This is a genomic window from Halarcobacter bivalviorum (assembly GCF_003346815.1).
Lineage (GTDB): Bacteria > Campylobacterota > Campylobacteria > Campylobacterales > Arcobacteraceae > Halarcobacter > Halarcobacter bivalviorum.
Genome location: NZ_CP031217.1, coordinates 1 through 115,343, shown reverse-complemented (window position 1 = coordinate 115,343; position 115,343 = coordinate 1). Strand labels below are relative to the sequence as shown.

The 115,343-nt window shown below is 28.4% G+C and carries 113 protein-coding genes, 1 tRNA gene and 1 other RNA gene (1 of these 115 running past the window's edge); 41 read left to right on the top strand and 74 right to left on the bottom strand.

Annotation, left to right across the window (positions count from 1 at the left end; translation table 11 throughout):
* On the top strand, positions 1-649 hold the 3' end of the coding sequence (locus tag ABIV_RS00575) for an MATE family efflux transporter (protein ID WP_228254318.1). The gene continues 707 nt to the left of window position 1, outside the view; the window shows 649 of its 1,356 coding nt (coding positions 708-1,356); its start codon lies beyond the left edge, outside the window; the stop codon is at positions 647-649.
* A 17-nt stretch (positions 650-666) separates the two neighbouring features.
* Here the strand turns inward: ABIV_RS00575 and ABIV_RS00570 are convergent, their stop codons facing one another.
* The 8 genes from ABIV_RS00570 to ABIV_RS00535 all read right to left on the bottom strand — a co-directional run bounded on the left by ABIV_RS00570 (position 667) and on the right by ABIV_RS00535 (position 6,972).
* On the bottom strand, positions 667-1,020 hold the full coding sequence (locus tag ABIV_RS00570) for a DUF1641 domain-containing protein (protein WP_114838044.1): 354 nt from the start codon (positions 1,018-1,020) through the stop codon (positions 667-669).
* Between the two features lie 8 nt (positions 1,021-1,028).
* Entirely contained in the window at positions 1,029-2,219 is a 1,191-nt protein-coding gene (locus tag ABIV_RS00565) for an NAD(P)/FAD-dependent oxidoreductase (protein ID WP_114838043.1), read from the bottom strand.
* Positions 2,220-2,295: 76 nt separating this feature from the next.
* The gene (locus tag ABIV_RS00560) at positions 2,296-2,979 is read right to left on the bottom strand and encodes a response regulator transcription factor (RefSeq protein ID WP_114838042.1); all 684 of its coding nucleotides are present in this window, start codon (positions 2,977-2,979) and stop codon (positions 2,296-2,298) included.
* Positions 2,979-4,415, bottom strand: coding sequence for a PAS domain-containing sensor histidine kinase (locus ABIV_RS00555; protein WP_228254317.1), 1,437 nt, complete (start codon positions 4,413-4,415; stop codon positions 2,979-2,981). Before ABIV_RS00555 ends, ABIV_RS00560 begins: the two co-directional genes overlap by 1 nt.
* Before the next feature lie 50 nt (positions 4,416-4,465).
* Positions 4,466-5,164: an HvfC/BufC family peptide modification chaperone gene (locus ABIV_RS00550; protein ID WP_162917959.1), complete on the bottom strand. Its 699-nt coding sequence runs from the start codon at positions 5,162-5,164 to the stop codon at positions 4,466-4,468.
* Positions 5,157-5,990, bottom strand: coding sequence for an MbnB/TglH/ChrH family RiPP precursor modification enzyme (locus ABIV_RS00545; RefSeq protein ID WP_114838040.1), 834 nt, complete (start codon positions 5,988-5,990; stop codon positions 5,157-5,159). Before ABIV_RS00545 ends, ABIV_RS00550 begins: the two co-directional genes overlap by 8 nt.
* A gap of 14 nt (positions 5,991-6,004) precedes the next feature.
* Positions 6,005-6,337: a hypothetical protein gene (locus ABIV_RS00540; RefSeq protein ID WP_114838039.1), complete on the bottom strand. Its 333-nt coding sequence runs from the start codon at positions 6,335-6,337 to the stop codon at positions 6,005-6,007.
* Between the two features lie 65 nt (positions 6,338-6,402).
* Positions 6,403-6,972, bottom strand: coding sequence for a YceI family protein (locus tag ABIV_RS00535; RefSeq protein WP_228254349.1), 570 nt, complete (start codon positions 6,970-6,972; stop codon positions 6,403-6,405).
* A 116-nt stretch (positions 6,973-7,088) separates the two neighbouring features.
* On the opposite strand from ABIV_RS00535, the gene ABIV_RS00530 reads away from it, so the two are divergent.
* Together ABIV_RS00530 and ABIV_RS00525 are read left to right on the top strand one after the other, a co-directional pair.
* Positions 7,089-7,748, top strand: coding sequence for a response regulator transcription factor (locus ABIV_RS00530; protein ID WP_114840413.1), 660 nt, complete (start codon positions 7,089-7,091; stop codon positions 7,746-7,748).
* Complete coding sequence (locus ABIV_RS00525; protein ID WP_129088500.1) at positions 7,723-8,898, top strand: sensor histidine kinase; 1,176 nt, start codon at positions 7,723-7,725, stop codon at positions 8,896-8,898. Before ABIV_RS00530 ends, ABIV_RS00525 begins: the two co-directional genes overlap by 26 nt.
* Here ABIV_RS00525 and ABIV_RS00520 read toward each other — a convergent pair.
* Positions 8,895-9,377: a hypothetical protein gene (locus ABIV_RS00520; protein ID WP_114838037.1), complete on the bottom strand. Its 483-nt coding sequence runs from the start codon at positions 9,375-9,377 to the stop codon at positions 8,895-8,897. The genes ABIV_RS00525 and ABIV_RS00520 overlap by 4 nt on opposite strands.
* A 173-nt stretch (positions 9,378-9,550) precedes the next feature.
* Between ABIV_RS00520 and ABIV_RS00515 the strand changes: the two genes are divergently transcribed.
* Together ABIV_RS00515 and ABIV_RS00510 are read left to right on the top strand one after the other, a co-directional pair.
* Positions 9,551-10,336 carry an OmpA family protein gene (locus tag ABIV_RS00515; RefSeq protein ID WP_114838036.1) on the top strand — a complete coding sequence of 262 codons (786 nt, stop codon included), beginning with the start codon at positions 9,551-9,553 and terminating at the stop codon, positions 10,334-10,336.
* Position 10,337: 1 nt separating this feature from the next.
* On the top strand, positions 10,338-10,751 hold the full coding sequence (locus ABIV_RS00510; protein WP_114838035.1) for a hypothetical protein: 414 nt from the start codon (positions 10,338-10,340) through the stop codon (positions 10,749-10,751).
* A gap of 15 nt (positions 10,752-10,766) precedes the next feature.
* On the opposite strand, the gene ABIV_RS00505 is transcribed toward ABIV_RS00510, so the two are convergent.
* From ABIV_RS00505 to ABIV_RS00465, 9 genes are all read right to left on the bottom strand, one after another.
* The gene (locus tag ABIV_RS00505; RefSeq protein WP_114838034.1) at positions 10,767-10,970 is read right to left on the bottom strand and encodes a hypothetical protein; all 204 of its coding nucleotides are present in this window, start codon (positions 10,968-10,970) and stop codon (positions 10,767-10,769) included.
* A 1-nt stretch (position 10,971) separates the two neighbouring features.
* Positions 10,972-11,199 carry a hypothetical protein gene (locus ABIV_RS00500; RefSeq protein WP_114838033.1) on the bottom strand — a complete coding sequence of 76 codons (228 nt, stop codon included), beginning with the start codon at positions 11,197-11,199 and terminating at the stop codon, positions 10,972-10,974.
* Positions 11,200-11,353: 154 nt separating this feature from the next.
* Positions 11,354-11,761, bottom strand: a complete 408-nt coding sequence (locus ABIV_RS00495) for an ester cyclase (RefSeq protein WP_114838032.1) — start codon at positions 11,759-11,761, stop codon at positions 11,354-11,356.
* 9 nt (positions 11,762-11,770) lie between these two features.
* Positions 11,771-12,676 carry a 30S ribosomal protein S6--L-glutamate ligase gene (gene rimK, locus ABIV_RS00490; protein WP_114838031.1) on the bottom strand — a complete coding sequence of 302 codons (906 nt, stop codon included), beginning with the start codon at positions 12,674-12,676 and terminating at the stop codon, positions 11,771-11,773.
* Positions 12,673-13,791: a peptidase M42 gene (locus ABIV_RS00485; protein WP_114838030.1), complete on the bottom strand. Its 1,119-nt coding sequence runs from the start codon at positions 13,789-13,791 to the stop codon at positions 12,673-12,675. Before ABIV_RS00485 ends, rimK begins: the two co-directional genes overlap by 4 nt.
* Before the next feature lie 46 nt (positions 13,792-13,837).
* Positions 13,838-14,083: a hypothetical protein gene (locus tag ABIV_RS00480; RefSeq protein ID WP_114838029.1), complete on the bottom strand. Its 246-nt coding sequence runs from the start codon at positions 14,081-14,083 to the stop codon at positions 13,838-13,840.
* 305 nt (positions 14,084-14,388) lie between these two features.
* Positions 14,389-14,835, bottom strand: coding sequence for a low molecular weight protein-tyrosine-phosphatase (locus ABIV_RS00475; protein WP_114838028.1), 447 nt, complete (start codon positions 14,833-14,835; stop codon positions 14,389-14,391).
* Entirely contained in the window at positions 14,832-15,554 is a 723-nt protein-coding gene (locus ABIV_RS00470; RefSeq protein WP_114838027.1) for a carbon-nitrogen hydrolase family protein, read from the bottom strand. Before ABIV_RS00470 ends, ABIV_RS00475 begins: the two co-directional genes overlap by 4 nt.
* The gene (locus ABIV_RS00465; RefSeq protein WP_114838026.1) at positions 15,529-16,935 is read right to left on the bottom strand and encodes a phosphomannomutase/phosphoglucomutase; all 1,407 of its coding nucleotides are present in this window, start codon (positions 16,933-16,935) and stop codon (positions 15,529-15,531) included. The genes ABIV_RS00470 and ABIV_RS00465 overlap by 26 nt, the downstream gene beginning before the upstream one ends.
* Positions 16,936-17,008: 73 nt before the next feature.
* On the opposite strand from ABIV_RS00465, the gene ABIV_RS00460 reads away from it, so the two are divergent.
* Positions 17,009-17,692 carry a response regulator transcription factor gene (locus ABIV_RS00460; RefSeq protein WP_114838025.1) on the top strand — a complete coding sequence of 228 codons (684 nt, stop codon included), beginning with the start codon at positions 17,009-17,011 and terminating at the stop codon, positions 17,690-17,692.
* Positions 17,679-18,998 carry an ATP-binding protein gene (locus ABIV_RS00455; protein WP_337442126.1) on the top strand — a complete coding sequence of 440 codons (1,320 nt, stop codon included), beginning with the start codon at positions 17,679-17,681 and terminating at the stop codon, positions 18,996-18,998. The genes ABIV_RS00460 and ABIV_RS00455 overlap by 14 nt, the downstream gene beginning before the upstream one ends.
* Here ABIV_RS00455 and ccoG read toward each other — a convergent pair.
* On the bottom strand, positions 18,991-20,331 hold the full coding sequence (ccoG, locus tag ABIV_RS00450) for a cytochrome c oxidase accessory protein CcoG (RefSeq protein ID WP_114838024.1): 1,341 nt from the start codon (positions 20,329-20,331) through the stop codon (positions 18,991-18,993). The genes ABIV_RS00455 and ccoG overlap by 8 nt on opposite strands.
* Positions 20,332-20,437: 106 nt before the next feature.
* Between ccoG and ABIV_RS00445 the strand changes: the two genes are divergently transcribed.
* A complete protein-coding gene (locus tag ABIV_RS00445) occupies positions 20,438-21,067 on the top strand; it encodes a LysE family translocator (RefSeq protein WP_114838023.1) in 630 nt (209 codons plus the stop codon).
* Positions 21,068-21,069: 2 nt separating this feature from the next.
* On the opposite strand, the gene ABIV_RS00440 is transcribed toward ABIV_RS00445, so the two are convergent.
* The 3 genes from ABIV_RS00440 to trxA form a co-directional block, all read right to left on the bottom strand.
* Positions 21,070-21,396: a putative quinol monooxygenase gene (locus ABIV_RS00440; protein ID WP_114838022.1), complete on the bottom strand. Its 327-nt coding sequence runs from the start codon at positions 21,394-21,396 to the stop codon at positions 21,070-21,072.
* Positions 21,397-22,629: a glutamate-5-semialdehyde dehydrogenase gene (locus ABIV_RS00435; protein WP_114838021.1), complete on the bottom strand. Its 1,233-nt coding sequence runs from the start codon at positions 22,627-22,629 to the stop codon at positions 21,397-21,399.
* Between the two features lie 130 nt (positions 22,630-22,759).
* The gene (gene trxA, locus ABIV_RS00430) at positions 22,760-23,074 is read right to left on the bottom strand and encodes a thioredoxin (RefSeq protein ID WP_114838020.1); all 315 of its coding nucleotides are present in this window, start codon (positions 23,072-23,074) and stop codon (positions 22,760-22,762) included.
* 127 nt (positions 23,075-23,201) lie between these two features.
* On the opposite strand from trxA, the gene ABIV_RS00425 reads away from it, so the two are divergent.
* A complete protein-coding gene (locus ABIV_RS00425; RefSeq protein WP_114838019.1) occupies positions 23,202-23,558 on the top strand; it encodes a winged helix-turn-helix transcriptional regulator in 357 nt (118 codons plus the stop codon).
* Positions 23,559-23,573: 15 nt separating this feature from the next.
* Here the strand turns inward: ABIV_RS00425 and ABIV_RS00420 are convergent, their stop codons facing one another.
* A complete protein-coding gene (locus ABIV_RS00420) occupies positions 23,574-24,548 on the bottom strand; it encodes a YhdH/YhfP family quinone oxidoreductase (protein WP_114838018.1) in 975 nt (324 codons plus the stop codon).
* A gap of 152 nt (positions 24,549-24,700) precedes the next feature.
* Here ABIV_RS00420 and ABIV_RS00415 point away from each other — a divergent pair, with 152 nt between their 5' ends.
* On the top strand, positions 24,701-25,045 hold the full coding sequence (locus ABIV_RS00415) for a winged helix-turn-helix transcriptional regulator (protein ID WP_114838017.1): 345 nt from the start codon (positions 24,701-24,703) through the stop codon (positions 25,043-25,045).
* Complete coding sequence (locus ABIV_RS00410; RefSeq protein WP_114838016.1) at positions 25,046-25,885, top strand: alpha/beta hydrolase family protein; 840 nt, start codon at positions 25,046-25,048, stop codon at positions 25,883-25,885.
* Here ABIV_RS00410 and ABIV_RS00405 read toward each other — a convergent pair.
* The 15 genes from ABIV_RS00405 to ABIV_RS00335 all read right to left on the bottom strand — a co-directional run bounded on the left by ABIV_RS00405 (position 25,852) and on the right by ABIV_RS00335 (position 42,856).
* Entirely contained in the window at positions 25,852-26,544 is a 693-nt protein-coding gene (locus ABIV_RS00405) for an ABC transporter permease (RefSeq protein ID WP_114838015.1), read from the bottom strand. The genes ABIV_RS00410 and ABIV_RS00405 overlap by 34 nt on opposite strands.
* A gap of 3 nt (positions 26,545-26,547) precedes the next feature.
* Complete coding sequence (locus tag ABIV_RS00400) at positions 26,548-27,444, bottom strand: NAD(P)H-dependent glycerol-3-phosphate dehydrogenase (protein WP_114838014.1); 897 nt, start codon at positions 27,442-27,444, stop codon at positions 26,548-26,550.
* Between the two features lie 3 nt (positions 27,445-27,447).
* The gene (gatB, locus tag ABIV_RS00395; protein ID WP_114838013.1) at positions 27,448-28,875 is read right to left on the bottom strand and encodes an Asp-tRNA(Asn)/Glu-tRNA(Gln) amidotransferase subunit GatB; all 1,428 of its coding nucleotides are present in this window, start codon (positions 28,873-28,875) and stop codon (positions 27,448-27,450) included.
* A gap of 10 nt (positions 28,876-28,885) precedes the next feature.
* Positions 28,886-29,713 (bottom strand): peptidylprolyl isomerase, encoded by an 828-nt coding sequence (locus ABIV_RS00390; RefSeq protein WP_228254316.1) that lies wholly within the window; start codon positions 29,711-29,713, stop codon positions 28,886-28,888.
* A 96-nt stretch (positions 29,714-29,809) separates the two neighbouring features.
* Positions 29,810-32,647, bottom strand: coding sequence for an FAD-binding and (Fe-S)-binding domain-containing protein (locus ABIV_RS00385; RefSeq protein WP_114838012.1), 2,838 nt, complete (start codon positions 32,645-32,647; stop codon positions 29,810-29,812).
* A 186-nt stretch (positions 32,648-32,833) separates the two neighbouring features.
* Positions 32,834-34,207 (bottom strand): TRAP transporter large permease, encoded by a 1,374-nt coding sequence (locus ABIV_RS00380; RefSeq protein ID WP_114838011.1) that lies wholly within the window; start codon positions 34,205-34,207, stop codon positions 32,834-32,836.
* Positions 34,204-34,830, bottom strand: a complete 627-nt coding sequence (locus tag ABIV_RS00375) for a TRAP transporter small permease subunit (protein ID WP_205526939.1) — start codon at positions 34,828-34,830, stop codon at positions 34,204-34,206. Before ABIV_RS00375 ends, ABIV_RS00380 begins: the two co-directional genes overlap by 4 nt.
* Positions 34,831-34,947: 117 nt before the next feature.
* Positions 34,948-36,018, bottom strand: a complete 1,071-nt coding sequence (locus ABIV_RS00370; protein WP_114838010.1) for a TRAP transporter substrate-binding protein — start codon at positions 36,016-36,018, stop codon at positions 34,948-34,950.
* 173 nt (positions 36,019-36,191) lie between these two features.
* Positions 36,192-36,836 carry a response regulator transcription factor gene (locus ABIV_RS00365; protein ID WP_114838009.1) on the bottom strand — a complete coding sequence of 215 codons (645 nt, stop codon included), beginning with the start codon at positions 36,834-36,836 and terminating at the stop codon, positions 36,192-36,194.
* Positions 36,811-39,018 (bottom strand): ABC transporter substrate binding protein, encoded by a 2,208-nt coding sequence (locus ABIV_RS00360; protein WP_114838008.1) that lies wholly within the window; start codon positions 39,016-39,018, stop codon positions 36,811-36,813. The genes ABIV_RS00365 and ABIV_RS00360 overlap by 26 nt, the downstream gene beginning before the upstream one ends.
* A gap of 40 nt (positions 39,019-39,058) precedes the next feature.
* A complete protein-coding gene (locus tag ABIV_RS00355; protein ID WP_114838007.1) occupies positions 39,059-39,643 on the bottom strand; it encodes a LutC/YkgG family protein in 585 nt (194 codons plus the stop codon).
* Positions 39,633-41,015 (bottom strand): lactate utilization protein B, encoded by a 1,383-nt coding sequence (locus ABIV_RS00350; protein WP_114838006.1) that lies wholly within the window; start codon positions 41,013-41,015, stop codon positions 39,633-39,635. Before ABIV_RS00350 ends, ABIV_RS00355 begins: the two co-directional genes overlap by 11 nt.
* A 1-nt stretch (position 41,016) precedes the next feature.
* Entirely contained in the window at positions 41,017-41,760 is a 744-nt protein-coding gene (locus ABIV_RS00345; protein WP_114838005.1) for a (Fe-S)-binding protein, read from the bottom strand.
* An 86-nt stretch (positions 41,761-41,846) separates the two neighbouring features.
* Positions 41,847-42,425 carry a class I SAM-dependent methyltransferase gene (locus tag ABIV_RS00340; RefSeq protein WP_114838004.1) on the bottom strand — a complete coding sequence of 193 codons (579 nt, stop codon included), beginning with the start codon at positions 42,423-42,425 and terminating at the stop codon, positions 41,847-41,849.
* Positions 42,422-42,856, bottom strand: coding sequence for a deoxycytidylate deaminase (locus tag ABIV_RS00335; RefSeq protein WP_114838003.1), 435 nt, complete (start codon positions 42,854-42,856; stop codon positions 42,422-42,424). Before ABIV_RS00335 ends, ABIV_RS00340 begins: the two co-directional genes overlap by 4 nt.
* A gap of 223 nt (positions 42,857-43,079) precedes the next feature.
* Here ABIV_RS00335 and accB point away from each other — a divergent pair, with 223 nt between their 5' ends.
* The 3 genes from accB (at position 43,080) to ABIV_RS00320 (ending at position 46,598) form a co-directional block, all read left to right on the top strand.
* Positions 43,080-43,538, top strand: a complete 459-nt coding sequence (accB, locus tag ABIV_RS00330; protein ID WP_114838002.1) for an acetyl-CoA carboxylase biotin carboxyl carrier protein — start codon at positions 43,080-43,082, stop codon at positions 43,536-43,538.
* A gap of 13 nt (positions 43,539-43,551) precedes the next feature.
* Complete coding sequence (locus ABIV_RS00325; protein ID WP_114838001.1) at positions 43,552-44,904, top strand: acetyl-CoA carboxylase biotin carboxylase subunit; 1,353 nt, start codon at positions 43,552-43,554, stop codon at positions 44,902-44,904.
* A 254-nt stretch (positions 44,905-45,158) separates the two neighbouring features.
* Positions 45,159-46,598, top strand: coding sequence for a DEAD/DEAH box helicase (locus tag ABIV_RS00320; protein ID WP_114838000.1), 1,440 nt, complete (start codon positions 45,159-45,161; stop codon positions 46,596-46,598).
* 14 nt (positions 46,599-46,612) lie between these two features.
* On the opposite strand, the gene ABIV_RS00315 is transcribed toward ABIV_RS00320, so the two are convergent.
* Positions 46,613-46,822 carry a hypothetical protein gene (locus tag ABIV_RS00315; RefSeq protein WP_114837999.1) on the bottom strand — a complete coding sequence of 70 codons (210 nt, stop codon included), beginning with the start codon at positions 46,820-46,822 and terminating at the stop codon, positions 46,613-46,615.
* A 369-nt stretch (positions 46,823-47,191) separates the two neighbouring features.
* Here ABIV_RS00315 and ABIV_RS00310 point away from each other — a divergent pair, with 369 nt between their 5' ends.
* The 6 genes from ABIV_RS00310 (at position 47,192) to ABIV_RS00285 (ending at position 53,116) form a co-directional block, all read left to right on the top strand.
* On the top strand, positions 47,192-48,682 hold the full coding sequence (locus ABIV_RS00310) for an inorganic phosphate transporter (RefSeq protein WP_114840409.1): 1,491 nt from the start codon (positions 47,192-47,194) through the stop codon (positions 48,680-48,682).
* A 55-nt stretch (positions 48,683-48,737) separates the two neighbouring features.
* Positions 48,738-49,655, top strand: coding sequence for an AEC family transporter (locus tag ABIV_RS13765; RefSeq protein WP_337442127.1), 918 nt, complete (start codon positions 48,738-48,740; stop codon positions 49,653-49,655).
* Positions 49,656-49,657: 2 nt separating this feature from the next.
* The gene (asnB, locus tag ABIV_RS00300; RefSeq protein WP_114837997.1) at positions 49,658-51,436 is read left to right on the top strand and encodes an asparagine synthase (glutamine-hydrolyzing); all 1,779 of its coding nucleotides are present in this window, start codon (positions 49,658-49,660) and stop codon (positions 51,434-51,436) included.
* A gap of 96 nt (positions 51,437-51,532) precedes the next feature.
* A complete protein-coding gene (locus ABIV_RS00295) occupies positions 51,533-51,835 on the top strand; it encodes a hypothetical protein (protein ID WP_114837996.1) in 303 nt (100 codons plus the stop codon).
* 77 nt (positions 51,836-51,912) lie between these two features.
* Positions 51,913-51,988 (top strand) — tRNA-Val (locus ABIV_RS00290).
* A gap of 36 nt (positions 51,989-52,024) precedes the next feature.
* Complete coding sequence (locus ABIV_RS00285; protein WP_114837995.1) at positions 52,025-53,116, top strand: TRAP transporter substrate-binding protein; 1,092 nt, start codon at positions 52,025-52,027, stop codon at positions 53,114-53,116.
* A 1-nt stretch (position 53,117) separates the two neighbouring features.
* Here ABIV_RS00285 and ABIV_RS00280 read toward each other — a convergent pair whose 3' ends face one another.
* From ABIV_RS00280 to rsmA, 11 genes are read right to left on the bottom strand one after another with little or no spacing between them, the layout of a single operon-like run.
* Positions 53,118-53,843 (bottom strand): succinate dehydrogenase/fumarate reductase iron-sulfur subunit, encoded by a 726-nt coding sequence (locus ABIV_RS00280; RefSeq protein ID WP_114837994.1) that lies wholly within the window; start codon positions 53,841-53,843, stop codon positions 53,118-53,120.
* On the bottom strand, positions 53,840-55,441 hold the full coding sequence (locus ABIV_RS00275) for an FAD-dependent oxidoreductase (RefSeq protein ID WP_114837993.1): 1,602 nt from the start codon (positions 55,439-55,441) through the stop codon (positions 53,840-53,842). The genes ABIV_RS00280 and ABIV_RS00275 overlap by 4 nt, the downstream gene beginning before the upstream one ends.
* A gap of 1 nt (position 55,442) precedes the next feature.
* Positions 55,443-55,886, bottom strand: coding sequence for a hypothetical protein (locus tag ABIV_RS00270; protein ID WP_114837992.1), 444 nt, complete (start codon positions 55,884-55,886; stop codon positions 55,443-55,445).
* A gap of 29 nt (positions 55,887-55,915) precedes the next feature.
* Positions 55,916-56,845, bottom strand: coding sequence for a D-2-hydroxyacid dehydrogenase (locus ABIV_RS00265; RefSeq protein ID WP_114837991.1), 930 nt, complete (start codon positions 56,843-56,845; stop codon positions 55,916-55,918).
* A 51-nt stretch (positions 56,846-56,896) separates the two neighbouring features.
* Entirely contained in the window at positions 56,897-58,312 is a 1,416-nt protein-coding gene (locus ABIV_RS00260; protein ID WP_114837990.1) for a PhoH family protein, read from the bottom strand.
* Positions 58,312-58,845 carry a protoporphyrinogen oxidase HemJ gene (hemJ, locus tag ABIV_RS00255; protein ID WP_114837989.1) on the bottom strand — a complete coding sequence of 178 codons (534 nt, stop codon included), beginning with the start codon at positions 58,843-58,845 and terminating at the stop codon, positions 58,312-58,314. The genes ABIV_RS00260 and hemJ overlap by 1 nt, the downstream gene beginning before the upstream one ends.
* Positions 58,846-60,045: a replication-associated recombination protein A gene (locus ABIV_RS00250; RefSeq protein ID WP_114837988.1), complete on the bottom strand. Its 1,200-nt coding sequence runs from the start codon at positions 60,043-60,045 to the stop codon at positions 58,846-58,848. It lies immediately after the preceding gene.
* Complete coding sequence (locus ABIV_RS00245) at positions 60,038-60,835, bottom strand: pseudouridine synthase (RefSeq protein ID WP_114837987.1); 798 nt, start codon at positions 60,833-60,835, stop codon at positions 60,038-60,040. The genes ABIV_RS00250 and ABIV_RS00245 overlap by 8 nt, the downstream gene beginning before the upstream one ends.
* Complete coding sequence (locus ABIV_RS00240; protein WP_114837986.1) at positions 60,835-61,800, bottom strand: KpsF/GutQ family sugar-phosphate isomerase; 966 nt, start codon at positions 61,798-61,800, stop codon at positions 60,835-60,837. Before ABIV_RS00240 ends, ABIV_RS00245 begins: the two co-directional genes overlap by 1 nt.
* A 9-nt stretch (positions 61,801-61,809) precedes the next feature.
* On the bottom strand, positions 61,810-63,732 hold the full coding sequence (locus tag ABIV_RS00235) for a ribonuclease J (protein ID WP_114837985.1): 1,923 nt from the start codon (positions 63,730-63,732) through the stop codon (positions 61,810-61,812).
* The gene (gene rsmA / locus ABIV_RS00230) at positions 63,713-64,507 is read right to left on the bottom strand and encodes a 16S rRNA (adenine(1518)-N(6)/adenine(1519)-N(6))-dimethyltransferase RsmA (protein WP_114837984.1); all 795 of its coding nucleotides are present in this window, start codon (positions 64,505-64,507) and stop codon (positions 63,713-63,715) included. The genes ABIV_RS00235 and rsmA overlap by 20 nt, the downstream gene beginning before the upstream one ends.
* Positions 64,508-64,596: 89 nt before the next feature.
* Here rsmA and hisF point away from each other — a divergent pair, with 89 nt between their 5' ends.
* The 6 genes from hisF (at position 64,597) to ABIV_RS00200 (ending at position 69,621) form a co-directional block, all read left to right on the top strand.
* On the top strand, positions 64,597-65,358 hold the full coding sequence (gene hisF, locus ABIV_RS00225) for an imidazole glycerol phosphate synthase subunit HisF (RefSeq protein ID WP_114837983.1): 762 nt from the start codon (positions 64,597-64,599) through the stop codon (positions 65,356-65,358).
* 1 nt (position 65,359) lies between these two features.
* A complete protein-coding gene (locus ABIV_RS00220) occupies positions 65,360-66,022 on the top strand; it encodes an SIMPL domain-containing protein (protein ID WP_114837982.1) in 663 nt (220 codons plus the stop codon).
* Positions 66,023-66,559, top strand: coding sequence for a phosphorylase family protein (locus tag ABIV_RS00215; protein ID WP_114837981.1), 537 nt, complete (start codon positions 66,023-66,025; stop codon positions 66,557-66,559).
* A 156-nt stretch (positions 66,560-66,715) separates the two neighbouring features.
* Positions 66,716-67,783: a dual-specificity RNA methyltransferase RlmN gene (rlmN, locus tag ABIV_RS00210; RefSeq protein ID WP_114837980.1), complete on the top strand. Its 1,068-nt coding sequence runs from the start codon at positions 66,716-66,718 to the stop codon at positions 67,781-67,783.
* A gap of 92 nt (positions 67,784-67,875) precedes the next feature.
* A complete protein-coding gene (gene gltX / locus ABIV_RS00205) occupies positions 67,876-69,288 on the top strand; it encodes a glutamate--tRNA ligase (RefSeq protein WP_114837979.1) in 1,413 nt (470 codons plus the stop codon).
* Between the two features lie 66 nt (positions 69,289-69,354).
* On the top strand, positions 69,355-69,621 hold the full coding sequence (locus ABIV_RS00200) for an RNA recognition motif domain-containing protein (RefSeq protein ID WP_114837978.1): 267 nt from the start codon (positions 69,355-69,357) through the stop codon (positions 69,619-69,621).
* 208 nt (positions 69,622-69,829) lie between these two features.
* On the opposite strand, the gene ABIV_RS00195 is transcribed toward ABIV_RS00200, so the two are convergent.
* Genes ABIV_RS00195 through ABIV_RS00175 form a run of 5 tightly spaced genes read right to left on the bottom strand, consistent with a single transcriptional unit; the run spans position 69,830 to position 76,792 of the window.
* Entirely contained in the window at positions 69,830-72,946 is a 3,117-nt protein-coding gene (locus ABIV_RS00195) for an efflux RND transporter permease subunit (RefSeq protein WP_114837977.1), read from the bottom strand.
* 14 nt (positions 72,947-72,960) lie between these two features.
* On the bottom strand, positions 72,961-73,965 hold the full coding sequence (locus ABIV_RS00190; RefSeq protein ID WP_114837976.1) for an efflux RND transporter periplasmic adaptor subunit: 1,005 nt from the start codon (positions 73,963-73,965) through the stop codon (positions 72,961-72,963).
* On the bottom strand, positions 73,962-75,164 hold the full coding sequence (locus ABIV_RS00185; RefSeq protein ID WP_114837975.1) for a TolC family protein: 1,203 nt from the start codon (positions 75,162-75,164) through the stop codon (positions 73,962-73,964). The genes ABIV_RS00190 and ABIV_RS00185 overlap by 4 nt, the downstream gene beginning before the upstream one ends.
* A complete protein-coding gene (locus ABIV_RS00180; RefSeq protein WP_114837974.1) occupies positions 75,164-75,544 on the bottom strand; it encodes a FixH family protein in 381 nt (126 codons plus the stop codon). Before ABIV_RS00180 ends, ABIV_RS00185 begins: the two co-directional genes overlap by 1 nt.
* Before the next feature lie 60 nt (positions 75,545-75,604).
* On the bottom strand, positions 75,605-76,792 hold the full coding sequence (locus tag ABIV_RS00175) for a sensor histidine kinase (RefSeq protein WP_205526937.1): 1,188 nt from the start codon (positions 76,790-76,792) through the stop codon (positions 75,605-75,607).
* A 46-nt stretch (positions 76,793-76,838) separates the two neighbouring features.
* Here ABIV_RS00175 and ABIV_RS00170 point away from each other — a divergent pair, with 46 nt between their 5' ends.
* The 3 genes from ABIV_RS00170 to ABIV_RS00160 all read left to right on the top strand — a co-directional run bounded on the left by ABIV_RS00170 (position 76,839) and on the right by ABIV_RS00160 (position 80,841).
* Positions 76,839-77,504 (top strand): response regulator transcription factor, encoded by a 666-nt coding sequence (locus ABIV_RS00170; protein ID WP_114837973.1) that lies wholly within the window; start codon positions 76,839-76,841, stop codon positions 77,502-77,504.
* A gap of 85 nt (positions 77,505-77,589) precedes the next feature.
* Positions 77,590-78,462, top strand: a complete 873-nt coding sequence (locus ABIV_RS00165) for a sulfurtransferase (RefSeq protein ID WP_114837972.1) — start codon at positions 77,590-77,592, stop codon at positions 78,460-78,462.
* Positions 78,463-78,507: 45 nt separating this feature from the next.
* Positions 78,508-80,841, top strand: a complete 2,334-nt coding sequence (locus tag ABIV_RS00160; RefSeq protein WP_162917958.1) for an EAL domain-containing protein — start codon at positions 78,508-78,510, stop codon at positions 80,839-80,841.
* A 387-nt stretch (positions 80,842-81,228) separates the two neighbouring features.
* Here the strand turns inward: ABIV_RS00160 and ABIV_RS00155 are convergent, their stop codons facing one another.
* The 4 genes from ABIV_RS00155 to purB form a co-directional block, all read right to left on the bottom strand.
* Positions 81,229-81,600, bottom strand: coding sequence for a hypothetical protein (locus ABIV_RS00155; protein WP_114837970.1), 372 nt, complete (start codon positions 81,598-81,600; stop codon positions 81,229-81,231).
* A 395-nt stretch (positions 81,601-81,995) separates the two neighbouring features.
* On the bottom strand, positions 81,996-83,015 hold the full coding sequence (locus ABIV_RS00150) for a ribonucleotide-diphosphate reductase subunit beta (protein ID WP_114837969.1): 1,020 nt from the start codon (positions 83,013-83,015) through the stop codon (positions 81,996-81,998).
* Between the two features lie 76 nt (positions 83,016-83,091).
* On the bottom strand, positions 83,092-85,470 hold the full coding sequence (locus ABIV_RS00145; RefSeq protein WP_228254348.1) for a ribonucleoside-diphosphate reductase subunit alpha: 2,379 nt from the start codon (positions 85,468-85,470) through the stop codon (positions 83,092-83,094).
* A 49-nt stretch (positions 85,471-85,519) separates the two neighbouring features.
* A complete protein-coding gene (gene purB / locus ABIV_RS00140) occupies positions 85,520-86,863 on the bottom strand; it encodes an adenylosuccinate lyase (RefSeq protein ID WP_114837967.1) in 1,344 nt (447 codons plus the stop codon).
* Between the two features lie 296 nt (positions 86,864-87,159).
* Between purB and ABIV_RS00135 the strand changes: the two genes are divergently transcribed.
* Positions 87,160-87,915: an RluA family pseudouridine synthase gene (locus ABIV_RS00135; RefSeq protein WP_228254315.1), complete on the top strand. Its 756-nt coding sequence runs from the start codon at positions 87,160-87,162 to the stop codon at positions 87,913-87,915.
* Here ABIV_RS00135 and ABIV_RS00130 read toward each other — a convergent pair.
* The 4 genes from ABIV_RS00130 to ABIV_RS00115 form a co-directional block, all read right to left on the bottom strand.
* The gene (locus ABIV_RS00130; RefSeq protein WP_114837965.1) at positions 87,912-90,113 is read right to left on the bottom strand and encodes a sensor histidine kinase; all 2,202 of its coding nucleotides are present in this window, start codon (positions 90,111-90,113) and stop codon (positions 87,912-87,914) included. The two genes, ABIV_RS00135 and ABIV_RS00130, sit on opposite strands and share 4 nt — an antisense overlap.
* Complete coding sequence (locus ABIV_RS00125; RefSeq protein ID WP_228254314.1) at positions 90,100-91,050, bottom strand: substrate-binding domain-containing protein; 951 nt, start codon at positions 91,048-91,050, stop codon at positions 90,100-90,102. Before ABIV_RS00125 ends, ABIV_RS00130 begins: the two co-directional genes overlap by 14 nt.
* Positions 91,051-91,127: 77 nt before the next feature.
* Entirely contained in the window at positions 91,128-93,782 is a 2,655-nt protein-coding gene (locus ABIV_RS00120; protein WP_114837964.1) for a transporter substrate-binding domain-containing protein, read from the bottom strand.
* Between the two features lie 108 nt (positions 93,783-93,890).
* A complete protein-coding gene (locus tag ABIV_RS00115) occupies positions 93,891-94,367 on the bottom strand; it encodes a MarR family winged helix-turn-helix transcriptional regulator (protein WP_114837963.1) in 477 nt (158 codons plus the stop codon).
* A gap of 104 nt (positions 94,368-94,471) precedes the next feature.
* Here ABIV_RS00115 and ABIV_RS00110 point away from each other — a divergent pair, with 104 nt between their 5' ends.
* The 4 genes from ABIV_RS00110 to ABIV_RS00095 are packed head-to-tail and all read left to right on the top strand — an operon-like array spanning position 94,472 to position 100,487.
* A complete protein-coding gene (locus ABIV_RS00110) occupies positions 94,472-95,698 on the top strand; it encodes a TolC family protein (protein ID WP_114837962.1) in 1,227 nt (408 codons plus the stop codon).
* Entirely contained in the window at positions 95,695-96,780 is a 1,086-nt protein-coding gene (locus ABIV_RS00105) for an efflux RND transporter periplasmic adaptor subunit (protein ID WP_114837961.1), read from the top strand. The genes ABIV_RS00110 and ABIV_RS00105 overlap by 4 nt, the downstream gene beginning before the upstream one ends.
* A 2-nt stretch (positions 96,781-96,782) precedes the next feature.
* Complete coding sequence (locus ABIV_RS00100) at positions 96,783-99,890, top strand: efflux RND transporter permease subunit (protein WP_114837960.1); 3,108 nt, start codon at positions 96,783-96,785, stop codon at positions 99,888-99,890.
* Positions 99,891-100,487 (top strand): TetR/AcrR family transcriptional regulator, encoded by a 597-nt coding sequence (locus ABIV_RS00095; protein WP_114837959.1) that lies wholly within the window; start codon positions 99,891-99,893, stop codon positions 100,485-100,487.
* On the opposite strand, the gene ABIV_RS00090 is transcribed toward ABIV_RS00095, so the two are convergent.
* Positions 100,480-100,902: a YqaA family protein gene (locus ABIV_RS00090; protein ID WP_114837958.1), complete on the bottom strand. Its 423-nt coding sequence runs from the start codon at positions 100,900-100,902 to the stop codon at positions 100,480-100,482. The two genes, ABIV_RS00095 and ABIV_RS00090, sit on opposite strands and share 8 nt — an antisense overlap.
* On the bottom strand, positions 100,899-101,801 hold the full coding sequence (locus ABIV_RS00085) for a DMT family transporter (protein WP_228254313.1): 903 nt from the start codon (positions 101,799-101,801) through the stop codon (positions 100,899-100,901). The genes ABIV_RS00090 and ABIV_RS00085 overlap by 4 nt, the downstream gene beginning before the upstream one ends.
* Positions 101,802-101,942: 141 nt before the next feature.
* On the opposite strand from ABIV_RS00085, the gene ffs reads away from it, so the two are divergent.
* An RNA gene (gene ffs / locus ABIV_RS00080) (signal recognition particle sRNA small type) lies at positions 101,943-102,039 on the top strand.
* 18 nt (positions 102,040-102,057) lie between these two features.
* On the opposite strand, the gene ABIV_RS00075 is transcribed toward ffs, so the two are convergent.
* Entirely contained in the window at positions 102,058-102,687 is a 630-nt protein-coding gene (locus ABIV_RS00075; protein ID WP_114837956.1) for a MerR family transcriptional regulator, read from the bottom strand.
* Between the two features lie 11 nt (positions 102,688-102,698).
* The gene (queF, locus tag ABIV_RS00070; RefSeq protein ID WP_114837955.1) at positions 102,699-103,076 is read right to left on the bottom strand and encodes a preQ(1) synthase; all 378 of its coding nucleotides are present in this window, start codon (positions 103,074-103,076) and stop codon (positions 102,699-102,701) included.
* A 151-nt stretch (positions 103,077-103,227) separates the two neighbouring features.
* On the opposite strand from queF, the gene ABIV_RS00065 reads away from it, so the two are divergent.
* Positions 103,228-104,247: an NAD(P)-binding domain-containing protein gene (locus ABIV_RS00065; RefSeq protein WP_114837954.1), complete on the top strand. Its 1,020-nt coding sequence runs from the start codon at positions 103,228-103,230 to the stop codon at positions 104,245-104,247.
* Positions 104,248-104,250: 3 nt separating this feature from the next.
* On the top strand, positions 104,251-105,114 hold the full coding sequence (locus ABIV_RS00060) for a DMT family transporter (protein WP_114837953.1): 864 nt from the start codon (positions 104,251-104,253) through the stop codon (positions 105,112-105,114).
* Here the strand turns inward: ABIV_RS00060 and ABIV_RS00055 are convergent.
* Both ABIV_RS00055 and ABIV_RS00050 read right to left on the bottom strand, forming a co-directional pair.
* The gene (locus tag ABIV_RS00055) at positions 105,103-105,432 is read right to left on the bottom strand and encodes a hypothetical protein (protein ID WP_114837952.1); all 330 of its coding nucleotides are present in this window, start codon (positions 105,430-105,432) and stop codon (positions 105,103-105,105) included. The genes ABIV_RS00060 and ABIV_RS00055 overlap by 12 nt on opposite strands.
* A gap of 116 nt (positions 105,433-105,548) precedes the next feature.
* Entirely contained in the window at positions 105,549-105,872 is a 324-nt protein-coding gene (locus ABIV_RS00050) for a hypothetical protein (RefSeq protein WP_114837951.1), read from the bottom strand.
* Positions 105,873-106,162: 290 nt separating this feature from the next.
* On the opposite strand from ABIV_RS00050, the gene ABIV_RS00045 reads away from it, so the two are divergent.
* From ABIV_RS00045 to zupT, 4 genes are all read left to right on the top strand, one after another.
* Entirely contained in the window at positions 106,163-106,972 is an 810-nt protein-coding gene (locus ABIV_RS00045) for an AraC family transcriptional regulator (protein ID WP_114837950.1), read from the top strand.
* A gap of 61 nt (positions 106,973-107,033) precedes the next feature.
* Positions 107,034-107,663, top strand: a complete 630-nt coding sequence (locus ABIV_RS00040) for a LysE family translocator (protein WP_114837949.1) — start codon at positions 107,034-107,036, stop codon at positions 107,661-107,663.
* Positions 107,664-107,705: 42 nt separating this feature from the next.
* Positions 107,706-108,557, top strand: coding sequence for an NAD(P)-dependent oxidoreductase (locus ABIV_RS00035; RefSeq protein ID WP_114837948.1), 852 nt, complete (start codon positions 107,706-107,708; stop codon positions 108,555-108,557).
* 2 nt (positions 108,558-108,559) lie between these two features.
* Positions 108,560-109,399 (top strand): zinc transporter ZupT, encoded by an 840-nt coding sequence (gene zupT / locus ABIV_RS00030; protein WP_114837947.1) that lies wholly within the window; start codon positions 108,560-108,562, stop codon positions 109,397-109,399.
* On the opposite strand, the gene ABIV_RS00025 is transcribed toward zupT, so the two are convergent.
* The 5 genes from ABIV_RS00025 to dnaA all read right to left on the bottom strand — a co-directional run bounded on the left by ABIV_RS00025 (position 109,396) and on the right by dnaA (position 115,343).
* Positions 109,396-109,791, bottom strand: coding sequence for a DUF3010 family protein (locus ABIV_RS00025; RefSeq protein ID WP_114837946.1), 396 nt, complete (start codon positions 109,789-109,791; stop codon positions 109,396-109,398). The two genes, zupT and ABIV_RS00025, sit on opposite strands and share 4 nt — an antisense overlap.
* A gap of 62 nt (positions 109,792-109,853) precedes the next feature.
* On the bottom strand, positions 109,854-110,387 hold the full coding sequence (locus ABIV_RS00020; protein WP_114837945.1) for a hypothetical protein: 534 nt from the start codon (positions 110,385-110,387) through the stop codon (positions 109,854-109,856).
* Positions 110,388-110,454: 67 nt separating this feature from the next.
* The gene (gene gyrB, locus ABIV_RS00015; protein WP_114837944.1) at positions 110,455-112,776 is read right to left on the bottom strand and encodes a DNA topoisomerase (ATP-hydrolyzing) subunit B; all 2,322 of its coding nucleotides are present in this window, start codon (positions 112,774-112,776) and stop codon (positions 110,455-110,457) included.
* A gap of 21 nt (positions 112,777-112,797) precedes the next feature.
* Positions 112,798-113,868: a DNA polymerase III subunit beta gene (gene dnaN, locus ABIV_RS00010; protein WP_114837943.1), complete on the bottom strand. Its 1,071-nt coding sequence runs from the start codon at positions 113,866-113,868 to the stop codon at positions 112,798-112,800.
* Positions 113,869-114,035: 167 nt separating this feature from the next.
* Positions 114,036-115,343: a chromosomal replication initiator protein DnaA gene (gene dnaA / locus ABIV_RS00005; RefSeq protein WP_114837942.1), complete on the bottom strand. Its 1,308-nt coding sequence runs from the start codon at positions 115,341-115,343 to the stop codon at positions 114,036-114,038.

Genomic DNA, 115,343 nt, shown 5'->3' with positions numbered 1-115,343 from the left:
AATCTATAAAGAGATGATAAGTCAAGGTATTCCCTCTTCTATGAATATGCTTATTATGTCTATTGGTTCACTTATTCTAATGTATTTTGTATCTTTATATGGAGTAAAAGCCGTTGCAGGATATGGTATAGGCTTTAGAGTTGAACAGATTATGCTTTTACCTGCACTTGGACTTAGTTCTGCTGTATTATCAATTGTTTCAAATAATTATGGAGCTAAAAAGTATAATAGAGTTCAAGAGACAGTTAATAAAGCTTTAAAATATGGTTTTATAATTGCCACCTTTGGAATAGTCTTTTTATATATTTTTGGGAAAACTATTGTTTCTCAGTTTGATTCAGATTTAGAAGTTATCTCTTATGGATATGATTATTTAGTTGTGGAAGTTTTAATTTTTTATGCTTATGTAATTCTATTTATTTGTGTGTCAACACTACAAGGAATTAAAAAACCTAAGATGATTTTATACATAGCTTTATATAGACAAATCATAGCTAAATATGCTATTGCTTATGTACTTGTAATTTGGCTTGCTTTAGAGTATATCTATCTTTGGATGGGGGTTCTTGTTATGATTTATTCTGCAGCTATCTTTGCATATTTTTATACAATGAATCTTCTAAATAAATATAAACTTCCTATTAAATAGAAAGTTTATATTTATACTTAAACTTGTTTTCCAATCCCTTTTGTCAAATGAAGAACAAAAGCTAAGCCTTTTCTTGTATCCTCATCTTTTAGCAACTTAAGTAATCCAAATAAAGATGGTACTTCATTTTTCTTTATTTCTCTATTTGCATATCGAACAGCATTTTGAGTAATAAACCCTGCTGTTGCTAAATTATCAATTGTTCCAACCATTTTATCTACCATTGGAGCTGTTGTCATCTCAATATTATCTGAAACAACTGCCAATAAATCAATAATATTATCAATTCTTCCCGTTTGAACTAACATTGCAAACTTTTCTTCAAGTTCTTGCATTTCTTTCGTTTTTAAAACTTCTACTTTTTCACTCATAATTTCTCCTATACCATTCCTCGAGCTGCTGCCCAATAAATACCCATGTTAAAACCTTTTCTAACAAAACTACCTAATTTACTACAAGGTGTTGGCTGTACATCTTCTTTATAGTCATACCATAAAGGCATACCACAAGACAATCCCATCTGAGCAATTGCAATAACTTTTCCATCATAACTTTCTGTTGGATATCCATATCTTATTTCAGAAGCAATATTATCTGCAACAACATCTGTTTGATTATGAATTGTTCCACCTGCTTTAGAGACTGGTAAATCAACTGTATCTCCTAAAGTATAAATATTCTCATAGCCTTTAACCTTAAGAGTCTTTTTATCAGTTGGTAACCACCCTTCATCATCTACTGCTTTAGATAAACCTGATTCTCTAATAAACTTAGTTGCAATAAAAGGAGGAGTTGACATTAATATATCAAACTCAATCTCTTCACCTTCTTCAGAATATGCAATTTTTTTCTCTGGATCAACTTTATTTAATGTAAAACTTGTTTTATACTTTACACCTATACCATCAAAGATTGAAGGTAAAACTTTAGATGTAGGGCCTTGTAGAAAAAGTCCATCTGTTACTGCTTGTGCTACTTTTGGATATGTATAAATAATCTCAATATCTTCTCTTATACCTTGTTCTTTTAAATAATCATGTAACATAATTGTTGTTTCAATAGGGGCAATACCACATTGATGTGGGACATCAGGAGTTTTAGGAAAGTTAACCGTTACTAAAACTCTTCCTTTTTTTAATTCGGCAAACTTTTCTGCTAATTTTTTTGCTCCATCATAAGAATAGAACCAATTCCCACCCTCTTTTAATCCAGGTATTCTATCTACTGCTACTTCACAACCAGTAGCAAGAATAACAAAGTCATAACTATATTTAGTTCCACTTTTACCTTTTACATAATTACTATTAGTATCTATTTCTATAGCTTCATCTACTAAGAATTTTACTTCAGGCATTAAAAGAGTTCTTTGTTCTCTTACAAATTCATGACCAGATGCTTTATGAAAAGCCACATACATAGCACCTGGTCTATAATAATGATATTTTGAATTTGAAATCATCGTAATTTCAACTTCATCTTTATCAATTTCATACATCAATTTTTTTGCTAAATTATTTGCTGTCATAGTACCTGCTGTACCACCACCAACAATAAGAATTTTTTTCTTCATTGCAACTCCTTTTATAAGTAAGTCTAACAAAAGAAGAGAAGAAAATAATAAATGAAATATAAGATTTACATAAGATTTATTCTAAAGAGAGTCTATACCCAAACCCTTTTATATTTTCAATTGCATTCATATATAACTTTTTTCTAAGACTAGATACAACCATTCTAATTGCATCACTTGTTACAGGTTCTTTCCAAACTACATTTTCAATTTGCTCTAAACTTACAATTAAATTTTTCTTCTCATATAAAAATTCTAATAATAAAGACTCTTTTTTTGTTAAGTTTATTTTTAAATCTTCATTTATGATTGCTTTTTGAATAAAGTCATACATATAATTATTTTTTAATTCTATTTTATCAATAGTTTTAGTTTTATTCTTTTTACTTAATGATATAGAAACTAATAGTTCATCAATATCTATAGGCTTTTTAAAATAAAAATCTACTTCTGCATCAATTGCTCTATTTAAATAAACTTGATTATTAAAAGCAGTCATAACTATTCGAATACAAGAAGGATTAACTATAGCAATTTTTTGTAAAAGATGTAAGCCATCAACTTCTGGAATTTGTATATCTGCAATTACTATATCAATAGTATCTGTTTTAAATATCTCAAAAGCATCCATTGCATTATTAGCAACTTTTACATCTTTAAAATATATTAAAAGTATTCTCTCTAACCATTTTAAAGTACTCTCATCATCTTCAACAATTAATAATGTTAAAGGTTGTAGCTTAGTATGTATCTTTTCCATTATTTCATTTCCTTTGATTTTAAAGAAATAGTAAAAACTGCTCCATTCTGGCTATTTCTTACAGATAAATTTCCTTTCATATTCTGTTCAATAATCATTTTGGACATATATAAACCTATTCCATTTCCTTCTTTTTTTGTAGTGAAATAAGGTTTAAATATTTTTTGTAAGTTTTTGCTAGAGATACCTCCAGCATTATCAGAAATATTAAGTTCAATAAAATTTTCATTTTGTGTAATATCAATATTGATAAAACTATTATGTTGTTTCTTTGAAACTAGAACATCTAATGAATTATCTATAATATTTAGTAAAGCTTGCCTAAATTCATTTTCTAGACCAAAAAATTCTAAATTAACACCATCTTCAATATTTATTGTAAGTTTAATATTTTCATTCTTTAACTGGATATCTACTAATCTAATTGTATCTTTTATACTATCTAAAAGATTAAAATATCTCTTTTCCTTTGAGGTTCTAAAAAAGTTACTAAAATCATCAATTGTTTCTGACATAAAGTTTATTTTATTAATCATTTCATTTTCAATCTCATTTAATAGTTTAAAATCAAAACTTTCACTATTTGATAAGTGTCTTAAACCTTGGATAATAATACTTAAACTATTTAGAGGTTGTCTCCATTGATGAGCAATTGCTTCAATCATTTCACCCATTGATGCAAGTCTTGATTGATGGCACATAATTTCATATTGTTTTGTTCTTTTTTTTACTTCTTGATTTATTCTTCTTTTTAAATCATCTTGGTATTTTATATCTTCTGTAATATCAGAGGTAATCATTACTATTTCATTTGTGCTCTTAATATAACTTAAAGACATACTAGCATTAATCTGTTTCCCTGATTTAGTCACACATATCTTTCTAAATCGTTCAACTATTCCTTCTTCAATTGCTTTTTGTACGGCTGTTCTACTAGGTTCTGCATATTCAGGAGAAGATAAAGAGATACATGATTCTTTATATAGTTCTTCCATGGTATATTCCATCATTGTCTGAAAAAATTTATTTGCATAAATAAACATACCTTCTTCATTCAAAATTGATATACCATTCCCTGCCAAATCAAAAACTGCACGGAGTTCTTCTTTTTTAGATCTCAAATCACTAAGACTTTTCTTTAATTGTAAATGCATATTTCTATATTTGGAGATATCTTTAAAATAGTAAATTTCATCGATGCAAGAGACTTCATAATCTTTCTTATTCCAACAAATAATTAAACTATCAATTTTCTTTAGTTTTAAGAGCATTAATTTACTATAAGTGACTTTACTAAAATGCTCACTTAATTGAGTATTATTTATTGAAGAAGATATTTTGCCATAAGAGTTTTTTATAATATTTTCATTAACAATTAAAACTATTATTTCGGGAAGATTATTTAATATTTTTAAGTATAAAGTTTTATTTTCCATAATTTATAATAACTATCTTATGGATTAAATTTTTATAAATATTACTTATATTATTTAAAGAAAATAACTCCGTTACTATTTAACTCAGATAAAGGCTCATATAATAATTTTTTTGCTTCTTTAAACTCTATATCGTTCTCTTTACAAAGCTGTTTTAATAAGTTTCCAATAGTTTGTTTTTTATCTAATTTTTTTAATAAATAGTAAATAATAGGATTTATTTCTCTATAAACTACCTCATTAGTTTCAAAATCATAATAAATCACTAAAAAGTTTTCTCTTTTTGAAGTAAGCTCTTTATTTATTAAATCATATTTAAATCTTTTGATTCTCGCACTTTTACTTAGCTTATAACTATTTTTATATGAAAACTTTTTTTGTTTTATATCTTTATACTCTTTCATATAAAGTTCTATCTCTATCCAATCATAATAAAGCAATTCATAGATATATTTTTTATCATCAAAAATTCTATTTTTCTTTACAAATTTTCTATAATCATTTGCCATCTGCCATACAAAAGGAGTTTTAGGTGCATTTTTCATAAAGGCTTTTATTGAAGCTTCTAAGCTCTTGTCTTTAATAACTTCCATAAAAAGAGGAAAACTATTTTTTATAACTTCATGATATCTTAGATATACAAGCTTTTGATACACGGCTACAGAAGAGTTTGCTACCTCATCAGTTTGTGTTAAAAGATTATCTAAAAATCTTTCTTGTATCTGTTTTTCTAAAACTTGCTTAGGCACTTTTATTTCCTTGTTGAACAGCTTTTACTATATCGCTCATTTGAAGATACTCTTTTTCTAGTTCACTTAGAGGAGGAATATTATTATCTCTTTCTATCATAACCGGAGCATTGATTTTCTTTAAAGTATATTCTAAAAGTTTCCAAGCTCTACTTGCAACTGGCATTCCATGAGAATCAATCTTTAATCCTGATTCTTCATCATCATAATGCCCTGCCATATGCATATATGCAACTTTACTTATATCAAGTTCATCCATAAAAGTTCTTGCTTTAAAGGAGTGATTTACTGAGTTTACAAAAACATTGTTTACATCAAGAAGCATTTTTGCACCTGACTTTTCTAAAACTTCATTTATAAAGTCAACTTCACGCATCTCAGCATATGGTACATAATAATATGTAGCATTTTCTAAAATAAGATTTCTTTGAATAATATCCTCAACTTCTTTTACTCTATCACTTATTATTTGTACCATTTTTTTAGTCATAGGAACAGGTAATAGTTCATAAGATTGTTTACCACTCATTGAAGAGAAAGAAAGATGTTCAGAATAGTACTCTATTTCATACCTATCAAGGAATTTTTTCATCTGTTTGATGAATTTTTTATTTAATCCATCAACAGACCCTATAGATAGAGATAAACCGTGTGCAACTGTTGGTCTTGAAAATACAGCCTCTTCAAAAGCCTTTTCATAAACCTTTGGCATATGCATCCAGTTTTCAGGAGTAACTTCCCACCAGTCTGGTTGGAAATCACTAGAAGACACATCTAATAAAAAATCACTTCTTAGGCCTAAGCCACACCCTTTAATGTTTATCATCCATCTTCACCATTTCACCCGCACTTACCAGCGCCACAAGAACCTTTAACTTTTTGTTTAGCTTCTTTGTTCATCATGTTTTGTTCTTTCATTGCTTCACCTTTGTCGTTTGCACCACATTTTCCAGCTCCACAAGCTCCAGAAGTTTTTTTACCTGCATTACCTTTCATCTCATCATTAGAACCACATTTTCCAGCTCCGCAAGCACCTTTCTTTTCCATTTTTTTAGCTTCTCCACCACCACATTTTCCAGCTCCACAAGCTCCATTACCTGCGTATGCTCCTGTACTAGATAGTGCTGCACCTAAAAGTACACCAGCTAATTTTAACTTTGCTTTATTTTTCATTTTTTCCCCTTTTTTAGTATAACGATTATATTTACTTATTTTTAAAATAATTTAAAAAAATAAAATTATTTTTCTACTGCTTGAACTTCAATGATTAGTTTTACAGTTTCACTTACTGCAACTCCACCAAACTCTAAGGCTTTGTTCCATTTAAGGTCAAAATCCATCCTATTAATTTTACCTTCTAAAGTAAACCCTACTCTATTATTCCCATCAAGGTCTTTAATAGTAGCAATATCTTCTACATCTAATTCTACTTCTTTTGTAATACCTCTAATTGTAAGATCACCTGTCATTACACCCTCATCTGCTTCCGCTTTATAAGATTTCATTTTAAATGTAATTTCTGGATATTTAGTTGCAGCAAAGAAATCATCACTTCTTAAGTGGTTATCTCTTTTTTCTATTCCTGTATTTACAGAAGTAGCCTTGATTTTTGCTTCAAGAGCATTAAAAGTCTTAGTTTTATAGTCAAAGTCAATTTTTCCTTCATAATCAGTAAAATTACCTTTAACATTTGTAATCATTAAATGTTTTACAGAAAAACCTACATCAGTATGCATGTTATCTAATGTATGTGGTGTAGCATTTGCTAATGTCATTGCAAGTGCTGATGATAATAATATTTTACTCAATAATTTCATGTTGTCTCCCTTTTTGAAATTCTTATTCAAATTTTAATAAAGTTTTGTTAAGTCATTGTGTAGCACCTGTGTAGATTTATTCCTCTATTGTATGATATACTTTGCCTATGAGAATTTTACTACTAGAAGATGATTTAATATTAAATGAAATAATTGAAGAATTTTTACAAGATTTAGGATATGAAGTAACTTGTGTATATGATGGGATGAAAGCAAGTGAAATTATGTATGATGAACAATTTGATTTACTTATCCTTGATGTAAACGTTCCAACTATTACAGGTTTTGATTTTTTAAAAAGTTTAAGAGAGGAGTCTATTACTACTCCTGCTATTTTTATTACCTCTTTAAACTCAATTGAAGATATTGAAGAAGGTTTTAATGCAGGTGCAGATGACTATTTAAAAAAACCTTTTGAACTTAAAGAGTTAGAGCTTAGAATAAATAATATTAAAAGATTATTACATCTTGATACAGACGAACTTACTATTGGGGACAATATAAAGTTTAATACAAAACTAAACTATATAGATTATGATGGAATTAAAACAAAGTTACCACTTAAAGAGGCACAAGTTTTAAAGTATCTTTTAAAAAATACAAATAGATGTGTTTCTCAAGATGAACTTTCGTCAAATATTTGGTCATATGAATCAGCACCTACATCTTCAACTATTAGAACTTATATTAAAAATATTAGAAAAATTGTAGGAGAAGAGTACATTGAAACAATAAAAGGGGTTGGTTATAGATTTAACAAGAAATGAAAAAACCACATTTTTTAGATTCTTAGGTTTATATCTAGGTTCTTCTTTTATCTTACTTACAATTATTTTTTGGCAATTTTATAAAATTGAGTATAAACTCTATTATGATTTAGTCTCTTCAAATATGCAAAATATTGCTTCAAAGATTTCTGCAAATATTATCTATGCTGATATGTCAAATCTTGCGATTGATACATCTAAAATATCAAATAGTATCCAATATAAATATGCCCTATATGATAAAAATCATGTTAAATTAGCAGGAAATATAGATATAAAAGTAGATATAAATCAAGCTATACAAAAAATCAAAGGGGATTATGTTTTAGTTGATAGTAGTCCACGAGGTCATCTTGGAGTTTTTCATATTGCTATTCAAGAAAATAGTTTTAAGAAAATTAGAACTGAACTATTAGAAGATATTATTTTTTATTTTATCTTGATTTTTGCACTAATCTCTTTAGTAGGATATTATCTTGCAAACTTATTTATAGACCCTATTATTAATGAAAGAAGAAAATTAAATACTTTTATTAAAGATACTACACATGAATTAAATACACCAATTACAGCAATTTTAATGTCAACAGGAAAAGATGCTCCACTTACAGAAAAAAATATGCAAAGAATTAATCTAAGTGCAAAAAGAATTTCAGAGATATATAAAGATTTAGTTTATCTATTTTTACAAGATAATAAAAAAATACATGAACCTACAATGATTTATCTTGATGATGTTATAAAAGAACAATTAGAATATTTTCAGGCTTTCGCCACAAAAAAGAAATTAACTATCAACTCTAATTTAGAGAGAACTGCTTTTAAAATAGATAAAGAGAGTTTTATTAGAATGTTTAATAATGTTGTTTCAAATGCTATTAAATACAATAAAATTGGTGGAGAAATTAGTGTTTCACTAAAAAACCATACTCTAATTGTAGAAGATAGTGGAATAGGTATAAAAAAAGATAGATTAAAAGATATTTTTAAAAGATATTATAGAGCTACAAAAGAGCAAGGTGGCTTTGGAGTTGGACTAAATATTGTATATCATATTTGTAGAACTTATGGTATAAAAATAGATGTTAAATCAGTTGAAAGTCAAGGAAGTATTTTTACATTTAAATTACCAAAAGAGGAAAAACTTTAAAAGTCATCCTCTTTATGGTAATACTCATTTACATCATTAAAACCTTCTAAAAAGTATAAGAAAAAAGTTACATCTTCTATCTCTTCTACTGTAACTTTACCTTTCATACTTGGCATTGTTTTAAAGTGTCTAATAACTCCTTCTAAACAGATTGTTTTAGACCTATCAGGGTTATATAAATAATCTTTTACAAAATCTGTAGCTTCATGAAGTTGAAACTCTATATCCTCTCTACTTCCTATTTGGCTTTTTAGCCTAAAAGAGATCTCATTTCCTGTAGGAGCTTTCAAGTTTAATAGTTTATTATCTTCTTCAATAAAATTTTTCATTAGAAGTTGTATATCCATGGATTTTTCGTGACATTCACTACATTTATTATCAAAAACTTTTTCACCTGTATTATATTTTTCTCTATCAAATTCATCTGGTAAAGCAAATAAAGAACTTATCAATAAGATTAATAAAAATAAAGCTTTCATAGCAACTCCTTTGCGTTTTATTAAAGTATATTGCTTTTATTTATAATCAAACCTTAGATTTTTTAATTAAATAACGGCGATAAATAATGAAAAAATAGGAAGACTTCAAAAACTTTTGATAAAAAATAAGATAAAATAATTACAATTTAAATTAATTTGGGTGAAAATAGCGTATGAGTCCTGCAAAAAAAATATTTTTTTTATGTTTATCTTTAATTTTATTAATTGTTTTATGTGTAAATTCCCATCTAGAAAAATTAACTAAAAGAAGTTCTGTTGAACTTGAACCTGTTTCAAATACAATTGTGAGTATTGAAAAGGAAGAGATTAAAGAGACTATAAAAGAAGAACCTCTTCAAGAAGAAATAGTAACTGAAGAGATAAAAGAAGAGAGTGAAACTCCTAAAGATACAACAACTTTAAATGAAGAAAAAGTAGAAGTACAAAAAGAGATAACTCAAGAGATAAAAGAAGAAGAGACTAGTTCTACTACAGTAGAAGAAAAAACAGAAGATGAGCCTCTAATTACAACTGATAAAAGATATAAAAGAACTGGAAATGAGAAACCAATTGAAGAGTTATCTATAAATACACAACTTCTTCAAATCAGAATTAGAGATTATGTTACAAAATATCCAATTGTTTTTCAAAATTCTAGTAATGAAATTAGTAAAAAAAGTTTAAATACTATTAGCACTGTTGTTAAAATGCTAAAAAATCATCCTAATCTAAAAATTGAAATTGCTGGGCATACAGATGCAGCAGGTACAAAAAAATATAATTTAGGTGTTTCTATTGGTAGAGCAGTTGCAGTAAAAAAACAGATGATAGCATATGGATTTGATAAAAATAAAATCAAAGCAAGGGGATATGGAGAAGAGATTCCACTTGTTGAAAACAATGCAGAAGGTTACTCTAGAGTTAACAGAAGAGTAGAATTTAATATAGTAGAGGAATAATATGGTAGAAATAGCATCACAAATTGTTTTATGTTTAATTATTGCAGCCTTAATAGGTTTCTTTATAGGATTTATTGTTGGAAAACTTGTAGGTGAAAAAAACCAAAGTTCAATCTATAGTGCTAATACCATTTCTCATGTTGGGGCACAAAGCAATATCTACAATAAACCTCTAATTAGAAGTGCGCCAAGACCAATGGGGAAAGATGCTTTACAAGAGATTGAAGGTATTGATAAAAATCTTGAAGTAAAATTAAATGAGATTGGGATTTTTCATTTTGATCAAATTGCAGAATGGAATAAGAAGAATTGTCAGTGGATAGAACAGTATTTAAAACTTGAAGAGAATCAAATTGAAAATGAAAATTGGATAGTTGAAGCTAGGAATCTTTCTAAAAACCCTAAAATAAGATAAGTTCTAGATGATGAGTTAAGACTCATCATCTAAATCATAATTATAAAAATCATCGTAATCATCATAATCTACAGTAAAAATTTTTGCATAACCTAACTTTTGAAGTTCAGAATCTACATTCTCTTCTGTTAACCTATTTTTCACTCTATTCATTATTTGCTCAATATGTTCTTCTTTTACATCATTAGCTCTTAACTCATAGATAAATGATTCAACCATTTTATTTCCTTGAAATTAATGTATCAGCTAGAATAATAAAGTCATTAAACGATAATCTAACTGTTCTTAAAACTACATCTTCTAATGTAAGTTTATTTTGTAAAATCAAATTTGCTGCACTTGCATAATCTTTTCTTAGTTTTATACAATCAACAACCTCATATACTATCCTATTTAAAGGATTCTCAAACTCATATTTATCTATGAATTCATCATAATAACTTGCCACTTTTATCCCTTGAATAGAAGCAAACTACTACTATTAATAAAAACCTAAGTTTTTTTGTTAGTATGAAAAATACTCACTTTTAAAGGAGTACACCAAATATTCTGAAAACCATTATAAAAATGCACGGCCGAATGCTTTAAAGTTTTCAGAGTCTCTATTTTTTTAGCTGCTTGTGAAGTGTTGCTAAATCACCTAAAACCCAAATACTTACTATCTTGTCTTCATTAAATTTGAAAAATGAAGCACCATTATATTTAACTCTATTATTTGTTGCTTCAAAACCAAATAGTTCGCCTTTGTGTGTTCCATTATATACAGCTTTTACCGCAATTGTATTATTCTCTTCAACCATAATTTCAATACCATGATAAAGATTTGGAATACCTGCTATAACTTTATCCATATACTCTTCAAACTCTTTTTTACCTTTTGTATCAATGTTTAAAGAACCATGAAATTCTATATCATCATGAAAAAGTTTATCTATATACTCTTTATTGTGTTTATTCCAAAGTTCTTCATAATACTCTTTAACTAGTGTTTTATAAGATTTTGTTTTCACTTCCTCTACCTATAAATGATTTTTTCTTTTTTTGTTTGATTTATATGAATTTGCTTCAATATATTCAACAATTAATGATGCAACATCAACACCTGAAGCTGTTTCAATTCCTTCTAATCCAGGAGATGAATTTACTTCAATTACTGCTGGACCATGTTGAGTTCTTAAAATATCAACGCCAGCAACACTTAAACCTAAAACTTTAGCAGCTTGAATAGCTAAACCTTTTTCTTCATTTGTAATCTCAATTAAACTTGCTGTTCCACCTCTATGAAGGTTTGACCTAAACTCACCTTCAGCAGCTTGCCTTTTTATTGCAGCAACAACTTTATCATTGATTACAAAGCATCTAATATCAGCACCTTGTGCTTCTCTTACATACTCTTGAACTAAAATATTTGCCTTTAGCTCCATAAAAGCACCAAGAACACTCTCTGCTGCTTTATTTGTTTCAGCTAAAACTACACCTAGCCCTTGAGTTCCTTCTAATAGTTTTACAACTAAAGGAGCTCCTCCAACCATTTCAATTAAATCTTTTATATCATCAGCAGAACTTGCATAACCTGTAATTGGTAGGTTTACATTATGTCCAGCTAGAATTTGCATTGATCTTAGTTTATCCCTTGATCTTGTAATTGCAATTGATTTATTAAGAGTATAAACTCCCATCATCTCAAACTGCCTTACTACACTTGTTCCATAAAAAGTTATATCAGAACCAATTCTTGGAATAATTGCATCAAATTCATCTAAAATTCTACCTTTATAGTGAATTTTAGGATTACTAGAAGTTATATTCATATAACAAGATAGAGTATCTATTATCTCTACTGTATGACCTTTTTGCTCACAAGCTTCAACTAATCTTTTTGTTGAATATAACTCTGAATTTCTTGATAAAATCCCAATTTTCATATATTACTCTCATTCTTAATTAGTAAACTTTTTAATATATATAATACACTTTTAATTGACTTTACAGTTGCTGTTTCTTCTACTGTATGGTAACCAGTAGTAGGAATTTGTAAAGTTGTTCCTTGTATTGAGCCTTTTGACTCTTTTACTATTCTTCCTAATTCTGTACTTCCTAAAGAGAGCAATGGAAGATTCTCTGCACTTAACTTTTTATTTTTCTCTTGAATAAAACTATCTTTACAAGAAAAATCTATATTGTTCTTATGACAAAAATTCTTTAAAAGCTTTAATAATGGAGATTTAAACCTTGCATTTGCATCTCTATTTCTTAAAACTACATCTTGAAGTTCTGCCTCAATTCTTGTGTTATATGGACTTGTATCTAAAACCAATAACTCTGAAGTTGTTATCTGATTTTTTTTAAACCAATCATATACAAACCTCCAACTTCTTCCTGCTTCTTCTTGTGCAGTGAAAAAAGCTGTACCCTGGTAACCATTTTGATATAAATAAATAATTATTGCTGCAGAAATTACGTTATCTAACTGTGCGCTTATTAATTCATCATTTATCTCTAACTTATCAACAAAAGCAACTGGTGTTCCTGGTAAAAGGTGTTCTAGACCCTCTATTTTAAACATTAAGTTGTTAATTTGTTCATTCATATAAACTTCAGTTATTTGTCCTATTCCCAAATAACTTCCAGACCAAGGTTCATAAGCTTGAACTTGTTGATTAATAAACCTAGATGCAATAGTTTGATAAGTCTGTTCTGATACAGAGTTTCCTGTTAAATCAATTCTGTTTTTACTTTGAAACGCTGCAAACTGAAACTCATTTGGTCCCGTGCAAACTAATCCGTGTCTATCAATATGAGCACTTAGCATTCCACTATTTGGCTCATTTCCTTGTGCAACTAAAATCCCATCATAATATAGAGTTTTTATTCCTAACTCATCTAATTCTCTTTTTAAATATAAGAAAAATGAGTGTTCATATCCAATTACAGATGGAACTCTAATTAACTGTTTTAACGTATCTAAAAAAGCTGTGAAATTCTCTATATTTTCTATTAATTCACTAGACTTTTGAATAGATAACTTTCTAAACTTCATTTTATTACCTTATTAAAAATCGTGTAGAATAAGGTAATTAATTTTATTAGTTTGTAGCCTCTTGTTTTTCTTCTATTGTCTCTTCAATTTCTGATTGACAGTTATATAATTTTGTTTCACATTGAGCACTACACTTCTCAAAAGGAATCTCTTTGTCTTCACATTGAGTTAGACAATCATCATAAAGTTTTTCACAAGAAGCATATTTATCTTCTAATGTTTTATCAATATCTGTATTTGCATTTAATACTGCAAGAGATAAAAAAGCTAAAATAGCAATTTTTTTAAACATTTATACGTCTCCTAAAATAACAAAGACTTTTAATATACACGTACCTGAAAAAGTCAAGTACACCAAAAGCGAAAACTTTAAATGCACGGCCAAATGCTTTATTGAGTTTTCATATATTAGACATTTCCTTATTCTACTTTGCAATTATAAATCCAAAAAAAAGGAAATAAACTGAAAGTTTTCTTAAAGTGATTTTTTCAAATAAAGAAGTGGCTTTTTATAGGTATTTGTAAGGGTATTTTTTTTAATTGTAATTTTGAAAAATTGAAAAAGAGAGTATAAAAAAGTTAATTTTTTTAAAAAAATTAACTTTTTAAATTATCAATAAAGTTTTTGACACAAAAATCAATCATTGAAAAGACTTTATCAAAGCCTTCGAATCCTTCAAAAAAATATGGGTCAGGAACATCTTCTCCATTAAAACCATAGTCTCCTAGTTTTAAAACATTTTTAAAACCAAGCTTTTTTAAGTTTTCTATGTTGGAATTATCAAGACCAATTACATAATCAAATTTTTTAAAGTCTTCTGTTTTTATCTGCCTTGCTCTTTGTGCTGAAATATCAATACCATTTTGTTTTGCTACTTTAATAGAGTTTTCACAAGGGGCTTCTCCTATATGCCAACTTCCAGTTCCAGCACTTTCTATATAAATATCAAGATTTTTACTCTTTATATAATCTTTAGCAATTCCTTCTGCTAAAGGAGATCTACAGATATTTCCTAAGCAAACAAAAATTATTGATTTACTCATTTTTTCTTTAATCCTATATCGATATATTTTCTTATTTTTTTAATTTCAGAAAGATTCATCTCATGCTCTATTTTATTTTTTGAATCATCTCTTATTTCATCTCCCCAAGGAGTAATTATTCCACTACCTTTTGCCATATTATCATCAGCCCCATTTGCTGTTAATACATAACATTGATTTGCTACAGCAAGAGCTTTTGTCATTGTTTCAAAATGATTTTTTCTTTTTACTCCCCACATTGAAGGATTTAAAATTAAATCTGCACCTAATACTTTTAACCAAAATTTAGGAAATCGTACTTCAAAACAAATTAGAGTAGCTACTTTTATTCCATCAATCTCAATAATTTTCATATTGTCTAGTTTACCTTTTGTAAAATAATCAGGTTCTTCTCCTAAAGGGAAAAGCTTATGTTTTGATTGAGTATGTACAATTTTTTTATTATGAAAGATGTATAAAGTATTATAAAACTCAATATCCTCTTTCTCAATAAGAGTTATTGCTATAGTTTTATTTTCTGAATATTTTTTTAATTTTTTTATTGCTTTTTCTGCAAATTCTGCTGCTTCATCCATTCTTTCATATGCAAATCCAGTAAGACATACTTCAGGAGCTAAAATAAAAGAACCCTCCTCACAAGAGTTTATTAGTTCTTTTAAATTTTTTAGATTTTGTTTAAAGTCTTCTGTAGTTTTAGTTTGCAGTGCTACTAAGTTCATTTTTTGCTTCTCTTATTAAATTATTTAATTGTTTTTCATACTCTTTTGCTTCATTTTCATCAGTTGATTCAAATCTTGTTACAAGAACTGGCGTAGTATTTGAAGCTCTTACTAATCCCCAACCTTTATCAAAAATAACTCTTACTCCATCAACATCAATAATATCTCTAATTTTTGGGAACTCTTTTGGTGGATTTTTTAGAAGTTCTTTTAATTTATCTATTAATAAAAATTTCTCTTCTTCTGTTGTTTCTACTTTTATCTCTTCAGTTGAAAAAGTTTTAGGTAAAGCTTCTACTTCTTTATCAATATCCATTCCATTTTTAATTAATTCTAAAACTCTAAAAGTTGCATAAATAGCATCATCAAAACCATAATATCTATCATTAAAGAAAATATGTCCTGAAACCTCAGCTGCTAGATGAGCATTTACTTCTTTTAGTTTAACTTTTAGATTTGAGTGCCCTGTTTTATACATATGAGCAGAACCTCTTTCATTTATTAAATCATACATCACTTGTGTACATTTAACTTCACCAACTACTACTGGATTTTCAATATTTTTAGAGAATAAAAGAGCCATAATATCACCTTTAACATTATGTTTTTTAGTTAAAAAAGCTATTCTATCTGCATCTCCATCATAGGCAAAACCATACTCAAAGTCACCTTTTAGCTTCTCTTTTATATCTTTTAAATTTTTTTCTTCACTTGGGTCAGGATGATGGTTAGGGAATGTTCCATCTGGTTTGCAATATAAACCTTCATAGTTTAATTCTAATTTATCTAGTATTTGAGTTAAAACAGTATCAGCAACACCATTTCCACAATCTATGATTATCTTCTCTTTCATTGCTTTTAAAGCTGAGAATTCTTTTAGCATAAAATCAATATATAAAGATTTTACATCTATTTCAAAGGCTTTATCATTATCTTCAATTTCTATGTTTGAAGCAATTATCTCATCACCTAAAGAGTAAATCTCTTCAGCAAAAAATGGTTTTTTATCAAATGTGATTTTAAAGCCATTATATTCACTTGGATTATGACTTCCTGTAATCATTATTGAAGCACAAGGTGTTATTTTTTTATTTTCTATTTCAAATGTTTGATAGTTTGCAAAATAGTTTATTCCTGTTGCAACCATTTGCATATTTAGAACTTTACAACCAGCAGCATTTAATCCACTTGCTAAATATGAGAAAAGTTCTGGAGAGTGAGTTCTTGCATCATAACCAATTGCAATGTAAGAATTCTCTTTAAATTTATCAAATACTTTTTTACCAAAAAAGTATCCAATAAGTTTTACTGATTCTTTATTTAATTCACTCCCTACAATTCCCCTAATATCATACTCTCTAAAGATTGATTTTTTTACCATATAGACCCTTAAAAAAATTTTGGAAATTATAGCAATTATTGAGTAGTAAAGAAATTAAGAGATATAATAATATATGCAAAAGAAAGATACTAAAAATATAAAACTATTATATGTAGAAGATGATGATATAGCCCGAGAAAACGGGGTTGAGTACCTAGAAAACTATTTTGATGAGATTTATGAAGCAAGTGATGCTTTAAGTGCTTTAAAAATTTATGAAAAACAAAAACCTCATATCATAATTACGGATATTCAAATGCCTAAATTAAATGGTTTGGAGTTTGTTAAAAGAATTAGACAAAAAGATAAACAGACTCAAGTAATTATTCTCTCTGCTTTTTCCACAAAAGAGTACCTTTTTGAAGCTATTGAATTACAATTAGTAAAATATCTTACTAAACCTATTTGTGAAGAGGAGTTAAAAAAAGCTCTTGAAATATGTTTAAAGAGTTTAAAAACTTCTGATTCAAATATTATAAAACTAGATGAAAATACAACTTTTGACAGTTTTAATCAAACACTATTTAAAAATAAGGAAATAGTTAAACTAAGAAAAAAAGAGTTAGATTTACTCTCTTTATTGCTTAAAAATAGAAATAGATTTGTCACATATGAAGAGATAGAAAATTTTGTTTGGTATGATAGTGGAATGAGTAAAGATGCTTTAAAAACTCTTATCAAAAATTTAAAAATAAAAATACCAAAGGATTTGATTATAAATCTATCAGGAACAGGTTATAAAATTGAACTTGGATAATTTAAATACTATTTTACTCTATGGAATAACCTTTGGTATTGTTATTATGACAATTGTTTATACTTTTATTAGATATATCTATTCAAAAGAGATTTTTTATATTTCATACTGCCTTATGCAAGTTTTTTCTCTTAGTTATATTGTAACTTATAGCTCTTTATTTGATATTCCTCATTTTGTAGAACAAATCTCACTTTTACTTGCTACCTTACTTGCTTTAGTTTTTGCAATTAATTTTTATGAGGGAAGATTTGTACCAAAAGTTGCAAACTATAAAGAGTTAATAATAAATACTTTGCTTTTAAATGTTGTAATTTTAACTGCCTTTTATCATTATGTTTTATTTGAGTATCTTCCTTTTACAATTATCTATGCTATTTTATTTATCTCTGTGATTTTTAATATTAAAAATGTAGGACCAACACTTATTTATACAGTTGGTTGGTCTTTTCTTTGTTTTACACTTTTTGTTTTTGACTTTAAAGATTTTTATGAACAAAAAGGTTTTTTAGACATAGTGCTTGTAGCTTTTGCCATTGAAGCTATTTTATTTACTTTTTCTGTTTCACATAGATATAATCGTCTTGAACAAAAGAATGAAAACTTTGAAAATATGCTTTTACAACAATCAAAAATGGCAAAAAGTGGTGAAATGCTTGCAAATATTGCCCATCAATTTAGACAACCTTTAAATAATCTTTCATATATTTTAATAAATTTAAAAACAAGATTTGAACAACAAAAACTAAATGAAGAGTATTTTTACAAAAAATATTCACAAGCAAAAGAGCAACTAGAGTTTTTATCTCATACAGTTGAAGAGTTTAAAGAGTTTTATACTCCTTCAAAACAAAAAGAAGAGTTTCTTGTAAAAGATGCTATTTCAAATACTCTTTCTATTTTAAATGAAGAATTGAAAAAAAGAAATATAAAATATAATCTAAACTTTTTAAAAGATGAAAATATAAAAATCTTTGGAAGTAAAAATGAGTTATCACAAGTTATTTTATCTTTGGTTTCAAATGCAAGTGATGCTTTAAAAGATATTGAAAATCCTTTTATTGAGATAGAAGTAGACTCAACAGCTGCTGATGTTATTATAAATATCAAAGATAATGGAAAAGGAATAAATAAAAAATTTCAAGAAAAAATGTTTGAACCTTATTTTACTACAAAAGAGGAAGGTACAGGTTTAGGTTTATATTTATCTAAGTTAATTATAGAAAAAAATTTTAATGGGAAAATAGAGTATAAAAAACAAAAAGAAGGGTCAATTTTCTCCCTTCTTTTTGAAAAAACTATTTAAGTAAATCTCTTCTTGGATACATAAAAGAGATCTCTCTAATAACACTTATATCCTTATTCTCTTTTGCAAAGATTTTAATCTTTGTTTTATAAGGAGTATCTTTTTTATTTGTAGAGGCAAGTTTTCTAGTAGTTTGTAAAATTAATACAGTTTTTAATCTCTGTTTTGGCTCTAAAACTAGTTCTCTATATCTTTTAACTTCAAATCTTGGGTCAAGCACTTCAATAGCAAAAGTATATTTTTCTTTATTGTTTGTATTATGAACTGTTAGTACATAGTTATTTGAAACTGTACTCTCTTCTATCCCATATAGTTTTGTAGTTTTATTTACATTTACTAAGAAATCTTCTTTTTCTCCAGCAAAAAACAGAGCTAATAAAATACAAGCAAGTAAAGAAACCATATAAACTATATTTTTCATTGCAAAAAGAGGTGACCTTCTTTTGTTGATTACAGTATTTGTACTTCCCCAATCAATTAATGATTTTTTACCAAGTTTACCCATAACTGTACTACAAGCATCTGAACACTCTAAACAGTTGATACACTCAACTTGTAACCCTTTTCTAATATCAATATGAGTAGGACATACTTTTACACAAGCTTCACAAGTTGTACACTCTTGATTTCCACTCCACTGTTTTACATCAAATATTGATTTTGCACCATTTTCATAAATTGTTCCACCTCTATTTGTGTTATATACTACTTGCTTTGTATCATCATCATAAAGTGCCGATTGAATTCTTGAATATGGACATACATAAGTACAGAAGTGTTCTTTCATAAAAACAATATCATATATTAAAAATAGAGCAATACTAATTACAAACATTATCATAAAGAAGTGCTCTTGTGGATTCATTAAATATGTAAAAAAGTCAGCTGGAGGAATAAAATACCACATGAAGTTCATTGAAGCAACAAGGGATAAAATTCCCCAAATAAATAAAGAGATATACTTTTTGATTTTTGTTGAAGTTTTTGAATAGTCTATATCTTTTTGTTTATTTTTAATTCTTCTAAGACCTAAGATTTTTGATTCTATTAAATCTCTATAAACTACTCTAAAAATAGTTTGAGGACAGGCCCATCCACACCAAACTCTACCAAACATAGCTGTCATAGCAAAGATACCAATAAATAAAAGCATTAATAAGAATGGCATAACATAAAGCTCATTCATATTATATACAAGCCCTAAAAAGTGAAATTGCATCTTATCAAAAGATAAAAGAAGTAAATGGTTACCATTAATTGTTATAAATGGCATTACAAATACTATTATTGTAATTGCAAGATAAGTTAAATATCTTTTCTTTGAGTAACTCAAGTCAAACCTCCTACAGTTATATATTTGAAAGTCTATAAAGAAAAGGTGTTCATTTGGTGGTATAAAGAAAAACTTTTATATAATTATTTTTTTAAAGGAGAAAACTATGATAGATACTACATCTTTATATATGTTTATTATTGCTTCTTTTCTTTTATGTTTAGCACCTGGACCTGATAATATCTATGTCTTAACTCAGGGTATGACAAAAAGTAAAAAAGCTGCTATTGTAACAACACTTGGACTTTGTAGTGGAATTATTATTCATACCTCAGCTGCTGCTTTTGGTATCTCTGTAATTTTCCAAACCTCAGAGCTAGCTTTTAATCTTGTAAAATATATTGGAGCTGCATATTTATTATATATAGCATATCAAGCATTTAGACATAGAGATGATAAACTAGATTTAACAGCTCAAAACTCTAGTAATGAGCTAAAAAAACTATATATAAAAGGTTTTTTTATGAATGTATTAAACCCTAAAGTTTCAATCTTTTTTCTTGCTTTTCTTCCTCAGTTTGTAAACCCTGAACTTGGGAATATACCAATGCAGATGATTATTTTAGGTTTAGTATTTATGGCTTTAACCGTAGTTGTTTTTTCTTCAATAGGAATCGCAGGAAATATGTTAAGCAGTAAACTAATGGAAAATCCTAGTATCTCTAAGATTTTAAATATTCTTACTTCTTTTGTACTAGGAGCACTTGCAGTTAAATTAGCTCTATCTTCAAGATAGAACTAATTTACTTCATCAGAATAAACACATACATTAAAGTCTTCAACAAAACCATCTTCATCTACACAATGTGTTTGAAAAAAGTTTGCTATGTATGGTTTATTACAATGTAATTCAAAAGCCTCTTTTGACTCCCAAATTTCATTAAATACAATAGGAAATGATTTTCCCATTGCATTAGGATGTTCTATATGTTTTGTAACAATATATTGAATACATCCATCTTCTCTAAGTGTTTGAGGTTCTAAAGCTTGTAAAACTTCTAATAACTCTTGCTCTTTGCCCTCTTTTGCTCTAAATGAAGCAATACAATAAATTTTTTTTGACATCTATCTTACCTGACCATTTCCATAAATTTTATATTTAAATGTTGTTAAATCATTTATTCCCATAGGTCCTCTTGAGTGAAGCTTATTTGTAGAAATCCCAACTTCAGCTCCAAGTCCAAATGCACCACCATCAGTAAATCTTGTACTTGCATTTGCATATACACAAGCTGCATCTACTTCATTTAAAAACTTATTTACAGTAGAGTAGTTTTCACTAATTATTGCTTCAGAGTGTCCAGACCCATATTTTGAAATATGTAAGATAGCATCTTCAACACTATCTACAACTTTAATATTTAATTTATTTGCCAAATATTCAGTATCATAATCTTCATGTGTAGCACATTGAATATCAATAAACTTTCTTGTAAGATCACATCCTTTTAATTGTGTCCCATATCTCTCATATGCTTCATGTAATGGAGGTAAAATATATGCTGCAACATCTTTATGAATAAGTAAAGTCTCCATTGCATTACAAACACCAGGTCTTGAACATTTTGCATTTATTGCAATCTCAATAGCTTTTTGATGGTTTGCATCCCTATCTAAATAGATATGACAAAGTCCTTTATCATGTTTTACAACAGGAACAGTAGAGTTTTCACTTACAAATCTAATTAAAGCTTCTCCACCTCTTGGAACAATTAAATCTACATATTTATCTTGTTTAATTAAGTTTGCTACACCTTCTCTACTTGAATCAGGAAGTAGTGAAATTGCTTGTTCTGGTAACTTGTTTTTTGCTAATACATGTCTTAAAATATCAGCAATTGCTTTATTTGAGTTTTCAGCCTCTTTTCCACCTTTTAGAACACATACATTTCCACTTTTAAAACAAAGTGCTGCTGTGTCTGAAGTAACATTTGGTCTACTTTCATAGATAATACCAATTACTCCAATAGGAATAGATACTTTTTGAATATTTAAACCATTTTCAGTAACCCATCCATCAAGAGTTCGTCCAACTGGTTCTTTTAATGAAGCTATTTCTCTAATAGCTTTTGCCATATCAGCTACTCTATCTCCTGTAAGAAGTAATCTATCTAAAAGTGCTTCATCTAGATTACCTAATCTTCCCACACTCATATCTTTTTCATTGCAACCAACAATATAATCACAATTTTCAAGTAAGGCATCTGCCATCTCGTTTAAGATTCTATTTTTTACTTCACCACTTAGGGTAGCTATCTCTTTACTAACTTTTTTTGATTCTTCTAAAAATTGTTGCATCAATTTTCCTAAATATTTTTTGATTTGTTATTTTATCTAATTTTACTTATTTTAAATATGAAGATTATTTGAAAGAGGAAGGAAAGTAGCAGAAGAAGCTGCTACTTTGATTGAATATTATTATTTAATATTATAGTGAGTTTAATTTATCAGCTAATGCTTGTTTTGATTGTGCACCAACTAAAGTATCAACTACTTCTCCATCTTTCATAAATAAAATAGTAGGAATTGATCTAACTCCATATTTAACTGCTAAATCTTGTTGCTCATCTGTATTTACTTTACAAATACTAGCTTTACCATCAAAATCTTCTGCTAATTCATCAATAACAGGAGCAAGCATTCTACAAGGTCCACACCAAGGAGCCCAGAAGTCTACTAAAGAGATACCTTCGTTTACAGTTGCATCAAAATTATCATTTGTTAATTCAATATATTTACCCATTTAATTATCCTTTTTTTTATTTTAATTTTAGTATATTAACTTAATAGTAAACAATTGTCAAGTATGTACTATATAGTTATATAGGCACTTCTAGGTAACTATCTTATTAAAAATTAAAGGCTTTTTTATGGAAACAAAACACTACAACTGCTTTTTTCAACTTGCTACTGAAATGATAGGTGGAAAATGGAAAGCAATGGTTCTTTGGGCTTTAAAAAAAGGTGTAAAAAGAAATGGTGAACTAAGAAAATTAATTCCAGAAATCAGTCAAAAAATGTTAACTCAGCAACTAAGAGAGTTAGAAGAAGTTGGAATAGTTGAGAGAATAGCTTATGCAGTAATTCCTCCAAAAGTAGAGTATAAATTAACACCTAATGGAGAAAAACTAATTCCTATCTTGCAAGAGCTACATGATTGGGGTAAAGATTATGCAAAAGAGCACAATATAAAACTAGTCAAAGATGCAAATTGTGTGATTGAATAAACACACAATTTACTATTAAAGTTTTACTAAATATCTTCCTACTGCTTTTCCAGCTAATAGTTTTTCATAAGCCTCTTTTACATCATCTAAACTAAGTTCAGTTGTTAACTCTTCTAAAGTCTCAATTGCAAAATCTCCTGCAAGTTTCTCCCAAGCTGCTATTTTTTTCTCAATTTTACACTCAACAGAATCAATACCAATTAATCTTACTCCTCTTAAAATAAAAGGAAATACATTTGTTAGCAATTCATGAGATGAAGTTAAACCACAACAAGTTACTACCCCATCATATTTTACTACTTTTAAAGCTTCTGCTAAAATATTCCCACCAACAGTATCAATCACTCCATCATATTTTTCACTTCCCATTGGTCTTTTATTTTCAACATCAAAATCAGCTCTTAAGATTACTTCTTTTGCTCCTAAATCTTTTAAGAAAGGAATTTTATCTTCTTTCCCAGAAATAGCAGTTACAGAAAATCCAAGTTTGCTTAAAATAGCAACAGCAATACTTCCTACTCCACCTGTTGCACCAGTAACAAGTACTTCTCCACTTGTAATACCATTATTTAAAAGTTCATTTACACTTAAAGCAGCTGTTAAGCCTGCTGTACCATAAATCATAATCTCTTTATCACTTATTCCTTGAGGAATTGTAACTACCCATGAAGCTGGTACCTTTACATATTCACTATGTCCACCATTAGTATTCATACCTAAATCATAACCTGTTACAAGTACTTTTTGTCCTACTTTAAACTTTTCACTTGTAGATTTTTCTACAATACCTGCAACATCGATTCCCGTTACATGAGGGAATACTCTTGTAACTCCTGGATTTCCAACTGAACTTAGAGCATCTTTATAGTTTAAAGAAGAGTATGTTGCTTTTATTAAAACTTCATTCTCTTCTAATGTTGGTACTTCAATATCTTGAACACCACAATAAAATTTTTTATCTTCTATCTTTTCTACTACAAATGCTTTCATACTTTATCCTTTTAAATTTCCCTTTAAAAAGGGAGTTATTCTTTTCTTTACTTATGTTAAAACTTTAGCTAAAATTAGACAAAGAGACAAGAACTAACTAAAAAGAAATGTACTATCTAAAAAGATAGTTAAGTGATTTGAAGGTATTTATAATGAATAAAAAAATTGAACAATTAAATGAAAATATTGAAAAATGTCCAGTAGAAACTGCACTTGATGTTTTAGCAGGTAAATGGAAAATACTAATTTTATGGTATCTAAGACGAGATACACTAAGATTTAATGAACTTCAAAAACTTCTTCCAAGAACTACAGAAAAGATGTTAATACAAAAACTAAGAGAATTAGAAAAAGATAATATTGTTCATAGAAAAGTCTATCCAGTAGTTCCTCCAAAAGTAGAATATAGTCTAACTGAATATGGAGAGAGTTTAAAACCTATACTTAAGCAACTCTATCTTTGGGGAGAGATTCATAAAGAGAAATTTAATAAATAAATGAAAACGTTTTTTTCACTCTTATTTATAGTTTTATTTTTTAATGCTTGTACTTCTATTCCAAGTGTAAAAGAGAGAATTAAGATTTCTAATAAGCTTATTGAACATAAGCAAATAAGAAAAGAGATTATTCATACTAATGATTTTTCATTATACTCTTTACAAAAGATATCTTCTTGCAAAACCTTAAGAATTTATATTGAAGGAGATGGTTTAGCATGGGCAACAAAAACAAGAATTTCTTCTAACCCTACTCCAATAAACCCTCTTACTATGAAACTATTTTTAAAAGATAAGAATTCTTGTAAAATCTATTTAGCAAGACCTTGCCAATATACTAATGATAAAAAGTGTGAAAAAAAATATTGGACTTCTCATCGATTTTCAAAGGAAGTCTTATCTTCATATTTAACTATTTTAGATTTATTAAAAGAAAAAAATCAAAATAAAAACTTTGAACTAATAGGCTTTTCAGGAGGAGGAGCAATCGCTACTTTAATAAGTGCAAAAAGAGATGACATCAGTTTTTTACTAACTGTTGCAGGAAACCTAGACCACAAATATTGGACTAGTAAAAATAGACTTACTCCTTTATCTAGTTCTTTAAATCCACCACAGTTTGCTAAAAAACTACAAAAGATAAAGCAAGTTCATTTAATAGGAGAAAAAGACACTATTATTGATAGCTCTATTTTCAAATCATACAACTCTTATTTTAAGGATACATCAAAGATAAATCATTTTATTTTCAAAGATTTTAGTCATCAAAAAGGATGGGAAGATAATTGGGAAAGTTTACTTCTAAATTATTTAGATAATTTAGCTTTTAATAAAAAATAGACAATTGCACTAATTCCTGCACTTGATAAGGTCATTGCCATAATCATAATTTGATACCTAACTGCAATTAGAGGGTCAACTCCTGATAAAATTTGTCCTGTCATCATTCCAGGAAGAGCAACTAATCCAACTGCTAATAATGAGTTTATTTGAGGTATCATGCAGGCTTTAAAGGCTATTTGTCTTGCCTCTTCAAAACTTGTTCTTTCTATCTCTTTTTCAAATCTCTCTACAGCTAGAGATAAAGCATTCATTGTATTTGCAAAAACCATTCCAGCAAGAGGAATAACATATCTTGGTTCATATAAACTCTCTAAATCTAAAACAAAGCCTATTATTATAATAAGATTTACAAGCCCTGAAATTGCTACTGCTAATAAGATTTGTAAATAGTGATTAAAACTTTTATTAACTGTATTTCTAAGAGTAATCCAAGATGAGACTACAATCATAAATAAAACAATAAAAATACCTATTTTTATATCATTTGATTTAAAAATAAAAACAAGAAGATAACCGATTGTTATAAGCTGAATTATCATTCTAAAAGTAGCAATGATAATATCTGTTTTATCTTTTGTCCATTTATAATAGAAATACCAAATAAATATTAAAGGAAGAAAAGAAAGAGAGAGGTTAAAAAATGATATTGTACTCATTTTCTAACTTCTTAGTAAGTCCTTAAGACTATCATGAGGGTTTTTACCATCAAGGATAAGTTTTACCTCTTTTGCAATAGGAGTATAGATTTTATATTTTTTTGATAACTTAAAAATTGCTTCTGAAGTTTTAACACCTTCTGCAACTTCTCCAAGCTCTTCTAAAATAGTTTCTAGTTTCTTACCACCTGCAAGTCCTAGTCCTACTCGAAAGTTTCTACTTAGTTCACTACTTGCAGTTAAAAATAGATCTCCTGCTCCACTAAGACCTAAAAAACTATCTTTTTTAGCTCCAAACTCTTTTCCAAATCTTTGCATCTCCACAAGACCTCTTGAGATAAGTGAAGCTCTAGCATTATTCCCTAGTTTTAAACCTTGACAAATACCACTAGCAATTGCAATTACATTTTTATAAGCTCCACAAATTTCTGCACCTACTACATCATCTGAATAGTAAGTTTTTAAAAATCTTGGGAACATTGGAGCAAATTTTTCATAAAGTTTTTTAGATTTTGAATTAATAACAATTCCTGCAGGTAAAGCTTGTATTACTTCACTTGCAAATGATGGTCCTGAAATAAAACCTATATTTTTACTTGGAACAAACTCTTCATAGATTTCATTTAAAAATTCACCTGTGCTAGCCTCTATTCCTTTAGCTGCTACAAGAATTTTTTGACCTGAAAATACAAAGTTTTCTTGTAACCATTCTCTTATCTCTTGAGCCGGAATAGCTATAACTAAATATTCACAATCTAAGGCAGTTTGTAAATCTACAAAGTCTTTAATATCTCTTTTTGTTCTTGAAGTTATTAAACATTTTTGGTTTTGACTAAGAGCAAAATGAAGAGCTTGTCCCCATTTACCTGCCCCAATTACTGCAATAGATTTTTCAGCCATAAATTACCCTAATCTTTGTTTTAAAAGTTCATTTACTTTTGCTGGATTTGCACTACCTTTTGAAGCTTTCATTGTTTGCCCAACAAAGAATCCAAACAATTTATCTTTTCCACTTCTATACTCTTCAACTTTATCTTGATTTGCACTCAAGATTCCATCAATGATTTCTAAAATAGCTCCATCATCAGATACTTGCTTTAATCCTAATTCTTCGATTACAGCATCTACTTGCATTTCTGGTTTTTGCATTAAGAAATCAAGTACCTCTTTTGCAGCTTTACCAGAGATTGTTCCATCCTCAATTGCTTTTACAACTCCTGCTAGTTTTTTAGCATCAACAGGAGAAGTCTCTAAAGTCATTCCCTCTGTTAATCTTGCAGGTAACTCAACAGTTAACCAAATAGCAGCATTTTTACCAGAAACTCCCTCTTTCATCATCTCATCAAAAAAGTTAGCAGTTTCTAAAGAAGCTGTAATAACTGAGGCATCATACTCTTTGATTCCAAAATCATTTACAAATCTTGCTTTTTTCTCATCTGGTAATTCTGGAATCTGTGAATATTTTTCCATCATTTCATCAGTGATAACAACTGGTAAAAGGTCTGGGTCTGGGAAATATCTATAATCAGCAGCATCTTCTTTACCTCTCATAGATCTTGTCTCACCTTTTTCTGGGTCAAAAAGTCTTGTTTCTTGAACAACTTCTTGCTCATAAACACCATCTTCCCACGCTTCAATTTGTCTATTTACTTCATACTTAATTGCTTTTTCAATGAACTTAAATGAGTTCATATTTTTAATTTCACATCTAGTATATAGTTTTTCATCACCCTTTGGTCTAATAGATACGTTAACATCACATCTAAAAGAACCCTCTTGCATATTAGCGTCAGAGATTCCAAGGTATCTAACAATTGAGTGAAGTTTTTTAAGATATAAAATTGCCTCTTCTGCACTTCTCATATCTGGTTCAGAAACAATCTCAAGAAGAGGTGTTCCTGCTCGGTTTAAATCTACATGAGAAACATTTCCCGCATGAATATTTTTTCCAGCATCATTCTCTAAGTGAGCTCTTGTTACACCAATTTTTTTAGAGCTACCATCTTCAAAATCAATTATTAACTCTCCAAGTCCTACAACAGGAACTTCAAATTGAGAGATTTGGTATCCATTTGGTAAATCTGGATAGAAGTAATTTTTTCTATTAAAGATTGATTTTTTATTAATCTTTGATTTTAAAGCAGTACCTAACATAATTGCTTTATGTACTGCTTCTTTATTTAAAACTGGTAGTGCACCAGGAAGTCCTAAACAAGTTGGACATACATTTGTATTTGGTTCTTCACCAAAACTTGTTGCACAAGAACAAAACAGTTTACTATTCGTATTTAATTGGGCATGTACTTCTAATCCAATAATTACTTCAAACATCTATTTCCTTTTATCTTACTATTTTAATATCTGCAGATAGTTTTAATTTTTCAAAATAGTCTTTTAAATATTTCTTTTCTCTATCTTGCATAATCATGTTAAATATTCTATCTTTCACATCTTCAAAAGCAAGTGTTTGAGAATTCCCTTTTTCAGAAATTAATAAAGAAACATATTGCTTATTTGATGTAAAAACAGGAGTAAATTGATTAACTTTTGTCTCATTTAAAATATATCTTAATTGAGGATTTAAATTAGCTTGATTTAATTCAATATTAGCTTTTTTAACATCTTTTACATTTTCCATTGGATTTCTAATCGCTTTTTGTAAAGCTTCATTACTAGGTGAAGAGTATTGAACTGCTCTTACAGTAGAAGCTGTACTAAATAGATTCTTATTATTTTCATAATAGATTTTTAAATCATCTTCTGTAGCAATTTTAATATTCCCTCTTACAAGTTTATCTGTAAGTTTTTGTCTAATAATCATTTGTCTAGTTTGCTCTTCATAAGCACTATAATCTTGATACTTTTGTTTAACGATAGATTTAAAAGTATATAAATCCATTCCATTTGAAGCTGCAATTTTTTCTAAATAATTATTTACATCAAAAATATCTGCTGTAATATTGTGTTCCTCAACTAATTGTTCGAATAGAACCTCATCAATAAGTTGTGCTACAGCTTTATCTCTTGGAAGATTAGCTTCAACTTTCCTCTTTTCAATATCATAAAGAGTAATTGGTTGGTCATTTACAGTTAGAGCAATTGCATCAACTAATTGTGCAAAAGACATTGTAGTTAGCGTTAAGAAAACAAGAAGTAGTTTAGTCATCATTTTAATCCTTTTTGTAACTATCAAACTTATATTTGATATAAAAACAGATATTTTACCAAATAAATAGTAAATATCTGTTTTGGCTAAAAAGATTATCTATTTTTTTGTTGTTGTACACTTATCAATTAAATAGAAAATTGAATTATAATCAAGTCCCGATGTCTCACTTAAGCCTATTTCACAAGTCTTAGAAGTAGAGAAAGCATATTTTGCTTCTTTTACATCCTCTTTTAAGAATCTAAGAGCCGAAGTATTTAATTCAGGAAAATTAAATCCTCTATCTCCTGCAAATCCACAACATTTTACATTCTCAGGAACTATTACTTTAGTAGAACACATTTTTGCTAGTTCTATAAACTTCTCATGTAAGCCCATTTTTCTTGAAGAACAAGTTGTATGAATAGTAATTGGCTCATCTATTTGATTAAACTCTAAATTATCTTTTAATACTTCAAGAGTAAACTCAATTGGTTCATATAGTTTCATTTTACTATTAAAACTCTCAAGCATTTTTTTAGTACAAGGACTTGTATCACAAAGGATTGGATATTCCCCAAAATGACTAATCTCTTGTAAAGCATGTTCCAACTCATTTGATTTTTGTTCAGCTTGCTTTTTAAAACCTTTTGAAGAGAAAGGCATTCCACAACATAAATTATCTAAATTCTCTGGAAATAGAATTTGGTAACCAGCTTTTTGTAGTAATTTTACTGTTACATCAAATAACTCTTCTTCTACTGTAGTTTTACTATCTCTTCCCATTGTTCTATTAATACAAGAAGGAAAATATACAACTTTTTTACTATCTAATTTTTGTTCAAAGTGTGTATCAATAGTAGTTGCTCGTGGAAGACTTGCACTCCATTGTGGAAGATTATCTTTACTTAGACTTCTCATAGAAGAAGTAAAGCTTCTCATACTTGGTGTTCCTAAAAGCTTATGCATTAAATTTGCACCACTTAATCCAACTTTCATCCCTTTTAGAGTTGTTGAAAAGTTATTAGCCACAAAAGAGGCTATTTTATCTGCACTTGGAGTAATTTGCTCTGTTCTTAAATGTTTTGTTAAATTTCCTGTATCAATCTTAACTGGACATGCTGTTGAACATAAAGAACAAGTTGCACAAGTCTCTATTCCATCATATTGATAAAGCTCTTTATACTCTTTTGCTTCTTCAAGATTTCCTTCTCTTTCAAGTTTTGAAATCTCTCTATTTATAACAATTCTTTGTCTTGGAGTTAAAGTAATATCATTTGAAGGACAAGTAGGTTCACAGAAACCACACTCAATACAAGTGTCAACTATTTCATTTGTTGCAGGCATTGCTTTTAAATTCTTAAGGTGTGCTTCTGCATCATCATTTATGATAACACCAGGATTTAATAAACCTTTAGGATCAAATACTTCTTTGATTCTTTTCATCATTGAATAAGCAGTTTTCCCCCACTCTACTTCAATAAATGCAGCCATATTTCTACCCGTACCATGTTCAGCTTTTAAACTTCCTTGATATTTTACTGCAACAGAAGAAACTACATCATTCATAAATTCATCATATCTTTTCACTTCACTTTCAATTGAAAAGTCTTGAGTAAATACGAAGTGGAAGTTTCCTTCTAAAGCATGTCCAAAAATTAAGGCTTCACTATATCCATGCTTTTTAAACAGAGCTTGTAGTTCTAAAGTAGCTTCGGCTAATACTTCAATAGGATAAGCAACATCTTCAATAATAACAGTTGTTCCTACTTCTCTTACAGCACCAACTGCGGGGAATAGTCCTTTTCTAATTTTCCAATAAAGAGTATATTCTGCAACATCTTTTGTAAAATAGATATCTCTTACAACTTCAAACTCTTCAAGTAACTCTTCAAGTTCTTTGATTTGAGTATCTAAAGTTTCATCATTTATTGCTCTTGTTTCAATTAAAAGTGCCGTTACATTTTCATCAAAATCTTTAATATACTCTGGCATTGCAGGGTCATTTTCAATACTTGCTAATCCTGCTCTATCCATAAGTTCAACCGCATCAACAGTAATAGTTTTTGCTTCTCTTGCTAATTTTATTTTAGTAACCGCTGTACAGGCTTCTTTTACGTCTTTAAAATAAATTAAAGCACTAGCTTTATCTTTTAAATCTTCAACTGTCTCATAAGTAATCTCTTCAATAAAGGCTAAAGTTCCTTCACTTCCAATAATTAAATGTTGTAAAACTTCAAAAACATCATCAAAATCAATAAGAGCATTTATTGAGTAACCACATGTATTTTTAATTTTAAATTTCTTTTCAATTAAAGCTGCTAACTCTTTATCTGCTTTTGTCTCTTTTGCAATATTTTCTAAACCTTCTAAGAACTCTTTATGAGAAATTCTAAAAGCTTTTTTAGACTCTTCATCTGCTGTATCAAGTTTTGTACCATCGGCAAAGATTAGTTTCATAGACTTTAAAGTCTTGTATGAGTTTTGAGAAATTCCACAACACATACCAGAGGCATTATTTGCAGCAATTCCACCAATCATAGCAGCATTTATACTTGCTGGGTCTGGTCCTATTTTTTTTCCATATGGAGCAAGTAAATTATTTACTTCTTGACCTGTAAGGGCTGGTTGTAATGAGATTGTACTTTTATCTTCAGAAATTCTAAAGTCCCTAAAATTTCTTGACGTAACTATTAAAATAGAATCACTAATTGCTTGACCAGAAAGTGAAGTACCAGCAGCTCTAAAAGTTACACTTAATTCCATGGCATTAGATAGTTTTAAAATCTCTTCTACTTCTTTTGCATTATCTGTTTTGATTACTATTTTTGGAATTAGCCTATAAAAAGATGCATCTGTTCCATAGGCTAAAGTATGCAACTTATCTGTAAATAAATTTTTTGTATCAATTATTTTTGATACTTCATCGTAAAAATCTTGATATTTTCCCTCTAACATGTTTTATCCTTATAAATTTTTGGTTATTAATTTATAAAGAGATGCTATTCAAGGCGTGGTACTGTGTATATTCTTTGTTGAGGATCATCTATAAAAGAGTACATCCTATCTTTTATTTTAAAAACTATATTTGAACTAAGCTTTAAAATCATAGACATAATGTACTCCTTTTTTTATAGCATTATACTATATATCTGCAGACATTCCAAATATTTCTGGGTAGAAGGCTACAATTCCTAATACGATTATTTGGATGACAATAAATGGCAATACTCCTCTATATATCTGAGCAGTTGTAACACCAGCTGGTGCACATCCTTTTAGATAGAAAAGGGAGAAACCAAATGGAGGAGTTAAGAATGAAGTCTGTAAATTCATTGCAATTAAAATCGCAAACCATACAGGGTTAATTCCTAAAGTCTCAGCAACTGGAATTAAAATAGGAACAATAATATATGAAATCTCAATAAAGTCAATAAAGAATCCTAAAATTAAGATTGCTAACATTGTAAAGATTACAAATCCCCATTTATCATCACCTGGTAAACTTGTCATTGCATGCTCAACAACCTCTTCTCCACCAGTATATGAAAATACCATCGAGAATGCTGTTGCACCAATTAAGATACCAAATACCATTGATGTAATTTTAACTGACTCTAAAGCTGCTTCTTTTACCATTCCCACAGTAAATGTTCTATATAAAAGTGATAAACCAATAGCACCAACACATCCAACTGCTGCTGATTCTGTTGGTGTTGCGATACCTTCAAAAATAGAACCAAGAACTAAGATAATTAGTGTTAAAGAAGGAATAATATCAATTAAAGCTCTAATAACTTGTTTCTTTTTATTTCCTCTACTTGGATCTGCTGGAATTGCAGGAGCCATATCTTTTCTAATAAATGATACTGCTAAAATAAATAGAATATAAGCACCAACTAAAGCAAGACCCGGTCCAACTGCTGATGAGAATAGGTCTCCAACTGGAACTTGGAAAACATCCCCTAAAATAATTAAAACAATTGAAGGAGGAATAATTTGCCCTAAAGTACCAGAAGCACAGATAGTTCCCGTTGCAAGTTCAGTATTATATTTATACTTAAGCATTACAGGAAGTGAGATAACTCCCATTGCTACAACTGAAGCACCAACAACACCTGTAGAAGCTGCTAATAATGTACCAACTAATACAGTTGAAATTGCAACCCCACCTCTAATCTCTCCAAATAAGAAGCCCATTGATTCTAAAAGTTTTTCAGCAAGTCCAGTTTTTTGTAAAACAATTCCCATAAAAATAAACATTGGAATTGCCATTAAAATAGTACTTTGCTGAATAGAGTAGATTCTAAAAGGCATATAATCAAACATTGCAATACCTTCAGCCCATCCTGAAGCTAGAAGTTGAGTTAAAGCAGTACCCTCTTCTGCATAAGAGAAAATTTCTACAAAACCTGCAAAAATCCCAAAAAATACTGAAACTGCTGCAAAAGTAAATGCTACTGGAAATCCAATGATTAGCATAAACAATGCAGTAAAGAACATTACTATACCAATCATTTTGTTTCTCCTTTTTTATCCTCATTTGCATAAGGGTCTATATCTACTACGTGATGTTTTTTCTCACTTAAATCGCATTTTAGATTTTCAATTTCACCTTTTAAGTTATACTCCTCCATTGGATGTAAACCTTTGTAAATATTTAGATTTCTAATAAAAAATCCAATAGTTGTGATAATTAGTAAGAAAAATGATAAAGGTATAAGTGCTTTTACAATCCATCTATAAGGAAGTCCTCCTGGATCGCCACTTTGTTCCATCGAAAGATATGCTTCATAAGCATTATTAATTGAGCTAAGTCCTACTAAAAGAGCAATTGGTAGAATAAATATTACTGACCCTACCATATTAATTAAAGCCTTTCTTTTTGGACTAAATCTATCATAAACTAAGTCAACTCTAACATGACCATCTTCTTTTAATGTATATGCAATACCAAGAAGTATAATTACTGAAAATAGATGCCATTCCATCTCTTGCATAGCAATACTTCCTGATTTAAAAAAGTATCTCATAACTACATCATAAAATACATTTAAAATCATTAGAACCATAGCTACTGCTGTTATAAATCCAATAAAATCTGCAAATTTATTGAACCCTTTTTCCAATTTTAACAACATAAAAATCCTTTGGGTGTGTTCAAATAAGTAAGATAAAAATATCTCATTGTTCTATGTTTATGTTACTTATTATATATGAAATCCCCTTAGAGGGGATTCCTAAATATGTAGACAATATTATAAGTTATCTTTTAAGTAAATGTAGTCAGACATTTTTGTCCACTCTCTAACTTTCTTTTGGTAAGCTTCTTGAGAGTCTAAAATCTCTTTTAACATTGGTTGACCTTTAGTCATCTCTTCTCTTAACTCAGTATTTGCTTTTTTCATAGCATCCATAACTTCTTTAGGGAAAGTTTTAATTTTAATATTTGGATACTCTTTTTCAATTTTTGCCCAAGCTTCAGAACTCATGTGATAGTTTTGAATATACATATCATAAGCACTAGCTCTCATTGCAGTAATTAAAATTTGTTGTAAGTCTTTTGGTAACCTATTAAATTTTTTCTCATTTACTAAAAATTGTAAATCTAATCCTGGCTCATGCCAACCAGTATAATAATAAGGAGCAATTTTATTGAATCCCATGTTGATATCCATACCAGGCCCAACCCACTCTAGTGCATCAATTGTACCTCTTTCTAAAGAAGTATATAATTCACCTGGAGCAATATTAGTAACAGTAAGTCCTAATTTTGCCATAACTTCACCAGCAAAACCTGGAATTCTCATTTTAAGACCTTTTAGGTCATCTACAGTGTTGATCTCTTTTCTAAACCAACCACCCATTTGATTTCCTGAACTTCCACCAGGGAAAGATAATACTTTATGTTTTTTGTATACTCTTTTCATTAAATCCATACCACCACCGTGATAGAACCATGCATATTGTTCAGGTGTAGTCATACCAAAAGGCATTGTACTAAATGGTAAAGTATTAATATCTTTACCTTTCCAGTAATATGATGCTGAGTGACCCATGTCATATTGACCACCCTTTACCATATCTAAAATACCTAAAGCAGATTTATGTTTATTTGAAGCATCTACTCTGATGATTAATCTTCCATCAGACATCTCTTCAACCATTTTTGCCATGTTTGTTGGTGCATCAATAAATGGATGTAGTGTTGGCCCCCATGTAGTAGCCAGTTTCCATTTATATACTTTTTCTGCTAAAGCTTGAGTACTTAACCCCGCGATAAGTGCTGCCGCTGCAATAAGTTTAGTTGGTTTACCAAACATATTCATTTGATCTCCTTTTTTTTGTGTCTCAAGGAAATTTTAACTAGCAGGAATGAAAAAGATATGATATTTTTTCTTTTTTTTGAAAAAAAACCCCATAAAATATAGGGTTTTGAGCATATGTTCACTAAATTAATGTTTTTTTAAGAAATTGCTATTTTAATGCTATTTTTGACTATTTAGTCAGTTTTAAATATATATCCAGTATCAACTACAGTATGAATATAATCTTTTTTTACAACCTTTCTTAATCTTCTCACTAAAGACCTAATTGATTCAATTGAAGCAAATGAACCTTCCCAAACATAATTCTCAATTGCTTCATAAGTTAGTACTTGATTTTTCTTTGTTAAAAAAAGATTCATAAGTAATCTCTCTTTTTTTGTAAGTCTTTGTTCTTCATTATCAATACATAAAGTTGAAGATTTATAATCAAAGTAAGAATCTTTGTCAAAATACTCTTTTTCATCTTTTACTTGACAAAGTTTTTCTACTTTTATTTCTAATTCATCTATGAAAAAAGGTTTCTTTAAATAATCATTACAGCCAAAATCATAAGCCTCTTTTATCATATCTAGCTCAACTGTTGCACTAATTATAATAATAGGGACTACAGTGTAATAGTTTCTTATCTTCTTTAAGATTTTAATTCCATCTATATTTGGAACATTTATATCTAAAATAAAACAGGAAAAGCCTTCATCAATACTATTTAAAGCCTCTTGTCCATCTATAAAACTAAAAACTTTATAACCTTTTAATTCAAGTCTTTTTTTAATTGTTGCATTTAATTTTTTATTATCTTCTAATAGTAGAATTTTCATTTTTCGCCTCTTTTTTTGGCAGTTTTATTGTAAAAACTACATTTTTATCTCTATTTTGTGCTGTTATATGACCTTTCATTTTATCTTCAATTATTACCTTTGCCATATAAAGACCAAACCCCGTACCTCTCTTTTTAGTTGTAAAATATGGTTCAAATATTTTGTCTATTATATTTGAATCAATATTTCCTCCATCATCAATAATCTCTATTATATTATACTTTTCTGACTCTTCTACATTTATAGTAAGATTGTATTTATCATTTGTATTTTTATCAATAATCTTATTTTTTGCATTATTGATTAGATTTAATAAAACTTGTTTAAACTCATTTTCATATCCAAAAATGATTAAATCATCCTCTTTATAGTTGTAGTTTACTCTCATATTTATATTTGAATAGAAAATTTGTTTTCCAATAATTTCAAAAATCTCTTCAAAAGATTGTTTAATAGAAAAAAATACTTTTTTTGTAGAAGGTTTTAAAAAGTTTCTAAAATCACTTAAAGTTTGTGACATATATTTTATTTGTACCATAGAGTCATTTACAAACTCTTGTACTTGACTATCTTTTAACTCATTTAAAATAAAAGAGGTTTGTATATCTTGAACTTGTGCAGATAGCTCAACTAAAGGCTCATTCCACTGGTGTGCAATTGCAGCAACCATATCTCCCATCTCAGCTAATTTACCTTGTTGAATTAAAAACTGTTTTTGCTGAATTCGTTCTGTAATATCATCCATAATACATACTATTCCACCAATTGAGCTATCATTATTTAAATATACTGCTTTTTTGATGATTATATGTCTCATTTGATTATCTGCTAAATGCAGAGTTACTTCAGAAGTATCTGTACCTAAAGAGTGAAGAAGTTTTCTATCTACTGTTTCATTTCTAGCAGCAATATCAGCGGCAAAGAAATCCTTTGCTGTTTTACCTACTACATCTTTTTTAGGGATATTTAAAAGTTCAGAGAAGGCTTTATTACAACCTAAAAATTTACCATCTTTATTTTTATAATAAATTGGATTTGGTAAAGTATCTAATAAAACCTTATCAAATTTAATTCTATTTTGTAAATCTTTCTCTACTCTCATTCTTCTTTGAATATTTGCTTTCATAGAAAAAACCATAATTAATAAAATTGCTATAATTATAAGGGTTACAACTACTAATTTTGTATATTTTCTAAAAAAACCATGGGGTTCATTTATTACTTCATAATCTTCCAAAATCTTATCAATATTTATATCAAATCTATCTAGCTCTTTATAATCAAAGATATATCTATTTGGAGATTTTTCTATAATAGGAATAGTTTTAACATCTTTCCCATTTAAAACTTGTATTGTCATATTTGCAACAGCTTCACCTTGAGCTTTTGCAGAAGTTAATAAACCACCAACCATTCCATAATCTAAATAAAAATCCCAAAGTCCATAAATAGGTACTTGACTAACTTCTCTTACTTTTTTAAAGCTCTGCTTATAAGTAAAAAACTTCCCTGTTTTATCTTTAAATAAGAGTACAAATAAAAGAGCACTTTTTGTTTTATCTAAGTTTATAACTTTCTTTTTTAAATTATCAATATCTAAATTATCGACATATTCTATTTTAAACTTCTGAGAATATTTCTCAATTACAGGTCTTAAATCTCTTTTTACAGCTAAACCTGTTTTAGATTTGTCATTTATAATAAGAAGTTTCTCCAAGTTGGGATGTATTTTAGAAATAAGCTCAAAGTTTTTTTCTAAATCTACTTGCTCAACAACTCCGCTCATATAGTTTTTCATATTATTTTCACCAAGAAAAGCTCTATCAAAGTTATTGATTCCACAAAATAAAACGGGTAAATCTTTAAAAAGATACTCATGGTATCTAATTGCAAACTCAAAGGCATTATTGTCACTTGCAATTATGATATCAAAGTCTCTTGTTGAAAATTGTTCTTTATAAAGTTGTGCTAATTTATTTAAATAAAGAGGAGAGGCTACATGTTTGGTATCCATGTAAATTGTTGTAAGGTCTATATCTTTTTCATTTTTAAATCTCTTTTCAATCTCTGAAGAGATATCATCACTCCATTTATAACCTTTATGGTAAGAATGAAGTAACAAAACCTCTTTAGAGGCAAAGAGTGAAGTAAAAAGTAAAAATAAAATTAGTATTAATCTCAAAATAATCCTTATGTTATTTTACCAATTATAACATAATAAACTATTCTACGAAAATTACATATCCTGATTTTGGACCATGAGCTCCAATAACTAATGATTGTTCAATATCAGCTGTTTTTGATGGACCACTAATAAAAGCCCCATATGATGGTTCATCAAAAGATATTAACTCATAAGCTTCATGCATATTATTTACTATTGCACTTTTATCTAATACTAAAATGATATTTTGTGCAATAAAATATAAAGCTCTATGTCTATTATCTTTATTTTTTACCCAAACAGCTCCATTTTCTGAAACTGCAAATTCACCTCTTAAAACTGCTAAATCAACATCTTTTAAATTATGAGGGTCTTCTTCTTCATTTGCATCAAAGTTTCCTAAAGTAAAATCCTCAACATTTGAAGCTATCACTTTTTCTTCTGGATACAAAGATTTTACAGTTTCATCTAAAGCCTCTTTTTTAACAAATAGTGCTTTCCCACCAACTGATTCAAGCATTGTAGAAAACTGAGCATATTTATCCTCAAAAGTTAGACCAAAGTTTGAATAATCTGGAAGAGGAGTATCTTTCACAACATTATTCGTTCTAATACTATTTAAAATTAAATCTTTACTTGTCATTTGAAAACTCCTCTTTATAAAGTTCTTTAAAACTTTTTTTAGGCATTTCAGGGATATCTCTTTGTTTTCCCCATGTATTAAATCTATTATAAATCATCACTTTTGGTAAAAGTGGTACTATTTTTCTTGCTACTTTTCCAACAAAATCAAATAGTGCTGGTTTACTCATTAACCAAGAAGCAAACTGCATAGATAATCTTTTTTGATTAGAGATAATATTTTTCTCTCTTAAATCTTGTCTATGTGAATATAATTGTGAGTCTAAATCAATTTTTACAGGACACACATTTGAACATGAACCACAAAGTGTACATGCAAAAGATAGAGTTTTATGTTTTTTAGGGTCTCTAAAAGTTGCTAATGTAGAACCAATTGGTCCTGGAATAACATAATCATAAGAGTGACCACCAGATCTTCTATAAATAGGACAAGTATTCATACAAGCCCCACATCTAATACAGTTTAATGCTTTTTTATATTTTGTAGATTGTAAAAATGGTGTTCTTTTATTATCTACAATTACAATATGCATTTGTCCACCTTCTACTGGACCATGAAAATGAGATGTATATGAAGTAATAGCTTGACCTGTTGCAGACCTTGCAAGTAATCTTGTAAATACAGATAAATCTTTAAGTCTTGGAATCACTTTTTCAATTCCCATACAGGCAATATGAAGTTTTGGTAAGGAAGCACCCATATCTGCATTACCTTCATTTGTACAAACCACAACTCCCCCAGTATTTGCAATGGCAAAGTTAACCCCTGTAATACCAGCATCTGCATCTAAAAACTTTTGTCTTAAGTCAGCTCTTGCTGCTCTTGTTAAATAAGTTGGGTCATAATTTCCTTTTTCTGTACCCATTTTTTCATGGAAAGTATCAGAAACATCTTGTTTTTTTAAGTGAATTGCTGGAAGAACGATATGTGAAGGTGGTTCATTTCTAAGTTGAACAATTCTTTCACCTAAATCTGTATCAACAACTTCCATACCTTTTGATTCTAAGAAAGGATTTAAGTGACACTCTTCTGTTAACATAGATTTTGACTTAACAACTTTTTTTACATTGTTTTCACTTAAAATTCTATGTACAATCTCATTGTGCTCTTGTGCATCTTTTGCAAAGTGTACTTTAATTCCTTTAGCATTTGCATTTTTTTCAAACTCTAAAAGATATTTATCTAAATTTGCCATTGTATGAGTTTTTATTTGGTCAGCAAAATATCTTAATTGCTCCCATTCTGGAATTGTTTTTGTTGTTCTATCCCTTTTTTCTCTTACAAACCATAAAGCTTGATCATGCCAATGCATTCTTTCATCATTTGCTACAAACTCTTTTGCTTTTAGTGGGTGATTGTGTAAAACACTCATGTTATTCCTCCCCTGCTAAAATCTCTGTAATATGCATAATTTTTAAAGGTTTATTTTCTCTATTGATTAAACCTTGCATATGCATAAGACAAGACATATCTGCACCTGTCATAATTTCAACATTTGAATCTATATGGTCTTTTATTCTATCTCTTCCCATTGCAACAGAGATATCTTCTTCAGTTACACTGAATGTTCCTCCAAAACCACAGCATTCATCATCTCTATTTAGTTCAATAAGTTCTATTCCCTCTACTAAACTAAGTAGATTTTTTAGTTTATTGTTTTTAGGAATATTTAATTCACTAGGACTTCCTAATTTTAGACCTCTATGCCCGTGACATGAGTTATGAACTCCAACTTTATGAGGGAAATATGAATCTATTTTTTCTACTTTTATAATATCATGTAGAAATTCACACACTTCATAAATAGAAGTTTTAACTTTATTATAATCTTTATCATCTTCATCAAAGAAGGGTTTGTAATGGTCTTTTACCATCGTTACACATGAACCAGTTGGTGCAACAATATAATCAAACTCTTTAAAAATCTCAACAAATCTTAATGCTAAGTTTTTCATATCTTTAGAACAACCAGAATTTGCCATTGGTTGCCCACAACAGGTTTGATCCATTGGGTACTCAACATCAAGATTAAATTTCTTTAATAATCTTAGTGTTGCCATTGCACTATTTGGATATAACTCATTCATAAAACAGGGAATAAATAATCCTACTTTCATAGCCTCATCCTTAACTTTATTTTACCTTATAGTGTAAGTATATATTCTTGATATGAAAAATTTATGATATTTTAAACTCGAGTTGACTAATTAGTTAAGTGTTTAATAAAAATACTCATATCATTGTCTAAATAGTAATCTTTTATCTCAATTTCCTTATTTAAACCCTCGCAAAAATCAATTATATGTCTATAATCAACATCATTCAAAGTATGAGACTTTAAGAAGTTAAATACAAAACCTTTTGTTGAAGCTTCTAAGCAGTTTTGTATAAATTTAAACATCTGTTTTTTTCTAAGAATATTCATAGCTCCACTACAAACATAGTAGTCAGCTTTAGGAAGAGAGTCTTTTAAAATATCTTTTACAAGAAATTTTTCACTAGGAAATCTCTCTTTACTTAAAGTTATCATCTTTTGTTCAACATCAAGACCAATATATTGTTTAGGTTTAAGATTTGATTTTTTTAAGTAGTTTAAATACTCAGCAAAACCACATCCTGCATCTATGATAGTTGAATCTTTTATCTGCTCTTTTATAAAAGAGTTTAAGACTTCAAACCTTAGATACTGAGTAAATTGAGATTGCCAATGCACACCCTTTGCACTAACCCCATATTTATCTATTGCTTTTTTATAAAACTTATGATTATCAATACTTATCATTTTATTTGTTCTATAATTACACCGTTGTCTTTTATAAATTTTGAAACAACTTCTGAATTTGTATGTTCATATGCTCTATCATAGACTATTCTTTTAATTCCAGCTGCAATTAAATTTTTTGAACACTCACTACAAGGTTCTAAAGTTACATAAATAGTTGCATCTTCTATTGAGATTCCCTTTCTTGCTGCCCAAATTAGAGCATTCATTTCTGCATGAATCTCATATGTTTTAGACCAATCATGATGATCTTTTGTATATTCTGAATTCCAATGTTCACTACAATTTATATAACCAGTTGGTGTACCATTATATCCAGTGGAAAGAATTCTTCCATCTTTTACAATTACTGCACCTACTTGTTTTGATACACATTTAGAAGCACTTGCAATTTCATGTGCAATATTGATAAAGTTTCTATCACTAATCATCTTCTTCTCCCTACATTTTATTTCAATTAATTTCATAAAAATTGCATAAAAATTGTATTTTTAAAAATCTTCAAATTTTTATAGATTTTTCTATATTTTTATTAGATTTAGCCTTCTTTTTAATAAAAAAAAGGTAATTTTAGCATAATTTATAAATTTGATATAAGATTTTATAACATTTTTTATGGTATTATTTCCAAAATTTGATTATAAAAGGTTGAACATGGATTTCAGAGAAATTAAAGAGATAATTAGAGTTTTCGATAAAAGTGAATTAAGTAAATTAAAAGTAAAAGAAGGTGAATTTGAAATTTCTATGCAAAAAGGTTTTGAAGGAGGAACTGTTGTAACTTCTGCTCCTGTTGCTACTGCTGCACCAGTTGTTGCTGCTGCGCCTCTTGCTGTAGCTGCTACAACTGAAGCTGCACCTGCTGCAATTTCTGGAGATACAATTAACTCTCCAATGGTTGGAACTTTCTATTCTGCTCCATCACCAGAAGCATCTGATTTTGTTAAAAAAGGTGACACAGTTAAAAAAGGTCAAACACTTTGTATTTTAGAAGCTATGAAAATTATGAATGAAGTTGAAGCTGAATTTGATTGTAAAATTGTTGATATCTTAGTTGAGAATGGAAATCCAGTAGAATACGATATGCCATTATTTGTAGTAGAAAAACTATAATAAAGAGCTCAATATGGCTGAAATTAAAAAAATTCTAATTGCTAATAGAGGTGAAATAGTTCAAAGAGCTATTAGAACTATTAGAGAAATGGGTAAAAAATCTGTTGCTGTTTATTCTGCAGGAGATAAAAATGCTTCATACTTAAAACATGCAGATGAAGCAATTTGTATTGGTGATGTTAAATCTATTGATTCATATCTAAATATTCCAGCAATTATTACTGCTGCTGAAATTACTGGTTGTGATGCAATTTTCCCAGGTTATGGTTTCCTTTCTGAAAATCAAGACTTTGTAGAAATTTGTAGACTTCACAATATTAAATTTATTGGTCCTTCTGTTGAAGTAATGGAAAAAATGGCTGATAAATCTAAAGCTAAAGCAGAAATGGTAAAAGCTGGTGTTCCAGTTGTACCAGGTTCTGATGGAGCTGTTCATTCTGTTGAAGAAGGTAAAAAAGTTGCATTAGAAATTGGTTACCCAATTATGGCAAAAGCTGCTGCTGGTGGTGGTGGAAGAGGAATGAGACTTATTGAGTCTGAAGAGAAATTTGAACAACTTTTCACTGCTGCATCTTCTGAAGCTCTAGCTGCTTTTGGTGATGGAACTATGTATTTAGAAAGATTTATCAATAAACCAAGACATATTGAAGTTCAAGTAGTTGGTGACTCTCATGGAAATGCAATTCATATTGGTGAAAGAGATTGTTCATTACAGAGAAGACACCAAAAAGTTATTGAAGAATCACCTGCAATTTTATTAAATGATGAAACAAGAAAACATTTACATGATGTTGCAGTTAAAGCTACAAAATATTTAAAATATGAAGGTGCAGGAACATTTGAATTCTTAGCAGATGACCAACAAAACATCTACTTTATGGAAATGAATACTAGACTTCAAGTTGAACACCCAGTTTCAGAAATGGTTTCTGGAATTGATATCATTGAATTAATGATTAAAGTAGCAGAAGGTGAGAAATTACCACCTCAAGAATCAATCAAATTTAGAGGACACTCTATTGAAGTAAGAATTACTGCTGAAGATCCAAACTCTTTCTTACCTTGTCCAGGAAAAGTTAAACAATGGTTTGTACCAGGAGGAAGAAACGTAAGAGTTGATTCTCATGTTTATGCTGGATATGTAGTACCTCCTTATTATGACTCAATGATTGGAAAATTAATCGTATGGGGAAGAGATAGAGAAAAAGCTATCAATATTATGAAAAGAGCTTTAAATGAGTTCGAAGTAGAAGGAATTAAAACTACTATTCCATTCCACAAAAAAATGATGGAAAATGAAGATTTTCTTTCTAATAACTATGATACAAAATACCTTGAAGGGTATAAAAGTCTAGATGACATCTAAGAAGCTAAAGAGGTTGAAAACCTCTTAGTTTCATTATTACAGCTTAAATTTATACTTTTTTGGATATACTCCGCGAAACTATACACAGATATATACTATTTTTACTTTGAATCTCTAATTTCAAGGCCCTGCTTTCAGTCACAATAAGCATAAAGTTTTTAAATCTAGTTCTATGATAAATAGAAGAAGTTTATATTAGTGTATGTTTAAAAAAATATACTGCTACGAAGTATAAACTAAACAAAAGGTAATAAATGACTTTTAATGAATTTAATTTCAAAGAAAACTTACAAAAAGCAATTGATGACGCAGGATTTAAAGAACCAAGTCCAATTCAAAGAGATGCAATCCCTGTAGTATTAAACGGAAAAGATATTGTAGGACAAGCACACACTGGTACTGGTAAAACTGCTGCATTTGGACTTCCTATCATAAATATGATGAAGTGTAATAGAAATGTTGAAGCTGTGGTAATTGTACCAACAAGAGAACTTGCTATGCAAGTTTCTGATGAACTTTTTAGATTTGGTAAAAACTTAGGGATTAATACTGCTACTGTTTATGGTGGACAATCATATACAAGACAATTAAAACATATTGAAAATGCAGGTATTATTGTTGCAACTCCTGGTAGATTTTTAGATTTACTAAAGGGTCAAAAAATTAATATCAAACCATCATTTGTAGTTCTTGATGAAGCAGATGAAATGCTTGATATGGGATTCTTAGATGATATTAAAGAAATCTTTACATATCTTCCAGAGAATAGACAAACTCTTCTTTTCTCTGCAACTATGCCAGAAGCAATTAAAAAATTAGCAAAATCAATTCTAAAAGAGCCTGAGTTTATTACGATTACAAAATCAGAAATTACAAACTCAAAAATCACACAAACATTTTATGTAGTTGATGAACATGAAAGAGATGATGCACTAATTAGACTTTATGATTTTAAAAACCCAGAAAAATCTATTATTTTCTGTAGAACAAAAAAAGAAGTTGATAGACTTTCTACTTTTTTAGTTTCTCAAGGGTTCTCTGCAAAGGGACTTCATGGAGATATGGAGCAAAGACAAAGAGAAGAAGCTATTAATGCATTTAAAAAGAAAAAATTAGAGATTCTTATTGCAACAGATGTTGCAGCAAGAGGATTAGATGTAAATGATGTAACTCACGTATTTAACTACCATTTACCATTTGATTCAGAATCTTATGTACATAGAATTGGAAGAACTGGAAGAGCTGGGAAAGATGGAACAGCTGTTTCTATTGTTACTCCACATGAATTTAGAATGTTACAAAAGATTCAAAAAGCAACTGGTGGAAAACTAGAAGCAAAAGTTATTCCAAATGTAGCTTCAGTAAAAGAAAAGAAAACAGATAGTTTAAAAAGCAAAATCATTGACCAAAAAGTTTATGACTCAGGAATTGATTTAGTTGAGAGTATGAAAGAAGAGTATGACTTATCTACAATTGCTCATAAACTTGCTTCTTTACTTACAAATGATACATATGTAAAAGGAAACAATAATATTGGTAAATCTGAAAAAGATATTACAAGATTATTTGAAAGACTTAAAGACGATAGAGACTCTAAAGACTCTAGAGGATATGGTAGAAGAAGAAATAATAATAGAAACTCTAACTCTAGAAATAGTAGAAGTGATTCTAGAAGAAGACCTAGAAGAAGATAATCTTCTTCTAGTGACTAACTATAGTAGTTTTTTAAAACTTTTTTAGCTTTTTTAAAAGCTGTTTTTGTATCCTTACCAAAACCTCTAAAAACCCCATCTTTATTAAAAAATTCAATAATTTCAAGTTTTCCTTTTTTTATATCTAAAACTCTAAAAATATCAAACTCATTTTTAAGTTTTGCAACATGAGGATTCTCTTTAGCAGTTAAAATTTTAATACTCATTTATAACTCCTTTATGTATTTTCTCTATATTTTATTACTATTGTATAGAAAAAAGTATTATTTGTCAAGTTTTTTATTACTATACGGATATTTTTTATAATTCTATTTAAAAAAGATTAAAAAATTGAAAAAAAGTGTAGAATATATTATAGAGATATAAAATAATTTAGTTAGTTTAGTAATATAAAGATTAAGCTTACTTAAAGGTTGTGTAAGGAATTACCCTATAAAATCCTACAAAACTTTAGTTACAAAAAAGTTACAGAAAAAAGGACTATTTTGGATATTAAAACCATTCACAAGTTTGAGAAGGCAACCAACGAGGCTCTGCCCACATTAGCTAAGTTTTCCTTAGCTTTATTATTTGTTATGTTAGTTTTCTTATGGAGCTATACATCACATGGAGATGTTCCTAACAACACATTTTTAATCATTGGTGCTGTTTTTGGTGCTTATATGGCAATGAATATTGGTGCAAATGATGTTGCAAACAATGTAGGTCCAGCTGTTGGATCTAAAGCTATGACTTTAATGTGGGCAATTGTTATTGCTGCTATCTTTGAAGCTGCTGGCGCGTTTATTGCTGGTGGAGATGTTGTAAAAACTATCAAAAAGGGTATTATAGACCCTGCTTTAATTACAAATCCAGAAATTTTTATTTGGGCTATGACAGCTGCACTTTTATCTGCTGCATTATGGCTTAACTTTGCTACTTCAATTGGTGCTCCTGTTTCAACTACACACTCAATTGTTGGTGGAGTTATGGGTGCTGGTATTGCTGCTGCTGGTTTTGCTATTGTTTCATGGGGAACAATGGGTAAAATTGCTGCTTCATGGGTTATCTCTCCCCTACTTGGAGGAATCATTGCTGCTGGTTTTCTTTACTTTATTAAAAAGAATATTATCTTTAAAAAAGATTTACTTGAAGAAGCTAGAAAATTTGTTCCTATCCTTGTTGCTGTAATGTCTTGGGCTTTCTCTACATATTTAATTTTAAAAGGTGTAAAAAAGCTAATCAAACTTGACTTTTTAACAGCTTCATTAATTGGTATTGCAATTGCTGTTGCTGTTTACTTTTTTGTAAAACCACTTGTAATAAAAGCAAGTGAAAAAATCTCAAATGATAGAGAAGGTGTTAACTCACTATTTACTATCCCTTTAATCTTTGCTGCTGCTTTACTTTCATTTGCCCATGGAGCAAATGATGTTGCAAATGCAATTGGACCATTAGCAGCTATTAATGATGCTGTAATGAGTAGTGAAATCTCTTCTAAAGTTGATATTCCATTTTGGGTTATGGCTGTAGGAGCGATTGGTATTTCTATTGGTCTTGCTCTTTATGGACCAAGGTTAATTAAAACAGTTGGTTCTGAAATTACAGAATTAGACCAAATTAGAGCTTTCTCTATTGCTATGGCTGCTGCTATTACTGTAATTCTAGCTTCTCAGTTAGGACTTCCAGTTTCTTCAACACATATTGCTGTTGGTGGAGTTTTTGGTGTAGGTTTCCTAAGAGAATGGATTGATTCTTCAGAATCAAGATTTATTGCAGATACAAGAAAAAGATTTAAAAGAGATAAAAAAATCTTAGATGATTATGAAGATGAGTTAAAATCATTAGAGAATCTAAAAGATAAAAAGAAAACTGACTATATTAGAATTGCTGAACTTTATAGAAATATTGAAGAAAAAGTTGAGCAAGTAAAACAAGAAAAAAGAGATTTCAAATCAGCTAAAAAAGTTAAATATGTAAAAAGAGATGCTGTTAAGAAAATCATTGCTGCTTGGGTAATTACTGTTCCAGCTGCTGCTTTACTTTCTGCTGCTATTTTCTTCATGATTAAAGGTATCATGAGCTAAAAGCAAAGAGACTACTTTCTTTTGATAAAATTCCTTTTTTAATTAAAAGGAATTTATCATAGACGCACTTTTATCTGTCGCAACAATCTATATTCTTATTGTTATTGGTTTCATTTTTAAAAGAGTTTTTAAAGATGAAGTAAAAGAGAAAAGTTTCGTTCTTTTAAATTTATACTTTTTACAACCTATACTTATTTTTTGGGGATTAACAAGAGCTCCTATAAATGATGAATTTATAATTTCACCTTTAATTTATGCAGTTGCTGTATTTATAACACTATTTTTTGCATTTTTTTACTCAAAGAAAATCTTTAAAGACTATCAAGACCGTTCTATCTTTTTAGCCTCATCATTAGTTGGAAATACTGGAAACTTAGGTATTCCCCTTGGAATCGCTCTTTTTGGTGAAGCTTCAGTTCCATATACTTCTATTTTAAATATTGCAAATATGTTTTATATCTATATCTTTTCAGTTTACTTCTTTGCAGGTGAGAAGTTTAAATTCACTGATGCACTAAAAGAGATATTTAAAATACCAGCTATTCATGCAGCTATTTTAGCTCTTTTATTTAACTATTATGGTTTTACTCTAAATGAAAACTTTGAAAAAGTTTTTACTATGGGAGCATATGCTGCAATAGTTATGCAACTAATTGTATTTGGTATCTTTATGTCACAAGTAAGAATCAGAAGTGCAAATTGGAATCTTTCAATCAATATAACTCTTTTTAAACATATTATACTTCCAATAATTGGTTTATTTGTAATTGTTTATTTTAAAATTGATCCCTTTGTTGGTGCAATCATCTTTTTAGAACTAATTGTTCCCCTTGCAGTTAATAATGTAAATTTATCAGCTTTATACAATTGTAAGCCTATAGATACAACTTTTGCAGTAATTATTAGTACTCTTAGTTTTATTGGCTTTATGGCTGTTTATATTATCGTTATCGATAAGTTTTTTGGAGTATAAAGATGTGTGGTATTTTAGGAAGTAATTTTTTATCAAATAATTTTAAAGAGGCATTAGAAAACTTAAATAATAGAGGTCCAGATTATAACTCTTCACTAAAAATAAAAGACAAAGAGTTTGGGCATACAAGACTTGCAATTATTGATTTAGACAATGAAGCAAATCAACCAATGGTTTTTGATGATATTCTACTTGTTTTTAATGGAGAAATTTATAACTATCAAGAATTAATCCAAGAAGAAGCCCTAGAGTGTAAAACCTCATCAGATACAGAAGTATTAATAAGACTATATCAAAAATATGAAGAAGACTTCTTAAACAAGATAAATGGAATGTTCTCATTTTGTCTTTATGATATAAAAAAAGAGAAATACTTTTGTGCAAGGGATAGATATGGGAAGAAACCATTTTTTTACTACCACAAAGACAATAAGTTTATCTTCTCTTCATCAATTAATTCTATTATAAAGCTACTTGGAAGCACTCCAAAGCTAAATAAAGTAGCTCTAAGTCAATATGTTCAATACTTTGTTCCAATAGCACCTAATACCTTCTATCAAGATATAAACTCCCTTGAAGCAGCAACATACTTTACTTTACAAAATAGTGATTTAAAAAAGAAGAGATACTATAAAATTAATACCTACAAAGCTGTAAAAGATGAAAGTGAAGCTCTAGAAAAAATAGAAGAGACTTTAATCAAAAGTATTGAAGCAAGACTTGTTTCTGATGTTGAAGTTGGAAGTTTACTTAGTGGTGGAGTTGATAGCTCACTTGTGTCTGCTTTATATTCTAAAATTACAAACAAAAAAATCAATACTTTCTCAGTTGGTTACAGTGAATATAAAAATTACTGTGAGTTAGATTATGCAGATATTACAGCTAAACATATCAACTCAAACCATACAAGACTTGAAATAAGTAAAAATGACTTTATAAACTATTTTGAAGATACTTTAAGTGCTTTAGAACAACCCCATGCAGATAGTGCAGCTATTCCTCTAAATATACTTACAAAAAAAATTCATCAAACAGGTATAAAAACTGTTTTAAGTGGAGAAGGAAGTGATGAACTTTTTTTAGGATATGATAACTATGCAAAGTTTTTAGGTTATTATGATTTTGCAAAGAGCTTAGAAAATAAACAAAGTGAATTTTTAAACTCTATTATTGGTGCTTTACAAAATAATACTAAAGAGAGTGAATATCTAAGAAGAGTAGTAAAAAAACAAAATATCTATAACTCTTTTGGAGAGATATATTCTGATATTCAAAAAAGAAAACTCTTTAAAAAAGTACCTACTTTTAAAACTGAAACTCCTAAACAAGATCCTGTGGATTGGATGAGTTATATTGATTTAAAGATTTGGCTAGGAGAGGCTTTATTAAGTAAAGTTGATAGAATCTCAATGCGAAACTCTTTGGAAGTTAGAACACCCTTTTTAGACTATAGATTAGTTAATCTTGCCTTTAGTATTGACTCACAAATAAAAGTAGGAGATACAAACAAATATCTTCTAAAAAAGATTGCTTTAAAATATATCCCTGAAACTATTGTTCATCGTACAAAAAAAGGTTTTAACTCTCCTTTTAATGAATGGATTCATGAAGAGTATAAAGATGAGATTTTAGATACTATTTTAAAAGTAAATGAAGAAACAAACCTATTTAATAGTGAGTATTTAAAACAGATATATACTCTCTCTTCTCAAAGAAAATTTAAACAGCATTTATGGACTATATTTATCTTTTCAAAGTGGTTCAAAAAAACTTATCTATAGAAAATAAGTAAAGATTTAATAAGTTTGAAAAATATATAATACAAGGAATAATATTTATCTGTTAATATTATTTAGAAAAAAATAAGGATTTTTAGTATGAGTTTACTAATCCCTGTAGATTCTAATAGAAGACATGAAGCACTATTAACTACACTTGATACAACTGTTTATTGGGCTTTTATAGAATTAAATGAAGGTCAAATTGAAAATTGTAAATTTTATAAAGATAGAGATGATATTAATGCCTTTATTGAAACAGTAGTTGTACAAAATGACCAAGAATATGTATGGCAATTCCAACAAGATGATATTACTGTTTTAGTAGCCCCTACACAAAGAAGCATTGACGAAATTGTTGAAGCTTATCTTTTTAGTGAACTTCACGAACTCAAAAAGTAACAGATATAAACTAGACTTATTATTTTATTATAACTATAACTTTTATTTATTATAGTTGTGATAAAATCTTTTCTCTCGACCGTGTAGCTCAGTTGGTAGAGCACTACGTTGACATCGTAGTTGTCGTTGGTTCAAGTCCAATCATGGTCACCACTATATTAAAACTATTAATAACAAAAAAGGGAAAAGATGAAAAAGTTAACACTTCTTTTTGTATCTTTAGTATTTATATTTACTGGTTGTAATGATACTAAAAAACAAGAAAACACACAAGTAAAAAAAGAGCAAGTTAAAACTTATACTCTTACTATGGCTACGACTTGGGGACCTACTTTAACACCTCTAATTGATTCAGCACAAAATATGGCTAAATATGCAGAAACTATCTCTAATGGTAGATTAAAAATTAGAGTAGATGCTTCAAATAAACATAAGTCACCACTTGGAATTTTAGATATGGTAAAAGGTGGTCAGTATGATATGGGTCATTCTGCTTCATATTATTGGAAGGGAAAAGATTTAGCTACACTTCCTTTTACTTCTATGCCTTTTGGTATGACTGCACCTGAACAATATGCTTGGTTTTATCAAGCTGGTGGGTTAGAACTTATGCAAAAAGTTTATGCTAAACATGGTGTATTATCATTCCCAGGAGGAAGTACTGGGGTTCAAATGGGAGGATGGTTTAAAAAAGAGATTAATTCTTTAGAAGATCTTCAAGGACTTAAGATGAGAATTCCAGGTTTTGCTGGTGAAATTATGGCAAAACTGGGAGTACAAGTTACAAATATTGCTCCAGGTGAACTTTATACTGCTTTAGATAGAAACAATATTGATGCTTTAGAATGGGTTGGACCTTCTATGGATATTGGTATGGGTTTTCATAAAATTGCTCCTTTTTATTATACTGGATGGCATGAACCAGCTTCTGAAATGCAATTTTTAATTAATAAAAAGAGTTTTGAGAAACTACCTAAAGATTTACAAGAGATTTTAGTTCTTACAATTAGAACTGCTGCTTATGATATGTATATTCAAAACTATGATTTAAACGCAAAAGCTTGGAAAAAGATGAAAGAAGAGTATCCTAATATACAAATTAAAACTTTTCCAAAAGAGATTATGGTTAGTATGAAAGAAGCGAATAAAGAACTTAGAGCTGAGTTAGGAGCTAAATCTCCTGAGCTTAAAGAGATTTTAGACCATCAAGATGCTTATATGAAAGAAGTAAGAGAGTGGACTGAAATTTCAGATTATTTATATATTCAAAATAACCTATAAATTAAAACCCATTGGGATTAAAACCTCCCAGTGGGTCAAAACCACTATTAAAACTATTGAAGTTTTGCACACTCTTATCTTCAAATCCATTTTGTACTGATTTCATTCTTAACTTTGTTATATCCATTTTAGGATCAATCCCTTGAGGACAAACAAAAGTACAATTTCCACATAAAGTACAATCCCAAATCCCACTATTTTGTACTGAAGTTAAAATATCAAGGCTATTTTGTTCTTTTTTATCATCAACATATCGTAATGCTCTTGTAAGGGCATATGGTCCTAAAAAGTGCTCATTTGTTTCAAATACAGGACATGAACTATAACAATTTTGACATAAGATACAGTTACTTTGAGTATCTATTTGTTTTTCATCCTTTGAAGAGATAGTTTTTTTCGAATATTCATGTAAAAAAGCTTGTGAAACTCTAATTAGCTCTTCTTCTTTTGATAAATCTACAACTAAATCTTTTAATACTTTATAGTTTTTTAAAGGCTCTATAAAAGCATTCTCACTCACTTTTGTTTTACAACTAAGTCTCTCTTGTCCATTTACTCTAACAGCACAGCAACCACACACCCCACTTCTACATCCAGATTTAAAAGTTAGAGTTGAATCACTATTTTCTTTTATCTCTTGTAAATTTTCTAAAAGAGTTCTATTTTCTAAAACTTCGTACTCTTCAAAGCTTTCTTGCTTATTAAATCTTTTTATTGTAATTCTCATACTACATCTTCATAAGTAAGTTCATCTACATTCTCTTTTAAACTAATTACACTTCTTTTCTCAAAAGAACTCAAACTCTTATCATAATCTGTTCTAAAATGAGCTCCTCTGCTCTCTTTTCTACTTAATGCTGACTTTGTTATTAGTTTAGCCATATAAACTGCCTCTTTTAGCTCTAAAAGCTCTATAAGACTCTTATTATAGATTTTACTTTTATCTTCAATTGTTGCTGTTTTAAGAGATGTTTCTAGCTTATTTAAATACTCTAATAACTCTTCCATCTCTTTTTTATTTCTAAAAACTCCTAAGTGATAAAATAGTTTTTCTCCTAACTCTTTTTTTAATGTTAAAACATTTACTACTTTTGTAGAGCTTAAAATTTCTTCTATATAACTTTGATAATCTTCTACTTCAATCTCTTCTTTTATAGAACTATCTTTTAAATTTTCAACTGCACTCATTCCAGCTTTCTTACCTAAATAGATTATCTCTAATAAAGAATTTCCTCCTAATCTATTTGCACCATGAATATTACCTTGGGCACATTCACCACATACAAATAGATTTTTTAAAGAGCTTTTTGCTTCTTCATCACATAAGATTCCACCCATACTATAATGGGCTACACTAACAATAGGCAATAACTCTTTTGTAATATCTATATCTTTAAAGGTTTTTGCTAAAATTTTTTCTTGAGGTAAAAGCTCATCTATAAGTTTTGTATCTATATGTCGTAAGTCTAAATAAACTTCCTCTTTATTGATAAGTTTTTTTGTAATAGCTCTTGCAACTTCATCTCTTGTGCTTAATTCATCAATAAAACGATTTCCTTTAGTATCTACTAAATAAGCACCCTCTGCTCTTGCACTTTCACTTATTAAAGTATTACTTCCTTTAATTGCAGTTGGATGAAATTGAACAAATTCCAAATTTGAAAGTTTTGCTCCATTTTTATAGGCTTTTACTATTGCTTCAGCAGTTGTCATATTTGAATTTGTAGTAAAACCTTCATAAATTCCGGCATATCCCCCACTCGCTAAGATTACACTCTTAGCAAAGATTTTTACTACTTCAGCACTTTGTATATTTAAAAATATTGCTCCGTGTATACTATTTTCTTCTTTAATAAAATCAAGGAAAAAGTATTCATTTAAAAACTCAATCTCTTTTTTTATACATTGGTCATAAAGTGTATGAAGAATTTTTAAACCTGTATAATCTGAACTATAACAAGTTCTTCTTTTTGTAGTACCTCCAAATTTTCTTTGGGCTATATCACTATCTTCATTTCTTGAAAATGGTACTGCAATTTCATCAAGCCAAGTGATTATATCTTCTGATGTTTCACACATCTTTTTTATACTATTTTTACTAGCAATATTTTTTGAAGCAATAAAGGTATCTTCTATAAAATCTTCTACTGAATCATTTTTTGTTGTTTCCAGTACTGCATTTATTCCCCCTTGTGCTTGACAAGTTTGAGAATTAGTAGGATAAGCTTTTGAAACAACTAATACTTTTACATTCTCTTTCTTTGCTTCAAGTGCAGCACTAAGCCCTGCTCCACCTGAACCTATCACTAGTACATCACTTATCATTTTATTCCCAGAACTCTTTTAAAGGTTGTTTTTCAGTCTCTGTTTTTTGTTCAATCTCAATTGGAGTATTTATCTCTTCATTTTTATTAGAGTTATCTAAATCTAATTCCTCTATTTGAGCTAATGCTTTTTCTAAATCATCCTCTTTAATCTCTTCATCTAAATACTCCTCTTCTATAAAAGTAGAAGTTACTATTTTTTCAAGAGCTTTCTCTTTTTTCTTTTGGGGTGTAACATTTAGATTTTCTTGTTTTAGTGCTAAATATTCAGTCATTAACTCTTCATATGTTTCAAAATCCAATAACATAAATTGAGGTTTCCCATCCCTTAGGATAACTGCTTTTTCTATTTGTTTTTTTTGCAATTTATTGAAGATATTTTTGCTTTTTCTTATTAACTCTGTAGAAGAGACCATCTCTTCTGATTTATATTGTAAAAGATTCATACAAGCTCCTATACATATTTTAATACGTATTATAATACAAATGATTTTATATTGTCAAATACTTTATTTATTAAAGTTGTTCTAGCTTCAATTGAAGCCCATGCAATATGTGGTGTTAAGATTAATCTGTCTTTATTTTTGATTTTTAATAAAGGATTTTCTTCTTCTATTGGTTCTTTTTCTACTACATCAAGCCCACAATATAAGCTTTTACTAGAATCTAATTTCTTTGCTAAATCTTCTTCATTTATAATTCCACCTCTACCTACATTTACTAAGATAGTATCTTCTTTTAACAAATCTAAATTTGTTTTATTTATCAAATTATAAGTTGAATCATTTAAAGGAGAGTGTATTGAGATTACATCAGATGTCTTAAGTAATTCTTCTAAAGTAATACTATTATAATCTGTGTTTAAATTCTTACCAGAAGTAGAATAATAATTCACTTCACATCCAAAAGCTGTTGCTATTTTTGCAACTTCTTTTCCAATATTACCTAGACCAATTATTCCCCATTTTTTGTTTTTTAATTCAAAGAATGGTTTGTCAATATGTGTGAATAAATTACTTTTTGACCACTGCAAAGAGTCCACATACTCTTTATAATATGAAATTTTTTGGATAAGTTCTAAAACTAAAGTAAATGTTAGTTGTGAAACACTTGAAGTAGAATAGTCACTTACATTTTTAACTGCTATATTAGCTTTTTGGGCTGCTTCAAGGTCAATATTATTTGTACCTGTTGCTGTTATACAAATTAGTTTAAATTTACTTTGTTCTATTATCTCTTTTGGAATTAGCACTTTATTTGTAACAACGACATCACAGTTTTGTACTCTAGCTAAGGTTTCATTTGGTTCTGTAGTTTCATATTTTACTACTTCTCCAAGAGTATTAAAGTTATCTAGATTTATATCTTTACCTAAAGTTTTAGTATCTAAGAATACAATTTTCATGCGTTTACCTTTACATATTTTAATACATAAAGGTAGCACATTTTATATAAATTATCTATTTTTTGAAGTAAATATTTGTTCTGCCCATTCAGTAATAGGCCCTCTTAATACTTTTTGTAACCGAATTGCAAAAATATTAACTAATGAGTTTTCATTTTTTGTAGATTTTAAAAGTGTAGTTAATGCATTTGTATGTTTATTTACGTAGAAATTATCAATCTGTTTGTTACTTCCTAAAATAACAACTTTACAAGTATTATCAACTCTTGATAAAACCATTTGCATTGTTTTATTAGACATATTCTGTGCTTCATCTACTATTACAAATGCATTTGATAAAGTTCTTCCTCTCATCTCTCCAACCCACATAGTTTCAATACCATAGTTTTGAATTAGTTGTTCAATTCTTTGACTAACTTCTTGGTCATCTAGTTCTTGAATATTTTCACTATTTTTCTTATTTGCTTGTTTTCTTTTATGTTCTGTTCTTATTATATAATCTAAACTATCCATAAGGGGATGGTTATAGATTCTAAATTTTTCTTCATATCCTGGTAAATATCCTACATCTTCACCTTTATCAAGGGATTCTATGGAGTTTCTAATATAAATAATTCTTTGAAAATATTTTTGTCTTACTAATTTTAAAGCTCCACTTAAAGCAAGTAAAGTTTTTCCAGAACCTGCTTTTGCTTCTACTATTAAAACATTATAAAAGTGATGAAAAAGTCCACATGAGAAAAATAGTTGTTCTTTATTTAAAGGTGTTATTATTTGATTTCTCATCTCTCCTTCATCTAAAAGGACAACTCTTTTATTTTGTATTGTTGCTAAAATTACTTGGTCAGAACCTTTTACTTTAAAACAGTAATTAAAGTTATGGGGAGCATAATCTTTGTCTAACTCAGTAATCAAAGCATTATCTAAGTGTTCAGTATCTTCAAATTTAATCTCTATTGTTTTTATAAATTCATAATTAAACTCTTCTTGATTAGAACCAATAAGAGAATCTGTCTTTATATCTAAAGATACAGCTCTTGTTCTTGCCATAATATCAAGAGAAAGAAAAGTTGCTTCAATACTATAATGTGATTTACAAAACTGAGCAACTTCAAGTATTTTTCTATCATTTATAATATTTAAAGCCATATTTTTTGTATTAATTTTATACTCTTCACAAGAGATTACATCAATAATTGCCTCTTTTTGAGATTCTATTTCTAATCTAACAATTTTAAAATCATCTTTTTTTTGAGTATCAACTATTTTTGAGTTTTCTAAAATTCTTGCAAACTCTCTTGCTTGGAAGTTTATTTCATCAAAACCACTCTTTTTACTATCAATTTCATCTAAAACCGTCTCGGGTAATACAATTAAGTTCTTTTTCTCATCACTTAGTTTGAAAATATTTGTAGCATCTTCAAGTAAAATATTGGTATCTAAAACATATACTTTTTCAAAATTCATTAATTCTTCTCTTCTTTTGGTTTATGGTTTAACACTTTATATATTATAAAACTTCCTATTAATAAAGTTATAAGTGTAAAACTAAGAGAGAAGGTTTTTGTCACTACATATCCAACAATTAAAACTGCTAATACTGTGGGAACCTCGTTATATGCCCTAAAGAAACTACCTTTCTTAGAATAATTTCCTTTTGCAAGCTCTTTTCTATAATATCCCAAAGAAAATGAATATGCTACTAAAAGTAATACAAAAAATAATTTTGCATGTAGCCAACCATCTCCTGTTAATAAAGCAGGATTAATTATAATTAATAAAGTCCCACTTATAAGAGTTGCCCACATTGCTGGCATTCCTATGTATTTGTACATTTTTAATTCTTGAATTTTTACTACTTCAACAAACTCTTTTTTTTCTTTATGTTCTGTATGATAAACATAAAGTCTTGGTTGATAAAAAAGCATAGCCATCCAAGACATTACTGCAACAATATGAAATACAACTATCCATAAATAATAATCTAAAAGAGAATCCATCTATTTTCCTTCGTCTAAATCTTTATTTTTAATTTTTTTTAGCCAATCATTTAGTGTTTTTTCATAGCCTACACTCAATGACTCATAATATGTTAGTGGCTCAACTAAATATTGTTGTTCTACAAAACCACCATAGTCATGTGGATATTTATATCCAATATGCCTATCCCTTAAATGTTTAGGAATTTCAAGTATTCTACCATTTTGAATATCACTAAGTGCTTTATTTATTCCCATATAAGATGCATTTGATTTTGGACATGAAGTTAAATAAATAATACATTGAGCTAATATTATTCTACTTTCAGGATATCCTATCTTTGATGTAGCCATCATTGTATTAACAGCCATAGTAAGAGCATTTGGATTTGCATTTCCTATATCTTCACTTGCATGAATAACTAATCTTCTAGTTATAAACTCTACACTTTCACCACCATCAATTAATCTTGCCATATAATATAATGCTGCATCTACATCAGAACCTCTAATTGACTTAATCATAGCACTAGCTAAATCATAATGACTATCTTTAGAACTAACTCCATCCCCAATTGGATACTCCCTTAACTCTTTTAAGGTTTGAATTGTTATATGAGAATCAATTTTAACAGCGAAATTAAGCAAGTTTAGCATTGCCCTAGCATCACCACTACTTGATAGGATTAAATACTCTCTAGCCTCATTATCTATCGTATATTCTATATGATTAAATGTCTTTTTTAATACCTCTTCCATCTCCTCTTTAGTAAAGGCTTTGAATTCATATAAAAAAGACCTAGATCTAATTGCATTAGTTAATGTAAAAAAAGGATTTTCTGTACTAGCTCCAATAATTATTGCTTCATAGTTTTCCATTATAGGAAGTAAAACCTCTTGTTGGTTTTTTGATAATCTATGAACTTCATCAATAAATACAATAGGTTTTATTAAGGCATTTTTATATCTATCAAAAACCTTTCTTAAGTCTTCAATTTTAATTGTAGTTGCATTGAAATAGTAATAGTCAGTGTTTATGCTTCTTGCAATAATTTTTGCAAGGGTAGTTTTCCCAGTTCCTGGTTTACCATAGAAAAAAAGATGAGGAATCTCTTTTTTTTCTATTAGTTTATATAAAGTTTTTTCTTTTCCAATAATATGTTTTTGACCAACAAACTCATTTAGAGTTTGAGGCCTTAATATATTTGATAAATCAGTCATCTTTACTATTTAAAAAAGATCTTAAATCTTTATATTCATCCTTAGTTAAGTATCTACTTTTTCCTGTAGGAAGATTGTTTAGTGTCATTCCACCAAATTCAAATCTTTTTAAATCCATTACATTTAGACCAAAGTGTCCAAAAAATCTTCTAAGTTCTCTATTTTTACCCTCAGCAATTGCTACTTTTAGTTTAGAGAAACTCTTATTATTTGTAAGAATCTTATAGGCAACAAAAGGTTCAAAATTCATTGATTTAATCTTTGATTTTTCATGAGCTCCTGAAGTTGCATCTTCAAGTTCAATACCATGAAGCATAGCCTCTTCAACTTTTGGATGAATCTCTCCATCTACTTTGATTTTATAGATTCTTTCTAGTTTTGAGTGCATTAATTTATTTGCAACATCTACAGAGTCTGTAAGAAGAATTAAACCTTCACTTGCATAATCAAGTCTTCCAATTGGAAGAAAGTGTTTATATTGTTTACCTAAAGAATCAAAAACAGTTTTTCTTCCTTGAGGGTCATTTTTAGTAACTAGCTCCCCTTTTGGTTTATTATACATTATTACTGTATACATTCTATTTTTATCTTCTTTAATAAGTTTCTTTCCTATTCTTACTTCATCATTAATAGAAACTTTTGTAGATAAGTTTGTAACAGGTTTACCATTTATAGATACTCTTCCCTCTTCTATTAACTTATCAGCTTCTCTTCTTGAGTAATTACTGTTATGAGAGATAAACTTATTTAATCTTGTTACTTCTAACTCTTCTTCTTTTTCTTTTTTCATTATTTTATTCCTGCTTCAATTAGGTCATGAATATGTAAAAGTCCTTCGACTTTTCCATCTTTATCTGTAACTATTAGTACTTGAATTTTATACTCTTCGATAATTCTTAATGCATCACTAGCTAAAATATTTTTATCTTGTACTGTTTTAGGATTTTTAGTTGAGATTGATTCAATTTGACAATCTAAAGAAAAACTATCAGACATAAGTGCTCTTCTTAAATCCCCATCACTTAGAACTGAACTTAATCTTCCTTCTTCATCTAAAATTAGTACATTTCCAAGTCTACCTTCACTCATTATAACAATGGCATCTTTTAGCTTTGTTTCACGTGAAACAATTGGAAGATTATCTTTTCTTAATAGGTCAGATACCTTTACAAAAAGTTTTTTACCAAGACTTCCACCTGGATGAAAAGAGGCAAAATCCTCTTTTTTGAAATCTCTTTTTTTCATTAAACAAACTGCTAAGGCATCACCCATTGCCATTGTTAAAGTAGTAGATGATGTTGGTGCTGTATCTAAAGGACAAGCCTCTTTTGAAACAGAGATATTAATAAAGAAATCTGAATATTTACCTAAAGTTGATTCCTTTGTTTTGGCCATTGCAATTAAAGGAATATCAAATCTTTTAATATGTGGTAAAAGTTGTATCAACTCTTCACTCTCTCCACTATAAGAGATTGCTAAAACAATATCATCTTTACCAATCATTCCTAAATCACCATGCATAGCTTCTGTTGGGTGTAAGAAAAAAGATGAAGTTCCTGTACTAGCTAATGTTGCAGCAATTTTTGCTCCAACAAGACCAGACTTTCCTACTCCAGTTACAATAAGCTTACCCTTGCAAGAGATTATTAAATCAACCGCTTTTTCTATATCAAAATCTTTGATATTATTTGCAGCAACTAATAACTCATTAGCTTCAATTTCTAATACATCACTTGCAATTTTATTAAAATCCATTAAGACTCCTTATTGCACAAATATAGTTGGAACAATCATTGGATATTTTTTATATTTTCTAAAACAGTGTTTTCTTACTACTTTTCTTAGTTCATCTTCTAAATATCTATTATTTTTAAATACACCATCTTTTGCATTTGTTAAAAATGTTTCTAAGATATCTTCAATCTCTTTTGCAAAGAATCTATCTTGTTTATTTGGTACTAATCCAAAAGAAGTAACTCTTGGTCTATTTTCCATTTTTCTATCATTTGCATTTATTTGAGCAACAATCATAACAACACCCTCGTTTGCCATTGTTTGTCTATCAATTACAATATCATCAGCAATTTTATGGTTCATTTGATTATCAATATATACTTTACCTGTTTTTACTGATTTAACTTTTTTAAGATATTTAGGAGAAACTTCTACTTGCTCTCCATCACTCATAATATAAGTATTTCTTTCTAAAACTCCACAATCAATACCTGTTTTTGCATGTTTTAAAGCGTGGTTATACTCTCCATGTATAGGCATAAAGAATTTAGGTTTAACAAGTCTAATCATTAGTTTTTGCTCTTCTTGTGCAGCATGTCCAGATACATGAATTTCACTAAAATCTTGATATGCAACTTGTGCACCAGCTTTAAGTAAATGATTAATAATTCCAGAAACACTTGCCTCATTTCCAGGAATAGCTTTAGCAGATAAAATAATTTGATCACCTGGCTTAATTTTAATATGTCTATGCTCATGAATTGACATTCTATAAAGTGCAGACATTGATTCACCTTGGCTTCCTGTAGTTACAATAAGAACCTCTTTATCTTCATATTTATTTACTTCATGTGCTTCAATAAATTGATCTCTAGGAAATTTTATATAACCTAAGCTCATTGCTATTTCTAAGTTTTTTTCCATTGATCTACCAATAACACAGATTTTTCTTCCATATTTTAATCCATGCTCAATAGCTTGTGCAACCCTATGAATATTTGAAGAAAAAGTAGACATAATAACTCTTCCTTTAGAAGAAGCAAATAATCTATCAAAAGTTGGTCCTACAGTTTTTTCAGATTTAGTGAAACCTACAGAGTGAGAGTTTGTAGAGTCAGACATTAATAATAGTACACCCTTCTCTCCGTAATGTGCAAATCTATGTAAATCTGTTGGAAATCCATCAATTGGAGTATGGTCTATTTTAAAATCACCTGTATGGATAATTGTTCCAGCTTCAGTAGTAATAGCTAAAGAAGACGAATCAATAATCGAGTGCGTAATATGAATCCATTCAATTTCAAAATCTCCTATTTTTATAGGAATTCTTTTTTCAATTGGTCTAAATAGTTTTCTATACTCTTTCATTTTATGTTCATCAAATTTAGAACCAATCATCTCTAATGGTAATGATGTACCATAAATAGGAAATTGCATCTCTTTAAAAAGATATGGCATTGCTCCAATATGATCTTCGTGTCCGTGAGTAATAATTACAGCTTCAATCTTATCTTTAATATCTCTAATATAAGTAAAATCAGGGATTAAGATATCAACTCCATGCATATCCTCATCAGGGAAACTCATACCTACATCAACAATAATTGCACTCTTCTCTGTTTCAATTACCATCATATTTCCACCAATTTCACCTAAACCACCAAGAGGAGTAATTCTAATCTTTGCATTCGTATTTAGATTTAATTTATTGTGTGGGTTTAACCTATTTTTATGAGACTTCTCATTAATAATATGAGCTTTTTTTAAGTCAGTAAGCCAATTTTTTGTAGCTGTATTAGTATTTGTTTTAGCTCTATTGTTTGGCTTTCTTCTTTTATTATAAACTTTTTTTTCAGAACTTGGGTTTTGATTTTGTTTGTTTGTAGTAGTCTGTTTTCTTGGTTGTTGTTCTTTTTTTTCTTGTTGTAATTCGTTAACTTCGTTCTTTTCCATTCTTCACCTTTGTATACATTTGGCTATACAAAGATGCGCTAAGCTCATGAGGTCTTAAAGTTTCTATTAAATCAAGGTCCTTGTAAACATCAGATAAAAGTTCTTTATCGTAAACCGTAGAAAGATTTTTAGAAAGTTTTTTTCTAGGCTGTGAAAAACAAACCTTCAAAAACTTTAAAAAACTTTTATCTAGCTTTACATCTAAATCTTTTTTGATATAAAGAATTGAAGACATAACCTTTGGTGCTGGGTCAAAAGATTCTGGAGGTACATCAAACAAAATTCTAGCTTCCTTTGAAGATAGTTTTGTAATAACTCCTAAACCTGAAAACTCTTTTTCACCTTCTGATGCGGAGAATTTTAATGCAACTTCTTTCTGAATCATTACAATAATATTCTCACAATTATCGTCTTCAAGGGCCCTTAAAATAATATTTGTTGCAATATAGTAAGGTAAATTAGCTATTAAATCATAGCTTCCATCATACAGAGTACCTTTTTCATCCCAAGCTCTTAAAACGTCAGTGTGGATCAGTTCAAAACGCTTTTCATGGATATCTATTGCAAATTTTGTCTTTAAAATACCGATTAAATCAGTATCTACTTCATACGCTCGCGTATCTTTGTACTTGACTAATTTTTCTGTCAAATCACCTAAGCCAGGCCCAATTTCAACTATATGATTACTATTTATGGGCATCGATTGGATGATCTTATTTAATACTGAACTATCTTTTAAAAAGTTTTGTCCAAATTTTTTCTTTGCTTTAACTATAACCTACTCCTACTAAGAATCAAAGAGTATATCTGCTTTTAACTTACAATTAGATAAGATTTTTTCTTAAATTTAATAAGGATTAAGTTTTGAGTTATTTTGCAAAAAGAATCATACCTTGCTTAGATGTAAAAGATGGAAGAGTAGTAAAAGGAGTAAACTTCGTTGGTCTTAGAGATGCTGGAGACCCCGTAGAAGTTGCTAAAAGATACAATAATGAAGGTGCAGATGAAATCACATTTTTAGATATTACTGCAAGCCACGAAAATAGAGATACTATTGTTGACATTGTAAAAGATGTTGCAAAAGAGGTATTTATTCCACTAACTGTTGGTGGAGGAATTAGAAAGCTTGATGATATTTATAAATTACTAAATGTAGGTTGTGATAAGGTTTCTGTAAACTCTTCAGCTGTTGTTAATCCAGATTTTATTGATGAAGGGGCAAAAAGATTTGGTAGTCAATGCATAGTTGTTGCTATTGATGTAAAAAAAGTTGCTGATGGTTCTTATCATGTTTTTGTAAAAGGTGGAAGAGAAGATACTGGAATTGACGCAATTGCTTGGGCAAAAGAAGTTTACAATAGAGGTGCAGGTGAAATCCTACTTACATCAATGGACACTGATGGAGCTAAGACAGGATTTGAGCTTGAAATTACATCAAAAATCTCTTCAATAGTTGATATCCCTGTTATTGCAAGTGGTGGAGCTGGAACAATGGAGCATATTAAAGAAGCTTTTGATTGTGGAGCTAGTGCCGCATTAGCAGCATCAATTTTTCACTTTAAAGAAATTGATATTATGGAATTAAAACACTATTTAAGAGAAAATAATATACCCGTAAGGATTTAAAATGAAATACTTAGTTTTAATGTTATTACCAATTTATCTGTTTTCTTTTGAGATTAATTTTAATAAAAAATTCTCAAAAAGTTTACCACAAGATACTCTTACAACATATCTATCTGTTGTTGTTACAGCAGAAAGTGAAAAAGAAGTAAATGAAAGACTTAAAAAATTTAATAAAAAAATAAAGTCTTATAATAAAGTAGAAAAAGATCATGGTTCTCTTAATGTAAGACCAGAATATAGGACTTCTAAAAATGCTCCTAAAATTACTGGATATAGAGGAGAATTAAGATATAAAGTTAGTTCAGATAAAGCAAGTGATATTAATGAATTTATAAATGAAGTTATTGAACTTAAAGAAAAAAGAGAAACTAATGTAGTAATTAGTAATCTTAGTTGGACAATAAAAGATAGTGCTTTTGATATTGCAAATGATATTTTAAGATTAGAAGCAATTAACTGGGCAAATACATATGCAAAAAATCTTTCTGAAGATTTAAAGCTTGAATGTAAAGTAAAAAATATTTCAGTTAATAATTCATATTTTAGACCTATGGCAAAAATGGCTTATTCAAATGCAGAAATGTCAGATGAAAAAATTGCTGTTCCAGAATCAAATAAAGAAGATATTTCTATAAATCCTTCTTTTGTAATGGAGTGTAAATAGATGATAATTTGTGCAGGAAGAAATGAAACTTTTAACTTTGCACAGGAAATGGGAGTAGGATTAATTGAAACAGCAATTAATCTTACTCGACAATGTCTTTTTGATAAACCTGACTTTTTACTTTTTATTGGAAGTGCAGGAAGTTATGGAAATCATAAAATATTTGATATCGTTGAATCAAAAAGAGCTTCTAATATTGAATTATCATTTTTAGAAGATAATTCATATACCCCTCTTGATAATGTTTTAGAGTCTGAAAATAAAATGGTTAGAAATGATACTATCATAAACTCATCTAACTATATCTCAAAAAATTTTGAACTAGCAAAGAACTTTAATGAGTATGGAATTGCTTGCGAAAATATGGAGTTCTTTTCTGTTCTTCAAGTTGCAAGAGAGTTTGAAATTCCAGTAGCTGGAATTTTTGTAATCACTAACTATACAAATGAAACTGCCCATGAAGATTTTATTAAAAATCATAAAGAGGCAATGAAAAAATTAACATCATACCTAATTGAGAAACAGATTATAAAATAAATTTTATAAGAGTTTCTCTTTATTCCTTCACTCTCTTTTCTTCTTAAAAAAACTTTATTATGTTTCACGTGAAACAATATTAATCCTTTCACTTTACCTATTACAAATGAAATATTTTGTACACTTCAAAATTAGTTTAAGCTTGAAAGGAAAGCTATGAATACAATCTATGATTACACATTAGATGAATTAAAAGAAAAATTAAAACCAAGCTTTAGAGCGAAACAAGTTTATAACTGGTTATATAAAAAATATGTAACTTCATATGATGAGATGAAAAATATACCAGCTGACTTAAAAGATAATTTAAAAGAAAACTATGCAATAGATATTTTAAAAATAGTAAAAAAAGAGCAAAGTATTGATGGTAGCATCAAATACCTTTTCCAACTACACGATGGACACACTGTAGAATCTGTATTATTATTAATGAAAGAGAAAAAAGTTAATGATGATGGTTCAATAGAAAAAGGTGAAAAATATACCGTTTGTATCTCTACTCAAGTTGGATGTAAAGTTGGATGTAGTTTTTGTTTAACAGCAAAAGGTGGTTTTGTTAGAAATCTTTTAGTTGGAGAAATTGTAAATCAAATTGTTCAAATAAAAAGAGATAACAATATTGCAGAGAATAAAGCACTTAATATTGTTTTTATGGGAATGGGTGAACCACTTGATAACTATAAGAACTTTGTTCATTCGGTAAAGATATTTTCAGAACTTGATGGATTAGCAATATCAAGAAGAAGACAAACTGTTTCTACATCTGGAATTTCAACGAAAATTGAAAAACTAGGAAATGAAGATTTAGGAATTCAACTTGCTATCTCTTTACATGCTGTTGATGATCAACTAAGAAGTGAATTAATTCCAATGAATAAAGCGTATAATATTAAATCTATTATTGATGCTGTTAGAAAATTCCCTGTTGATGCAAGAAAAAAAGTTATGTTTGAATATCTTGTTATAAAAGATAAAAATGATGATATTAAAAGTGCACAAGAACTATTAAGACTTTTAGATGGGATTAAAGCAAAAGTAAATCTAATTTATTTTAATCCATATCCAGGAACTACATATCAAAGACCACAAAGGGAGGATATGATAAAATTCCAAGAATATTTAACTAATAGAGGTCTTCTATGTACTATTAGAGAATCAAAAGGCTTAGATATCTCTGCAGCATGTGGACAATTAAAAGAAAAGGAAGCTAATGGAAGCTCTTGATTTAGCAATGCTAATATTTATTGCAGCAGTTGCAATATTCTCTGCGATTGGTTTTTTTAAAAGTTATAAGAATAAAGATAAGGAATAATCAAATGGCAATTACAAGATTTGCTCCAAGTCCAACTGGATATTTACATATTGGTGGTTTAAGAACTGCACTTTATAGTTATCTTTGGGCAAGAAAAACAAATGGAGAATTCAGATTAAGAATTGAAGATACTGATACTCAAAGAAATAATGAAGATGCAATGAAAGCAATAATTGAAGCTTTCGATTGGGTTGGATTATCTTATGATGGTGAAGTAGAATATCAATCAAAAAGAGTGGATATCTATAAAAAATATATTCAACAACTTTTAGATGAAGGTAAAGCATACAACTGTTATATGAGTAAAGAAGAGCTTGATGCTTTAAGAGAAGAGCAAATGGCTAATAAACAAACTCCTAGGTATGACGGAACATGGAGACCTGAAGAGGGAAAAACTCTTCCTGCTATTCCTGAAGGTGTTGAGCCAGTAGTTAGAATTAAAGCTCCAAGTGATGGTGTAATAACTTTTATTGATGGTGTTAAATCAATTATGAATTTTGATTGTTCTGAAGTTGACGACTTTGTAATTGCTAGGTCAAATGGAATGCCTACTTATAACTTTGTTGTTGCAATTGATGATGCTCTAATGGGAATGACAGATGTAATTAGAGGAGATGATCACTTAACAAATACTCCAAAACAAATTGTAATTTATGAAGCATTAGGATTTGATGTTCCAAAGTTTTATCATGTTCCAATGATTAATAACCCCTCTGGTAAAAAACTATCTAAAAGAGATGGTGCTATGGATGTAATGGAATATAAAAGAAGAGGATACCTTCCAGAAGCTTTATTAAACTTTCTTGTTAGACTTGGATGGTCAAATAAAGACCAAGAAATTTTTTCAATGAAAGAGATGCTTGAATTATTTGATCCAACAAATATTAATAAATCTGCTTCATCATATAATGAAGAAAAACTTTTATGGCTAAATGCTCATTATATTAAAAATGTATCAAATGAGAGATTAGCAAAAGAGTTAGAATTTTTTGATTGTCATCTTGAAGGTCATGATAAAAAAGAGATGCTATTAGATTTATGTAAAGAGAGAGCTCAAACATTAGTTGAGTTAAAAGAAGCAATTTCTGTAATTTTAGATGTTCCAACTGAGTATGAAGCAAAGGGTTCTAAAAAATTTGTAAAAGAAAATACAATTAAAGTATTAGAGAGTTATGTTCAACTTTTAGAAGAAAATAAAAATTCTCTACATTTAGCTTGTGATTATGAATTAATCACAAAACCATTTATTGAAGAATTTGAATTAAAATTCCCTCAACTTTTCCAACCAATTAGAATTGCTCTTACAGGAGGAACACAAGCACCTTCAGTATATGATATTATGGCAATTTTAGGGTTTGAAGAGACAAAAACAAGAATAAATAATGCAATAAATGCAAATTTTGGCAAAGAGGATTAAAAAAATCTTGCATATTTATTGTAAATAAGGCATAATATTACTTACTTAAATAAAGGATTAAAAGTAATGAACATTTATGTTGGAAATCTATCATATAGAATGAATGATAGTGAATTAGAAAAGGTTTTCGCTGAATTCGGTGAAGTTAAAAGTGCAAAAGTAATCGTAGATAGAGAAACTGGAAGATCTAAAGGTTTCGGATTTGTTGAAATGGCAGATGCTGCATCTGGTGCAGAGGCTATTGAAAAATTAAATGGTAACGATTGCGAAGGTAGAACTTTAAGAGTTAACGAAGCAAAACCAAGAGAAGAGAGACCAAGAAGACAATTCTAGTCTTCTCTCATCTCAAATAAAAAAAAACTACAATAATATAAAATCAAAACTTACAGTTATATAGTGAAACCCAATCTTAAGGAGAAGTCTCTTTGCTGGTTGTTTGGTTATATTATGTTTATGTGTAAGTCAGGTTTCACTATATTTGCTAAAACTGTAAAGATATTTTACATATCTTTTGTGTAGTTATCGTGTGATAACTACACCTTTAATGAGAAATATCAATTTCAGCCATTTTCCCTTTTCTTTTTATTGCTAATATATAAAATATTGCAGGGATAATAACTAAGGTAAGAATTGCAGAAGAAGTCATTCCTCCAATCATAGGAGCAGCAATTCTTTGCATTACTTCACTTCCTACACCATCAATATACATAATTGGAATTAGTCCACCTAAAATTGCAAACAAAGTCATAAGCTTAGGTCTTAATCTTAATACAGCACCTTTATATATTGCATGAAAGATATGTGTACTATCTGGTTCTTCACACTTTTCTTGTAACTCTTTCATTGCTTCATGTAAATATACAAGCATTACAATAGAAGTTTCTGCTGCAACTCCTAAAAGAGCTAAGAAACCAACAATAACTGCAATTGAAATATTAAAATTTAGAAAATCTAAATAAAATATTCCACCAGTTAAAGCAAAAGGTAGCGTAAAAAATATTATCATTGTATAAGTAATATTTTTAAGTGCGAAATATATAAGTATAAAAATTAAAACAAAAGTTATTGGAATAATAAAACTTAATTTCTGCATTGCTGATTCTAAATATTCACTCTGCCCTGCCCACTCATAATAAAAGCCTTCAGGAAGTTTCATGTCTTTTAAAATCTCTTTTGCTTCGTCTTTATATTGTTTAGATGAAATTTCACTTTTTGGAGTAATATAAATAAAGTTTACATTTAAAGCTTTTTCTGATTTTATTACAGAAGGACCCTCTTCATACTCTAGTTTTGCAAACATCTCTAAAGGCTGAAAGCCAAGTTTTGTTTTTACTTGAAGATTATTTAACGAATTAATATCTTCTCTTTGTGTTGTTTCAAATCTTAAAGAGATTGGGTATCTTTCTAAACCATCAAATAGTGTTGAGATTTTTGAACCAGCTACTCCTAAAGAGATAGTTGAAAGAATCTCATTTTTTGTAATTCCATATCTTGATAACATCTCTTCCTCAAGGTTTATATTTAGATAATATCCTGAATTGATTTTATCTGTAGAAACTGAAAGAGTTGAATCAAGCTTTTTAAGTCTTTTCTCAAACTCTAATGCTGTATCTTCTAGTTGTTGATGATTATCTCCATAAAGCTTAATTCCAAGAGGTGTTCTAATTCCAGTAAGAAGCATATCAATTCTTCCACGAATTGGATAAGTCCAAGAGTTAATAAGTCCTGCAACTCTTAATTTTTCATCCATCTCTTTCATAAGCTTTTTATATGTCATCCCTTCTCTCCACTCATTTTCTGGTTTAAAGGTAATTATTGTTTCAATCATTGCTAAAGGAGCTGGATCTGTTGCTGTATCTGCACGCCCTGCTTTACCAAATACTGTATCTACTTCAGGGAAAGACTTTAATATCATATTTGTTTTTTGAGTTAACTCTTTTGCTAAATCTATTCCTATTCCATATGGAGTTACAGGCATATACATAAAAGTATGCTCATTCATCATAGGCATAAATTCCCAATTTAATTTTTTATAAACTGGATATGAAAGAGCTAAAACAACTAAAAAGAAAGCAACTACAACATATCTGACTTTAAGTGATAGTTTTAAAATAGGAGAATAGAGTTTGATAAAAAATTTATTTAAAATATTTTTATCTTCACTAAGAATTTTTCCTTTTATAAAATAAATCATTAAAATAGGAACAAGAGTAATAGAAAGAATTGCTCCTGCTATCATTGCAAATGTTTTTGTGAAAGCTAAAGGAGTAAACAATCTTCCTTCTTGTCCAGTAAGAGCAAAAATAGGTAAAAAAGATACTACTACTAAAACCAGTGCAAAAAAGATTGGTCGCCCTACTTGTTTTGAAGACTTGATTATAATATCAATTCGTTCTTTATTTGAGATATTCTCTTTTCCTTGAAGATGTTTGTGGGCATTTTCAACCATTACAATAGTTGCATCTACCATTGCTCCAATTGCAATTGCAATACCTCCTAAACTCATAATATTTGAGCCTAAGTTAAAAAACTTCATTAATAAAAAAGTAATCATAACTGTAAGTGGTAAAGTTATAATAATAATTAGTGCTGATCTAAAGTGAAATAAAAACAGAGCCACTATAATCATAACTATAATTGACTCTTCAATAAGAGTATTTTTCAAAGTATCAATTGCCTTATCAATAAGAGAACTTCTATCATAAACTTCAACAACTTCTATATCATCTATTTTTAAAGTCTCTAGTTTTGCTTTAACTCTTTTAATTACAGAATAAGGATTTTCACCATAACGTACAACTACAATTCCACCAACTGTTTCACCTTGTCCATTTAAATCTGCCATTCCTCTTCTATTTGTAGAAGTGATATTAACAGTTGCTATGTCTTTTATCATAAGTGGTATTGAATTAAATGTTTTAACTGTAATATTTTCAATATCTTCAACTGTTTTTAGAAAACCTTTTGCTTGAATCATATGTTCAAAACCATTTTCTAAAATAATTCGTCCACCTTTTTCATCATTATTTGATTCTATTGCTTTTTTTAAATCCTCAATTGAAACATCATATTGCACCATTTTATTTTGGTCAATTGTGATTTCATAGTTTTTGATAAATCCACCAATTGAAGCAATTTCACTAACTCCATCTACTCCTAAAAGTGCAAACTTATAATAATAGTCTTGTAAAGTTCTTAATTCTTCAAGTGATTTTGTATCTGATTTTAAAGCATACTGATAAGCCCAACCAACACCTGTTGCATCTGGACCAATTGCTACATCTACACCTGTTGGAAAACTTCCTTGTAATTGAGAAAGTTGTTCTAATATTCTATTTCTTGAATCATAAAGGTCTGTACCATCTTTAAAAATCACATAAATAAGTGCATTTTGAAAAGAACTCATTGCTCTTACTGTCTCAATATTTGGAAGACTCATAAGATTTGAAATAAGAGGATAAGAAACCTGTTCTTCTATAGTTGTTGGACTTTGTCCTGCCCATTTAACTTGTACAATCACTTGAGGAGGTGAAAGGTCAGGAAGTGCATCTAAGCTTGTGTTTTTTATAGCCCAAATTGAACCAAAAGCTAATAGAATCATTGTAAAGATTACTAAGAATTTATTTTTTATACTTTGTGAAATAATTAACTCAACCATAAATAACCCTACTCTTACCAGTTGTCATCATCACTTGAACTATAAAGTCCATTTGTGATTGCATCTGAATCAAGTAAAAACAGTGCATTGTTTATTACTCTTTGATTCTCTTCTAAGCCTTCAAGAATTTGATATTTATTTGATGAAATTCTTTTTGCTATAACTTCAATAGGCTCATATTCTGTCTCTGATAGATATTGAAAAACATAATGTTTAGCACCTTTTTGTAGAACAGCAGTTTTTGGAAGTGTTAAAATCTCTTTATCCACTTGCTTGATATCTACTTTAGCAAACATATTTGCAGAGTACTTTAAATCTTTATTATCAATAATAAATCTAACATCTACACTCTTAGTTGTTTCATCTACTGTAGGATAGATATAATCAACTGTTGAAGTTATTGCTTCATCAAAACCATCAACATATATTTTTGCTTTCATACCTTTTTTTACAAAAGATAAATCCTTTTGATATACACTTGCTATTACCCACAGTTTTTTTAAAGAGGCTAATTGAAGTAAAAGACTTCCTTTTTTCACAAAACTTCCATTGTTTATCTCTTTTTTTATAACTATTGAATCATAAGGAGAATAGAATGCAATATCTTTTATAAATTTTTTTGCTTCTATAATTCTTTTTATCTCTTTGTCGTCAACTGCTAAAGCTTTTAGTTTACTTACATTACTTTTTACTAAACTCTCATTAAATTTCTTTGCAATATTAATCTCTTGAATTATTGAACTAACTTCATCTGAATAGATTGAAAAAAGTGCTTCATCTTTTTTTGCAGTTGAATAAAGCTTATTAGCATCTAATTTTGTTATATATCCATCAAATCTACTAACTACATCATAAATTTCTGACTCATCAAAAGTAAGACGCCCATAAAAGCTTTTTAAAGGCCCTATTTGCTCTTTTTGCACTTGGGTAAGCTTTTTATTGAACAACTGCTTTACTTCAAGAATTTCGGCACTTAGTAAAGAAGCCCCTAAAAATAGACCTAGTAGATACTTTTTCATTTTTTAACCTTTGTAAAATATATAGAATTTGAAAAATTTGTAAAATATGTCTGTTTTTCATCAATTGCTTTTAATTTATAGTTGATTAATTCATTAAGATTTCTAATCAGCTGTTTTGAATCAATTTGCTTTAAAGATGAAAATCTATTATAACTTTCAAGTGTTCTTTGAATTTGATTGTATTTTGGAATAATGCTTTCATTTAATTTTTCATATGAATATAGTGCATTATTAATATTATCTTGTAAAATACTAATTTGATTTTTAAATTGTAGTTTTGAATCTTCTAAAAGATTTTTAAACTCATTTGCTTTTAGTTTTGCTTTTTTTGCTTTTATATCTTCACTTCCATAAACAGAAAGTGGAATTGCAACACTAACATTTAGATAGTCTTCATATTTACTATCTCTTTGAAAATAGTTTACTGATAATTTAATATCTGAATTTTTTTTCTCTTTTTCATATAGTGAAGTATTATCAAACTTCTCTATATTCTTTTTTATTTGTAAAAGTTTTGGATGATTATCGAAATTTTTTTCTAAAACAATCTCTTCTAACTCTGTACTAATATCAATATCTTTATAACTTGAATATGTAAGTTGTTCTAATTTTAATTTCATTGTAGTTTGAGTATTAATAAGTTTTCTTTCACTTATATCTAATTCTACATATAAGGTTTGAACTTTTATAATATCAATTTGACTAGCTTTATTATATTTATAAAACTCTTCTAAAAGTTTTTGTAGTTCATTAACATTTTGTTTTAACTCTGAAAAAAGAGCTATTCTTTCATCAAGTAATTTTATATTATAAATATACTCATAGATTTTTGCTCTTAATTCAAGTTTTTTATCTTCTAATAAAAGCTTTGAAAGCTCATAATCATTTCTTGCAATATCTTGTTCAATCTCTTTTTTCTCACCCAAAGGGATAGTTTGAGTTAAACCTATAAATTGAGCTTGCATTGCTTCTAAATCTCTTTTTGAAATATCATCAAATTGAATATCAGTAGCACCTAAACTCAATACAGGATTTTCCCATTTTGAAGCTAAATCAATTTGCTCTTTTGCAGAGGCAATAGTTTGTTCCATTGCTTGTAAAGAACTATTTTTTATTAAAGCTTCATCTACAACTTTATCTATACTCTTCGCAAAAATGAGACTTGAAAAAAGGATGAGAATAAGAGATTGCTTAATCATTATAAATTCACACTTGATCTAATTTTATGAACTTTTCCATCAGCAGTTTTAAACATTAGATGATACTGCCATGTACCACTCATTGATAAGTTGATTAATAGTTTATATTTTCCATCAACTAATTGTGCCTTCCCTTCATATTCCATATATGGCATTCCTGGCATCTCTGGCATAAAAAATTTAGCTTTTACTTTTGCATCAGTAACTGCTTGCCCATCTTTTGCTAAAGTTACATAAAAATAGTTATCTCCTACAACTAAAGACTTTTCTGATTTTAGTGTAATATCATAACCATTTTTTGAACCTGTTAAATCAATTGGCTGGGCATTTAAAACACCTATTAAAAGTGCTATTATTGAAAATATTTTCAATAGTTTCATGTTTTCTCCTTGAATAAGTTTCAAGAAGTGTAGTTATTATTTATGGAGTGTGTGTGGAAATTAAAAAGTGAAAGTAAAGGTCGTACCCTTTTTCAACTGGGAATCAACTTTGAAAGTTATATTATAGGCTTTACAAATGTTTTGAACAATATTTAGCCCTATTCCAAAGCCACCTTGCTCTGTTGTAGCACGATAATATCTATTAAAAATATCATCAACTTTTTTCTTCTCAATACCTATTCCCGTATCTTTAATACTCAAAGTTTTATCTTTTAAAAGAATAGAGACTTTTCCTTCTTTTTTATTATATTTTATTGCATTTGAAAGAATATTATTGAAAAGTCTTATAAAATCATTTTTATCTATTTTATATCTAAGCTCTTCAAGGTCTAAAGAGATATTAATTTTCTTTTTTTGTGCTATTACCTCAAAATAGTTTAATTGCTCTTCAATCACAGCTTTTAATTCAAGTTCTGAGATTACTCTATTTTCATCTTTCTCTTCTAAAAAGATATATGTTAAGTCACTATAAATCTCAGAAATTCTATGAACTGCTAATTTAACTCTTTCTAACTGCTTTGAAGTAAGTTCTTTACTCTCTGATGACATTAAAATAGCACTAATTGGAGTATTTAATTCATGGGTTGTATCTTTAATAAAGTTATTTAACTTTTCTCTTTCATCTTTTATAGGTTTAATAAAGAGTTTTGCTAAAAAATAGCCAACAATAGAAATTAAAGAGTAGATGATTAAAAATACTATTAATATTTTGCTTTTAATATTTTCAACAAGGGTAATAAAAAGTTTCTCTTTTATAACTATATAAAAAACTCCTAGATGTCCAAAAGTAGAGTTATCAACAAGAACATAACTATTATTATCTTGATAAAAACCTTTTTCTAGTTTTGTCTTTCCAGTAGAATTACCTAAAATTTTATTCCCATCTTTATCATAGAAAGCTATTTCATAACCTTGCATTTGTAAATATTCATCAATATCTAACTCTCTATCCATCATATGAGCAAAAATGATTTTTGAAGAAATTTGAGAAGAGATATTCTCCATTTTTGTTTTAGCTAAATCCAAATGAAGTGTTTTTTCATTTTGATAATATAATAGTGATAATAAGAGTAATAAAATAAAGGAAGCTCCTAAATATAATGATAAAAATCTAATAAAGGTTACTTTTTCACTTCTTGTTAAATCTATGGTATACTCCTTTTGAAATTTGATTATAACATTTTCCACATAACTTACACGTGTAGTTTATATACTTTTGTCAGGGAGTTAAAAAATGAAAATATTACTACTTGAAGATGATACTTTATTACATGAAATTATTGAAGAGTTTTTAGAAGAGCTAAAGTATGAAGTTATATCTACATATGATGGACAAGAAGCTTATGAACTTATTTTTGAACAACACTTTGATTTACTTATTCTAGATGTGAATGTTCCTTCTATAAATGGCTTTGATTTACTAAAAAATATAAAAGAAAACTCTATGGATATTCCAACAATCTTTATAACTTCTCTTCACACAACAAAAGATATGGAAACTGGCTTTAATGTGGGAGCTGATGATTATATAAGAAAACCTTTTCATCTAAGTGAACTAAAACTTCGAATTGATAATATAAAAAGACTAAGAAAAATAGACTCTCAAGAGATAGAAAAAATTAATGACTCTATTTTATATAGTTATGCTTCAAAAATCATTTCTATAAAAGAAAAGCATACTCAACTCTCAAAAACAGAAGCAAAAGTATTTGAATATCTTTTAAAACACTCAAATAAAGCTGTATCTATTGAAGAGATAGCGCTAAATAACTGGGTTTATGATGAAACACCAACTGATACTACTATTAGAACTTATATTAAAAATTTACGAAAAATATTAGGTAAAGATTCAATTATTAATATAAAAGGGATTGGTTATAAATTTGACCTAAATACTTAATTTATCTTTAAATAATTAATTAATTTATAATTTTTAATTAATTTTATGGCAATATTAAACTCTTAGATTACTAAAGGAGTCTCTTATGATAAAGAAACTACTTATATTGCCACTTATTTTTATAAACCTTATTTTTGCTTCAACAACAGAAACATTAGAAAAAGAAATACCCTCAATTGTTAATGTAAAATGGCTTCAAGATAATATTAAAAATCCAAATTTAGTAATTATTGATTTAAGGGATGAAAAAAGTTATAAAATAGACCACATCAAAAATGCAGTAAATATTCCTGCATTAGAAAACTTATTTGCAAAAAACTATTTTATGCCAAATATTGAAACCTTGAAAAAACTATTTAGTGAAGCTGGTGTTTCAAAAGATTCACTTGTTCTTGCTTATGATGATGGTAGTTTTATTTGGTCAGCAAGATTATACTGGATACTTGAAATTTTAGGACATACGAATATTGGTATTTTAAATGTTGGTTATAAAAATTGGGATGAAAATAAAATTCCACTATCAAATGAAGTTTTCACTCCTCAAAAAAGTAATTTTATACCAAGAGTAGATAATTCAAAAATTCAAACAAAATTAAGTACCCTACTTTCAATTGGCAAAAAAACAATTATTGATGGAAGAAAAGAGTCTCATTATTTAGGGAAAGAGTCTATTGCAAAAAGATTTGGACATATTCCAACAGCACAAAATTATGCTTGTACTCAAAATTATCAAGTAACAAGTAATGGAAATAAAATCAAAGATTTAAATGAATTAAAAACTATTTATAAAGATATCCCTCTTAACAAAGAGATAATTTTATATTGTGATGGTGGAGCAGAAGCTGCATTGAATTATATAGTATTACAAGAATTAGGTTATCAAGTATCAGTTTATGATGGCTCATGGATTGAGTGGGGAAATGATGATATTCTTCCAATAGATAACCCTTCAAAATAAAATAATATGACAAGAAGGCATTATAGAGGGTCTATAAAGACTCGATTGACATTTATTATTTTATTTGTAACTTCTGTAACTGTTATTATTGGTTATTCTTCTTTTATCTATTGGAATTTAAGTTCTCAACATGAAAGAGCAATAAATCTATCTAAAACAGTGGGAGATGTCTTAAGCCAAGATATTGCAAAACTAATCTTATTAAAAGATATTGCTATTGCCGCAGATATAACAAGTGGATTAAAATCCTTTGACAATCTGAACTCTATGGTTCTTTATAAGCTAGATGGAGAACCTATTTTTCAATATAGTAAAGATGATAAAAGCTTTGAAGTAAAAGAACTTCAAACTGATTTTAAAAATGAAAATAACTTTAATAAAAGTATTTTTAAACTCTTTATTCATGCAGATTATCAAGATACACATTTAGGTTATATTGAATTAAATTTTAAAGTTGATACTATCTGGGATATGATAAAAAGAGATATTTTTATTCTTTTTGTTTTTTCTATTGCTCTTTTAGTATTCTCTTTTTTACTAGCCAACTTTTTTGCAAAAAAATTTACTCAACCTATTTTAAAGCTTGTAAACTTTTTAAATAAGATTGATTATATAGACTCATTAAAACATAAAATTACTACAAGAGAAGATAATGAGTTCGGAAAACTTTATGATGAAGTAAACTATATGCTCAAAAGAATAGAAAATTCTCAAGAAGCAGAAAAAATCGCAGCTGCTGCATTTGAAACAAAAAGTGGAATGGTAATCACAAACAAAGATAGAATAATTTTACAAGTTAATAGAGCCTTCTGTAAAATAACAGGATATGCAAAAGAAGAAGTTATAGGAAAAACACCCTCTATACTTAAATCTAATGTACAAAATAAGAGCTTTTATAAAAAGATGAGGAAAACCCTTGAAAAATATAAATATTGGTCAGGAGAGCTTTATAACAAGCATAAAGATGGAACTATATATCCAGAATATCTGACAATTCAAACTGTACTAGATGATAATGGAAAAGTAATTTATTATGTAGGCTCATTTATTGACTTAACACTTCAAAAAGAGACTGAAGCAAAAGTTGAATATTTAGAACAATATGATTCCTTGACTGGACTTGCAAATAAAAAATTATTAATAAACAATATTCAAAAATATTTAGATGAAGAAAAACAAAAAAACTGGGGTACTATTTTATGCTTAGATTTAAAAGATTTCAAACTTATAAATGAAGCTTATGGACATAGTGCAGGAGACTCTATTCTTCAAACTATTACAAAAAAGTTAAAAGAGAGTTTTACTGAAGCAAATTTAATTGCAAGAATTGGAGCTGATGAATTTATCATTTGGTTTTCAAATATTGCACAAACAAAAGATAAAGCCTCTATTGAAGCAAAATCTTTAGCAGAGTTTCTTATAACTAAAATCTCAGAACCTATCTATTATGAAAATAAAGCTATTAATCCTCTACCTTTTATTGGAATTGCTTTATATAATAACAAAGCCTTAGATGCAAATGAATTATTTAAAGAAGCAGATACAGCTCTTCATTTAGCTAAAAAAAATGAACAACATTTTTCATTCTTTGATGAACAAGCTAAAAATCTTGCACAAACACATTTAGATACTTATTCACAACTTTCAAAAGCAATAAAACGCAATCAGTTTGAGCTTTATTATCAACTACAGTATAATCATAAAAATGAGATATTTGGTGCAGAAGCATTGATTAGATGGATTCACCCTACTCAAGGCATTTTATCTCCTGATAAATTTATTTCAATTGCAGAAAAAACAGGCTTAATAATACCTATTACTACTTGGGTTATAAAAAATGCCTGTATGCAACTAAATATCTGGCAAAAAGAGCCAAAAAGTTCAAGTTGGATAATTGCTATTAATATTAGTGCAAAAGAGTTTTCTCAAGATGATTTTGTAGATATAGTTAAAAAATATATTCATATGTATGAGATAAAAGCAAATAGATTAAAACTAGAACTCACAGAATCTATTTTAGTAAAAGATATAGATTTAGTGATTAGTAAAATGACAAAACTTAGAGAGATAGGGGTTCAAATCTCTTTAGATGATTTTGGTACTGGTTACTCTTCTTTACAATACCTAAGAAATCTACCTTTAAATCAAGTGAAGATAGATAGAGTATTTGTAAACAATATTTTAAACAATAAAAATGACGTAGCTATTGTAAAAAGTATTTTATTACTTGCTGAATCACTTAATCTTGAAGTTGTTGCAGAAGGTGTTGAAACAAAAGAGCATTACAAATTCTTAATAGAACTTGGGTGTAAGCTTTTTCAAGGTTTTTACCTTGCTAAACCTTCAAAGATTGAAGATATTGATGCTTTAATAAATTAAAAAATATGTTAATACTGCTGATGTGTAGTATGCTGTTGATAAACCAAAAAATAGAATTGAGCTTTCATATTTTAATGCCATGACTTCCCCTTTTTGTCTTTATATGAATAATTTTATTGGGGATTGGTTTCATTTAGATTACAAGAAGATGATACTTTTTTGTTGAAAAAAGAAGAAAAAGTATGATACCTTTTTATTGAAAAAGGTATCGCCAAAAGCAACCAGCCAAGTTGTCAAAGGTCTAACGACTACCCTCTTGTTTTATCATGATTTTTTGAACTGCGTAACTCATAAAAAGAGTGAGTTTATCACTCTTTTTATTCAGACATACTCGTTCTTTACCAAAAATTATTCTAAAACACTCGGCTTTAACAAAGGCTGGGATTTCTATGAAGCCAAATTAAAACTATAAAGCTTTTTATTTGTTGAATAAATTTCCTTAACTGTAATTAAACCAACAAACTGTTGTAATTTCTTTTTTACTAACTGATAAATGATTTTATAATGAATATTTTCTTTCATTAATTCAATTACTGTTTGAGCAATCATTATTTCTAATGTAGCTATTATTGACAACTGAGAAGAAGTAAAGTGTCCTCTTAGCCCACTTTCAATATCTAATGTTTTATAAACCAATTTTGTATAAACCATATATAATTTCTCAGGACTTTTACTCCCTTGATTCTTTGCATATATTGTTAATAGTTTTAATACATCTGTTTCATCATTTCTAATTTCTTTTGAAATTAATCTATCCATACTTAGTTCTCCTAATATTTGGATTTAGTGTTGTAAAAAGCTAAATTAATTATTTTAATTTAAACTTTTATTACCTATTCTTGAAAAAATTGAGAAAGTATTACATTTAATAAAATTTGAAAGCAGTTTGTGTTAGTATTCTTGTGCTAAAAAAATAGAGTACACATTTAAAGTTTTCAAAATATTTAAATGTGTATTTACTTCTTATTATTTACTAAAATAATCATTCAACTCCCTTTTTATTTATTTACTGATTTTTATGACTTTACTGTCAAGAATTTACTATTTTACTTTCAATTCAAGGCCTGCAGTAAAAATTATGGCAGGAGTTTACTCGAAGTAAATGACTGTCATAATTTTTGCAAAAACGCAGAATTTATGTAAAAGAGAAAATTCTAGAAGTCGTCGAAGTCTATCGAACCTTTTGAGTAGTTTACTACGTTACCCTCAAAGAAGTTAGTTCTCTGGTCATTAAAACTTGCATATCCATCAACCCAAGGAATAGGATGCTTCACATTATACTCAGGAGCATATCCAACTGCTTCAAGTCTTCTATCTGCAAGATATTGAATATATTGCGTAATAATTGCATCTGTAAACCCTAGAATTTGTCCTTGAGTAATATATCCACCCCAAGATGCTTCAAGATCTACAGCCTTTCTAAACATTGCTCTTACAGTCTTTTCTAATTCAGGGGTAAAAAGGTCAGGTCTCTCTTTTCTTGTAGAATTAATCATGTTTTGGAAAAGAAGTAAGTGAGTTACTTCATCTCTTTGAATAAATCTAATCATTTGAGAAGAACCAAGCATTTTTCCTGATTTTCCAAGAGCATACATTGCAGCAAATCCTGCATAGAAATATAGACCTTCTAAGATTTGGTTAGCAAACATTGCTAAAACAATCTTCTCATCAGTAATATCACCTGCTAAATTATGATATACATCTGCAATATAATTGTTTTTTTCTCTTAATTTTTCATCAGTTTTCCACTTATCATAAATCTCATCTGTATTATCAGAGATAGACTCAACCATAACTGCATATGATTTTGAGTGGTTTGCCTCTTCATAAGATTGTCTTGATAAACAAGCATTAATCTCAGGAACAGTAATATATGGGTTAATATTATCCATTAAGTTGTTTGTCTGTAATGAATCCATAAAAATTAATTGAGATAATACTAAATCATACATTCTTTTTTCTGCTGGGCTTAGGTATTTATAATCCTTAGCATCACCAGTCATTTGTACTTCTTTAGGGAACCAAGTATTTGCTTCCATTGTATCCCAAAGGTTTAAAGCCCATTGATACTTCATCTTAGTGAAGTTAATCATCCCATCAGGATTTCCACCAAAAATTCTTCTTTCGTTAAGTGTTTCTTTAGAATCTGGATTATATATCGTTTTTCTTCCCACTTTTATCTTTCCTCTATGTTTTTAACATTTTATATTTTAATCTTAGACTTTTGTATACAAAAAGTGTAAGGTTATCTTATTGACAACCTGCACACTCCATACTTCTGTCCTCAACATCATTTGAAGCTTCAGGAGATTGAGATCTTAAATAATAAGTTGATTTAAGTCCTAGCTTCCAAGCAGTAGTATAAATTTCATGTAAATATCTACCACTTGCTTTTTCTAAACTCATAAAGATATTTGTACTTTGCCCTTGGTCTATCCATTTTTGTCTAACAGCAGCAGCTTTAATAATATCAATTTGATCTACTTCATATGCTGGTTTATAATAAACCCAAGTTTCAGGGCTAAGATTTGGTACAACAACAGGAATAAGTCCTGATAAGTTCTCTTCAAACCATTTTCTTTTATATACTGGTTCAATAGCTTGTGTTGTTCCCACAAGAATTGAAATAGATGAAGTAGGAGCAATAGCCATTAAGTAACCATTTCTCATACCATTTGCTTTTACTTGCTCTCTTAGAGCATCCCAATCATAAGAAGTATCAAATAAATCTTTATCTACAAGTGCATTTACAGCTTGAGGTGCATGGTCATGAGGCATAATTCCTTTTGACCAGTTAGAACCCTCAAATGTAGGATAAATACCTTTTTCTACTGCAAGTTCAGATGAAGCTTTAATAGCATTATAAGAGATTGCTTCCATAATTAAATCAATCTTTTTAAAGTGCTCTGTACTTCCCCACATAACTTTATTTTCTGCAAGCATTTGAGACTCACCCATAACTCCAAGACCAATAGATCTTGATTTTAGGTTTGTTGCTTTTACTTTTCTTAATGGATAGAAGTTAAGGTCAATTACATTATCAAGCATTCTAATTGCAATAGGAACAACTCTTTCAATATCCTCTTTTGTAAAGATTCTAGATAAGTTTACAGAAGCTAAGTTACATACAGCTGTATCTCCATCAATCTTCTCTTTTTCAACTATAAATACTTTTTTACCATTGATAGAGTCAAGTGCAGTTACTTTATTTGCTCTTTTTTCTTGTCCACCATCTACTAAAACAATATCTTCTTCTTCGTATGTTTCAATTGTTCCATCTTCAAACTCTAATTTAATCTTGTAGTGATTAGGGTTTGTATTTTGGAAAATCTCTGTACAAAGGTTTGAAGACCTAATATGACCTACGTGACCATTTGGATTTGCTCTATTTGCATTATCTTTAAAACAAAGGAATGGACTTCCTGATTCAAAATATGAAGTTAAGATTTTTTTCCATAAATCTTTTGCTTTGATTTTCTCTTTAGTAATAGAATCATCATTTTCATACTCTTCATATCTTTTTTTGAAAGCATCTCCATGTAGTTCAGATAAATCTTTTACTTCATGTGGGTCAAATAAAGTCCAATGAGCATCAGCTAAGATTCTTTCCATAAATAAATCTGTAATCCATAAAGAAGGGAATAAATCGTGCGCTCTTCTTCTTTCTTCACCTGAATTTTTCTTAAGGTCAATGAAGTCAGAAATATCCATATGCCAAGGCTCAACATATACAGCAATTGCACCTTTTCTAGTACCTAACTGGTCAACTGCAATCGCAATATCATTTGTGATTTTAAGGAAAGGAACTGTTCCACCAGCAGCACTTTTATGACCATCAATCATTCCACCTAAAGCTCTGATTTGGTTCCAATCCCAACCAATACCACCACCATATTTAGATAGTAGTGCCATCTCTTTATATCCATCAAAAATACCTTCAATATTATCTGGACTTGAACCAATATAACAAGATGATAGCTGATGTCTATTTGTTCTAGCATTAGATAGTGTTGGAGTTGCAAGCATAACTTCAAACTTAGATACTACATCATAAAACTCTTTTGCTTTTTCTTGTTTATTCTCTTCATTTTGAGCTAAGAACATAGCAATTGCCATAAACATTTGCTGAGGAAGTTCTATTGGGTCACCATTTCTATTTTTGATTAAATATCTATCATATAAAGTTTTAATACCTAAATAGTTAAATAAGTAATCTCTATCAGGGTCAATATAATCATTTAGCTCATCTAAATCAAAACCTTCTCCAAGACTAGGGATTAGTCTACCAGCTTCTTTTCCATATCTTAAGTAATCTCTTAAATGGCAATACGGCTCACCTTTAATACCATGAGTTACTTTTCCAACTCTATGATAAAGGTCAAATAAAAATAATCTAGCAGCAACAAATGTCCAATGAGGAACATCTATATCAATTTTTTCTACTGCTGTTTTAATCAGTGCATCTTGAATATCTGCAGAACTCATTCCATCTACAAACTTGATTTGAGCATCAAGTTCTAACTCAGATTGAGATACTCCGTCTAAATCCTTAGTTGCATCGATTGTCATCTTTTGGATTTTAGTAATATCTAAAACCTCTTTTCTCCCATTTCTTTTTTCAATCATAATTGCCATATTGCTTGCCTTTTTCGATATAAATTATTTATTTTTTCTTGTGCTACTTAGCACTCTCTTTGAGAAAAACTCTGTTGAAAATTGCATCTACATTTTTTGTGTAGTATTCGTAGTTGAAACACTCTCTAATTTGCTCTTCACTTAACTTAGCTCTTAACTCATCATCAGCTAATAAATGACCAAGATATAAAGATTCACCATTTTCATTTACAGTTGGCTTACCTTGTTGAATCTCTTCCCAAACTTTCATTGCATTTCTTTGTACAATTCTATATGCATCTTCTCTACTTACACCAGCTTTTGGCAATTCTAGTAATACTCTTTGAGAGAATACTAATCCACCAGTTAGGTTAAGATTTTTCATCATATTTTCTGGCATTACTGTTAAGTTTGCGATTACATTGTTCATTCTGTGAAGCATGAAGTCAGTTGTAATAAATGCATCTGGTAACCAGAATCTTTCATTTGATGAGTGAGAAATATCTCTTTCATGCCATAGAGCAACATTTTCCATTGCAGGAGCTGCATATGCTCTAATAGTTCTAGCTAATCCTGTAATATTTTCAGTTAAAATAGGATTTCTTTTGTGAGGCATTGCAGAAGAACCTTTTTGTCCTTTAGCAAAATACTCTTCAGCTTCATATACTTCTGTTCTTTGTAAGTGTCTTACTTGTACTGCAAATTTTTCTACTGAAGAAGCAAGTAATGCTAAAGCAGTTGCTAATCTTGCATATCTATCTCTATGAACAACTTGGTTTGAACAAGGCTCAGGTTTTAATCCTAATTCAGCCATTGCTAACTCTTCTAGTTCAAGTGGTGCATGTGCAAAGTTACCCATAGCTCCAGAGATTTGACCTACAGAAATTACTTCCATAGTCTCTTCAAGATTTTTAAGATGTCTTGCTACTTCATCATACCAAACAGCTAAAGTTAAACCAAATGTAATAGGCTCACCATGAATACCATGGCTTCTTCCTACCATAAGTGTAAATTTGTGTTCTTGTGCTCTTTTTTCAATAGATTCCATTAACATTTTTACATCGTCAATAATAATTTTTAAAGAGTCTCTCATTTGTAAAGCAACACCTGTATCAACCGCATCTGAAGAAGTCATACCATAGTGAAACCATCTTGACTCTTTTCCAAGTGACTCAGCAACACTTGTATTAAATGCAATTAAATCGTGTTTTGTTACAGCTTCAATCTCTTCAATTCTTTCTACTGAAAAAGTAGCATTGTTAACAATTTTTTTACAATCTTCATCAGGGATAAGACCTAATTTATTCCATGCTTTAACTGCTGCTTTTTCAACCTCAAGCCATGCAGCATATCTTGCATGTTGAGTCCAGTGTTTACTCATTTCTTCTCTGGCATACCTTTCAACCATTTACTAATCCCTTATTATCTGTATTTCTAAAAATTTATAAAATTTCTTTGTTAAATTAAGTATGATATAGTATCAAACTTAGACCAAATTCTACATTAATTTTTGTATATTTTTTGGCTAAAATTTTACTTAATTTTTAGGAACACATCTTGCCATTTATTTTAAAAAAATTTTCAGTCGCTAAGGGTAAGAAAATACAAATTGCTTTAATACAAGATTTAACGCTAAACCCCAAAATATCGAACCGTATGCTAAGTCGAGGTAGAATATTTAATAGTAATAAAGTAGCTTATAAAATGTCTCAAATTATTGAAGAAGATTTTATTTATATAGCTGTTTTTGAGGGGCATACAAGAGGCTTAAAACCACTTGTTACATTTGAAGATTTTGCTATCTTTGACAAACCTTCAAACTTAATGATACACCCTATTTCAAAAAAGACAGAATATTCACTTTTAGATGAAATTAGATTCCATTTAGGAGAAAAAGCAAACCAAGCACATAGAATAGATGCAGAGACTTCAGGTTTAGTTTTAGTAGGTAAAAATGAAAAAGTTACAAACTCTTTAGCAATTATGTTTGAAAAAAAAGAGTATAAAAAATCTTATCTTGCAATTGTTAGAGGAAAAATAGAAGATGAAATAACAATAGATAAGAATCTTAAAAAAGAAGGAAAAGCAATTGGTGTTAAAATGGCTACTTGCTCAAAAGAGGAAGGTAAAGAGTCTATTACCATGTTAAAGCCTTTAAAATATAATGAGAAAAGAGACCTAAGTTTAGTAGAAGTAACTCCTATTACAGGCAGACAACATCAAATAAGAATACATTTACACTCAATTGGTCACACTATATTAGGAGATCCAATTTATGGGATAGATGATGAAATAGCTGAAGCCTATTTAAATAAAACTCTTAGTGAAGAAAAAAGATTTGAAAAAAGTGGTTCTTTTAGACTTTGGCTACAAGCAAACTATTTAGAGTTTAGTTACAAAGGAATAATATATAAAATCTATTCAAAAAATAAAGAGATATATAAAGAGTTTGATAATTAGTCTATTTTAAAGACTATATCAAACCTTGCTCCTTTATATACTTTTCCATTATATTTATATGATTCATTAAAAGCTTTTATTTTAGCATTATGATGGTCTGTAATTATCTGATAAACCATTGATAGCCCTATTCCCGTACCTACACTCTTATGTTTTGTAGTAAAATAAGGCTCAAAAATCTTATCAAGAATATCCTCATTTATACCACCTGCACTATCTTTAATACTAATTATAAATTCATCTTTTATAACTTTAGTATCAATAAAAAGAAGTTTGTCATCATCATTTTCAACCTCTTTTAAAGCATCTTTTGCATTATTTATTATGTTTATAAAAGCTTGAATAAGTTCATTTTCATAACCATCAATTTTAATATCATCATTTTTATTTATTATTACATTGATATTGTTATTTACAATTGTAGAGTTTAAGATAGAGAAAGTTTTATCAATTACTGTTGAAATAAAGATATCACTTTTCCGCTCCCCTTCTCTAATAAAGTTTCTAAAATCATCAATAGTTTTTGAAAGATATTGGGTTTGCTCAATTATAGTATCCATATCAGATAAAATCTCATCTTGCGTTGTAATTGCACCAAATTCACTTCTAACTTTAATCCCACTTGCTATTGTAGAAATAGCACTCAAAGGTTGTCTCCATTGATGTGCAATATTACCAATCATCTCCCCCATAGAGGCTAGTTTTGATTGAGACTCTATTAATTTTCTATCTGTAACATCTTTGGCACTAATAATAATTCTTTTTTTATCAGGCAATAAAGCCAAAGACATATTTGTAATAATAATCTTTTCATCTTTTACTACGCAAGCTTTTTCAAAATTTACTAAAGAACCATTTTCTAGAACTTCACTCATAACTTTTTTTGCACTTTCTATATCTTCAGGCATAGAAAGTCCAATACAAGATTTTGTAAGAAGCTCTTCTCTTGTAAAGCCTGTCATATTTAAATATGAATCATTAAATTCTAAGAAATTACTCTGTAAATCTAAAATCGCTAAACCATCTTTAGAGTAATTAAAAATAGTTTCAAACTGCTCTTTTTGCTCTTCAAGAACTCTTTCAAACTCTTTTCTCGCTGTAATATCAGTGTGAGAACCAACCATTCTTGTAGGATTATGATTTTCATCTAAAGAAGCTTTACCCCTCGTAAGAACCCATTTATAAGAACCATCTTTACATCTTAATCTCACTTCTAAAGAGTATGGATTCTTTTCAGGATTTTGAAAATGCTTTTCTAAATGATTTTTTATTAATTCTCTATCATCTTCATGAATATGGTCAAAAAAAGATTTAGGGCTATTTTCTAATTCATCCTCTTCATAACCTATAATACTTTTCCAGTTTTTAGAGAAATAAGCTTCATCTTTTTTGATATTCCAGTCCCAAATACCATCATTTACTCCATCCCAAGCGAGAAGAAGTCTCTCTTTTAATTCATTTAATTGGGTATTTGAAGCTTTAATTGATTCAATCATTTCATTTATTGTTTTACTTAAATTAGAAATCTCTTTTGGTCCATCTGTACTTAAAAACTTTAAAGGAATTCCATCTTCATTTCTATTTTCTAACTCTTTTACAATATTAAAAATATATTTTAATAGGAAATATCTAATAGCAATAAATAGAAAAATTGTCATAAAAATTGATAAGAAAATCACATTTTTTATATTATCTTCAATGATTTCACTAAGTTTCTTCTTAATCTCTTTATCTGAGTTATACATAATGATTTTACCAATTTGATTGCCTACATCATCAAAAATATATAATTCACTACTATATGAACTATTTGAAATAAGCTCTCTATGGGATTTACTGTCTCCATTATAATCAATAATTAGACCTCTTTCATCTCTAATTTTTCCACTAAAAAAGCTTTTATCCCCTGTGATTTCTGCCATTTTGTAGTCATTAACAATTATTGCAATTACATTTTGATTATTCATCTCATTAAAAATTAAATTATTGTATTCATATGCTGAATATGAAAGAATAAAATCTTTAATATTGTTGTTTAATTTTGAAAGAGTTATTGAAGATTTATATTTAACATCATCAATCATTGTTTTCTTTGTAGATATATATTTGTAACTTGAATACAAACCAACTACAAACATCACAGTTAAGGTAATGATTATAAAAAGAATAAAATAAATTGAAACTCTATTTTGTTTCATTAATTATTCCTAATACATTTCTTTTTATCAAAGGTAGTTTTCTTTCTATATTTTCTTTTGTCACAGCTAATATTGGTAGTTCAATATGACTATCAACTTTTTTACCTTTTAAATGAGAATCTAAAATCTGAACTGCTTTTTCTCCCATTAAAAAAGGTTGTTGCATTCCTGCTGCAACTATTATATTTTTTGGTATAAGCTCTAAAAACTCTGGTTCAGCATCAAAAGTTATAAGATAAATCTCTTTTTTTGATTCTTCTATTGCTTTTAAAGCACCTCCATATTTATCTGAACCTTGTAACCAAAGAACCTTCATATTAGGGTTTAAAGAGATTAAGTCTTTAGTATATTTATAAGTTTCATCAAAAGAAAAATCAATTTGTTGCCTCATATCTGCACTTTTTATACCTACTTCATTTAAAGCTTTCATAAAACCTGTTGTTCTTAATTTTCCATTTGATCTTTTTTGTGGAATTGCAATAATTCCTACACTGCTATTTTCAATTTTCATTTTTTTCATAAATGAAGTTAATGCATGCCCTAATTTATAAGCTCCATGATAATTATCAGAAGAAATATAAGAGAGATATTCTCCTGAATCAGTACCTACATCAGCTATAACTACAGGTATTTCTGCTTTATTTATTAAATTTAAAACTGTAACACAATTTGAAGAGTTTGTAGGAGAAATTACGATAGCAGAAGGTTTTGATTTAATTGCTTTCATTGTATTAATTAATTCTTGTTTTGCACTATTTCCTGCACTATATACACTAAAGTCATAATTTAACTTTTTTGCACTTTCTTCAACCCCTTTACTTATAATTTGCCAAAAAGGAATTGATAAATCAGGTGTTAGATAAATAATTTTTTTTTGATTTTCTGCAAAAAGAAGGCTTGTAAAACAAAGAATGAATAATATTTTCCATAGCTTCAAGACGAAATCCTTGATATAAAGTAATTTATTTTAACAAATATATTTTGTATTTAAACTAAATAATAAATTTTTAGCAATTAAAATGTAATAGTAAAGGTAACACCTTTATATTTTTTTTCATTATGAAAGAATTCACTATTTTCAACTTTTATTTCTGCATCAATTTTATTTAAAATAGAATAAGTCATATAAAGCCCTAAACCTGTACCTTCTGACTGGTGTTTTGTAGTAAAATAAGGTTCAAAGATTTTTGTAATAATTTCTTCTTTTATTCCACCTGCATTATCTTTAAATTCTACAACAACTTTTTTGTTGACATCTTCTTTTACACTTATTAGTAATAATTTCTCATCTTTTTTATTTTTTAGGGCATCAATTGAATTATTAATGATATTTATAAAAGCTTGAAGTAGTTTATTTTGTCCACCTAATAATACTCTATCAATATTGTTATCTAAAACTAATTTTATTTGTTCATTTTGTATTGAAGGACTTACTAATCTAATTAGATTATCAATTAAAATTTTAATATTAAACTCTGCAGAACTATTTTCACCTTTTATAAAAAGTCTAAAGTCATCAATGGTTTGAGAGAGATATTTTGCATTTGAAAGAATTGTTTTCCCCTCTTCTAAAACTTTTTTCTTATCAAAAGTACCTAACTCCTCGTAAACTTCCCAACTTGTAGCAATAATAGTAATTACACTTAATGGTTGTCGCCATTGGTGTGCAATATGTCCTATCATCTCTCCTAAAGCAGCCATTTTTGATTGCTCTATTAGAAGTTTCTCTTTATTTTTAATATCCGTAATATCTATAAGTGAAGAGATTCTTACTTTTCTTCCACTTAATTTTAAATTTGCACCTTTTCCAAGTGTCTGAATATTTCTACCATCTGCTGTCAAAATATCTAATTCATAGGGATCTTTTACTGTTGCTAAGATTTTACTTTTTACTAATTTTTTATAATCTTTTGCAATAAAATTTAATAAATCTTGTCCAACCATCTCCTCTTTAGAGCTATAACCAAAAAGTTTTACGGCAGATTCATTTACCTCTATACATTTTCTATTTTCAGTAATTAATATAGCTTCCATAGTTGAGTTCATAATACTTTGAATATCATTGTATGAATCTTTTAAATTATCATTATATTTTTTTAAAAGACTTTGTCTATAGATAAAAACTGCAATAACTATTAAGAAGATAAAAGTAGCTAAAAAAATCAGTTTATAATCAACTTTTTCTTCTACCACTGTAGTTTGTATCCAATTTGAATTAATCTCTTTTCTCTCTCTTAAAGAGATAGAATTAAAAGCTTTATTTATGATTGAAAGTAAGATAGGATAATCATTTTGAATTAAATAGTGATGCTCTATATCAAAAATAGTAGTACCTGATACTTTTAAATTTTTTAGGTGTAATTCAGAAATATAATACAAAGATGTAGCAATATGTCCAACAAAAGCATCTGCCTTTCCATTTTCAACTAAAAGTAAAGCTTCTGGAATATCATCTGTAATTATTAAATTCATTTCAGGATAATTTTTTACAATAAAATTATAACTCGTATAATATTTTGGAACAGCAACTGTAGCATCTTTTAAATCCACTAAACTATCTAAATAAGTATATTTATCAGTGGTTACTATAACAAAAGGGTATTTAGCATAACTTTGAGAAACTAACCCTAAACTCTTCTCTTGTGGACTTGAACCAGCACCAGGAATTAAATCAATCTTTTTTTCTTTAAATTTTTGTAGAACATCACCCCATGAAGAAGATGGTACAAATTTAAAATTTAGTCCAGTTCTTTTAGAGACAATATCTAAATAGTCTCCCATAATACCTTTCATTCTATTATCTTCAATTATTGATAAAGGCTTCCAGTTCACTTCACTATAAAGTATCTCTTCTTTGTGTTGAATATATTCTATTTCTTCTCTTGAAAAGTCAATTTTATTTTCAAATCTATTATTACTAATCCATTTTTTTGCTAAATAAGAGAACTCTTCTATTTCAATTTCATCTAAAGATTTTTGTAAGATATCTTTTAAAATTGCATTTTCTCTATGAACTGCAAATCTTAAATCCTCTTTTTTTATTGAGGTAAATTCCCCATGAACTTTTAAAGTAAAAAAGGTATTATCAATTATTGCTTTTTGTCCTGTTGTATATGAAGCTAAAAAATAGTTTGCTTTTCCAGTTATTACAGCTTGTGCTTTTTCAAAACTTGAATCTAGTTCTAAAACTTTTATTCCAAGCTTTTTAAGATAGTCAATATAAAATAGTCCCCTACTTACAGCAACTACTTTACCTCTTAAACTCTCGACACCTTTATAAGTTGTATCAGATTTTAATCCAAAAATAAATGTAGGTATTTCATAGTATGGTGTAGTAAAAATTGCAAATTGAGATCTTTCATCTGTAAAAGATATTTCTGAAATCACATCACTTTTTTTATTTTTAAAATTATCAAAAGCTTCTGCCCATTTTGAAGTCTTAATTTCAAACTTTAATCCACTTATCTCTTCAATTCTTTTTATAATATCAAGAGTAAAGCCTTTATGTACTTCTCTTGTTTCATAAGAAAAAGGTTCAAAATTATTAAGCATTGAAATTGTTATAACAGGATTTGAGGCTATCCATTCTTCTTCTGCTTTATTAAAAGGTTGAGAAAAAAGAGTATTTATAAAGAAAAACAAAAGAAATATAACTCTTTTTATACACATATTGTATTCCTTAATAAAGCTTAGTAGTACAATTTATTATAAATACTTTAAAAGCCTCCTTAAGATATCTGGTTAAATCCTTAAATCTTAGTACAATTTTTATACAAATTATGAAAGGCTAAGTGTAATTTTCTTTAGAATTCTTTTTAAATCTTCTCTTTCTTTTTTAGTTAAAGCATTATATGTCTCTTTTTTTAATTCAATTAAGTCATCAAGACAGTTTAATAATATCTCTTCTCCAGATTTTTCTAATTTTACAAGCATACTTCTTTTATCATTTGGATTTTCCTTTCTTGAAATATACTTTAATGACTCTAATTTCTTTAGAACTTTAGTCATTCCACCAGAAGAAAAGATTATTGCAGAATATAACTCAGTAGGTGAAAGTTCTTTACCATTAAAGTATAAAGAGGCTAAAACATCTACATCTGAATGTATCAAATTATATTTCTGTTTAAACATTTGCTCATTTTTATTATAATTATTTTTATAAATTAAAGTAATAGGTAAGGAGATATTAAACACGTCATATTCCTTTTGTTGTTCCATATTATCAAAGAATTTTTCTATATATCGTTTTTCCATTTTGAAAGTTTAGCACAAAATTAATTAAAATATTTTATCTTTCTAGAAAGACAAGTTTAAGTTTTTATATGTTATCTTTCTGGAAAGATAAAAAAGGGGGCTATTTGAAAAAATCAATATTAGTTATTTTTTTACCAATTTTTTTATTGGGACACAATTTAAATGAATTAGTTGATTTATCTTTAAAAAATCAATTAATTGATTCATATAAATATGATACAGACTCAATAAAAGATGAGTATGAAAGTGTAAAAAGTGGTTACTATCCAAAAGTAGACCTTGCTGCTACTTATTCATATACAGATGAAGAAACAGCAAGTATTCCAAAAGATGGAATAAAATCATCGGCAAGTGTTAATTTTATATTATATGATGGAAATAAAAGATCAACTACTTTTAGTAAATATAGAAGTAATATAAAAAGTTCACAAGAGAGTCTTACTTCATCAAAGAACCAAATTGCATTAGATGTTACATCTTATTATTTTAATTATTTAGCTTTATTAGCTAAAAAAGAAGCAAAATTAAAAGAGATAGACCAGTTAAATGCACAAAAGAGCAGACTTTCAAAATTTTTAGAAGTGGGAAGTGCAACAAAAGATGAAGTTGAAAAAATTACTTCAAGAGTTGAGAGTGAAAATGTAAATCTACACTCAATCGAACTTGATTTACAAACTATTCTTTTCAATCTTGAATATATTACTGGAACAAAAGTTGTTATTAGCCAAGGTTCAAATATAAAAGAGCTTGCAAATAAAACTGAAGAATCAAATAGAGCTGACATAAAAGCTTTAGAGTATAATGTAAAAGCACAATTAGATAATGCAAAAATAGAAAAAAGTGCTTATCTTCCAACAGTTACATTAGATAATACATACACAAACTATGATTATAATTATGATAATAAAGCTTATGAATCTATTGATGACCAAAACATATTCTCAGTAAATATGAAATGGAATATTTTTGCTTTTGGAGAGACTAAAAATAGGTATGAGTCTCAATATAAAAAATATTTAAGTCTTAAATCAAGATATGAATATGAGAAAAATAGAGCAAATACAGATTTACAACTTGCACAAAGAGCATATGAAATTGCAAAGTTAAAAGTTAAATCTGCCCAACTAAGTTTAAAAGCAGCAGCAAGTGCTTATGAAGTAATTAAATCAAAATATGAAAATGGTCTAATTGAAAATGTTGCTTATTTAGAGAGTTTAAGTGAAAAATATGATGCAATCAGCCTTTTAGAGTTTGCAAAATATGATTTAGAAATAAAAAGAGCAAACATTATTTACCATAGTGGAGAAAATATAAAGGATTATATTCAATGATAAAAGCAACAAGTAAAAAAATATTACTACTTACAACAATAGCTGTTGTAGGTTTTACAGGATGTTTTCAAGGGGAAACAAAAGATACAAAACAACAAACTTCACCTCAGAAACCAAGCTTACCCGTACAAGTTTTTAAAGTAAATAAAGAGAATAATACAACAAATAAAACATATCCAACACTATTAAAAGCTTATGAGCAAGTTGATATTATGGCAAGAGTTTCAGGTACATTAGAAAAAAAATATTTTAAAGAAGGTGATTTTGTAAAAAAAGGAACTCTTTTATATAAAATTGAGCCAGATTTATATTTAGCAAATCTAAATATGAAAAAAGCTAACTTTACAAAAGCAAAAAAAGATTTTGAAAGAGCAAAAGCTCTATTTGCCTCAAAATCTATAAGTAAACAAACTTTTGATGACTATACTTATCAATATGAGAGTTCAAAAGCAGCCTTAGCAGAAGCTCAAATTAATTTAAATTATACAAATGTAAGTGCTCCAATAGATGGTATTGTAGGAATAAAAAAACATAATGTTGGTGATTTAGTTGGTACAAGTTCAGCAAATTCACATCTTATTACAATTACAAATACAAATCCTATTCATGCAGAATTTTCTTTACCAAAAGATGATATGGATAGCTTTTTATCTCAAATAAAAGATAAAAAAGCAAAAATAAATTTATTGGCAAATGGAAAAACTTATAGTGAGGGTGAAATAGACTTTATTGCTCCTACAATTGATTCAAATACAGATACTTTACTTTTAAGAGCAAAATTTAAAAATCCTAATAGTGAATTAATAGTTGGAAATTTCACAAAAATAGAACTTACAAATCTTTCATTAGGTGATGTTTTAATTATTCCTGAAAATGCTGTATTAAAAACTGCAAAAGCAAGTATTGTATATGTTGTTGATGAAAATAATATAGCAAAAGTTAGACCTGTTACTATAGGAAGTTTAGTTGAGAAAGGACTTGTTATAAAAGATGGGCTAAAAGTAGGTGAACAAATTGTAATCACTAATCTTGCAAAATTAAGACCTGATACAAAAGTTCAAATAGTAAATAAAGAGAAATAGTTATGATTTCTTCATTTTTTATAAAAAAACCTGTATTTGCAGGTGTTTTATCTATTGTAATATTTTTGACAGGATTAATCTCTATGTTCAATTTACCAATTGAACAATACCCAAGAGTTTTACCTCCTCAAATTATTGTAAGTACTACTTATCCAGGAGCTAGTGCTGATACTATTGCAAAAACTGTTGCGGCACCCTTAGAAGAGAAAATCAATGGTGCAAAAAATATGCTTTATATGAACTCAGTTGCAGAAGATAGTGGAAGATTAAATATTAATGTATTTTTTGAGGTTGGAACAGACCCAGATTCTGCAAAGATTGATGTAAATAATAGAGTTCAAGCAGCTTTAGCAAAAATGCCTGAACAAGTTCAAAGACAAGGTGTTGTAGTAGGAGAAAGAAGTCCAAGTATTCTAATGTTTATTATGCTTCAATCTCCAAATAATAGTTATGATTCAGTATATTTATCAAACTATGCACTTTTAAATATGGTTGAATCATTAAAAAGGGTAAATGGAGTAGGGGATGCTATCATTTTTGGAGCAAAAGATTATTCTATTAGAATTTGGATGGACCCATCTAAATTATCTAAATACTCTCTTGCTACAACTGATGTAATTACAGCAATAAAAGAGCAAAACAATCAATATGCAGCAGGTAAAATTGCAGCTGAACCAATTGCAAATAAACAGATGTATACATATACTATTCAAACTCCAAAAAGATTTGAAAATCCAAGTCAATTTGGAGATATAGTTATTAGAGCAAATGAAGATGGAAGTACTTTAAAACTAAAAGATGTGGCTTCTATTGAACTTGGGGCAGCTGATTATAGTGTTGAAACAAGATTAAATAATGCACCTTCTATTCCTATTGGTATCTTCTTACAAAGTGGAGCAAATGCTTTAGAGACTGCAAATGCTATTAAAAAATCTTTAGAAGAGGCTCAAAAAAACTTTCCTGAAGATATGACTTATAGTATTCCATATGATAGTACAGACTTTATTTCTGCTTCTATTGAAGAGGTTGTAAAGACTTTTATTGAAGCTTTAATTCTAGTTATTTTAATTATGTATCTATTCTTACAAAACTGGAGAGCAACAGTAATTCCATTTATTGCTGTTCCTATCTCTATTGTAGGTGCTTTTGCAGGTATGTATGTTTTAGGCTTTAGTATTAACTTATTAACACTATTTGGTCTTGTACTTGCTATTGGTATTGTTGTTGATGATGCTATTATTGTTATTGAAAATATTGAACGACATATGGAAGAGGGTAAATCGCCAAGAGAAGCTGCTTTTATTGCTATGCAAGAAGTAACAGGAGCTTTAATTGCTATTATCTTAGTTCTTGGTGCTATTTTTATTCCTGTTGCCTTTATGGGTGGTTTATCAGGAGAAATGTATAGACAATTTGCAATTACTATTGTTATTTCTGTAATGATTTCTGGTTTTGTTGCTTTAACTTTAACACCAACATTATGTGTAAAGATATTAAAAAACAGAAAACATGAACCAAAAGGCTTCTTCAAATGGTTTAATAACATGTTTGATAAAGCAACTGAGGGGTATTCATTTTTAGTTAAAAAGACTATTAGATTTTCTCTGATTTCTATTTTACTTTATGGGGGTCTAATTTTTGTTTCATATGATATGTTTAAATCTATGAAAACAGGACTTGTTCCACAAGAGGACCAAGGTACAATCTTTGTATTTGGATTTAACCCTCCTGGTTACTCTTTATCAAAATCTTTAGAGTTATCAGAAGAGACAAATGAGATTGTTTCAGCAGATCCAAATGTTGCAAATATTATTACTCTAGCAGGTTATGACTTTACTACATCTGCTCAAAGAACACATACAGTTGCAACTATTATCAAACTAAAAGATTGGAGTGAGAGACCAAATGAAGAGCAGGGTGCTGAAGCTTTATTAGGAAAATTCTCTAAACAACTTATGGGGACAAGTGAAGGATTCTCATTTGCCGTTGTTCCACCTCCAATTATGGGAATGAGTATTACTGGTGGATTTGATATGTATGTTCAAGATAGAACAGGTGGAAGTGTTGAGGATTTAGGAAAGGTTGTTAATCAAATACTTGAAAAAGCAAAAACTAGACCTGAATTAATTGGGGTTAGAACCTCTTTATCAGCAACAATTCCTCAATATAAAGTTGATGTTGATGTAGAAAAAGCAAAAGCAAAAGGTGTAAATTTAAATGATATTTACAACACTATTACTTCAACATATGGAAGTTTTTATGTAAATGACTTCTCACTTTATGGAAGAACATATAGAGTAAATTTACAAGCAGATTCAGAATATAGAAATAATATTGAAGATTTTAAAGAGATTTTTGTAAGAGCAGATAGTGGAGAGTTACTTCCTATTAACTCATTTATCTCTTATAAAAAAGTAGTTGGAGCTGATATTGTTGAAAGATTTAACCTTTTCCAAGCAGCAAAAGTTTCAGGACAACCAGCAGCAGGATATAGTTCAGGGGATGCATTAAAAGCAATTGAAGAAGTAGCAAATGAAGTATTACCTGATGGATATACTATTAGTTGGACAGGTTCAGCTTATCAAGAGAAACAAGTAGGTGGAAGCTCAGCTATGGCCTTTATATTTGGAATTGTTTTCTTATTCTTAATTCTTTGTGCATTATATGAGAGATGGTTACTTCCTATTTCAGTTGTACTTGCAGTACCATTTGCTGTATTTGGAGCTATCTTAGCAACAAATTTAAGAAGTTTAGATAATAATATCTACTTCCAAATTGGTCTTTTAGTACTTGCAGGTCTTGCAGCTAAAAATGCTATCTTAATTGTAGAATTTGCTCTACAAAAACAGAAAGAAGGATTCAATTTAATTGATGCTGCTTTAGAAGCTGCAAAAGTTAGATTGAGACCAATTATTATGACTTCTTTAGCCTTCACAGTAGGTGTTTTACCATTAGCTATTAGTAATGGAGCAGGGGCTGCTAGTAAACACTCTATTGGTACAGGAGTTATTGGTGGAATGCTTGCAGCAACATTTATTGCAATTGTGTTTATTCCCTTATTTTATGTACTTATTTCTAAACTTTCTAAAAAAACAAGTGATGAGTCCTAAATGACAAAAGAAGAAAAACAAGAGAGACGACGGTGCATGGCACTGTCGTGCCTTGATGCATTTTTAAATACAAACTATCAAAACCTCACAGTCACCTCTTTAGCAAAACAATCAAATATTGCAAAGGGAACTTTATATGAATATTTCAAAAACAAAGAAGATATTATTTTAGAACTAACTGAGGGTCTTTATGAAAAATGGAAAGAAGATACTCTAAAAAAAGTAAATCAACAAATTAGTTTAAAAGAGAAATTTGAATGCTTTTTTACAGCTGTTTATACTAAAGATTATAAAAACTATAGAATTATTTTAAATATTTTCGCAGGACTTAGTCATTATGAAGAAGAGGAAACTTTTAAAAACTTTTTAAAAAAAATATATGAAGAACATCTTGAAGTTATTAACTCTTTATTGGAAGAGGGCATAAAAGAAGAGCTTTTTATAAAAGAAGCAAAGACCTTAAACAAAGGTTTATTAAATTCATTTATAGGTTTTTTTCATATCTCACTATTAAATGAAAAAGAGAGTACTTCTATTAAAGAGATTAAAACTTTTATTGATAACTTCTTTTTAACAATCAAAAAAAGAACTAAGTAACAAAATATAAAGTAGCTACTGCTAAAAATAGATACCTAAAAAACTTAGCAATAAAAACTAAAAAAAGAAATTTTTTTAAATCATATTTAAAAATACCAGCAATTAAAGTTAAAGGGTCACCAATTATAGGTGCCCAAGAAAGAAGTAAAGAGTAAGCCCCATATTTATCAAAAAAGGCTTTATACTTTTCTATTTTCTCTTTTTTTAAATAGGATTTTTTTTCTAAATACTCTTCTCCTTTTAAGCCAATAAAATAGTTAAGTAAAGAACCTAAGACATTTCCTACTGTTACAAAAGCTAAAAGATAGACTAAATTATAACCTTCTTTAATATTATAAACCAATAAAGCCTCACTTCCTAAAGGAAAAAGTGTTGCTGAGATAAAGGCTGAAAAAAATAGCGTTATATAAATCAAATTTTTCTTCTTTTAAATCTTTTAACTGATATTTGAGAGATAATTACCCCAACTAAAATAGTTGCACTTGCAATAAGTTCTGTAGAAGTTAGTTTTTCTCCCAAAATTAAAAAGGCTAAAATCAGTGTGAAAATAGGGATTAAATTAACAAACATAGCAACTTTTGAAGCCTCTAATTTTGTAAGAGCAAAGTTATATAAACCATACCCTGCAAGAGTAACTACTACACCTAAGTATACTGCCCAAGAGATTGCCTCTAAAGAGAAAGTCATCTCTTTTGTATTTAACTCAAAAATAAAAAATGGGAAAAAGAAAACTAGACCAATAAAAGCCTGTACTGCGGTAAGAAATAAAGCAGAAAACTTTTCACTTAAATATCTTGCAACTAAAGTATATCCTGTAGCACAAATCATTGCACAAAACTCTAAAAAGTTACCAAGCATAGGATTGGGTGCAGTATCACTTGTAGTAGCTTGCACACTTAGCCAAATAACTCCTATCATAGCAATTACAGAACCAAATAATAACTGTCTAGAAATAATCTCTTTTAAAAAATAGCCAGCAGCCATTGCTGTAATTAAAGGCATCAAAGAGGTAATCATACCTGCTTGTGAAGCAGATGTATAAATTAATGCTTTTGCTTCAAATAAAAAGTATAAACAAGGCTCAAAAAACCCTAATAATAGTATTAATTGAATATCTCTTTTTGTAAAATCATATTTTAGAAAACCTTTTATAAAAAATACAAAACATAAAGAAGCAGCCAACATTCTGATAAAAATAACAGTATATTCTCCTAAATCTACCATTGCCGCTTTTAATGCAATAAATGAACTTGCCCAAATAAACATGGCAAAGACAATAGACACAAAGCCTATTAAATTAAAATTTTTTGTCAAATCTTTTCTCTCTAATTAAAAATTGAAAGCAAATTCTTATTTTGCTAACTTAAATATTTACACAAGTTTTAAGTTTTCTAAAGATATAATTGCAGTCTTCAAAGATGAGCACAAAGAATATCTAGATATTTTTTATGCTCTTCTTTAGACCCTTACAATCATTTTTAAAGGCAAAGCCCCAGGGTGGGAACACAGCAAGGCACCTTTATCTTTGGTGTGTTTGGGTATCTGGAGAAGAGTACTTTTTAGTACTCTTTTAAATCAAATCTGAAAAATCCTCATTTAAAATCAATAGTTTTTTATCTTTTCGATTATATATAAATCTTGGATCTCGTTTTTGTATAGCTTTTAAAATAATTAGTTTTATATCTTTTTCATTTTTATTGTGTCGTTTTAAATATAATGTAAAATTTTGTAAAGAGATAAATCTCTCTTTTTCTTCCGTACTTGTTTCATGAATCTCTTCATCTTTTTGTACAGTTTGAATTTGAGGCTGTTTATAAATAGAACGCATCTCATTAAAAGCACTTTGCAAAAGTTCTATTTCTCTATTAAATACGGCAATAATTCTTTTTTGATTTTTTTCTAATCTATGAATTTCTGATGAATATTGATTTTTCATCCATTTTATAGATTTTTTTAATATATCAATTTGTTCATTTTTAGCTTCAATAAGTTCAGAGTAAGGACTTTTTGCCTCATCTTTAAGTTCTACTTTTAACTCTTCTTGATTGCTAAAATTATGATTATGCTCATCTACATAAACATATATTTTTCCGGATTTTTTTATAGATTTTAATTGATTTTTTTTAATTCTATAGTGAACTCCTTGAAGGGATAGTCCTAGTATTTGTGCAGCTTGTGCTGTTGTAACTAATCTCTCCAAAGAATTTATCCTTACATTTTGTCACTGTCTATTTCAATTACAGTGTGTACATTACCTCTTGGTTTAAAATCTGCGACTACTTTCATCCATTTTGGTTGTAGTTTTTCATATAATGTATCAAATATCTCATTTGCTGAGTTTTCATGAGAAACTTCTCTAAACATAAAAGAATTAATATAAAGTTTTAAAGCCTTTAATTCAATAACTCTCTCATTTGGAATATACTTTAATTTGATTGTTGCAAAATCAGGATATCCACTTCTAGGACATTTTGCCATAAACTCTGGAAGTTCAATATCAATAACATAGTTTTTTGAATGGTTATTTGGCCAAAAATGCTCTTCTTTGTTAATATCAAATTCTACAATCTCTTTTTCACCATATTTCATTAAATATACCTCTTAAATTATTTAAAATTAATAGATATTTTATCCAAACTATACTTACAAATTTTTTTATGTAAATGTTTTTAAAAATGTAGATAAATAGTACAAGTTATGTTAATATATAAATTATTTATTTTATATTATGGAGTTGCTTATGGAAAAGATATATGAAGTAGCAATTGTAGGTGGTGGACCTGGTGGGATTGGAACAGCTGTTGAAGCTGCCGTTCATGGTATTGAAAATATATTATTATTAGATAAAGCAGATAATCATTCAAGTACAATTAGAAGATTTTATAAAAAAAATAAAAGAGTTGATAGAAACTGGAAAGGTCAAGTTGTAGAAATAGAAGGAAATATTCCTTTTATGGATGGAACTAAAGAGACTACTTTAGACTTCTTTGACCAATTACTTGATGAAGATAAAATAGATACTGCTTTTAATACTGAAGTAGAAAATATTACTAAAGATGAGAATAGTAATCTTTTTATCTTACAAACTACAAATAAAATATTTAAAGCAAAATGTGTAGTAGTAACCATTGGTAAAATGGGAAAACCAAATAAACCTGAATATAAAATTCCTCCTTCACTAAAAAATTATATAAATTTTAATTTAGATAAATGTAGTAAAAATGAAAAGATACTTGTAGTTGGTGGAGGTAACTCAGCAGTAGAGTATGCTTGTAGTCTATCTGAAGAAGAGAATACTGTAACGTTAGTTTATAGAAAAGAGAAGTTTACAAGATTAAATCCTGAAAATGAAGATATTTTATTTAAATATAATGGACAAGAAAAACTTAGGCTTAGACTAAATACAGATATTGAGTCAATTGAAAATGAAGATGGAAGAGTAAAAGTTAGTTTTACAGATGGTCACTTTACTATTTATGATAGAGCTATCTATGCAATTGGTGGAACTGCTCCTGTAGATTTTTTAAAAAAAGCAGGAATAAAAATGGATGAAGATGGAAAACCAATTTATAATGAAGACAATGAGACAAATATCCCTTGCATGTATGTAGCAGGAGATGTTGCTTTTAATACTGGTGGTTCAATTGCAACAGCTTTAAATCATGGTTTTCGTATTACAAATTCTTTACTTAAAAAAAGAGGAAAAACAAAGAGTAGTATTGAACTATTTTTCAAAAATAATCCTACTTTTAAGTACTAACTTATGAGAAAAGATTTAACAAAAAGTTCAAATTTATTATTGTTAAATATTGTTGCATTAATCTTTTTAGCATCAAACTCTATTTTATGTAAATTAGCAATTGTAAATGAGTATGCTGATGCTTATTCTTTCACTTTTTTAAGATTAGTATTTGCAAGTTTAACGCTATATTTCATTGTTTCTTTAAAATATAGAAGAATTATTTTAAATAAAAACAAAAATTGGTTTAGTGCTTTTTTTCTTTTTTTGTATGCTATAACTTTTTCATATGCCTATCTTGATTTAGATGCAGGATTAGGAACTTTAATTCTTTTTGCACTTGTTCAATTAACCATGATTTCATATGCAATTTTTACTAAAGAAAAAATCTCTATAAAACAATTTATTGGTATATTTATTGCACTTTTTGGATTAATCTACCTTTTTTATCCTAAAGATGATTTTACTTTATCAATAAAAAGTTTTATTTTAATCTCTTTAGCTGGAATTAGTTGGGGAGTTTATACTATTTTAGGCAAAAGGTCCAAAAATGCTTTAAAAGATACAAATGACAACTTTTTAAAAACTATTCCTTTTTTACTTTTATATCTTTTGATTTTTCCTGTAAATATAAATATTACAACAGATGGTTTAATATTGAGTTTTCTATCAGGGGCTGTAACTTCTGCAATTGGTTATGTAATTTGGTATAAAATATTAGATAATATCTCAATAATCACTGCAGGTGTAATTCAATTAATTGTTCCAATCATTGCTATTGTTTTAAGTGTAGTTTTATTAGATGAATTACTTACATCTACACTTGTAATCTCAACACTTTTAATTATTATTGGCATTTACCTAACAATAAGTAAATCAAGAGTTTAACATCTTATTTTTTTTCTCTTCACACTCAAGACAATCTAAGCCTATTTCGCATTTATCACATAATACACAATCTGTTAATATAGTTTTAAACTCTCTATTTTTTGTAGCTTTTGAGCTTAATTTAGCCATATAACTTACATTTAATACTGGATCAGCAATAAGATTATCAGCAATTTTAGAATCTATATTACTATTTCTAGCAACTGCTCTTCTTACATTCATATAAGGAGATTTATGTAATTCCCATAAAGTATCAAACTCTGTACAATTTACTGCTAAATTTAACTGCTCTTCTAAAGGTTTTTCTAATGCGCTCATCACAATTCCTTATTAAATATAAACAATTATAATACTCTTATTTTTAAATTAATTTTAAATATAAGTATATTTTTTAACTTTTTTTTAAATTTAATAATAGAATTGTAATATTTATATTAAATCATATTATTGTTAAACTTCTCGCATTCAATACAATTTAAATCCAATTCACTTTTCTCACATAGCACACAATCTGTAAGTGTTGTCCTAAACTCTCTATTTTTTGTAGCTTTTGAGCTTAATTTAGCCATATAACTTACATTTAATACTGGATCAGCAATAAGATTATCAGCAATATCTGAATCTATATTACTATTTCTAGCAACTGCTCTTCTTACATTCATATAAGGAGATTTGTGTAACTCCCATAGCAAACTCTTGTCTGTAGTAGTTTTTGCTAATAATAGTTGTTCTTCTAAAGGCCTTATTAATAAACTCATGCTAGATCCTTTTAAGTTATTTTAAAGATTATAATTAATGTAATTTTAAGAAAAAATTAAAAATAAAAATTAGTATTATGAATAATGCATATAAAGCCCATAAAATGCTATTTTAATGCTATTATATATATTTTTTTGTGATTTTTTTATGAAATTAATATACTATATTATGATTACAAATAAGTTACCAGAAAAAAAAGTATAAAATATAAACAAATTTATTTTTTATACTTATTTTAACTCTAAATACTTTTTTGATATAAATCTATATTAAATAAAAAGGCTAAAAGATTAAAGAAGGAAAATTTACTAAAGTTTTTATACATAAAGCACTTCCTTATTTAGAACTAAGACATTCAAATACAGGAAATCACTATAAAGAACATATCCACGAAAGCTTTTCTATAGGTATCAACCTTAAAGGTGAAAGTCTATATTCAAATAAACAAAAAAAATATGATTTTAAAAAAGGACTTATTGCAGTTGTAAACCCAAATGAAATACACTCTTGCAATGCCCTTAAAAGAGAAAATCATGAATATTATATGCTTTACTTAGACAAAAAATGGTGTTTTGAAATACAAAAAACTATTTCAAATCATATTACAAGTTTTATAGAATATCCAAATGCTTTGATTGATGATCAAAATTATTATAAAGATTTCCTAAATCTTTGTAAATTACTTTTTTCAAATAGTTCTATAGAAGAAAAAGAGAATGAACTAATTGAGTTTTTTACAAAACTTTTTGAAAAAAATATTCCCAATTCAAAAGAAAAAATTGAAGATGAAAATTTTGAAAAAATATGCAAATATCTAAAAGAAAATTTTAAAGAAAATATCTCTTTAGAAGAGTTAGCTAAAAAATTTTCTCTTAATAGCTTTTATATAATTAAACTTTTCAAAGCAAATATGAATATGACTCCTCACAAATATCTTTTAAATATAAAAATTAACTACTCAAAAGAACTTTTAAAAAAAGGAGAAACTATTGTTAATGCTGCATTAGAGTGTGGTTTTGTAGACCAAAGCCATTTTCATAAAAACTTTTTAAATATAGTAGCTACTACTCCAAACCAATATAGAAAAAATTTTATTTAAATCAATTTTATACAAGATTTTATTTTTATTTCTAATTATAATTGCAAGAAAAAGGAATTAAATGGAAGCTTATTTAAGTGCTTTTATAACCCTTGCTCTTGCACATTTTATTGCTTTACTAAGTCCAGGGGTTGATTTTTTTATCATTCTTTCAAACTCCTCAAAATATGGAAAACTATCTGGGATTATAACTTCTTTTGGAATTGCTATTGCTAACTTAGTTTATATATTATTAGCTCTTTTAGGAATCACTTTAGTCAAAGAAAATCAAAATATATTTTTATTTATTAAAGTACTTGGTTCTTTATATTTAATCTATATTGCATTTATGCTTTTAAAAACAAAAAAAAGGGACCTCTTTTCAAAAGAAAAGCTAAGAAGTGAAAATAAAAAAAGTCTTATAAAATATTTTTCAATGGGTTTTTTATCTGCTATTTTAAATCCAAAAAACTCAATTTTTTATTTTACAATGTTTTCTATTTCTATAAATAATACAACACCATTATCTATACAATCATTTTATGCTCTTTGGATGTTTTTAGCTGTTTTATTTTGGGATATATTTATAGTCTATTTAATTACAAATAAAAAAAGCAAATATATTTTTCAAAAATATTCAAACTATATTGAAAAAATATGTGGCTTAATTCTTTTATTTATAGCTAGCTTCATAATTATAGATAGTTTTTAATTTTTTTTATTATAATCAATATAAAAAGAAGAAAGGAAAGCTATGGCATTAGGATTTATTGGACTTGGGAACCTAGGGCGTGCAGTTGCTCAAAGATTAACAGATATGAATGAAGAGCTAGTTGTTTACAATAGAACTAGAGAAAAAGTAGAAGATTTAGGATATAAAATTGCAAAATCACCAAAAGAGTTAATTGAAAAGTGTGATATTGTAATCTTATGCCTTTTTGAATCAGATGCTGTAGAAAATATTTTCAATATGGAAAATGGTCTTTTAGAAGCTGATTTAGAGGGTAAAACTATTATTGATTTAACAACTAATCATTTCAAGCAAGTTCTAAACTTCCATAATATAATTGATGAAAGAGGTGGTGAGTATTTAGAATCACCTATTTTTGGTAGTGTAGCTCCTGCATTACAAGGACAAGTAACAATAGTTACCTCTGGTAAAAAAGAGACTTTTGATTCATGTAAAGTAGTTTTAGAGAAAATTGGTAAAGAGATATTCTATTTAAAAGAGCCAGGAAAAGCTTCTAAGATGAAACTAATCAATAATCTATGTCTAGGGTCATTTATGGCTACAATCGCAGAATGTAGTGCTTTAGGTGATGCTTGTGATATATCAAGAAGTACACTTCTAGAAATATTAGGAGTTGGTGGGGGACAATCACTAGTACTTAAAGCAAAAACACAAAAACTATTAGAAGAGGATTACTCTCCTCACTTTTCAAATAATGCTATTTATAAGGATTTACATACTTTACAAGATTTAGCTTATAGTATGAATCAGCCTTTATATACAGCAGCTATTCCAAAAGAACTATTTGGAAAGATGAAAAAAGATGGAAAAGGTGAAGAGGATTTTTGTTCTATAGTACAACTTTTTAAAGACTAAAAATGGAAAATCTTGAGTTTACAGATTACTTAATTGCATTTTCATTGACACTATTTGCAGGGCTATCTACTAGTATAGGAGCAGTCCTTGCATTTTTTTCAAAAGAGAAAAACTATACCATCCTTTCACTTGGTATGGGATTTTCTGCTGGTGTTATGATATATGTCTCTTTTATGGAAATCTTAAAAAAATCTCAAGATTCTTTCACTCAAATTCTTGCAAGTGAAACATATGCTGAACTACTAACTTTAGCTTTCTTCTTTTTAGGAATTGCCTTAAGTGCAATAATTGATAAACTAATACCTGAAGATGTAAACCCCCATGAACCAAAATCTAACCAAGAATTAAAAGAGTTAAAAACTGACCATAAGATGCTAAATACAAATGCTTTAAAAAGAACAGGTCTTTTTACAGCTTTAGCCATTGGTATTCACAACTTTCCAGAAGGTTTTGCTACATTTATCTCAGCTCTTGATAGTTTAACCCTTGGTGTAACTATTGCTTTAGCTATTGCTATACATAATATCCCAGAGGGTATGGCTGTTAGTTTACCTATTTACCATGCAACAGGAGAGAGAAAAAAAGCTTTTTGGTATGCAACTCTTTCAGGACTTGCTGAACCTGTTGGTGCATTATTAGGATATTTTTTACTATTACCTCTTATGGGTGATGCAACACTTGGGATTACTTTTGCAGTAGTAGCAGGAATAATGATATATATTTCATTTGATGAGTTATTACCAGCAGCTAGAGTATATGGAAATGCTCATACTACTATTGCTGGTTTAGTTTTTGGAATGTTTATTATGGCAAGTAGCTTACTTATTTTTAAACTAGTTTAACTTGCATATAAAGCACACAAATATGCTTGTTCTTGATATTTTTTTAAAGAATTAGGATATTCAATTTGATTTTTCTTTTCAAAAGAGGAAATAGCTTGAGCTGAAATTAGTTCTACTTCACAAAGAGGGTTTAATTGTATTAATCCTTCTAGTTTAAAAGTCACTGCTCCCCCTGCAAAGTTTCCCTTTTTTGCTCTTTTTTTTATTACTACTTTTTCAATCTCTTCTTGCTCTAAAAATAATAAAAATTCATTACAAAATTTTCTAATATCTTCTTGTTTTTCATCATCTTCAAGGCTAAGTTTTTTTATTTTAATATCTTGAAATTCTTTATTGTCTATAACTGATAGGATAATATTATTGGCTTTTAGCTCTATTCCACAAATTTTCATTTAATACCTTTTTAAAATTTGTGGAAGTATAGAGTATTTTTTAAATCTATTTAGATTTTATTTCATTTTGTAAGGTTTTTATCTTCTGCTAGTTTTCTATATATCAATCTTTGTATCTCTTTTTTTACAAGTTGAGAAGAGTTTAATTTATTATTTTCATTTGCTATAGAACCCATTACTTTTTGGCATTTATCACAAATAAAATCTATCTTGCTAACTTCCAAAGTAAACTTTGAAGTTGTATCATCATAGTACAAACTTTCCCCACAAGTAGGGCAAAAACACTCTAAATTTGCAATATCATCTTTATTCCACTTCCAATTCCATTTAATATTATAAAAAGTATCTTCTATATATTTTGATCTATTTTTGCTTATTAATTTTATAGCAATTATTAAAATTATTGGTAAAACTATTGGTAAAAGTTGAAGCCAAATTGGATAAATTAGAATATTCTCATTATAAAATAGAATTATCTTATCTTTTAATTCTACAAATTTATCATAAAAAGAGAAGGGTAAAAATATAATTAATAAAATAGCAATAATAGCAATAATAATTTTAGCTTCATATGATAAAAAGCTTTTTTTTCTCATCAAGACTCCAAATAAAAAATTGATTATATAATAAAAAAAGAAAAAAAGGGGAAGATTTCCCCTCTTTTTATACGTCTAAGTGTTCTACGTCTTTTGCGTGTTCTTCGATATAGTTTCTTCTAGGTTCTACTTCATCACCCATAAATAAAGTAAATGTATCTGATGCAACTTCAGCATCTTCAATTGCAACTCTTATAAGTCTTCTATCTTCAGGTGTCATTGTAGTTTCCCATAATTGCTCAGGGTTCATCTCTCCAAGACCTTTATATCTTTGGATATATGCACCTTTTTTAGCAATTCCTTCAATTTCTTCAAGAATTTCAATTAAATCTCTTCCATTAAACATAGAAATATCTCTTTCTACAAGTCTATTGAAAATATAAGTAGCTTCTGAAAAATATGGAGAGGCAAATAGCTCATCATCAATAATAAGCTCTTCTAAACCTTCATTTGTTTGAACAAATAGTTGAATTCTCTCTTCACTAATACTTTTTGAAAGAATATTATAACCTTTAGCTTCAATAAATAATTTCACTTCTTCATATAGTGCTGAAAGATCTAATTTTACTAAATCAGAATTTTCAATAAGATGTTTTAATACTTCAATTAAAGAGTATCTTTTTTCTAATTGTCTTAACATACCTCTATATCTAGAAACTGTTTTAAATAGGTCAATTAAATCATTTTTTCCAAGTGCATCAAAATCAAAATTTTCTACACCATTTTCAATTAAGAAATTTGATAAAGCAGTATCATCTTTTAAATATCTCTCATTTTTACCTTTTTTATATCTATAAAGTGGTGGTTGAGCAATATATAAATAACCTTTATCAATAATTGGTCTTAAAAATCTAAAGAAGAATGTTAATAAAAGAGTTTGAATGTGAGAACCATCAACATCGGCATCCGTCATAATAATAACTTTGTGATATCTAATTTTCTCTTCATCAAAATCTTCACCAATACCACAACCAAGTGCAGTAATCATATTTCTAATCTCATCAGATTTTAAAATTTTATCAAGTCTAGATTTTTCAACATTTAAAATCTTACCTTTTAGTGGTAAAATTGCTTGATAAACTCTATCTCTACCTTGTTTTGCAGAACCTCCCGCAGAGTCTCCCTCCACCAGGTATAATTCTCTAATTTCTGGGTCTTTACTTTGACATTCAGCTAATTTACCAGGAAGAGTTCCAACTGTCATAGCATCTTTTTTTCTAGTTAAATCTCTAGCTTTTTTAGCAGCTTCTCTACCTCTTGCCGCCATTAAAGCTTTTTCCATCACAGCTTTTGCTTGTGTTGGGTTCTCTTCAAAATATTTATCTAACATTTCATTAGTTAATTTTTGACAAATAGGTTTTACATAAGAAGAACCTAATTTTCCTTTTGTTTGACCTTCAAATTGTGGCTCTGGAACTTTAACAGAAACAACAGCAATAAGACCTTCTCTTACATCATCACCAGTAATTTTAGTATCTTTTTCTCTTGCAGCTGCATTATTATTTACATACTTTACAATTGATCTTGTAAGTCCAGCTTTAAAACCAGCTTCGTGTGTACCACCATCAATAGTTCTAATATTATTTACAAAAGAGATTGTTTTTTCAGTATATGTTGAGTTATATAATAAAGCAATATCTACTTCTAAGTCTTCAACTCTTTCAGAAAAAGAGATAGCATCACAAATTGCAGTATCTTTGTTTAAATCTTGAACGAATTGATTAATACCACCCTCAAAATGATAAACTTCTTTTTTCTTTTGAATTTCATCTTCTAAAGTAATTGAAATAAATGGATTTAAATAAGCAACTTCTTTAAATCTTTTAGAAAGAATTGCAAAATCATAAGTATCAACTTCAAAAATAGAATCATCTGCTAAAAATTCAATAGTTGTACCTGTTTTTCTAGGGCTATCTCCAATTACTTCTAAAGGAGCTTTTGGTATACCACAAGAAAACTCTTGATAATGAATTTTTCCTTCTCTATAAATAGTCATTTTAAGATCTTTAGATAGAGCATTTACAACAGATACACCAACTCCGTGAAGACCACCAGAAACTTTATATGTATCTTTATCAAATTTTCCACCTGCATGAAGTACTGTTAATACAACTGTTGCAGCACTCATTTTTTCAGTAGGGTGCATTGCAGTAGGAATACCTCTACCATCATCTTCAACTTTTATCCAATGATCTTTTGTCATAGTAACTTTGATGTTTCTACAAAAGCCAGCCATAGCTTCATCAATAGAGTTATCAACTACTTCATAAACCATATGGTGAAGTCCATTGATGTTTGTATCACCAATATACATACCTGGTCTTTTTCTAACAGCTTCTAAACCTTTTAAAACTTTAATATTACTAGCGCCATATTCTGGTTGACTCATTACGGGTTTCCTTCTTTAAATTTATTTTTCTAAAACGATTGGCATTACGATTGTATAGAATTTTTCATCTTCTAAATAAAATGGTAAATTTGATTCATTAAATCCAATCTTTACGTTTTCATTATTTGTTTGACTTAAATAATCTAATAGATATTTTGCATTAACAGCAAGATAGAACTCTTGATCAATATTTAATTCAATATCAATTTGAGTTTTTGATTCAGTATCTTCATCTAAAGATTCAAAAACTATTGAATGTGGTTTAAATGTAATTTTAATATTTGAAAATAGTGAAGTTACAAGTTTTATTGATTCTACTAAAATATTTTTAGGAATAGATAAATTGTGTTTTAAACTTTGTGGAATAATTCTTTCATAATCAGGGAATTTTCCATTAATAAGTTTTGTAAAGAATTTCATATTTTCTGTTGTTACTACTAAATTGTTTTCATCAAATGAAATTTTTGCATCATCTAAAAATAGTTTTTGAATTTCAATGATTGCTTTTTTAGGAATAATAATTTGACCTTCATTATTTGACATATTTTCTAAAAATGAGATAGCTAATCTTCTAGTATCAGTAGATACAAAATTAATTTTTGAATTTTTAATATCTATTAATGCACCATTTAATTCAAATTTAGGATTGTTATTATCAATTGATGGAGTAATTTTTCTAATTGAGTTAATAAAATTAATTGTAGAAATATTTAAACTTTTTAAATTTTCATTTAAAATTAAATTTGGATATTCATCTGCATCATACATAGGAAGTTTAAATGTAGATTTATTTTGTTTGATAATTAAATTATTATCTGTTGTTTCAATTATAATATCTGCATCTTTTAATCTTTTTATAATACCTAGTAAGTTAGAACCATTTACTGTTGCTTTTCCATAGATTGCTTCAGTTATTGAATCAATTTGAGACTCTAAACCTATTTCATAGTCTGTAGCTTTTAATATTAGTTTAGAATCATTTACTTCTAAATAGATGTGAGAAGTAATTGAACTAGCATCTTTTTTTTCTAAAAATGGTTGCATTGATGAGATTACATTCTCAAATATGCTTTTTGTAATTATGAACTTCATTTATTAGCTCCTATTTATTTATATTAAATTAGTGGAAGTAGTAGACAATGTGAAAAGATGAAAATATTAAAACAGACTCTAAAAATTGGTACTTTCTTAGAGTGAATAGTTTTGAATAATAGTTCACATCTTTTCACACTTTGATTCTAAACTTTTTTTTCCACCTCTTAATTTATGATTTTATTTTTTAAATTTTGAATGATTAATTTAAAGTTTTCATCTGTTTCAATTAATTCATTTGTTTTTTGAATATTTTTTGAAATAGAACTATGATCTTTCATTCCTAAAAATTTAGCAATATCAGGCATTGAATTGTGTGTAAGCTCCCTTGCTAGGTAGATTACAACTCTTCTTGCATTTGCAACTGTTGCTGTTCTTTTTTTAGATTTAATATCACTTGGTTTAATATTTAATTCATTTGCAACAAGTGAAATAATATCTGGTAATTTGATATTATCTTTTTTCTCTTGTATTTGTTCTTTTAATAGACTTTGTGCAAGTTCTAAATTAATCTCTTGGTTAAGTAAAGAAGCACTTGCATTAATTCTAATTAAAACACCTTCAATTTCTCTAATTGAGTTATCTAAATTTGTTGCAATATAATTGATAATTTCCCTACTTAGGGCAATTCCATTAAGTTCACTTTTCTTTTCAATAATTGCAATTTTTGTTTCAAGTCCAGGAATTTGGATATCAGCTGTTAATCCCCATTCAAATCTTGATTTTAATCTGTCAACTAATCCTGCAATTTGAGAAGGAAGTCTATCAGATGTCATAACAATTTGTTTTTTTGCATTGTGAAGTTCATTAAAAGTATGGAAAAACTCTTCTTGAGTTTGTTCTTTTCCAGATAAAAATTGAATATCATCAATTAATAAAACATCACATTTTCGGTACTTTCCTCGGAAATGTTCCATATTTTTATTTTTAATTGAAAAAGTAAAATCATTCATAAACTGTTCAATAGTTACATAAATAACTGTTTTACCTTTTTCAATTGCATCGTTACCAATTGCTTGTAAAAGGTGAGTTTTCCCAAGACCTGTTCCACCATAGATAAATAGGGGGTTATATTGAATTCCTGGTTTTTCTGAAACAGCCAATGAAGCATTATATGCCATTTGGTTTGAACTACCAACAACAAATGAATCAAATGTATATGAAGGGTTTAAAATTGTACTTTCAGCAGTTTCATTTTTAGCTTTTTCAGAGATAATCTCTTTTTTACTCTTTTTTTCACCTGCAATTTTTATTTCAATATCTGGTTTTGTTCCATCATATTTTTCAAAGCAGTGTTGAATAATTGCGCTATATTTACTTTTTATCCATGAAGCAATATATTTATTTGATACTTCAAATACTGCAATCTTATCATCAGAAGAAATTTTTTTGTATGATAGCTGTTTTAAATATTTTTTATAATCTGATGGATTAGCTTCTTGTTCAATTATCGATAAAAACTCTTTACTTGTCAT

Excerpts from the sequence above, each read along its gene's own strand:
- ABIV_RS00570 (WP_114838044.1), bottom strand. The coding sequence starts at position 1,020 with ATGAGTGAAAAAGTAGAAGTTTTAAAAACGAAAGAAATGCAAGAACTT.
- ABIV_RS00565 (WP_114838043.1), bottom strand. The coding sequence starts at position 2,219 with ATGAAGAAAAAAATTCTTATTGTTGGTGGTGGTACAGCAGGTACTATG.
- ABIV_RS00560 (WP_114838042.1), bottom strand. The coding sequence starts at position 2,979 with ATGGAAAAGATACATACTAAGCTACAACCTTTAACATTATTAATTGTT.
- ABIV_RS00555 (WP_228254317.1), bottom strand. The coding sequence starts at position 4,415 with ATGGAAAATAAAACTTTATACTTAAAAATATTAAATAATCTTCCCGAA.
- ABIV_RS00545 (WP_114838040.1), bottom strand. The coding sequence starts at position 5,990 with ATGATAAACATTAAAGGGTGTGGCTTAGGCCTAAGAAGTGATTTTTTA.
- ABIV_RS00540 (WP_114838039.1), bottom strand. The coding sequence starts at position 6,337 with ATGAAAAATAAAGCAAAGTTAAAATTAGCTGGTGTACTTTTAGGTGCA.
- ABIV_RS00530 (WP_114840413.1), top strand. The coding sequence starts at position 7,089 with ATGAGAATTTTACTACTAGAAGATGATTTAATATTAAATGAAATAATT.
- ABIV_RS00520 (WP_114838037.1), bottom strand. The coding sequence starts at position 9,377 with ATGAAAGCTTTATTTTTATTAATCTTATTGATAAGTTCTTTATTTGCT.
- ABIV_RS00515 (WP_114838036.1), top strand. The coding sequence starts at position 9,551 with ATGAGTCCTGCAAAAAAAATATTTTTTTTATGTTTATCTTTAATTTTA.
- ABIV_RS00510 (WP_114838035.1), top strand. The coding sequence starts at position 10,338 with ATGGTAGAAATAGCATCACAAATTGTTTTATGTTTAATTATTGCAGCC.
- ABIV_RS00505 (WP_114838034.1), bottom strand. The coding sequence starts at position 10,970 with ATGGTTGAATCATTTATCTATGAGTTAAGAGCTAATGATGTAAAAGAA.
- rimK (WP_114838031.1), bottom strand. The coding sequence starts at position 12,676 with ATGAAAATTGGGATTTTATCAAGAAATTCAGAGTTATATTCAACAAAA.
- ABIV_RS00485 (WP_114838030.1), bottom strand. The coding sequence starts at position 13,791 with ATGAAGTTTAGAAAGTTATCTATTCAAAAGTCTAGTGAATTAATAGAA.
- ABIV_RS00480 (WP_114838029.1), bottom strand. The coding sequence starts at position 14,083 with ATGTTTAAAAAAATTGCTATTTTAGCTTTTTTATCTCTTGCAGTATTA.
- ABIV_RS00475 (WP_114838028.1), bottom strand. The coding sequence starts at position 14,835 with ATGAGTAAATCAATAATTTTTGTTTGCTTAGGAAATATCTGTAGATCT.
- ABIV_RS00470 (WP_114838027.1), bottom strand. The coding sequence starts at position 15,554 with ATGAACTTAGTAGCACTGCAAACTAAAACTACAGAAGACTTTAAACAA.
- ABIV_RS00465 (WP_114838026.1), bottom strand. The coding sequence starts at position 16,935 with ATGGTAAAAAAATCAATCTTTAGAGAGTATGATATTAGGGGAATTGTA.
- ABIV_RS00460 (WP_114838025.1), top strand. The coding sequence starts at position 17,009 with ATGCAAAAGAAAGATACTAAAAATATAAAACTATTATATGTAGAAGAT.
- ABIV_RS00445 (WP_114838023.1), top strand. The coding sequence starts at position 20,438 with ATGATAGATACTACATCTTTATATATGTTTATTATTGCTTCTTTTCTT.
- ABIV_RS00440 (WP_114838022.1), bottom strand. The coding sequence starts at position 21,396 with ATGTCAAAAAAAATTTATTGTATTGCTTCATTTAGAGCAAAAGAGGGC.
- ABIV_RS00435 (WP_114838021.1), bottom strand. The coding sequence starts at position 22,629 with ATGCAACAATTTTTAGAAGAATCAAAAAAAGTTAGTAAAGAGATAGCT.
- trxA (WP_114838020.1), bottom strand. The coding sequence starts at position 23,074 with ATGGGTAAATATATTGAATTAACAAATGATAATTTTGATGCAACTGTA.
- ABIV_RS00425 (WP_114838019.1), top strand. The coding sequence starts at position 23,202 with ATGGAAACAAAACACTACAACTGCTTTTTTCAACTTGCTACTGAAATG.
- ABIV_RS00420 (WP_114838018.1), bottom strand. The coding sequence starts at position 24,548 with ATGAAAGCATTTGTAGTAGAAAAGATAGAAGATAAAAAATTTTATTGT.
- ABIV_RS00415 (WP_114838017.1), top strand. The coding sequence starts at position 24,701 with ATGAATAAAAAAATTGAACAATTAAATGAAAATATTGAAAAATGTCCA.
- ABIV_RS00410 (WP_114838016.1), top strand. The coding sequence starts at position 25,046 with ATGAAAACGTTTTTTTCACTCTTATTTATAGTTTTATTTTTTAATGCT.
- ABIV_RS00405 (WP_114838015.1), bottom strand. The coding sequence starts at position 26,544 with ATGAGTACAATATCATTTTTTAACCTCTCTCTTTCTTTTCTTCCTTTA.
- ABIV_RS00400 (WP_114838014.1), bottom strand. The coding sequence starts at position 27,444 with ATGGCTGAAAAATCTATTGCAGTAATTGGGGCAGGTAAATGGGGACAA.
- gatB (WP_114838013.1), bottom strand. The coding sequence starts at position 28,875 with ATGTTTGAAGTAATTATTGGATTAGAAGTACATGCCCAATTAAATACG.
- ABIV_RS00390 (WP_228254316.1), bottom strand. The coding sequence starts at position 29,713 with ATGATGACTAAACTACTTCTTGTTTTCTTAACGCTAACTACAATGTCT.
- ABIV_RS00385 (WP_114838012.1), bottom strand. The coding sequence starts at position 32,647 with ATGTTAGAGGGAAAATATCAAGATTTTTACGATGAAGTATCAAAAATA.
- ABIV_RS00380 (WP_114838011.1), bottom strand. The coding sequence starts at position 34,207 with ATGATTGGTATAGTAATGTTCTTTACTGCATTGTTTATGCTAATCATT.
- ABIV_RS00375 (WP_205526939.1), bottom strand. The coding sequence starts at position 34,830 with ATGTTGTTAAAATTGGAAAAAGGGTTCAATAAATTTGCAGATTTTATT.
- ABIV_RS00370 (WP_114838010.1), bottom strand. The coding sequence starts at position 36,018 with ATGAATATGTTTGGTAAACCAACTAAACTTATTGCAGCGGCAGCACTT.
- ABIV_RS00365 (WP_114838009.1), bottom strand. The coding sequence starts at position 36,836 with ATGAAAATTCTACTATTAGAAGATAATAAAAAATTAAATGCAACAATT.
- ABIV_RS00355 (WP_114838007.1), bottom strand. The coding sequence starts at position 39,643 with ATGACAAGTAAAGATTTAATTTTAAATAGTATTAGAACGAATAATGTT.
- ABIV_RS00350 (WP_114838006.1), bottom strand. The coding sequence starts at position 41,015 with ATGAGTGTTTTACACAATCACCCACTAAAAGCAAAAGAGTTTGTAGCA.
- ABIV_RS00345 (WP_114838005.1), bottom strand. The coding sequence starts at position 41,760 with ATGAAAGTAGGATTATTTATTCCCTGTTTTATGAATGAGTTATATCCA.
- ABIV_RS00340 (WP_114838004.1), bottom strand. The coding sequence starts at position 42,425 with ATGATAAGTATTGATAATCATAAGTTTTATAAAAAAGCAATAGATAAA.
- ABIV_RS00335 (WP_114838003.1), bottom strand. The coding sequence starts at position 42,856 with ATGATTAGTGATAGAAACTTTATCAATATTGCACATGAAATTGCAAGT.
- accB (WP_114838002.1), top strand. The coding sequence starts at position 43,080 with ATGGATTTCAGAGAAATTAAAGAGATAATTAGAGTTTTCGATAAAAGT.
- ABIV_RS00325 (WP_114838001.1), top strand. The coding sequence starts at position 43,552 with ATGGCTGAAATTAAAAAAATTCTAATTGCTAATAGAGGTGAAATAGTT.
- ABIV_RS00320 (WP_114838000.1), top strand. The coding sequence starts at position 45,159 with ATGACTTTTAATGAATTTAATTTCAAAGAAAACTTACAAAAAGCAATT.
- ABIV_RS00315 (WP_114837999.1), bottom strand. The coding sequence starts at position 46,822 with ATGAGTATTAAAATTTTAACTGCTAAAGAGAATCCTCATGTTGCAAAA.
- ABIV_RS00310 (WP_114840409.1), top strand. The coding sequence starts at position 47,192 with ATGTTAGTTTTCTTATGGAGCTATACATCACATGGAGATGTTCCTAAC.
- asnB (WP_114837997.1), top strand. The coding sequence starts at position 49,658 with ATGTGTGGTATTTTAGGAAGTAATTTTTTATCAAATAATTTTAAAGAG.
- ABIV_RS00295 (WP_114837996.1), top strand. The coding sequence starts at position 51,533 with ATGAGTTTACTAATCCCTGTAGATTCTAATAGAAGACATGAAGCACTA.
- ABIV_RS00285 (WP_114837995.1), top strand. The coding sequence starts at position 52,025 with ATGAAAAAGTTAACACTTCTTTTTGTATCTTTAGTATTTATATTTACT.
- ABIV_RS00280 (WP_114837994.1), bottom strand. The coding sequence starts at position 53,843 with ATGAGAATTACAATAAAAAGATTTAATAAGCAAGAAAGCTTTGAAGAG.
- ABIV_RS00275 (WP_114837993.1), bottom strand. The coding sequence starts at position 55,441 with ATGATAAGTGATGTACTAGTGATAGGTTCAGGTGGAGCAGGGCTTAGT.
- ABIV_RS00270 (WP_114837992.1), bottom strand. The coding sequence starts at position 55,886 with ATGAATCTTTTACAATATAAATCAGAAGAGATGGTCTCTTCTACAGAG.
- ABIV_RS00265 (WP_114837991.1), bottom strand. The coding sequence starts at position 56,845 with ATGAAAATTGTATTCTTAGATACTAAAACTTTAGGTAAAGATATAAAT.
- ABIV_RS00260 (WP_114837990.1), bottom strand. The coding sequence starts at position 58,312 with ATGAATTTTGAAAAAGTATATGTTTTAGATACCAATATTTTACTTGAA.
- hemJ (WP_114837989.1), bottom strand. The coding sequence starts at position 58,845 with ATGGATTCTCTTTTAGATTATTATTTATGGATAGTTGTATTTCATATT.
- ABIV_RS00250 (WP_114837988.1), bottom strand. The coding sequence starts at position 60,045 with ATGACTGATTTATCAAATATATTAAGGCCTCAAACTCTAAATGAGTTT.
- ABIV_RS00245 (WP_114837987.1), bottom strand. The coding sequence starts at position 60,835 with ATGAAAAAAGAAAAAGAAGAAGAGTTAGAAGTAACAAGATTAAATAAG.
- ABIV_RS00240 (WP_114837986.1), bottom strand. The coding sequence starts at position 61,800 with ATGGATTTTAATAAAATTGCAAGTGATGTATTAGAAATTGAAGCTAAT.
- ABIV_RS00235 (WP_114837985.1), bottom strand. The coding sequence starts at position 63,732 with ATGGAAAAGAACGAAGTTAACGAATTACAACAAGAAAAAAAAGAACAA.
- ABIV_RS00220 (WP_114837982.1), top strand. The coding sequence starts at position 65,360 with ATGAAATACTTAGTTTTAATGTTATTACCAATTTATCTGTTTTCTTTT.
- ABIV_RS00215 (WP_114837981.1), top strand. The coding sequence starts at position 66,023 with ATGATAATTTGTGCAGGAAGAAATGAAACTTTTAACTTTGCACAGGAA.
- rlmN (WP_114837980.1), top strand. The coding sequence starts at position 66,716 with ATGAATACAATCTATGATTACACATTAGATGAATTAAAAGAAAAATTA.
- gltX (WP_114837979.1), top strand. The coding sequence starts at position 67,876 with ATGGCAATTACAAGATTTGCTCCAAGTCCAACTGGATATTTACATATT.
- ABIV_RS00200 (WP_114837978.1), top strand. The coding sequence starts at position 69,355 with ATGAACATTTATGTTGGAAATCTATCATATAGAATGAATGATAGTGAA.
- ABIV_RS00195 (WP_114837977.1), bottom strand. The coding sequence starts at position 72,946 with ATGGTTGAGTTAATTATTTCACAAAGTATAAAAAATAAATTCTTAGTA.
- ABIV_RS00190 (WP_114837976.1), bottom strand. The coding sequence starts at position 73,965 with ATGAAAAAGTATCTACTAGGTCTATTTTTAGGGGCTTCTTTACTAAGT.
- ABIV_RS00185 (WP_114837975.1), bottom strand. The coding sequence starts at position 75,164 with ATGATTAAGCAATCTCTTATTCTCATCCTTTTTTCAAGTCTCATTTTT.
- ABIV_RS00180 (WP_114837974.1), bottom strand. The coding sequence starts at position 75,544 with ATGAAACTATTGAAAATATTTTCAATAATAGCACTTTTAATAGGTGTT.
- ABIV_RS00170 (WP_114837973.1), top strand. The coding sequence starts at position 76,839 with ATGAAAATATTACTACTTGAAGATGATACTTTATTACATGAAATTATT.
- ABIV_RS00165 (WP_114837972.1), top strand. The coding sequence starts at position 77,590 with ATGATAAAGAAACTACTTATATTGCCACTTATTTTTATAAACCTTATT.
- ABIV_RS00155 (WP_114837970.1), bottom strand. The coding sequence starts at position 81,600 with ATGGATAGATTAATTTCAAAAGAAATTAGAAATGATGAAACAGATGTA.
- purB (WP_114837967.1), bottom strand. The coding sequence starts at position 86,863 with ATGGTTGAAAGGTATGCCAGAGAAGAAATGAGTAAACACTGGACTCAA.
- ABIV_RS00135 (WP_228254315.1), top strand. The coding sequence starts at position 87,160 with ATGTCTCAAATTATTGAAGAAGATTTTATTTATATAGCTGTTTTTGAG.
- ABIV_RS00130 (WP_114837965.1), bottom strand. The coding sequence starts at position 90,113 with ATGAAACAAAATAGAGTTTCAATTTATTTTATTCTTTTTATAATCATT.
- ABIV_RS00120 (WP_114837964.1), bottom strand. The coding sequence starts at position 93,782 with ATGTGTATAAAAAGAGTTATATTTCTTTTGTTTTTCTTTATAAATACT.
- ABIV_RS00115 (WP_114837963.1), bottom strand. The coding sequence starts at position 94,367 with ATGGAAAAACGATATATAGAAAAATTCTTTGATAATATGGAACAACAA.
- ABIV_RS00105 (WP_114837961.1), top strand. The coding sequence starts at position 95,695 with ATGATAAAAGCAACAAGTAAAAAAATATTACTACTTACAACAATAGCT.
- ABIV_RS00100 (WP_114837960.1), top strand. The coding sequence starts at position 96,783 with ATGATTTCTTCATTTTTTATAAAAAAACCTGTATTTGCAGGTGTTTTA.
- ABIV_RS00095 (WP_114837959.1), top strand. The coding sequence starts at position 99,891 with ATGACAAAAGAAGAAAAACAAGAGAGACGACGGTGCATGGCACTGTCG.
- queF (WP_114837955.1), bottom strand. The coding sequence starts at position 103,076 with ATGAAATATGGTGAAAAAGAGATTGTAGAATTTGATATTAACAAAGAA.
- ABIV_RS00065 (WP_114837954.1), top strand. The coding sequence starts at position 103,228 with ATGGAAAAGATATATGAAGTAGCAATTGTAGGTGGTGGACCTGGTGGG.
- ABIV_RS00060 (WP_114837953.1), top strand. The coding sequence starts at position 104,251 with ATGAGAAAAGATTTAACAAAAAGTTCAAATTTATTATTGTTAAATATT.
- ABIV_RS00055 (WP_114837952.1), bottom strand. The coding sequence starts at position 105,432 with ATGAGCGCATTAGAAAAACCTTTAGAAGAGCAGTTAAATTTAGCAGTA.
- ABIV_RS00050 (WP_114837951.1), bottom strand. The coding sequence starts at position 105,872 with ATGAGTTTATTAATAAGGCCTTTAGAAGAACAACTATTATTAGCAAAA.
- ABIV_RS00040 (WP_114837949.1), top strand. The coding sequence starts at position 107,034 with ATGGAAGCTTATTTAAGTGCTTTTATAACCCTTGCTCTTGCACATTTT.
- ABIV_RS00035 (WP_114837948.1), top strand. The coding sequence starts at position 107,706 with ATGGCATTAGGATTTATTGGACTTGGGAACCTAGGGCGTGCAGTTGCT.
- zupT (WP_114837947.1), top strand. The coding sequence starts at position 108,560 with ATGGAAAATCTTGAGTTTACAGATTACTTAATTGCATTTTCATTGACA.
- ABIV_RS00025 (WP_114837946.1), bottom strand. The coding sequence starts at position 109,791 with ATGAAAATTTGTGGAATAGAGCTAAAAGCCAATAATATTATCCTATCA.
- ABIV_RS00020 (WP_114837945.1), bottom strand. The coding sequence starts at position 110,387 with ATGAGAAAAAAAAGCTTTTTATCATATGAAGCTAAAATTATTATTGCT.
- gyrB (WP_114837944.1), bottom strand. The coding sequence starts at position 112,776 with ATGAGTCAACCAGAATATGGCGCTAGTAATATTAAAGTTTTAAAAGGT.
- dnaN (WP_114837943.1), bottom strand. The coding sequence starts at position 113,868 with ATGAAGTTCATAATTACAAAAAGCATATTTGAGAATGTAATCTCATCA.
- dnaA (WP_114837942.1), bottom strand. The coding sequence starts at position 115,343 with ATGACAAGTAAAGAGTTTTTATCGATAATTGAACAAGAAGCTAATCCA.